Source organism: Pseudonocardia sp. GCM10023141 (genome assembly GCF_042653605.1).
On the sequence record NZ_JBHSIR010000009.1, the window covers coordinates 283,282 to 395,425 of the forward strand.

108 protein-coding genes and 3 pseudogenes (1 of these 111 cut by a window edge) are annotated in these 112,144 nt (G+C 72.3%); 62 read left to right on the plus strand and 49 right to left on the minus strand.

The genetic code is table 11. From position 1 onward, the window contains the following. The 3 genes in view from ACFPFQ_RS06145 to ACFPFQ_RS06155 are tightly spaced (at most 43 nt apart) and all read right to left on the minus strand, a layout consistent with a single transcriptional unit that may run on beyond the window. Window positions 1–4,769, minus strand: partial view of a beta-ketoacyl synthase N-terminal-like domain-containing protein gene (locus ACFPFQ_RS06145; protein ID WP_379615635.1) — the 5' portion only. It extends 1,528 nt beyond the left edge of the window; 4,769 of the gene's 6,297 nt are visible here — the first part of the coding sequence; the start codon lies at window positions 4,767–4,769; the stop codon falls past the left edge of the window. Between the two features lie 43 nt (window positions 4,770–4,812). Continuing rightward, a complete protein-coding gene (locus ACFPFQ_RS06150) occupies window positions 4,813–5,412 on the minus strand; it encodes an SGNH/GDSL hydrolase family protein (RefSeq protein WP_379615637.1) in 600 nt (199 codons plus the stop codon). Then, window positions 5,409–6,608, minus strand: a complete 1,200-nt coding sequence (locus ACFPFQ_RS06155) for an NAD(P)/FAD-dependent oxidoreductase (RefSeq protein ID WP_379615639.1) — start codon at window positions 6,606–6,608, stop codon at window positions 5,409–5,411. The genes ACFPFQ_RS06150 and ACFPFQ_RS06155 overlap by 4 nt, the downstream gene beginning before the upstream one ends. Window positions 6,609–6,878: 270 nt before the next feature. Between ACFPFQ_RS06155 and ACFPFQ_RS06160 the strand changes: the two genes are divergently transcribed. Then, window positions 6,879–7,394, plus strand: a complete 516-nt coding sequence (locus tag ACFPFQ_RS06160) for a PaaI family thioesterase (RefSeq protein WP_379615641.1) — start codon at window positions 6,879–6,881, stop codon at window positions 7,392–7,394. Window positions 7,395–7,746: 352 nt separating this feature from the next. On the opposite strand, the gene ACFPFQ_RS06165 is transcribed toward ACFPFQ_RS06160, so the two are convergent. Beyond that, window positions 7,747–8,613 carry an MBL fold metallo-hydrolase gene (locus ACFPFQ_RS06165; RefSeq protein WP_379615642.1) on the minus strand — a complete coding sequence of 289 codons (867 nt, stop codon included), beginning with the start codon at window positions 8,611–8,613 and terminating at the stop codon, window positions 7,747–7,749. A 126-nt stretch (window positions 8,614–8,739) separates the two neighbouring features. Next, window positions 8,740–9,672: a LysR family transcriptional regulator gene (locus tag ACFPFQ_RS06170; RefSeq protein WP_379615644.1), complete on the minus strand. Its 933-nt coding sequence runs from the start codon at window positions 9,670–9,672 to the stop codon at window positions 8,740–8,742. Between the two features lie 229 nt (window positions 9,673–9,901). On the opposite strand from ACFPFQ_RS06170, the gene ACFPFQ_RS06175 reads away from it, so the two are divergent. From ACFPFQ_RS06175 to ACFPFQ_RS06195, 5 genes are all read left to right on the plus strand, one after another. Beyond that, window positions 9,902–10,849, plus strand: coding sequence for a PDR/VanB family oxidoreductase (locus ACFPFQ_RS06175; protein WP_379615646.1), 948 nt, complete (start codon window positions 9,902–9,904; stop codon window positions 10,847–10,849). 70 nt (window positions 10,850–10,919) lie between these two features. Next, the gene (locus tag ACFPFQ_RS06180) at window positions 10,920–12,014 is read left to right on the plus strand and encodes an ABC transporter ATP-binding protein (protein ID WP_379615648.1); all 1,095 of its coding nucleotides are present in this window, start codon (window positions 10,920–10,922) and stop codon (window positions 12,012–12,014) included. A gap of 14 nt (window positions 12,015–12,028) precedes the next feature. Continuing rightward, entirely contained in the window at window positions 12,029–13,402 is a 1,374-nt protein-coding gene (locus ACFPFQ_RS06185) for an ABC transporter substrate-binding protein (protein WP_379615649.1), read from the plus strand. Further along, complete coding sequence (locus tag ACFPFQ_RS06190; protein ID WP_379615651.1) at window positions 13,403–14,329, plus strand: carbohydrate ABC transporter permease; 927 nt, start codon at window positions 13,403–13,405, stop codon at window positions 14,327–14,329. Next, window positions 14,319–15,236 (plus strand): carbohydrate ABC transporter permease, encoded by a 918-nt coding sequence (locus tag ACFPFQ_RS06195; protein ID WP_379615653.1) that lies wholly within the window; start codon window positions 14,319–14,321, stop codon window positions 15,234–15,236. Before ACFPFQ_RS06190 ends, ACFPFQ_RS06195 begins: the two co-directional genes overlap by 11 nt. 72 nt (window positions 15,237–15,308) lie before the next feature. Here the strand turns inward: ACFPFQ_RS06195 and ACFPFQ_RS06200 are convergent, their stop codons facing one another. Then, complete coding sequence (locus ACFPFQ_RS06200) at window positions 15,309–16,526, minus strand: cytochrome P450 (protein WP_379615655.1); 1,218 nt, start codon at window positions 16,524–16,526, stop codon at window positions 15,309–15,311. A 197-nt stretch (window positions 16,527–16,723) separates the two neighbouring features. On the opposite strand from ACFPFQ_RS06200, the gene ACFPFQ_RS06205 reads away from it, so the two are divergent. The 10 genes from ACFPFQ_RS06205 to ACFPFQ_RS06250 are packed head-to-tail and all read left to right on the plus strand — an operon-like array spanning window position 16,724 to window position 26,022. Beyond that, window positions 16,724–18,379, plus strand: coding sequence for an AMP-binding protein (locus ACFPFQ_RS06205; protein ID WP_379615657.1), 1,656 nt, complete (start codon window positions 16,724–16,726; stop codon window positions 18,377–18,379). 20 nt (window positions 18,380–18,399) lie between these two features. Next, window positions 18,400–19,188: a ferritin-like domain-containing protein gene (locus tag ACFPFQ_RS06210; protein ID WP_379615658.1), complete on the plus strand. Its 789-nt coding sequence runs from the start codon at window positions 18,400–18,402 to the stop codon at window positions 19,186–19,188. Next, the gene (locus tag ACFPFQ_RS06215; RefSeq protein ID WP_379615660.1) at window positions 19,185–19,643 is read left to right on the plus strand and encodes a PaaI family thioesterase; all 459 of its coding nucleotides are present in this window, start codon (window positions 19,185–19,187) and stop codon (window positions 19,641–19,643) included. Before ACFPFQ_RS06210 ends, ACFPFQ_RS06215 begins: the two co-directional genes overlap by 4 nt. 11 nt (window positions 19,644–19,654) lie before the next feature. Next, on the plus strand, window positions 19,655–19,921 hold the full coding sequence (locus ACFPFQ_RS06220; protein ID WP_379615662.1) for an acyl carrier protein: 267 nt from the start codon (window positions 19,655–19,657) through the stop codon (window positions 19,919–19,921). Next, window positions 19,918–20,775 carry an SAM-dependent methyltransferase gene (locus ACFPFQ_RS06225; RefSeq protein WP_379615664.1) on the plus strand — a complete coding sequence of 286 codons (858 nt, stop codon included), beginning with the start codon at window positions 19,918–19,920 and terminating at the stop codon, window positions 20,773–20,775. Before ACFPFQ_RS06220 ends, ACFPFQ_RS06225 begins: the two co-directional genes overlap by 4 nt. Next, the gene (locus ACFPFQ_RS06230) at window positions 20,772–21,650 is read left to right on the plus strand and encodes an acyl-ACP desaturase (protein WP_379615666.1); all 879 of its coding nucleotides are present in this window, start codon (window positions 20,772–20,774) and stop codon (window positions 21,648–21,650) included. The genes ACFPFQ_RS06225 and ACFPFQ_RS06230 overlap by 4 nt, the downstream gene beginning before the upstream one ends. Continuing rightward, the gene (locus ACFPFQ_RS06235) at window positions 21,647–22,114 is read left to right on the plus strand and encodes an acyl-CoA thioesterase (RefSeq protein ID WP_379615668.1); all 468 of its coding nucleotides are present in this window, start codon (window positions 21,647–21,649) and stop codon (window positions 22,112–22,114) included. The genes ACFPFQ_RS06230 and ACFPFQ_RS06235 overlap by 4 nt, the downstream gene beginning before the upstream one ends. A gap of 7 nt (window positions 22,115–22,121) precedes the next feature. Then, the gene (locus tag ACFPFQ_RS06240; protein WP_379615670.1) at window positions 22,122–23,756 is read left to right on the plus strand and encodes an AMP-dependent synthetase/ligase; all 1,635 of its coding nucleotides are present in this window, start codon (window positions 22,122–22,124) and stop codon (window positions 23,754–23,756) included. Further along, on the plus strand, window positions 23,753–25,042 hold the full coding sequence (locus ACFPFQ_RS06245) for an NAD(P)/FAD-dependent oxidoreductase (protein ID WP_379615672.1): 1,290 nt from the start codon (window positions 23,753–23,755) through the stop codon (window positions 25,040–25,042). The genes ACFPFQ_RS06240 and ACFPFQ_RS06245 overlap by 4 nt, the downstream gene beginning before the upstream one ends. Next, complete coding sequence (locus tag ACFPFQ_RS06250) at window positions 25,039–26,022, plus strand: beta-ketoacyl-ACP synthase III (RefSeq protein ID WP_379615674.1); 984 nt, start codon at window positions 25,039–25,041, stop codon at window positions 26,020–26,022. The genes ACFPFQ_RS06245 and ACFPFQ_RS06250 overlap by 4 nt, the downstream gene beginning before the upstream one ends. 7 nt (window positions 26,023–26,029) lie before the next feature. Here the strand turns inward: ACFPFQ_RS06250 and ACFPFQ_RS06255 are convergent, their stop codons facing one another. Continuing rightward, window positions 26,030–26,953, minus strand: coding sequence for a LysR family transcriptional regulator (locus ACFPFQ_RS06255; protein ID WP_379615676.1), 924 nt, complete (start codon window positions 26,951–26,953; stop codon window positions 26,030–26,032). Between the two features lie 225 nt (window positions 26,954–27,178). On the opposite strand from ACFPFQ_RS06255, the gene ACFPFQ_RS06260 reads away from it, so the two are divergent. Then, the gene (locus ACFPFQ_RS06260; RefSeq protein ID WP_379615678.1) at window positions 27,179–28,402 is read left to right on the plus strand and encodes a cytochrome P450; all 1,224 of its coding nucleotides are present in this window, start codon (window positions 27,179–27,181) and stop codon (window positions 28,400–28,402) included. Here ACFPFQ_RS06260 and ACFPFQ_RS06265 read toward each other — a convergent pair. Further along, on the minus strand, window positions 28,332–29,567 hold the full coding sequence (locus ACFPFQ_RS06265) for an MFS transporter (protein ID WP_379615680.1): 1,236 nt from the start codon (window positions 29,565–29,567) through the stop codon (window positions 28,332–28,334). The genes ACFPFQ_RS06260 and ACFPFQ_RS06265 overlap by 71 nt on opposite strands. 144 nt (window positions 29,568–29,711) lie before the next feature. Between ACFPFQ_RS06265 and ACFPFQ_RS06270 the strand changes: the two genes are divergently transcribed. Continuing rightward, window positions 29,712–30,908, plus strand: a complete 1,197-nt coding sequence (locus tag ACFPFQ_RS06270) for a cytochrome P450 family protein (RefSeq protein WP_379615682.1) — start codon at window positions 29,712–29,714, stop codon at window positions 30,906–30,908. Here the strand turns inward: ACFPFQ_RS06270 and ACFPFQ_RS06275 are convergent. Continuing rightward, the gene (locus ACFPFQ_RS06275; RefSeq protein WP_379615683.1) at window positions 30,871–31,647 is read right to left on the minus strand and encodes a hypothetical protein; all 777 of its coding nucleotides are present in this window, start codon (window positions 31,645–31,647) and stop codon (window positions 30,871–30,873) included. The genes ACFPFQ_RS06270 and ACFPFQ_RS06275 overlap by 38 nt on opposite strands. Before the next feature lie 514 nt (window positions 31,648–32,161). On the opposite strand from ACFPFQ_RS06275, the gene ACFPFQ_RS06280 reads away from it, so the two are divergent. The 4 genes from ACFPFQ_RS06280 to ACFPFQ_RS06295 all read left to right on the plus strand — a co-directional run bounded on the left by ACFPFQ_RS06280 (window position 32,162) and on the right by ACFPFQ_RS06295 (window position 35,495). After that, window positions 32,162–32,803, plus strand: coding sequence for a uracil-DNA glycosylase family protein (locus ACFPFQ_RS06280; protein ID WP_379615685.1), 642 nt, complete (start codon window positions 32,162–32,164; stop codon window positions 32,801–32,803). 65 nt (window positions 32,804–32,868) lie between these two features. Next, the gene (locus ACFPFQ_RS06285; protein ID WP_379615687.1) at window positions 32,869–33,807 is read left to right on the plus strand and encodes an NADP-dependent oxidoreductase; all 939 of its coding nucleotides are present in this window, start codon (window positions 32,869–32,871) and stop codon (window positions 33,805–33,807) included. Next, window positions 33,804–34,748 carry an NADP-dependent oxidoreductase gene (locus ACFPFQ_RS06290; RefSeq protein ID WP_379615689.1) on the plus strand — a complete coding sequence of 315 codons (945 nt, stop codon included), beginning with the start codon at window positions 33,804–33,806 and terminating at the stop codon, window positions 34,746–34,748. The genes ACFPFQ_RS06285 and ACFPFQ_RS06290 overlap by 4 nt, the downstream gene beginning before the upstream one ends. Before the next feature lie 75 nt (window positions 34,749–34,823). After that, a complete protein-coding gene (locus ACFPFQ_RS06295; protein ID WP_379615691.1) occupies window positions 34,824–35,495 on the plus strand; it encodes a TetR/AcrR family transcriptional regulator in 672 nt (223 codons plus the stop codon). Window positions 35,496–35,616: 121 nt separating this feature from the next. On the opposite strand, the gene ACFPFQ_RS06300 is transcribed toward ACFPFQ_RS06295, so the two are convergent. Both ACFPFQ_RS06300 and ACFPFQ_RS06305 read right to left on the minus strand, forming a co-directional pair. Beyond that, a complete protein-coding gene (locus ACFPFQ_RS06300) occupies window positions 35,617–37,128 on the minus strand; it encodes an FAD-dependent monooxygenase (RefSeq protein WP_379615693.1) in 1,512 nt (503 codons plus the stop codon). Window positions 37,129–37,520: 392 nt separating this feature from the next. Continuing rightward, window positions 37,521–38,279: a DUF4118 domain-containing protein gene (locus ACFPFQ_RS06305; protein ID WP_379615695.1), complete on the minus strand. Its 759-nt coding sequence runs from the start codon at window positions 38,277–38,279 to the stop codon at window positions 37,521–37,523. A 256-nt stretch (window positions 38,280–38,535) separates the two neighbouring features. On the opposite strand from ACFPFQ_RS06305, the gene ACFPFQ_RS06310 reads away from it, so the two are divergent. Further along, a complete protein-coding gene (locus tag ACFPFQ_RS06310) occupies window positions 38,536–40,413 on the plus strand; it encodes an APC family permease (protein WP_379615697.1) in 1,878 nt (625 codons plus the stop codon). Between the two features lie 61 nt (window positions 40,414–40,474). Here ACFPFQ_RS06310 and ACFPFQ_RS06315 read toward each other — a convergent pair whose 3' ends face one another. Both ACFPFQ_RS06315 and ACFPFQ_RS06320 read right to left on the minus strand, forming a co-directional pair. Continuing rightward, window positions 40,475–40,810, minus strand: coding sequence for a YnfA family protein (locus ACFPFQ_RS06315; RefSeq protein ID WP_379615699.1), 336 nt, complete (start codon window positions 40,808–40,810; stop codon window positions 40,475–40,477). Window positions 40,811–41,005: 195 nt separating this feature from the next. Beyond that, window positions 41,006–41,188, minus strand: a complete 183-nt coding sequence (locus tag ACFPFQ_RS06320) for a hypothetical protein (protein WP_379615701.1) — start codon at window positions 41,186–41,188, stop codon at window positions 41,006–41,008. Between the two features lie 190 nt (window positions 41,189–41,378). Between ACFPFQ_RS06320 and ACFPFQ_RS06325 the strand changes: the two genes are divergently transcribed. From ACFPFQ_RS06325 to hpaD, 10 genes are all read left to right on the plus strand, one after another. After that, on the plus strand, window positions 41,379–41,720 hold the full coding sequence (locus ACFPFQ_RS06325; protein WP_379615703.1) for a PadR family transcriptional regulator: 342 nt from the start codon (window positions 41,379–41,381) through the stop codon (window positions 41,718–41,720). Beyond that, on the plus strand, window positions 41,720–42,088 hold the full coding sequence (locus ACFPFQ_RS06330) for a DUF1048 domain-containing protein (protein ID WP_379615705.1): 369 nt from the start codon (window positions 41,720–41,722) through the stop codon (window positions 42,086–42,088). The genes ACFPFQ_RS06325 and ACFPFQ_RS06330 overlap by 1 nt, the downstream gene beginning before the upstream one ends. Continuing rightward, complete coding sequence (locus tag ACFPFQ_RS06335) at window positions 42,085–42,873, plus strand: ABC transporter ATP-binding protein (protein WP_379615707.1); 789 nt, start codon at window positions 42,085–42,087, stop codon at window positions 42,871–42,873. The genes ACFPFQ_RS06330 and ACFPFQ_RS06335 overlap by 4 nt, the downstream gene beginning before the upstream one ends. Then, the gene (locus tag ACFPFQ_RS06340) at window positions 42,870–43,634 is read left to right on the plus strand and encodes an ABC transporter permease (protein WP_379615709.1); all 765 of its coding nucleotides are present in this window, start codon (window positions 42,870–42,872) and stop codon (window positions 43,632–43,634) included. The genes ACFPFQ_RS06335 and ACFPFQ_RS06340 overlap by 4 nt, the downstream gene beginning before the upstream one ends. Window positions 43,635–43,914: 280 nt before the next feature. Further along, window positions 43,915–44,250 carry a hypothetical protein gene (locus tag ACFPFQ_RS06345; protein ID WP_379615711.1) on the plus strand — a complete coding sequence of 112 codons (336 nt, stop codon included), beginning with the start codon at window positions 43,915–43,917 and terminating at the stop codon, window positions 44,248–44,250. Between the two features lie 93 nt (window positions 44,251–44,343). Next, window positions 44,344–45,780 (plus strand): fumarylacetoacetate hydrolase family protein, encoded by a 1,437-nt coding sequence (locus ACFPFQ_RS06350; protein ID WP_379615713.1) that lies wholly within the window; start codon window positions 44,344–44,346, stop codon window positions 45,778–45,780. Beyond that, a complete protein-coding gene (locus ACFPFQ_RS06355; RefSeq protein WP_379615715.1) occupies window positions 45,765–46,439 on the plus strand; it encodes a GntR family transcriptional regulator in 675 nt (224 codons plus the stop codon). Before ACFPFQ_RS06350 ends, ACFPFQ_RS06355 begins: the two co-directional genes overlap by 16 nt. A gap of 16 nt (window positions 46,440–46,455) precedes the next feature. Beyond that, window positions 46,456–47,403, plus strand: a complete 948-nt coding sequence (dapA, locus tag ACFPFQ_RS06360) for a 4-hydroxy-tetrahydrodipicolinate synthase (protein WP_379615717.1) — start codon at window positions 46,456–46,458, stop codon at window positions 47,401–47,403. Next, window positions 47,400–48,905, plus strand: a complete 1,506-nt coding sequence (gene hpaE, locus ACFPFQ_RS06365) for a 5-carboxymethyl-2-hydroxymuconate semialdehyde dehydrogenase (protein ID WP_379615719.1) — start codon at window positions 47,400–47,402, stop codon at window positions 48,903–48,905. The genes dapA and hpaE overlap by 4 nt, the downstream gene beginning before the upstream one ends. Then, window positions 48,902–49,945 carry a 3,4-dihydroxyphenylacetate 2,3-dioxygenase gene (hpaD, locus tag ACFPFQ_RS06370; RefSeq protein WP_379615721.1) on the plus strand — a complete coding sequence of 348 codons (1,044 nt, stop codon included), beginning with the start codon at window positions 48,902–48,904 and terminating at the stop codon, window positions 49,943–49,945. Before hpaE ends, hpaD begins: the two co-directional genes overlap by 4 nt. Window positions 49,946–50,018: 73 nt before the next feature. Here the strand turns inward: hpaD and ACFPFQ_RS06375 are convergent, their stop codons facing one another. From ACFPFQ_RS06375 to ACFPFQ_RS06390, 4 genes and pseudogenes are all read right to left on the minus strand, one after another. Next, window positions 50,019–51,602: an acyl--CoA ligase family protein gene (locus ACFPFQ_RS06375; RefSeq protein ID WP_379615723.1), complete on the minus strand. Its 1,584-nt coding sequence runs from the start codon at window positions 51,600–51,602 to the stop codon at window positions 50,019–50,021. Next, window positions 51,602–52,285 (minus strand): nitroreductase family protein, encoded by a 684-nt coding sequence (locus ACFPFQ_RS06380; RefSeq protein WP_379615725.1) that lies wholly within the window; start codon window positions 52,283–52,285, stop codon window positions 51,602–51,604. The genes ACFPFQ_RS06375 and ACFPFQ_RS06380 overlap by 1 nt, the downstream gene beginning before the upstream one ends. A 16-nt stretch (window positions 52,286–52,301) precedes the next feature. Further along, a complete protein-coding gene (locus ACFPFQ_RS06385; RefSeq protein WP_379615972.1) occupies window positions 52,302–52,766 on the minus strand; it encodes a hypothetical protein in 465 nt (154 codons plus the stop codon). 24 nt (window positions 52,767–52,790) lie between these two features. Continuing rightward, window positions 52,791–53,323 (minus strand): annotated as a pseudogene (locus ACFPFQ_RS06390) (3,4-dihydroxy-2-butanone-4-phosphate synthase); the annotation flags it as partial. Window positions 53,324–53,328: 5 nt separating this feature from the next. On the opposite strand from ACFPFQ_RS06390, the gene ACFPFQ_RS06395 reads away from it, so the two are divergent. Further along, the gene (locus ACFPFQ_RS06395) at window positions 53,329–53,478 is read left to right on the plus strand and encodes a hypothetical protein (RefSeq protein WP_379615726.1); all 150 of its coding nucleotides are present in this window, start codon (window positions 53,329–53,331) and stop codon (window positions 53,476–53,478) included. Between the two features lie 113 nt (window positions 53,479–53,591). Here ACFPFQ_RS06395 and ACFPFQ_RS06400 read toward each other — a convergent pair whose 3' ends face one another. From ACFPFQ_RS06400 to ACFPFQ_RS06440, 9 genes are all read right to left on the minus strand, one after another. Next, window positions 53,592–53,930: an NADPH-dependent FMN reductase gene (locus tag ACFPFQ_RS06400; RefSeq protein ID WP_379615728.1), complete on the minus strand. Its 339-nt coding sequence runs from the start codon at window positions 53,928–53,930 to the stop codon at window positions 53,592–53,594. Continuing rightward, window positions 53,927–54,082, minus strand: a complete 156-nt coding sequence (locus tag ACFPFQ_RS06405; protein ID WP_379615730.1) for an alpha/beta fold hydrolase — start codon at window positions 54,080–54,082, stop codon at window positions 53,927–53,929. The genes ACFPFQ_RS06400 and ACFPFQ_RS06405 overlap by 4 nt, the downstream gene beginning before the upstream one ends. Next, window positions 54,076–54,510, minus strand: a complete 435-nt coding sequence (locus tag ACFPFQ_RS06410) for an MFS transporter (RefSeq protein WP_379615732.1) — start codon at window positions 54,508–54,510, stop codon at window positions 54,076–54,078. Before ACFPFQ_RS06410 ends, ACFPFQ_RS06405 begins: the two co-directional genes overlap by 7 nt. 254 nt (window positions 54,511–54,764) lie before the next feature. Continuing rightward, complete coding sequence (locus ACFPFQ_RS06415; RefSeq protein ID WP_379615734.1) at window positions 54,765–55,337, minus strand: NADPH-dependent FMN reductase; 573 nt, start codon at window positions 55,335–55,337, stop codon at window positions 54,765–54,767. Window positions 55,338–55,361: 24 nt separating this feature from the next. Next, window positions 55,362–56,189 (minus strand): tryptophan 2,3-dioxygenase, encoded by an 828-nt coding sequence (locus ACFPFQ_RS06420; RefSeq protein WP_379615736.1) that lies wholly within the window; start codon window positions 56,187–56,189, stop codon window positions 55,362–55,364. Beyond that, on the minus strand, window positions 56,186–57,193 hold the full coding sequence (locus ACFPFQ_RS06425; protein WP_379615738.1) for an amidohydrolase family protein: 1,008 nt from the start codon (window positions 57,191–57,193) through the stop codon (window positions 56,186–56,188). Before ACFPFQ_RS06425 ends, ACFPFQ_RS06420 begins: the two co-directional genes overlap by 4 nt. Then, window positions 57,190–57,720 carry a 3-hydroxyanthranilate 3,4-dioxygenase gene (locus ACFPFQ_RS06430; protein ID WP_379615740.1) on the minus strand — a complete coding sequence of 177 codons (531 nt, stop codon included), beginning with the start codon at window positions 57,718–57,720 and terminating at the stop codon, window positions 57,190–57,192. Before ACFPFQ_RS06430 ends, ACFPFQ_RS06425 begins: the two co-directional genes overlap by 4 nt. After that, a complete protein-coding gene (locus tag ACFPFQ_RS06435) occupies window positions 57,717–58,184 on the minus strand; it encodes a RidA family protein (protein ID WP_379615742.1) in 468 nt (155 codons plus the stop codon). The genes ACFPFQ_RS06430 and ACFPFQ_RS06435 overlap by 4 nt, the downstream gene beginning before the upstream one ends. After that, window positions 58,181–59,650: a 2-hydroxymuconic semialdehyde dehydrogenase gene (locus ACFPFQ_RS06440; RefSeq protein ID WP_379615744.1), complete on the minus strand. Its 1,470-nt coding sequence runs from the start codon at window positions 59,648–59,650 to the stop codon at window positions 58,181–58,183. Before ACFPFQ_RS06440 ends, ACFPFQ_RS06435 begins: the two co-directional genes overlap by 4 nt. A 149-nt stretch (window positions 59,651–59,799) precedes the next feature. Between ACFPFQ_RS06440 and ACFPFQ_RS06445 the strand changes: the two genes are divergently transcribed. Then, on the plus strand, window positions 59,800–60,762 hold the full coding sequence (locus tag ACFPFQ_RS06445; protein WP_379615746.1) for a LysR substrate-binding domain-containing protein: 963 nt from the start codon (window positions 59,800–59,802) through the stop codon (window positions 60,760–60,762). Between the two features lie 12 nt (window positions 60,763–60,774). Here ACFPFQ_RS06445 and ACFPFQ_RS06450 read toward each other — a convergent pair whose 3' ends face one another. From ACFPFQ_RS06450 to ACFPFQ_RS06470, 5 genes and pseudogenes are all read right to left on the minus strand, one after another. After that, window positions 60,775–62,103, minus strand: a complete 1,329-nt coding sequence (locus ACFPFQ_RS06450) for an MFS transporter (protein ID WP_379615748.1) — start codon at window positions 62,101–62,103, stop codon at window positions 60,775–60,777. 194 nt (window positions 62,104–62,297) lie between these two features. Continuing rightward, window positions 62,298–62,852: a flavin reductase family protein gene (locus tag ACFPFQ_RS06455; RefSeq protein WP_379615750.1), complete on the minus strand. Its 555-nt coding sequence runs from the start codon at window positions 62,850–62,852 to the stop codon at window positions 62,298–62,300. Between the two features lie 406 nt (window positions 62,853–63,258). After that, a complete protein-coding gene (locus ACFPFQ_RS06460; RefSeq protein ID WP_379615752.1) occupies window positions 63,259–63,573 on the minus strand; it encodes an amidohydrolase family protein in 315 nt (104 codons plus the stop codon). A 386-nt stretch (window positions 63,574–63,959) separates the two neighbouring features. After that, window positions 63,960–64,211 (minus strand): annotated as a pseudogene (locus tag ACFPFQ_RS06465) (nitrilase-related carbon-nitrogen hydrolase); the annotation flags it as partial. A gap of 250 nt (window positions 64,212–64,461) precedes the next feature. Beyond that, window positions 64,462–65,259: pseudogene (locus ACFPFQ_RS06470) on the minus strand (AfsR/SARP family transcriptional regulator); the annotation flags it as partial. A gap of 96 nt (window positions 65,260–65,355) precedes the next feature. Between ACFPFQ_RS06470 and ACFPFQ_RS06475 the strand changes: the two are divergent. The 6 genes from ACFPFQ_RS06475 to ACFPFQ_RS06500 all read left to right on the plus strand — a co-directional run bounded on the left by ACFPFQ_RS06475 (window position 65,356) and on the right by ACFPFQ_RS06500 (window position 71,123). Then, window positions 65,356–66,297 carry an LLM class flavin-dependent oxidoreductase gene (locus tag ACFPFQ_RS06475; RefSeq protein ID WP_379615754.1) on the plus strand — a complete coding sequence of 314 codons (942 nt, stop codon included), beginning with the start codon at window positions 65,356–65,358 and terminating at the stop codon, window positions 66,295–66,297. Window positions 66,298–66,503: 206 nt separating this feature from the next. Beyond that, window positions 66,504–66,698, plus strand: coding sequence for a hypothetical protein (locus tag ACFPFQ_RS06480; RefSeq protein WP_379615756.1), 195 nt, complete (start codon window positions 66,504–66,506; stop codon window positions 66,696–66,698). Between the two features lie 38 nt (window positions 66,699–66,736). Beyond that, window positions 66,737–68,071 (plus strand): MFS transporter, encoded by a 1,335-nt coding sequence (locus ACFPFQ_RS06485; RefSeq protein WP_379615758.1) that lies wholly within the window; start codon window positions 66,737–66,739, stop codon window positions 68,069–68,071. Between the two features lie 73 nt (window positions 68,072–68,144). Beyond that, a complete protein-coding gene (locus ACFPFQ_RS06490) occupies window positions 68,145–69,095 on the plus strand; it encodes a PDR/VanB family oxidoreductase (RefSeq protein ID WP_379615759.1) in 951 nt (316 codons plus the stop codon). Window positions 69,096–69,097: 2 nt separating this feature from the next. Next, window positions 69,098–70,318 (plus strand): cytochrome P450, encoded by a 1,221-nt coding sequence (locus ACFPFQ_RS06495; RefSeq protein ID WP_379615761.1) that lies wholly within the window; start codon window positions 69,098–69,100, stop codon window positions 70,316–70,318. A gap of 55 nt (window positions 70,319–70,373) precedes the next feature. Continuing rightward, the gene (locus ACFPFQ_RS06500; protein WP_379615763.1) at window positions 70,374–71,123 is read left to right on the plus strand and encodes an IclR family transcriptional regulator; all 750 of its coding nucleotides are present in this window, start codon (window positions 70,374–70,376) and stop codon (window positions 71,121–71,123) included. Between the two features lie 55 nt (window positions 71,124–71,178). On the opposite strand, the gene ACFPFQ_RS06505 is transcribed toward ACFPFQ_RS06500, so the two are convergent. The 8 genes from ACFPFQ_RS06505 to ACFPFQ_RS06540 form a co-directional block, all read right to left on the minus strand. Further along, the gene (locus ACFPFQ_RS06505; RefSeq protein WP_379615765.1) at window positions 71,179–72,030 is read right to left on the minus strand and encodes an alpha/beta fold hydrolase; all 852 of its coding nucleotides are present in this window, start codon (window positions 72,028–72,030) and stop codon (window positions 71,179–71,181) included. 88 nt (window positions 72,031–72,118) lie between these two features. Beyond that, on the minus strand, window positions 72,119–72,850 hold the full coding sequence (locus ACFPFQ_RS06510) for a flavodoxin family protein (RefSeq protein ID WP_379615767.1): 732 nt from the start codon (window positions 72,848–72,850) through the stop codon (window positions 72,119–72,121). Between the two features lie 131 nt (window positions 72,851–72,981). Further along, window positions 72,982–74,649 carry a PucR family transcriptional regulator gene (locus tag ACFPFQ_RS06515; protein ID WP_379615769.1) on the minus strand — a complete coding sequence of 556 codons (1,668 nt, stop codon included), beginning with the start codon at window positions 74,647–74,649 and terminating at the stop codon, window positions 72,982–72,984. Window positions 74,650–74,672: 23 nt separating this feature from the next. Next, window positions 74,673–75,932, minus strand: a complete 1,260-nt coding sequence (locus ACFPFQ_RS06520; RefSeq protein WP_379615771.1) for a M20 family metallopeptidase — start codon at window positions 75,930–75,932, stop codon at window positions 74,673–74,675. Further along, window positions 75,929–76,843, minus strand: a complete 915-nt coding sequence (locus ACFPFQ_RS06525; protein WP_379615773.1) for a DUF1028 domain-containing protein — start codon at window positions 76,841–76,843, stop codon at window positions 75,929–75,931. The genes ACFPFQ_RS06520 and ACFPFQ_RS06525 overlap by 4 nt, the downstream gene beginning before the upstream one ends. After that, window positions 76,840–77,670 (minus strand): alpha/beta fold hydrolase, encoded by an 831-nt coding sequence (locus ACFPFQ_RS06530; RefSeq protein WP_379615775.1) that lies wholly within the window; start codon window positions 77,668–77,670, stop codon window positions 76,840–76,842. Before ACFPFQ_RS06530 ends, ACFPFQ_RS06525 begins: the two co-directional genes overlap by 4 nt. Before the next feature lie 45 nt (window positions 77,671–77,715). Next, complete coding sequence (locus tag ACFPFQ_RS06535; RefSeq protein ID WP_379615777.1) at window positions 77,716–78,189, minus strand: YybH family protein; 474 nt, start codon at window positions 78,187–78,189, stop codon at window positions 77,716–77,718. Between the two features lie 90 nt (window positions 78,190–78,279). Beyond that, complete coding sequence (locus tag ACFPFQ_RS06540; protein WP_379615779.1) at window positions 78,280–79,269, minus strand: LLM class flavin-dependent oxidoreductase; 990 nt, start codon at window positions 79,267–79,269, stop codon at window positions 78,280–78,282. Between the two features lie 266 nt (window positions 79,270–79,535). On the opposite strand from ACFPFQ_RS06540, the gene ACFPFQ_RS06545 reads away from it, so the two are divergent. From ACFPFQ_RS06545 to ACFPFQ_RS06555, 3 genes are read left to right on the plus strand one after another with little or no spacing between them, the layout of a single operon-like run. Beyond that, a complete protein-coding gene (locus tag ACFPFQ_RS06545; protein WP_379615781.1) occupies window positions 79,536–81,887 on the plus strand; it encodes a xanthine dehydrogenase family protein molybdopterin-binding subunit in 2,352 nt (783 codons plus the stop codon). Next, window positions 81,884–82,765 (plus strand): FAD binding domain-containing protein, encoded by an 882-nt coding sequence (locus ACFPFQ_RS06550; RefSeq protein WP_379615783.1) that lies wholly within the window; start codon window positions 81,884–81,886, stop codon window positions 82,763–82,765. Before ACFPFQ_RS06545 ends, ACFPFQ_RS06550 begins: the two co-directional genes overlap by 4 nt. Further along, window positions 82,762–83,280: a (2Fe-2S)-binding protein gene (locus tag ACFPFQ_RS06555; protein WP_379615785.1), complete on the plus strand. Its 519-nt coding sequence runs from the start codon at window positions 82,762–82,764 to the stop codon at window positions 83,278–83,280. The genes ACFPFQ_RS06550 and ACFPFQ_RS06555 overlap by 4 nt, the downstream gene beginning before the upstream one ends. On the opposite strand, the gene ACFPFQ_RS06560 is transcribed toward ACFPFQ_RS06555, so the two are convergent. Together ACFPFQ_RS06560 and ACFPFQ_RS06565 are read right to left on the minus strand one after the other, a co-directional pair. After that, entirely contained in the window at window positions 83,204–83,743 is a 540-nt protein-coding gene (locus tag ACFPFQ_RS06560; protein ID WP_379615787.1) for a transposase, read from the minus strand. The two genes, ACFPFQ_RS06555 and ACFPFQ_RS06560, sit on opposite strands and share 77 nt — an antisense overlap. 43 nt (window positions 83,744–83,786) lie before the next feature. After that, window positions 83,787–84,854 carry a helix-turn-helix transcriptional regulator gene (locus tag ACFPFQ_RS06565; RefSeq protein ID WP_379615789.1) on the minus strand — a complete coding sequence of 356 codons (1,068 nt, stop codon included), beginning with the start codon at window positions 84,852–84,854 and terminating at the stop codon, window positions 83,787–83,789. A gap of 89 nt (window positions 84,855–84,943) precedes the next feature. Between ACFPFQ_RS06565 and ACFPFQ_RS06570 the strand changes: the two genes are divergently transcribed. Continuing rightward, the gene (locus ACFPFQ_RS06570) at window positions 84,944–85,228 is read left to right on the plus strand and encodes a hypothetical protein (protein WP_379615791.1); all 285 of its coding nucleotides are present in this window, start codon (window positions 84,944–84,946) and stop codon (window positions 85,226–85,228) included. 66 nt (window positions 85,229–85,294) lie between these two features. On the opposite strand, the gene ACFPFQ_RS06575 is transcribed toward ACFPFQ_RS06570, so the two are convergent. Next, complete coding sequence (locus tag ACFPFQ_RS06575) at window positions 85,295–85,792, minus strand: VOC family protein (RefSeq protein WP_379615793.1); 498 nt, start codon at window positions 85,790–85,792, stop codon at window positions 85,295–85,297. A 57-nt stretch (window positions 85,793–85,849) separates the two neighbouring features. On the opposite strand from ACFPFQ_RS06575, the gene ACFPFQ_RS06580 reads away from it, so the two are divergent. Continuing rightward, the gene (locus tag ACFPFQ_RS06580; RefSeq protein ID WP_379615795.1) at window positions 85,850–86,512 is read left to right on the plus strand and encodes a TetR/AcrR family transcriptional regulator; all 663 of its coding nucleotides are present in this window, start codon (window positions 85,850–85,852) and stop codon (window positions 86,510–86,512) included. 24 nt (window positions 86,513–86,536) lie between these two features. Here ACFPFQ_RS06580 and ACFPFQ_RS06585 read toward each other — a convergent pair whose 3' ends face one another. After that, entirely contained in the window at window positions 86,537–86,845 is a 309-nt protein-coding gene (locus tag ACFPFQ_RS06585) for a nitroreductase family protein (protein ID WP_379615974.1), read from the minus strand. Further along, window positions 86,761–87,168 carry a nitroreductase family protein gene (locus ACFPFQ_RS06590; RefSeq protein WP_379615797.1) on the minus strand — a complete coding sequence of 136 codons (408 nt, stop codon included), beginning with the start codon at window positions 87,166–87,168 and terminating at the stop codon, window positions 86,761–86,763. The genes ACFPFQ_RS06585 and ACFPFQ_RS06590 overlap by 85 nt, the downstream gene beginning before the upstream one ends. A 60-nt stretch (window positions 87,169–87,228) precedes the next feature. Between ACFPFQ_RS06590 and ACFPFQ_RS06595 the strand changes: the two genes are divergently transcribed. Both ACFPFQ_RS06595 and ACFPFQ_RS06600 read left to right on the plus strand, forming a co-directional pair. Further along, window positions 87,229–87,861, plus strand: a complete 633-nt coding sequence (locus tag ACFPFQ_RS06595; protein ID WP_379615799.1) for a hypothetical protein — start codon at window positions 87,229–87,231, stop codon at window positions 87,859–87,861. A gap of 207 nt (window positions 87,862–88,068) precedes the next feature. Continuing rightward, window positions 88,069–88,650: a peptidoglycan-binding domain-containing protein gene (locus ACFPFQ_RS06600; protein ID WP_379615801.1), complete on the plus strand. Its 582-nt coding sequence runs from the start codon at window positions 88,069–88,071 to the stop codon at window positions 88,648–88,650. A 373-nt stretch (window positions 88,651–89,023) separates the two neighbouring features. On the opposite strand, the gene ACFPFQ_RS06605 is transcribed toward ACFPFQ_RS06600, so the two are convergent. After that, window positions 89,024–90,280: an amidohydrolase family protein gene (locus tag ACFPFQ_RS06605; RefSeq protein ID WP_379615802.1), complete on the minus strand. Its 1,257-nt coding sequence runs from the start codon at window positions 90,278–90,280 to the stop codon at window positions 89,024–89,026. Window positions 90,281–90,365: 85 nt separating this feature from the next. Between ACFPFQ_RS06605 and ACFPFQ_RS06610 the strand changes: the two genes are divergently transcribed. From ACFPFQ_RS06610 to ACFPFQ_RS06635, 6 genes are all read left to right on the plus strand, one after another. Then, entirely contained in the window at window positions 90,366–93,194 is a 2,829-nt protein-coding gene (locus ACFPFQ_RS06610) for a helix-turn-helix transcriptional regulator (RefSeq protein WP_379615803.1), read from the plus strand. A gap of 64 nt (window positions 93,195–93,258) precedes the next feature. Next, window positions 93,259–95,022, plus strand: a complete 1,764-nt coding sequence (locus ACFPFQ_RS06615) for a serine/threonine-protein kinase (protein ID WP_379615804.1) — start codon at window positions 93,259–93,261, stop codon at window positions 95,020–95,022. A 245-nt stretch (window positions 95,023–95,267) separates the two neighbouring features. Beyond that, window positions 95,268–95,636 (plus strand): hypothetical protein, encoded by a 369-nt coding sequence (locus tag ACFPFQ_RS06620; protein WP_379615807.1) that lies wholly within the window; start codon window positions 95,268–95,270, stop codon window positions 95,634–95,636. 17 nt (window positions 95,637–95,653) lie between these two features. Next, complete coding sequence (locus tag ACFPFQ_RS06625; protein WP_379615809.1) at window positions 95,654–97,804, plus strand: hypothetical protein; 2,151 nt, start codon at window positions 95,654–95,656, stop codon at window positions 97,802–97,804. Window positions 97,805–97,806: 2 nt separating this feature from the next. Next, window positions 97,807–99,564, plus strand: coding sequence for a PqqD family peptide modification chaperone (locus ACFPFQ_RS06630; protein WP_379615811.1), 1,758 nt, complete (start codon window positions 97,807–97,809; stop codon window positions 99,562–99,564). A 295-nt stretch (window positions 99,565–99,859) separates the two neighbouring features. Next, window positions 99,860–100,408: a methyltransferase family protein gene (locus tag ACFPFQ_RS06635; protein WP_379615813.1), complete on the plus strand. Its 549-nt coding sequence runs from the start codon at window positions 99,860–99,862 to the stop codon at window positions 100,406–100,408. Between the two features lie 87 nt (window positions 100,409–100,495). Here the strand turns inward: ACFPFQ_RS06635 and ACFPFQ_RS06640 are convergent, their stop codons facing one another. Beyond that, window positions 100,496–101,017 carry a hypothetical protein gene (locus tag ACFPFQ_RS06640; protein WP_379615815.1) on the minus strand — a complete coding sequence of 174 codons (522 nt, stop codon included), beginning with the start codon at window positions 101,015–101,017 and terminating at the stop codon, window positions 100,496–100,498. Between the two features lie 78 nt (window positions 101,018–101,095). Next, the gene (locus ACFPFQ_RS06645) at window positions 101,096–101,287 is read right to left on the minus strand and encodes an alcohol dehydrogenase catalytic domain-containing protein (RefSeq protein WP_379615976.1); all 192 of its coding nucleotides are present in this window, start codon (window positions 101,285–101,287) and stop codon (window positions 101,096–101,098) included. Window positions 101,288–101,465: 178 nt separating this feature from the next. Between ACFPFQ_RS06645 and ACFPFQ_RS06650 the strand changes: the two genes are divergently transcribed. Both ACFPFQ_RS06650 and ACFPFQ_RS06655 read left to right on the plus strand, forming a co-directional pair. After that, on the plus strand, window positions 101,466–102,491 hold the full coding sequence (locus ACFPFQ_RS06650) for a 5'-3' exonuclease (RefSeq protein WP_379615817.1): 1,026 nt from the start codon (window positions 101,466–101,468) through the stop codon (window positions 102,489–102,491). Between the two features lie 60 nt (window positions 102,492–102,551). After that, window positions 102,552–103,337: a DUF899 family protein gene (locus ACFPFQ_RS06655; protein WP_379615819.1), complete on the plus strand. Its 786-nt coding sequence runs from the start codon at window positions 102,552–102,554 to the stop codon at window positions 103,335–103,337. Between the two features lie 21 nt (window positions 103,338–103,358). Here the strand turns inward: ACFPFQ_RS06655 and ACFPFQ_RS06660 are convergent, their stop codons facing one another. Then, a complete protein-coding gene (locus ACFPFQ_RS06660; RefSeq protein WP_379615821.1) occupies window positions 103,359–103,724 on the minus strand; it encodes an AsnC family protein in 366 nt (121 codons plus the stop codon). 71 nt (window positions 103,725–103,795) lie between these two features. On the opposite strand from ACFPFQ_RS06660, the gene ACFPFQ_RS06665 reads away from it, so the two are divergent. Both ACFPFQ_RS06665 and ACFPFQ_RS06670 read left to right on the plus strand, forming a co-directional pair. Then, on the plus strand, window positions 103,796–104,017 hold the full coding sequence (locus ACFPFQ_RS06665; RefSeq protein ID WP_379615823.1) for a hypothetical protein: 222 nt from the start codon (window positions 103,796–103,798) through the stop codon (window positions 104,015–104,017). Between the two features lie 122 nt (window positions 104,018–104,139). Then, window positions 104,140–104,871: a metallophosphoesterase family protein gene (locus tag ACFPFQ_RS06670; RefSeq protein ID WP_379615825.1), complete on the plus strand. Its 732-nt coding sequence runs from the start codon at window positions 104,140–104,142 to the stop codon at window positions 104,869–104,871. An 84-nt stretch (window positions 104,872–104,955) separates the two neighbouring features. Here the strand turns inward: ACFPFQ_RS06670 and ACFPFQ_RS06675 are convergent, their stop codons facing one another. Then, complete coding sequence (locus ACFPFQ_RS06675) at window positions 104,956–107,793, minus strand: ATP-binding protein (RefSeq protein ID WP_379615827.1); 2,838 nt, start codon at window positions 107,791–107,793, stop codon at window positions 104,956–104,958. Between the two features lie 100 nt (window positions 107,794–107,893). Between ACFPFQ_RS06675 and ACFPFQ_RS06680 the strand changes: the two genes are divergently transcribed. From ACFPFQ_RS06680 to ACFPFQ_RS06695, 4 genes are read left to right on the plus strand one after another with little or no spacing between them, the layout of a single operon-like run. Continuing rightward, window positions 107,894–108,895, plus strand: coding sequence for a glutamate-cysteine ligase family protein (locus tag ACFPFQ_RS06680; RefSeq protein WP_379615829.1), 1,002 nt, complete (start codon window positions 107,894–107,896; stop codon window positions 108,893–108,895). Then, the gene (gene gshB / locus ACFPFQ_RS06685) at window positions 108,892–109,893 is read left to right on the plus strand and encodes a glutathione synthase (protein ID WP_379615831.1); all 1,002 of its coding nucleotides are present in this window, start codon (window positions 108,892–108,894) and stop codon (window positions 109,891–109,893) included. Before ACFPFQ_RS06680 ends, gshB begins: the two co-directional genes overlap by 4 nt. Then, entirely contained in the window at window positions 109,890–110,321 is a 432-nt protein-coding gene (locus ACFPFQ_RS06690) for an MAPEG family protein (RefSeq protein ID WP_379615833.1), read from the plus strand. Before gshB ends, ACFPFQ_RS06690 begins: the two co-directional genes overlap by 4 nt. Window positions 110,322–110,323: 2 nt before the next feature. After that, a complete protein-coding gene (locus ACFPFQ_RS06695; protein ID WP_379615835.1) occupies window positions 110,324–111,505 on the plus strand; it encodes an MFS transporter in 1,182 nt (393 codons plus the stop codon). Window positions 111,506–112,144: the final 639 nt, after the last annotated feature.

Consider the following 112,144-nt stretch of genomic DNA (forward strand, 5'->3'; position numbering starts at 1 on the left):
TCGGTGTCGGCCACGTCGAGCGCCCAGGCCGGTTCGTCGGTCAGCGGTGTGCGGCCCAGCAGCAGGAACTCGGCGCCGGTCGCGCGGGCCAGCGCGACCGCGCACAGTGCGGTGACCCCGCGCCCGCCGCCGGTGACGAGCACGACGTCGTCGGTGTCGACGGTGGGTGGGGTGGCGTCCGCGCCTGCGACACCGCGATCGACGAGCAGCGGCGTCCAGCGGCCGCGGACGGCGTCCACGCCGACCTCGGTGTGCAGTGCGGGGTCGTGCAGTTCGGTGAGCACGACATCGGCCACGGCGGCGTCGTCGAGCGCCGGATCGACGTCGAGCGCACGGGCGAACACCGCGGGCGTCTCGCGGGCGAGGGTCTTGACCAGCCCGGTGACGCCGCCGAGCACCGCGATCCCGGGTTCGGCGCGGCCGTGGTGGCCGAGCCCGCCGTCGAGGCGGGTGAGCGTCACGAGCGCGGCCCGGGTGCCCCGGCCGGCCGTGTCGGCCAGCGCCCGCGTCACCCCGGCGGCGACGATCACGGAGTCGGCGAGCGCGCACTCGGCGGCACCTGCATCGGCGCCACCGAGCACGACGAGGCAGGCGTCGAGCCGGTCCGTCCCGGCCACCGCTGCCGCGGTTGCGGCGCCGTCCCAGCCGGCCAGGCCGGTCTCCACGCCCGGGAGGGCGACGTGGTGCAGCGTCCAGCCGGCGTTGCGCAGCGCGGCCGTCAGGTGTGCCGGGGCCGCAGCGCCGATCTCCACGACCAGCGCTGTCGGCTTCGCCGCGAACGGGCCGGCGAGCCGATCGGGCACGGGTAGCGGGCTCAGGACGATCTCGGAGCGACGGGGAGCCGTCGGGGCTGCGTCCACGGGCTCGACCACCACCGCGGCGGCGGCCCCGGCGAGTACCCCGACGATGTCGTCGACCGACCGCAGCTCCGCGAGCTGCTCCGGACCCACCGACGCCACACCGGGCACCCGCTCGGCGACAGCTCCGAGGATCTGCACCCGCTTGATCGAGTCGATTCCGAGGTCGGACTCGAGGTCCATCGCCGGGTCGATCATCTCCACCGGATAGCCGGTCTTCTCCGCCACCACGGCGAGCAGCGCCGCCCGCACCGCGGAGGCGTCCACACCGGACGGTGCCGGAGCTGCCACCGCCCCGGCCAGCACGCCGACGATGTCGTCCACCGACCGCAGCTCCGCGAGCTGCTCGGGGCCGACGGCGGCCACGCCCGGCACCCGCTCGGCCACGGCACCCAGGATCTGCACCCGCTTGATCGAGTCGATCCCCAGGTCCGATTCCAGATCCATCGCCGGATCGATCATCTCCACCGGATAGCCGGTCTTCTCCGCCACCACCGCGAGCAACGCGGAACGCACCGCAGCAGCGTCCACACCGGACGGTTCCGCGGCCAGGGCGGGCGCGGCCGGGCTGAACGCCTCCAGGTCGAACCCTTCCGGGTTGACCACTTCGGGGGGCGCGAGGTGGCCGTTGGTCGTTGGCGCGTGCCCGTTGCTCGTGCCGGCGAGCAGTTCGGCAGCCGCCGGGGCGGCGACGATCGCGGCCGGAGCCTCCGGGCCGGGGGTGGCGGGGGGCCGACTCGACACGTGGGTACCGCCGGCGAGCCCCGCGAGCGAAGCGAGCACTTCGTTGGCATGGGCGTGGCCACGGCTGATGGCGACGGTCGCGTCGCGCACCGACGCGACGGCCGACCGGACACCCGCGTCGAGCGGGGTCCCGGGTGCCTGGCCGCGCAGGACGTCGACGAGGCCCTCGGTGATCCGCAGCTGGCTCTCGAGGTAGCGCGTGTGCAGCTCCATGTGGGCGTCGGCGGGATCGGCCGAGTGCACCGCAAGGGGCACGGGGGCAGGCGGGGGGGCAGGCGGGGCGATCGGAGCGGGCGCGACGACCTGGACCGGGGCGGGGACCTCCACCACCCGGCGCTGCACCTGGTACCCGTCGCGCAGGGCCGCCCGGTAGGCCTCGGTGCGCGCCGCGGGCCGGTGCGTCATGCCCGTGAGCGTGACGACCATGCCCTCGAGCGGCGCCGCGTCGAACGGCGCGGCCGCATACCGGTTGAGGTGCGACAACGGTGCGCCGAGCACGGCCAGCTGCACGGCCGCGCCCAGGAGCGCGACGCTGCCGTCACCGGAAGGTCCGGCGTCGGTCGCGATGGCGAGCGCGTCGGGCAGGTTGCGCCGGACCAGGCCGGTGAGCACCTGCTTGGGTCCGAACTCGACGAAGACGGTCGTGCCGGCCTCGGCGAGCGCGCGCACGCCCGCCGCGAACTCCACGGGGTGGCGCAGCTGCTCGGCGAGCACAGCGCGGTTGGCCTCCGCGTCGGTGCCGTAGCCCGCGCCCGCGGTGTTCGCGACCAGCCGGCCGGCGGGCGCACCGATCTCGGTGCCCCGCAGGGCATCGCGGAACGTGTCGACGGCGTGCCCGACGGCGTCGGTGTGGAAGGCCGCAGCGACGGGCAGCGTCGTGGCGCGGCCGCCCAGGGTCTCGACCAGCCGCGCGACGGCCGCCGTCGGCCCACCGACGACGACCTGGTCAGGTGCGTTGTCGTTGCACACGCTCACGCCGGGGTGCTCCACGAGCAGCGTGTCGACCTCGGCGCGGCCCAGCGCCACGGCGGCCATGGCGCCTGCGTCGTAGCCCGCGTCGTCCGCGGGAGGTGCCATGGCGGCGCCACGGGCGCGGGCGAGTCGGAAGAAGTCGGCGTCGGAGAGCGATCCGGCGGCCCACAGCGCGGTCAGCTCACCGAAGCTGTGGCCGAGGAAGCCCTCGACCTGCAGGCCCAGCTCCCGCAGCAGCGCGAACTGCCCGGCGGCGAGTGCGCCGATCGCGGGCTGCGCGTACTCGGTGCGGCGCAGGTCGGCGTCGCGCTGCCGCGCCAGTGCGTCCGGGTCGGCGACGAACGCCGGCGGCGGGAAGACGGTCGCAGCGAGGGTGGGGGTGTCGGTGAACCGGGCGTTGGCGGCGTCGAACGCGTCGCCGACGGGCGGCAGGTCGCGGGCCGCGCTCAGCCCCATCTCGACGTACTGGCTGCCCTGCCCGGCGAACAGCGCCGCGACCGAGAGGTCGGCCAGCGCCTCGCTGCGGTAGTGGATGCCGCGCGGGTGCGACCACTGCGCGGCGTCCGATGCCGCCAGCGTCTCGACGGCCAGCGCCTGCAGCGCTGCCGCCTCGGCGTCGTCGCGCGAGACGAACCCGATGCGAGCGTGGCCCGCCGGCACGGGACCGTCCGATGCCTCGCCCCGCAGCGCGTCGAGCAGCGCCGACCGGTCGGGCGCATGCCAGAGGTGCGCGCGGGCGATGCGGTGCAGCGCGGGCACGCGTTCGCCCGTCGCCTCCTCGAGCACGACGTGGAAGTTGATGCCGCCGAAGCCCATCGCCGAGGCAGCAGCGCGGCGCTGGGGGCGGCGCGGATCGCGGATCCAGGGCCGGGTCGCGGTGTTGAGGTAGAGCGCGGGCACGTCGGCCAGCGCCGCGTTCGGCGTCTCGATGTTGATCGTGGGCGGCAGCAGCTTGTGGTGCAGCCCGAGCGCGAGCTTGATCAGGCTGGCGGTGCCGGCGGCACCCTTGGTGTGGCCGATCTGGGACTTGACGCTGCCGATGGCGGCGGCGCCGGTGTCGGCCGACGCTTCGGCCAGCACCGCGCCCAGCGCGGTCAACTCGGTCCGGTCACCGACCGCGGTACCGGTCGCGTGGCCCTCGAACAGCTCCACCGACGCCGGCGAGCAGTCGGCGTCGACGTAGGCGCGGCGCAGTGCCAGCTCCTGGCCAGAGGCGCGCGGGGCGTAGATGCTGCCGTAGCGGCCGTCGCTGGACGAGCCGATGCCCCGCACCACGGCGTAGACGCGGTCCCCGTCGCGGCGGGCGTCGGCGAGGCGCTTGAGCGCCATCATGCCGATGCCCTCGCCGACGAGCGTGCCGTCGGCGGCGTCGTCGAAGGGCTTGATCTTCCCGGCCTTCGACAGCGCCTGGGTCCGGGAGAAGCACATGAAGCCGAAGATCGTGTTCTCGGTGTCGCAGCCGCCGACGATCATCATGTCGGCGCGGCCGTCGGTCAGCTCGCTCGCCGCCATCCGCAGCGCCGACAGCGAGCTGGCGCACGCGGCGTCCACGGCCACGTTCATGCCGCCGAGGTCGAGCCGGTTGGCGATGCGCCCGGCCGTGACGTTGCCCAGCAGGCCCGGGAACGTGTTCTCCTCCCACGGCGGGAACGCCAGCAGGTACTTCTCGGCGATGGCCTCGGCGTCGGCGTCCGACAGGCCGCAGCTGCGCACCACCTCCTTGAGCACCGGCGTCTCCAGCCGCGCCGCCATCGGGTGGGTCAGCGGCATCGGCCCGGTCACCCCGAGCACCACCCCGGTGCGCGACGGGTCGTACCAGTCCGAACCGGGCGCGCCGGCGTCGCGCAGCACGTCACGCGCGACGTTGAGGCTCAGCAACTGGACGGTGGTGGTCACCTCGAGCAGGTTCGGCGGCAGCCCGAACTCGCCGGGGGCGAAGCCCGTCGCCGGGATGAAACCACCGCGCGTGCAGTAGGTGGTATCGGGCCGGGACGGGTCGGTGGACGGCGCCGGGTCGAAGTAGTCCTGCGCGCGCCAATGCGTATCGGGAACCTCACTCGTGCAGTCCACCGCGGCCACGATGTGTTGCCAGTACTGGCGGTAGTTCGCGGCATTCGGAAACAGCCCGGCCACGCCCACGATCGCTATGGGTTCGGCGGCCAGCGTGCGTTCGGTGCGTGCCCTCGCGTCGGTCACCAGAAGCCTCTCTACAACACCACGGAAACAATTCGGAAACGTGCTATTGGATTGCGGGAGCACCGGCCAGCATCGCCGCCATTTCCACGGCGATCGTGCGGTGACCGATGGTGGAGGGGTGGATGCCGTCCGGGTACCACATCGCGGCGTCGCGGGTCAGCGGCGCGGCGGCCAGCCCGTAGCGCAGCACGCCGAGCTCGACGCACAGCTCGTCGAGGTAGGCGTTGGCATCGGCGAACCGGTCCCGCAGCAGGGCCACCGTGTCGGCGGGCAGCCCGGGGATGCGCCCGGGGATGTCGGGGTAGTCGTGGGTGAACACCGTGCGGCCCGGGGCGGCCACGGCCTCGAAGATCGCCCGCAGGTTGGTGCGGATCCGGTCGCGGTCATAGGCCCGCACCAGGTCGTTGCCGCCGACGGCCACGCCCAGCAGCGGCGTCCGCACGTCCGCGACGGCGGGCACCTGCTTGTCGACGACGTCCTGGGTGAGAGCGCCGTACGCGCCGAGGTTGAGGATGCCTGCCTCGTCGATGCCCAGCAGGCGCGCGGTGCGCGGCACCCAGCCGACGAACGTGCCGTCCGGGCCGGGGTCGCCGCGCCCCTCGGCGAAGCTGTCGCCGAGCACGACCATCCGGTAGCCGCTCATGCCGCCACCCCCGACATGATCGCCGCGACGTTGGCCGGGTCGAAGAACTCCTCACCGGTGATGCCACCGCCGACCATCGTGAAGAACTGCTGCGTCGCGCGCTCGTCCCGGCTCACCGCCGCCACCAGCGCCGCGAGCTGCGGAGTCAGCTCCAGCTCGGAGATCATGCAGGTGAAGTCGTAGGCCGAGCGGCTCTCCGCGTCGCGTTCGCGCTGGTAGTCGGCCAGTGCCTCGGCCATCGGGCGCGCCCCGCCCAGCGTCTCGTGGAGCCGCTCCGCGAGGATCTCGGCGTGCACGAAGGCATCCGAGATGCCCTTACCGGTGAACGGATCCTTGTGGTAGCCGGCGTCACCGACCAGCGCCCAGCCCGGACCGTGGCTCTCGCGGTAGTAGTTGTCGGGGTAGCGCATCGCCCGCATCGGCTCGGCCCTGGCGCCGGCCTCGACCTGATCGGCGATCGCCGGATCGATCGTGCGGATGATCTGGCGGAACTGGCCGTCGACGTCGCGGCGGAACGCGCCGAACGCCTCGCGCCTGCGCATGACCGCGACGAGCGTCAGCCCGTCGTGGGTCGGCCAGGCGCCGAACTGCTCACGCACGCCGATCCGGCTGTGGAACTGCACGTCCATGCCGTCCCAGTAGCTGTAGTAGATGAAGCAAGCGGCCGGTACGACGTTGTAGGTCGTGGCGCCGACCGCATCGGCGACGAGCGAGCCGGCGCCGTCGGCACCGACCACGACCCGGGCCCGCTCCTCGACCGTCGCTCCACCGGCGTCCCGACCCCGGATCCCGACGACCGCACCGTCGGAGAACACGAGCTCGGAGACGGTGAACCCGAGTCGGACCTCGACACCCGCGCGCTCGGCCGCGCCCAGCAGCACGGCGTCGAGCACCGTGCGGCGCGGGGCGATCGTGCTGGTCAGGCCATCGATCGGGGCGGCGAAACCGTCGATGGCGGCGGCGCCGAACGACACCGTCATGTTCGTGATCTCGGGAACCCCGGTGGCCAGTACCTCGTCGAGCAGGCCCCAGTCCTGCAGCCGGGACATGCCGTACTGCTGCAGGTAGTGCGTGGACACGGTGTCGGCAGGCAGGGCGGTGCGATCGAGCACGAGCACTCGGTGGCCGCGGCGGGCCAGCAACATGGCGAGCGGCGACCCGGCGCAACGGGCTCCGACGATGATGGCGTCGTACATGGCGACGTCTGCTCCTCGGTGGCTGGTTCGATCACCGGACGGATCCCGGCGGCGATGCGCGGAAAACGGTTCTGACGCCCGGCGTACGGCACAGGTCTACGGCGCTCAGCAATTGCTGTCAACGCATGGAACACCACGATGAGACGGCACTATCGCCCCATTACCCGGACGCATCAAGAACGGCTCCGGCACAACCCGTATGCCGTTCTTTCGGAACGAAGGACATTGCCGTTCATCCGCTGTCCACATATCACGGGGCTAATTGCCGCCATGTCCGTCAACACGAACCCGCTCGCCGCCGCAACCTCCCGCCTGCGGTCCGCAGGTGCCGACACCGACCTCGAACAGCTGCGCCAGGTCGTCGACGCGATGGTGCCGTTCAACAACTTCGTCGGCGTCCGGATCACGGAGCTGACCCGCGAGTACGCCGTGGCCGAGGTGCCCGTCCGCGACGAGATGCTCAACCACTTCGGCACCGTCCACGCCGGGGCGCTCTTCCTCGCCGCCGAGGTGGCGGGCGCCGGGGCGTTCTCCGGGGCGATGGCCCCGCGGATCCTGCAGGTGCAGCGGTTCGTGCTGCGCGAGAGCAAGGTCGGGTTCCTCAAGCCCGCCTCGGGACGCATCCGCGCCCGCGCCACCGTCGACCAGCAGGTGGTGGCCGGGGTGCTGGAGCGCGGCGTCGAGGAGCGCTTCGAGCTCACCGGCACATCGCTGCTGCACGACGACGCCGGCGTGCTGGTGGCGCGGGTGGAGCTGGACTACGTCGCCTGGGTCGCGGCCGCCTGACCGCGCCAACCACTTCGCCACCGCGCCAACGTCTCGACATCGGCGCGGTGGCCACTACGTCGGCGCCGTCCCCCCGCGGCGGCGGCCCCGGCCGACCGCGCCAACCACTTCGCCACCGCGCCAACGTCTCGACATCGGCGCGGTGGCCACTACGTCGGCGCCGTCCCCCCGCGGCGGCGGCCCCGGCCGACCGCGCCAACCACTTCGCCACCGCGCCAACGTCTCGACGTCGGCGCGGTGGCCACTACGTCGGCGCCGTGCGGGTGAGGCGTCACCGCGCCAACCACTTCGCCACCGCGCCAACGTCTCGACGTCGGCGCGGTGGCTACTGCGTTGGCGCGGTCGAGGCGCGTCAGCTGCCCGCGACCGGGGCGGCCTCGACGATCGAGGCCACCGCGTACCGCCGCAGGGGCGCGGCGAGGTGCACCGGGCCGTCGAACACCGTGGCGGCCGCCGCCCGGTGCGCGTCGAGCACCGCGGGTTCGGCGGTGATGAAGTGGGTCAGCACCAGCTGCCCCACCATCCCCGCCGCCGCGGCCGCACCGGCCTCGGCCGCGCACAGGTGCCCGTGCGACCCGATCTCGGGGGCGGTCAGCGTCGACTCGGCGAGCAGCAGGTCGACGTCGCGGGCCAGCGCCCCGAGCTCGGCGCACACGCCGGTGTCCCCGGTGTAGGCGAGGCTGCCCCCCGCGCTGTCCACGCGCACACCGCAGTTGGGCGCGGTGTGGCGGAGCAGGTGCAGCGACACGGTGGCGCCGCCGAGCGCGATGACGTCGCCGGGCAGGTACTCGCGGACGTCGAAGGCGATGTCGAAGGCGCGGTCGAGCAGCGGGTAGGTGGTGACGGGGAACAGCGCCGCGAGCCGGTCGAGCACCGCCCGGCCACCCGCCGGCACGTACAACGGCACGCCGGGCGCGCTGCTGTCGAGGCCGAGCAGGGCCGCGTGGGTGTCGCCACCGGACGCCGCGAGCTCGCGCCGGGCCCGCACGTGCAGCAGCGCCTTGCCCAGCGGCAGCAGGTCGTAGCAGTGGTCGGCGTGCAGGTGGCTGATCACCACGGCGTCGAGCCGTTCGGGCGCGAGCACCGACGACAGCACCGTGGCGACCCCCGGACCGCAGTCGAGCAACACGGTCGCCGACCCGGTCTCCACGAGGTAGCCGGAGCTGGCCTGGCCGTCGGCAGGCATGCCCGATCGGCACCCGAGAACGGTGAGCTGCATGAGCGCGGATCCCTCCGTCGGCTCGCCGCCGACGGTCGTCGGCGTCGACGCCGACGATCCGGAGTGGCGCCGAGCCGGGCAATGAGCAACTTGCTCACGTCCGATCAGCGCGGCCTATGGCCCCCGTCACGAAGCGGTCGGAACGCGGTCCTGCAGGTTCGGGGCGGGCCACATGAACGGGCCCGCCGAGGCGAGGCTGCCGAGGAACGCCTCCACGACCGGCGACGGATCGGCCGCACGCCACGCGGCGAACAGGCTCAGCCGCGGCGACGGGCCCGTCAGGGGCAATGCGACGAGGCCCTGGCTACCCGCTCGGACCGCGCGGGCCGCCGAGCAGAACCCCACCAGCGGCCGCGCCGAGACGACGACGGCCGTGGCCAGCGGGTCGTCCACCTCCTCGGCGATGACGAGCTCGGCGCCGGCCCGCGCCGCCGCATGCATGATCGCGTCGTACATCGCGGGGCTCTGCGTGCGGCGGAACAGCACGCACGGCCGCTCCCCCAGCTCCAGCACGGAGATCGACTCGCGTCGCGCCCACGGGTGTTGGGCGCCGACCACCGCCACCACCGGCAGCGACAGCAGCTCGCGCGACTCCAGCTGCGCCGGTCGGGGTTGCCCGTAGACGAACCCGATGTCCAGATCGTCGTTGAGCAGGGCGTCGACCTGCGGGCCGCTGCGGCGTTCCCACAGCTGTGCCAGCACCTTCGGATGCTCCGCGGCCAGCCGCGCGAGCGTCTGCGGCAGCACCGAGAGCCCGGCCGGGAAGTTGAACCCGACGTTGACGGTGCCCGAGTGGCCCAGTGCCGCCGCCTTCGCCACCTCGACGGCCCGCGCCGCTCGACCGACGATCCGCTCCGCCTCGACCCGGAACGCCTCCCCGGCAGGTGTGAGCCGCACCTCGTGCGACGTCCGGCTGACCAGCTCGACGCCGACGTCGCGCTCCAGCCGCTGCAACTGCTGGCTCAGCGAGGGCTGCGCCAGGTGCAGCCGCGCCGCCGCCCTGCCGAAGTGGAGCTCCTCCGCTATTGCCAGGAATGACTCGAGATACCGGAATTCCATCGCCCGCCCCTCCGCGCCGCCTCCGCCACCGTAAGCGGCACGTGCGACGGGGGCGGCGTCTCGAGGGGGTCCCTTTGCGAACAGTGAGTGACGGGGACGGACGGCCGCGCGGCCACAGACCGTCCGGTGCCGCGGACCACGATCGCACGATCGGAGGGCGCTCTCGCCGCCCACCAGCAGGTCTTCGGCCGCCTAGGTTCGCCCTCGCCGCCGACCCGCAGGAGCGACGATGATCGAGACTGCCCACCCAGAGCCCGCACTGTCCCTGCGCGTCCTCGCCACCCGCGCCGTCGCCGTCGGGGTGCGGGAGTTCGTGCTCGACCGCCCGGGCGGTGGGCCGCTGCCGCGCTGGGAGCCGGGTGCGCACATCGACCTGCTGCTCGGCGGCGGACTCGTCCGGCAGTACTCGCTGTGCGGCGATCCCGGCGACGCCACGACGTGGCGCATCGCGGTGCTGCGCGAGCCCGGAAGCCGCGGCGGTTCGGTGCACCTGCACGACGCCGTCCGCCCCGGTGACGTGCTGGGTGCCCGCGGGCCGCGCAACCACTTCCGGCTGCGCCCGGCTCCCGCCTACCTGTTCGTCGCCGGGGGGATCGGCATCACGCCGCTGCTGCCGATGATCGGCGCCGTCGCCGCCGAACGGGCCGAGTGGCGGCTGCTCTACGGCGGCAGGCAGCGGATGTCACTGGCGTATGCCGACGAGTTGGCCGCGCACGGACCGCGGGTCCAGGTCCGTCCCCAGGACGAGACCGGCCTGCTCGACATCGATGCCGCGCTCGCCTCCGCCCCACCCGACGCGCTCGTCTACTGCTGCGGCCCGGAGCCGCTGCTGCGGGCCGTCGAGCAGCGGTGCGCGCCGGAGCGGCTGCAGGTGGAGCGGTTCGCGCCACGCGATACCCGCGGCGGCACCGGCCCCTTCGACGTCGTGCTGCGCCGCTCCGGGCGGCGGATCCACGTCGACGCCGAGACGTCGCTGCTCAGCGCGCTGGAACGGGCCGGGGTCGCGGTGCTGCCGTCGTGCCGGGAGGGCACCTGCGGCAGCTGCGAGACCGCGGTGCTGGCCGGACGTCCCGATCACCGCGACTCCGTGCTCGACGAGACCGACCGAACAGAGGGCACCACGATGATGATCTGCGTATCCCGCTCGCTGACTCCAGAGCTGGAACTCGACCTGTGAGCGAGCTTGCGAGCGAACCAATGTCACAGCGTCCTCGCGAAGCGCCGACCGAGTGCAGCGAGGGAGAACGATGAGTCGCATCGAGATCGAGGGACTGATGCGACGGTTCGGGCGCGTGACGGCCGTCGACGCCGTGGACCTCGACGTCCCCGACGGCGACTTCCTCGTGCTGCTGGGCCCCAGCGGGTGCGGCAAGTCGACGCTGCTGCGGATGATCGCCGGGCTGACCCCGCCGTCGGCGGGCCGGATCCTGCTCGACGGCGCCGACATCACCGCCACCCCGCCGCGCGAGCGCAACCTCGCGATGGTGTTCCAGAGCTATGCGCTCTACCCGCACCTGACCGTGGCCCGCAACATCGGCTTCCCGCTGCGGGCGCGTCGCCGTCCCCGCACGGAGATCGACTCCCGCGTCGAGACCGTGACGCGCGTGCTCGGGCTCGCCGACCTGCTGGACCGCAGGCCCAAGGAGCTCTCCGGCGGGCAGCGTCAGCGGGTGGCACTGGCCAGGGCGCTGGTGCGCGATCCGGGCGTCTGCCTGCTCGACGAGCCGCTGTCGAACCTGGACGCGACGCTGCGCACCGCCACCCGCGCCGAGCTGACCGAGCTGCACACCCGCCTCGGTGCGACGTTCGTGCACGTCACCCACGACCAGGTCGAGGCCATGACCATGGCCACCCGCATCGCCGTGCTCAACGGTGGTCGACTCGAGCAGGTCGGCACGCCCGCCCAGGTCTACGACGAGCCGGCGTCGACGTTCGTCGCCGGGTTCCTCGGCTCCCCCGCGATGGGTCTGCTGCCGGCGCGCGTCGAGTCCGTCGACGGGGTGCTGCATGCCCGCGCCGACGGCGTCGACGTCCCGCTCGGCCTACCCGCAGCGGACCTCACGCGCGAGGTCGTGCTGGGTGTCCGCGCCGAACACCTGAGCCTGGGTGGCACCGGTGCCGCCCGCCTGCAGGGCGTGGTGCGCCTCGTGGAGAACCTCGGCAGCGAGGAGGTCGCGCACTGCCTCGTCGGCGAGGCGCGGATCCCCGTGCGCGCGCCGCGTCCCATCGGTATCGCCGTCGGGGACGCCGTGACCCTGACCGCCGATCCCGCCCGAGCCCACCTGTTCGACCCCACCAGTGGCCGTCGCCTGGTGTGGCAGCCCACCCCCGTATCCGTCTGACCTCAGGAGACATCGTGCGGAAGTCACTCGCCCTACCCGCGCTCGCCGCGGCGCTGGCACTGGCGCTGGCGGCCTGCGGGCTCGGCAGCACCGCGCCTGCAGCGGCCCCCGCGGCTGCCCGCGCCCCCGAGCTCGCCCCCGGCCAGCAGGTCTCGATCGTGCTGGAGAGCTACAACTTCGGCCAGGCAGGCGCGTGGAACGACACGTTCACCGCGCTGCTGGCGGCGTTCCACCAGAAGTACCCGAACATCACCGTGACCGGCCAGAAGCCGCAGGGTGGCAGCGCGAACCCGGCCACCGACTCGGTGTCGAGCGTGCAGGCGCAGCTGGCCACGGGCAACCCGCCCGACGTGGCCCAGCTCGGGTTCAGCGACCTCGACTTCGCCGTCAGCCAGCTCGGCGCCAAGTCCCTCGACGACCTCGTCGGCGCCGATGCCGTGAAGGCGAACTTCGGCGGCACCCTCCCGTTCGCGCCGAAGGCGGCCACGCTCGGCGACGTCGACGGGAAGACATACGGCGTCCCGTTCGTCTTCTCGACGCCGGTGCTGTTCTACAACGCCTCCCTCTTCAAGGCCGCCGGCCTCGACCCGGCGAAGCCCCCGACCACCTGGGACGAGGTCAAGGCCGACGGCCTCGCGATCGCGAAGGTCACCGGCAAGGACGGCGCCTACGTCGACTGCGTCACCAAGGCGGCGAAGGACTGGTGCCTGCAGAGCGTGGTCCGCTCCAACGGTGGCCGGGTGATCTCCCCGGACCAGAAGACGCTCGAGTTCGCCGACGCCCCGGCCGTGCAGGCCGTCGCGATGCTGCAGGACCTCGTGACGTCCGGCGCGTCGCCGAAGCTGTCGCAGGCCCAGGCCGTCGACGCCTTCGGCCGCGGCACGCTCGGCATGATCCTGGAGTCCAGCGCGCTGCAGGGCACCTTCACCAAGGGTGCCCAGGGCGCCGGCTGGGACCTGCGCGGCACCGGGACGCCCGCGTTCGCCGGTAAGCCGGTGGTGCCGACCAACTCCGGCGCGGCGCTGTTCGTGCTGTCCAAGGACCCCGCCAAGCAGCGGGCGGCGTGGGACCTCATCACGTTCCTGACCAGCCCGGAGGCCTACGTCCAGATCTCCAGCAAGATCGGCTACCTGCCGCTGCGCACCGGCCTCGTCGACGACCCGGCCGGGCTGCAGGCGTGGGCGGCGAAGAACCCGCTGGTGCGCACCAACCTCGACCAGATGGCCGTCATGGAGCCGTGGGCGTCGTTCCCCGGCACCGACTACGTCCAGATCCGGGACGGGATGATGGCGGCCGTCGAGCAGGTGGTGCTGCAGGGTTCCGACCCGGCGACGACGCTGAAGGCCGCGGCCGACCGGCAGGCGCCGCTGCTGAAGTCGGGGCAGTAGTTGTTCGTCGAGATCACCGCTCCGGCCAGGTCGGCGCCGTCCGCTCCCCTGCGGCGGCGCCGACCGGGCTCGGTCGCGCCCTACCTCTACCTGGCGCCCGGGCTCGTGCTGCTCGGCATCTGGGTCTACCGGCCGCTGGCCCAGACCGCGCAGCTGTCCTTCTACTCGTGGAACCTGCTGCCGACCTCGCCGATGGTCTCGGCCGGGCTCGGCAACTACACCCGCCTGTTCACACTGCCTGAGTTCGGTGAGTCGATCGGCCGCACGATCGTGCTGGTGCTCGGGCTGCTGCCGTTCACCGTCGTGGTGCCGGTTGTGGTCGGGCTGCTGGCCCGGCGCGTCCGCGGCCGGACCGCAGTCCTCTACCAGACGCTGGTGTTCGCACCACTGCTCATCGCACCCGTCGCTGGGGCCGCGGTGTGGCAGTGGCTGCTCGACCCGCGCGCCGGCGCGATCAACCAGGTGCTCGGCACGACGACGAACTGGCTGCAGGAACCCGGACCCGCGCAGCTGGCGATCGTCGTGATCACCGGATGGCACGTGCTCGGCTTCGCGGTGCTCGTCGTGGCGGCCGGGCTGGCCGGCATCAACGACGACTACTCCCACGCCGCGGCGATCGACGGTGCGACCCGCGGGCAGATCACGCGGTGGATCACGCTGCCGATGCTGTCCCCGACGCTGGTGTTCCTCGTCCTCATGACGGTGCTGCTGTCGGCCCAGTGGAGCTTCCCGCTGATCGACACGCTCACCAAGGGCGGCCCGGCCGGATCGACCACGAACGTCTACTACCTGCTGTGGGACTACGGCTTCCACTCGTTCGACGCCGGGTTGGGCGCGGCGGCCGGGGTGATCTTCTTCGCCGGCTTCGGGGTGCTCGCGGCCGGGCTGGTGTGGCTCTCGGAGAGGGTGGCGTTCCATGACAACTGAGGCTCCTGCCGGTGGTACCCCCTTGCAGGAAAGCCACTTTCCCGCAACGTCGTTGCAGGAAAGTGGCTTTCCTGCAACCCCGGACGAGCCCGTCGGCTCGCATTCGCGCATCCGCGTCGTTGCGGGCCACCTCGCACTCGGCGTGGTCGGCCTGCTCTGCGCCTTCCCGATCTACTGGCTCTACGCGACGTCGCTGCGCGCCCCCGGCGATGTGCTGTCGCTCTCGCCGTTCCCGTGGCCGCTGTCGCTGGCCAACTACGCCACCGCGTTCCGCGTGCTGGACATAGGCGGCCTGCTGTTCAACACCACGGTGATGGCCGTGTTCGTCGCGCTGGGGCAGCTGTTGACGGGGCTGCTCGCGGGTTACGCGTTCGCGGCGTGGGAGTTCCCGGGCAAGAAGCTGCTCTACCTGGCGTTCGTGGCGACGTGGCTGGTGCCGTTCCAGGTGACGATGCTGCCCAACTACGTGCTGCTCTCGCAGCTGGGCGTACTCAACACGATCGCCGGGGTGGTGCTGCCCTCGCTCTGCACCGCGCTGGCGGTGATCCTGCTGCGCCAGCACGTCCAGGCCTTCCCCACCGAGCTGCTCGAGGCCGCCCGGCTGGACGGTCGCGGCTCGTGGTCGACACTGTGGACGGTGGTGGTGCCCAACCTGCGCCCGGCGCTGGCGGCGCTGGGGATCCTGCTGTTCGTCAACGCGTGGAACGAGTACTTCTGGCCCGCGCTGGTGCTGCAGCGCTCCAACGCCGTGCTGCAGTTGGGCCTGCGCAGCTTCATGGGCACCGAGGGCAACGACTGGGGCCCGATGATGGCGACGGCCGGCATGGCCTGCCTGCCGGTGCTGCTGCTCTACCTCGTCCTGCAGCGCCAGATCGTGAACGGGTTCGTGCGGTCCGGGCTCAAGTAGCCCGACCCGATCGCAGGAAGGCCACCTTGCCGCAAGGTTTCTTGCGGCAAGGTGGCCTTCCTGCAACGAGGGTCAGCGGGGGACGGCCGTCAGCGGCAGCTCGCGCAGCCCCCGGATCAGCAGGTTGGGGCGGTACACCGGCTCCCCCGCAGGCTCCAGCGCCCGCACCCGCCGCGCCAGCTCCCCGAACAGGATCTCCCCCTCCAGCCGGGCCAGCGCCGCGCCCATGCAGTAGTGGATCCCCAGCGCGAAGCCCAGGTGCCGCGGCGCGGCGGCGCCGGTCGCGTACCGGGTCACGTCGAAGGAGTCCGGCCGGACGAACGCGCGCGGGTCGCGGTTGGCGGAGCCGACGAGCACGCAGACGCTGTCACCCTCCTGGAACGTCCGCTCCCCCACCACGAGCTCGCAGCGTGCGGTGCGGGTGGTCATGTGCACCGGCGAGTCGTAGCGCAGGATCTCGTCGACGGCCGGGCCGGCCAGCTCGGGTCGCTCGTGGAGCAGGTCGAGCTGGGCCGGGTTGCGCAGCAGCGCCAGCAGCCCGTTGCCCACCATGTTGACGGTGGTCTCGTGCCCCGCGATCAGCAACGTGATGCAGGTGGTCAGCATCTCGTGCTCGGTCAGGGTGTCGCCGCGCTCGTGCACCGCGCCCAGCGCGCTGACCAGGTCGTTGCGGGGGTCCGCGAGCCGGCGCGCGATCAGGTCGCGGAAGTAGGTGACCAGCTCGACGGTGTTCTCGTCGCGGGTGCGTCGCTCCTGCGGCGAGAGCACCGGGTCCGGGTCGAAGCCGCGGGCGAGCCCCGGGCCCACCCGGTGCACCATCGCCTGGTCGGCTGCGGGCACCCCGAGCAGCTCGCAGACCACGATCAGCGGCAACGGGTACGCGATGGTCTCGATCGCCTCCACCGACGTCGCGGCCAGCGCCGCGTCGAGCATCCCGGTGACCAGCTCCCTGATCCGCGGACGCAGCGCGGTGACCGTCCGCGGCGTGAACGCCTTGCTGACCAGGCCGCGCAGCCGCGTGTGGTCGGGCGGGTCCATCCAGAGGAACGACGTGGGCAGCAGGCTGCGGTCGGCCTCGGGATGGAACAGCTCGGCCTCGTCGCGATGGCTCCACAGCGTCTCGCTCAGCACCGCAGAGCACTCGGCGTGGCGGGTCACGAAGTCGACCCCGAAACCACTCGGGAGGAAGGGGGTCGCCTCGCGGACCCGCGCATAGTGCGGATACGGATCGGCCCGGTGCTCGGGCCGGAAAGCGTCGAAGGCGACCGGCGTCGCGGGCAGGCTTGTCATCGCTCCAGGTTCTCCCGACAACAGCGCACCCGCGGGCTACGACACTGTGAATCCGACGTGAATTGTTGGACGCATTGCGGGACTTTGGTATTCGGCGATCACCAGCCGCGATGGCTCGATGCATTGCGCGCAGAACCCGTTGACCGGCCCGCACCGAACGGGTGTGCTCGACATCGAAGAATGGACGAGCACAAGGGATGAAAATGCTGACCCCCTGCGATCCGGCACGCACGGTCGCGATGACTCTGCACGCCGCGCTCGACCTCGTCGCGACGCAGCACCCCGACCAGAAGATCCATTTCCCGGACGAGGGCGAGGTGCTGCGCTACGCCGATCTCGCCGCCTCGTCGCGCACGATCGCCGCCGCACTGCACCGCCACGGCGTCCGGCCCGGGGACCGGGTCGCCATCCTGTCCCCCAACGCCCCCGAGTTCCTGCAGACGCTGTTCGGCGCCGTCCGCGCCGGGGCCGCAGCGGCCCCGCTGGCACTGCCGCTGGGCACCGACCTCGCCGACTACGCCGCCCGGACCCAGCGCATCGTCGCGGGCGCGAACCTGTCGCACCTCATCGTGTCGCACCGCATCGCGTCCCGGATCATGCCCGCCTTCGCCGCGGCCGGACCGGTGCTCCTCGACAGCAGCGCGCTCGTCGGCCCCGCCGACGCACCGGCGGCACCCGTCGACCCCGGAGCCGCCGCGATCGTCCAGTTCACCTCCGGCAGCACCGCAGCCCCGAAGGGCGTGGTGCTCAGCCATGCCAACGTGTGGCACTGCGCCCGGTCGATCACCGAGGCGATCCGGCTCGGACCGGCCGACGTGCACGGCTCCTGGCTGCCGCTGTTCCACGACATGGGCCTGTTCGGCGCGCTGACCGGGCTGTTCCGCGGCATCCCCCTGCACCTGTGGTCACCGGCCGGTTTCGTCCGCCGACCGGCCCGCTGGCTCGCCCAGTACGCGCAGGTCAGAGCCACGATCGCGACGATGCCGAACTTCGGCTACGACGCGCTGCTGGCGGCGGTCTCGCCCGCGCAGGCCGCCGAGCTCGACCTCTCGGCGTGGCGGGTGGCGTTCAACGGCGCCGAGGCGGTGTCGCCGACCTCGGTGGCCGCGTTCCTGGAACGGTTCGCCCCGGCCGGCTTCCGGCCCACCGCGATGGTGCCCGCCTACGGCATGGCCGAGGTGACGCTCGTGGCCACGCTCCCACCGCAGGGCCGCGCGCCGATCGTCGAATGGGTCGACCGCGACGCGCTGGCCGACACCGGCGCAGCGGTGCCCGTCGATGCCGACCACCCGGCCCCGCGCGGGCTCGTCGGGCTCGGCCACGCCGTCCCCGGCATGCAGCTGCGCATCGGCACCGGGTTGCCCGACGGCCAGGTCGGCGAGATCCAGCTGCGCGGCGCGATGGCGACGGCGGGCTACCTCGGCGGCGAGCCGGGACTGTTCACCGACGACGGCTGGCTGCACACCGGCGACCTGGGCTACCTGCGCCGCGGCGAGCTGTTCTTCACCGGCCGGCTCAAGGAGATGATCACCGTGGCCGGGCGCAACGTGTACCCCCTCGACGTCGAGGACGCCGCCCGCGACCTCCCCGGCGTCCACAAGGGCCGGTGCGTCGCGTTCGCCGAGACGCATTCCGACGGCGAGCGGATCGTGCTCGTGGCCGAGACGACGCTGTCCGACACCACCGCTCGCGCGGCACTCGTGCAGCTCCTGCGAGAACGGGTCGCGGCCGTCGCCGATGTGCCCGGTGTGACCGTTCTGCTCACCGCGCCCCGATCCATTCCCCGCACCACCAGTGGCAAGCTGCGCCGGCTCGACATGCGGAACCGACTCCGGGAGAAAGCACCGTCATGAGCGTACCCACGATGGCCGAAATGCACAGCTTGGACATCTTCCGGCACTACGACCGCGGCCACTGGCGATTGGCCGAATTCTCCCTCGACGGGATCGACCGCTCGCTGGTCAAGCCCGAATACATCACGCTGGTGAAGAGCGCGGTGATGGGCGAGTCGAACGTCATCGCCGCCGTCCACGGTTTTATGAACGAGTTCATCGACGACTACGACTTCTCCGCGTTCGCCGTGATCTGGGGCTACCAGGAGGTGCAGCACCACTACGCGTTCACCTCCTACCTGGAGGCCGTCGGCGAGAGCGTCGACTCCCGCGCGGTGGCCGCGATGCGCGCGCCCTACGAGCCGGGCAGCACCCGGTCGGCCACCCTCGCCACCAACATCATCTCCGAGCTGACCGTGAACCACGTCTACCGCTCGGTGGCCGCATGGGTGCAGGAGCCGGTGCTCGCCGACCTGCTGCTGCGCGCCGGCCGCGACGAGGCCGCCCACGCCCGCGAGTTCCGCCACTACGCGGCACAGCGGCTGCGCAGCCACCCCGACGAGCTCGCCTCCGTACTGGAGACGCTGTACTTCTACACCGCCGACGAGAAGATCAAGCACCCGGTGAGCGTCTTCAAGTCCGGCCTCGACGCGCTGAGCGGGCACGAGACGATCGACACCGGGTTCCAGCTGTTCCTCGACCGGATGGCCGCCCACGGCGAGCTCGACGCGCTGCAGTCCAAGATCCGCCGGACGTTCGGCGGCCTCACCGACCTGGACCTGAGCAGCAACGGGAAGGTCCGGCGGGCGCTCGCGGGGGCACTGGGATGACCGCCGCGACCGAGCTCGTCCTGCCGTGGGCCGAGCGCGCGGACTCCCACTGCTTCGGCTGCGCCCCTGGCAACCCGGCCGGGCTGGGGCTGCACTTCCGCCCCGACGGTGACGGCCTGGTCGCCGACGTCTGCCTGGACCGCCGCTACGAGTCCTACCCCGGCGTGCTGCACGGCGGGATCGTGGCGCTGGTCTGCGACGAGGTGATGGGCAACCTGATCGTGCTGCGCCACGGCCGCGTCGCCGTCACCACCAGCATGCGGATGCGCTACGTCGGCGTGATCGCCATCGACAGGCACTACCGCTGCCACGCCACGATCGCCCCCGGGCCGGGTGCGGCGATCCAGGGCCGTGCCGAGATCCGTGACGCGGCAGGCGAGGTCATGGCCACGGCCACGGCCACCTTCCAACCCGTCCCCGTCGACGACGCCGGGCTCCCCGCACTCGCTTCCTGAGAGGACCCACCGTGACCGCGTCCGCCAGCTCCACCACCGAGATCACCGCCGACGTCATCGGGATCGTCGCGAGCGTGCTCGGCGTCGAACCGTCCGACCTGCACGCCGACACCGACCTGCGCACCGTCGAGGGCGCCGACTCGATCAAGGTGCTGCGGATCATCGCCAAGATCGAGCAGCGCTACGACGTGGAGCTCGAGGACGAGGACGTCTTCGAGGTCAGCACGATCGCGCAGGTCGCAGGCGTGGTCGCCGCGGCCGTGGCACTGGCGCCATGACGACCACCGCGCCCGCTCACGAGACCAACCAGCACCCCACCAACCAGCATTACGACCTCGACCCCGCCGTCTTCGAGCAGTTCCTCGACCCGATGCGCAAGTACAGCGCGGGCCGCTACCTGTCGGAGTCCGACGACCTCGCCACCGCGCAGCGCCACAAGCTGCGCTTCGTCGCCGAGCGGATGGGCATCACCGACGGCGAGCGCGTGCTCGACATCGGCTGTGGCTGGGGCGCGCTGACGCTGTTCATGGCGCAGCGCTACGACTGCACCGTCACCGGGGTGACGCCGGCACCGCGGCAGCGCGACCACATCGTCGCCACGGCGGCGCAGCGCGGGCTCGCCGACCGCGTCACCGTCCACAACGGAGGGTTCGAGGAGTTCACGGCCGCTCCTGGGTCGTTCGACGCCGCCGCCGCGCTCGGCTCTGTGATCCACATGCCGGACCTGCCCGCGGTGCTCGCGCGGGCGCGCCGGCTGCTGCGCCGCGGCGCGCTGTTCTACGTCTCGGAGAGCTGCTTTCGCACCGCGGCGATCCAGGAGGAGTTCGACGCCCGCCCGGGCACCGGTTTCGTCCGCAACGCGATCTTCGGCAACGGGCGGCTGCGCCCGCTGTCGGAGCTGGTGGCGGCCGCGGAGTCGGCCGGGTTCGCCGTGGCCGCCGTCGACGACCTCACCGACGACTACCGCCGCACCATCGAGGCCTGGATCGCGAACGTCACCGACGCCACCGACCGGCTCGACGCGATCGAGGACGGGCTCGCCGAGCAGCTCACGCACTACCTGGAGATCGCCAACGCCGGCTGGGGCTACACGACCAAGCACTACGGCCTGACGCTGCGGAACGCGCGATGAACGCGGCCGAGACCTGGCGCGACAACCTGATCAGCACCGAGCAGCTCGCCGAGGCCGTCGACACCTTCCTCGCCGCCCTGCCGCCCGAACGGCGCTGGGACGCCGAGCGCAGCCTCGACTGGGACGCCGCCGACGCCGACCGGCTCAGCGACGGCCAGCGCAGCGCCGTCGAGTTCGTGACGGTGATCGAGGACCACCTGCCCGGCTACTTCGACGTCTACCACCGCCACTTCCCGGTGGATGGCAGCGTCGACCCGCGGGTGTTCACCCACCACCGCGAGCTCTACCACTTCACGGTGCGCTGGGCCGCCGAGGAGGACACCCACGCCCGCGCGCTGGCCCGCTACCAGCGCGCGGCCGGCATGGGTACCCGTGACGAGCTGCGCGCCGACCTCACCGCCTACGGCCAGCAGGAGTTCACGCTGCCCTACGAGCACCCCGTGCAGTTCTTCACCTACGCGCTCGTGCAGGAGAAGGCCACGCAGATCTACTACCAGCAGCTGCGCGCCGGTGTCGGGGACCCGGTGCTGGCCGACCTGCTGACGAAGCTCTCCCGCGACGAGGCCCGGCACTTCACGTTCTTCGCCGACGTCGTCTCGCGCTACCTGCGCGTGCACGGCGACCGGGTCGTCACACCGATCCGCGACGTCATCGCCGACTTCCGGATGCCGCTCGCCGGCACCGTCCGCGGCTACTGGCGGTGGGCGCTACGCATCGCCGACACCGCCCGCTACGACCACACCGACGCCTACGAGCACCTCATCGCCGTGATCGACCGCGCCGTCGATGTGCGCACCGACCCGCTCGACGAGCTCATCCGGTTCGTCGACTCCTGCCGGACCGTGACCGCCACCCCCACCGGAGGATCCCGATGACCGCCAGCCCTGCACTCGATGACGGGATCGCAAGCTCACCCGATGAGGTCGACCACCGCACCCGCGTCACCGTGCGGGGCTACGAGATCGACGCGCTCGGCCACGTCGCGCACACCGTCTACATGCAGTACGCCGAGCACGCCCGGTGGGAGCGCATGAGCGCGGCCGGCCTCAACGTGGGCGTGCTGCTGCGTGCCGGCGTCATGCCCGTGATGCTCGAGACCACGCTGCGCTACCACAAGGAGCTGCGGTTCAACGACGAGGTGATCGTGGGCTGCGACTTCCAGTGGGGCACCGGCAAGACCGGGCGCATCCACCAGCCGTTGCAGCGCGGCGACGGCGTGCTGGCCGCCGAGGTCACGAGCGTGGCCGGGCTGCTGGACCTCGCGCGCCGCAAGCTCGTCGAACAGCCGCTGGACAAGCTGCGGGAGCTGGCCGACGCGCCCGAGCTGATGGGGCTCTGACGACCCGATGACCGCGATCAGCACCCCCGAGATCAGCACCCCGGAGGCGGGCTGGTGCCACCCGCCCGGCGGGCCGGACCTGCCCGCCGACTCGGGGCTCGCGCACCTGATCGACCTGGGCCTGGCCCGCGATCCGGACGGGCCCGCCCTCTCGCGGCCCACCGGGACCGGCGTGGGCAGTGACGGATGGGAGGACATCAGCTGGCGCCAGCTCGCCGCCGACGTCACCGCCGCCGCGGCGATGCTGCTGGGCCGCGGCGTCGCTGCGGGTGACCGGATCGCGGTACTGGGCCGCACGAGCTACGCATGGGCCGTCGCCGATCTCGCCGCCGCGACGGCGGGGGCGATCACCGTGCCGATCTTCCCGACGTCGTCGCCGGCACAGATGCGCCACATCCTCACCGACAGCGGGGCGGTGGCCTGCCTCGCCGAGATCGGTCGCGAGGCCGACGTCCCGATCGGCCCGGTGTTCTCGCTCGACGGCCTGACCGACCCGGCGCTCGACCCCGACGGGTGGGGCGCGGCCACACCGGTCGACCCGCTGGCCGCGCGCACCGCCGTCGACGCCGACGACATCGCCAGCATCGTCTACACGAGCGGCACGACCGGCCCGCCGAAGGGCTGCGTGCTGACCCACCGCAACATGTTCGTGGCCGCGGCCGCCGTGGTGGCGCAGTGCACCGAGATGTTCGCCGACTCACCGGTGCGGCCGGCGACGATCGTCGGGCTGCCGCTGGCCCACGTCTTCGGGCGCACCGTGCTGCAGGCCGGGCTCTACAGCGGCTCGCGCACCGCGCTCGCGCCCGGCATCCCGGAGATGCTGGGGGCGCTCGCGACGTTCGAGCCGACCTGGTTGGCCGTGGTCCCCTACGCGCTGGAGAAGCTGCGCAAGGCGCTCGTCGCCGCCGACGCGGGGCCGGGCCGGCACCCGATGCTGGGCACCGCGCTGCGCCACGTCATCTGCGGTGGGGCCCGGCTCGACCCGCCGGTCGCGGAGTTCTACGCGCGCCACGGCGTCACGATCCTGCAGGCCTACGGGCTGACCGAGTCGGCGACCGCCGTCACCGTCAACGTGCCGTCGACGAACCGGCCGGGCAGCGTCGGACGGCCCGTCCCCGGCACGACCGTCGCGATCGCCGCCGATGGGGAGCTGCTGGTGCGCGGGCGGCAGGTCACACCGGGCTACTGGCCCGACCCGCAACCGTCGCCGGACGGCTGGCTGCACACCGGCGACCTCGCCACGCTCGACGATGACGGGTTCGTGTGGATCACCGGCCGGCGCAAGGAGATCCTCGTGACCTCCGGCGGGAAGAACGTGGCCCCGGTGCCGCTGGAGGACCGGTTGCGGCTGCACCCGCTGGTGGCGAGCGCGATGGTCGTGGCGGAGGGCCGCCCCTACGTCACGGCGCTGCTGACCCTCGACGGCCGCGCCGACCCGGCGGATCCGGAGGTGCTCACCGCGCTGGGCACCGCCGTCGACGCGGCGAACGCGACGGTCTCGCGGGCCGAGTCGATCCGCCGCTTCGCCGTGCTGGCCGCCGACTTCACCGTCGCGGCCGGGCACCTCACCCCGACGCTGAAGATGCGTCGCGAGGCCATCGAGGACGCGTTCCGCGAGCAGGTCGAGGAGCTGTACCGGTGAGCCGCGGGCACGCCATGGTGCTGGGCGCGGGGATCGCCGGGCTGCTGGCAGCGCGCGTGCTCGCGGACCGTTTCGCCACGGTCACGGTGCTGGAGCGCGACGGCGACAGCGGCGCCGCCCCCCGCCGCGGAGCCCCGCAGGGCGCGCACCTGCACGGCCTACTCGACGGCGGCCGCCGCCTCATGGAGGAGCTGCATCCCGGGCTGACCGCGCAGGTGGTGGCCGCCGGGGCGCCGCAGGTGGAGCCGCTGCGCGACACCCGCTGGTACCTCCACGGCAGGCGGTTGCACCCGACCGGGACGGGGCTCGTGTCGCTGCTGGCCAGCCGGCCGCTGCTGGAGTCGGTGCTGCGAGCCCGCACGGTTGCGCTGCCCGGGGTCCGGTTCACGATCGGCACCGCGACCGGACTCGTCGCCGGGCCGGGTGGCGGCGTCACGGGAGTGCTCGTGCGCGAGGGGCCGACGATCACCGCCGACCTCGTCGTCGACGCGACGGGCCGCGGCTCCCGGTCCCCGGACTGGCTCGCCGCGCTGGGCCACGACCGGCCGGTCGAGCAGCGCGTCGACGTCGACCTCGGCTACGCCACGCGCTACTACCGCCGCCGACCCGGCGACATGGACGGCAGGCTCGGCGTCACCGTCTCGACGGTCCCCCGCTCGCGCGGCGGCGGCGCCATCGCCGTGGAGGGTGAGCGGTGGCTCGTGACGCTCGCGGGCATCCTCGGCGACACCCCGCCCGTCGACCCGGCCGGGTTCACCACGTTCGCCGCGACCCTGCCGGTGCCCGACATCCACGACCTCATCGCCGCGGCCGAGCCGCTCGGCGATCCCCTCCCCTACCGGTTCCGCGGATCGCGCTGGCGACGCTACGACGGCGCCACCACGGTTCCCGCAGGCTTCGTCGCGATCGGGGATGCCGTCTGCAGCGTCAACCCGCTCTACGCGCAGGGCATGTCGCTGGCCGCCCAGCAGGTCCGGGTCCTGCAGCAACAGCTCATCGGGCCCGGTCCGCTGGATCCGCGCGCGTTCCACGGCGCCGCCGCACGGCCGTGCAGGCAGGCGTGGGAGATCGCCACCCGGGCCGACCTGGCGCTGCCCGAGGTCGCGGGCACCCGGCGGGTGCCGGCCCGGATCCTCGACGCCTACGTGCGGCGCGTGCAGCTGGTCGCCCACCGCGATCCCGCGGTCGCGCGCGCGTTCCTGCGGGTGGCGAACCTGGTCGACGCCCCGTCCCGACTGCTGACCCCGCGGCTGCTGGCCAGCGTGCTGCGGCCGGGTGCCACGTGAGGGACGCCGCGATCGCCGGGGTCGGTGGCAGCGTGCCGCCGACGGTGGTCACCAACGCCGAGCTCGCGGCCCGGATCGACTCCTCCGACGAGTGGATCACCAGCCGCACCGGGATCCGGCAGCGCCACGTCGTGGAGCCCGGCACCGCGACGTCCGATCTCGCCGTCGAGGCCGGGTCGCGCGCACTGAAGAGCGCCGGGTGCGACACCGTCGATGTCGTCGTGCTCGCCACCACCACCCCCGACCACAGCTGCCCGGCGACGGCACCCGCGGTGAGCAGCAGGCTGGGCCTCTCCGGAGTGGCCGCCTTCGACGTCAACGCGGTCTGCTCCGGCTTCCTCTACGGCCTCGCCGTCGCCAGCAGCATGATCCGGTCCGGTACCGCCTCCAGCGCGCTGCTGATCGCCGCCGACACGTTCTCCACCATCGTCGACCCCGACGACCGCGCCACCGCGTTCCTGTTCGGCGACGGCGCCGGGGCCGTCGTGCTGCGCGCCGCCGACCACGGCGAGCCCGGCGTGCTCCTCGACGTCGAGCTGGGCAGCGACGGCACCATGGCGGACCTGATCATCGTCCGCGCCGGCGGATCCCGGCTCCCGGAGAGCGCCGAGCCGGCCGACCGGTTCTTCGCGATGCAGGGCCAGAGCGTCTACCGCCATGCCGTCGCCCGCATGACGGCAGCGACCCGCTCGGTACTCGACCGCGTCGCCTGGACACCCGCCGACGTCGACCGGTTCGTCGGCCACCAGGCCAACAGCAGGATCCTGCAGGCCACGGCCGATCGCCTCGGCATCCCCGAGGAACGGGTGATCATGAACCTGGACCGCGTCGGCAACACCGCCGCGGCCTCGATCCCGCTCGCGCTGGCCGACGCCGCCGCGGAGGGCACGCTGCGAGCGGGCGACCGCATCGCCCTCGCGGCCTTCGGCGGCGGCACGACCTGGGGCGCGGCGGCGCTCACCTGGCCGGAGCTGCGCTGATCCCCACTCAGGACGCCGGGTCCAGCCGTTCCGCGTCCCGCCAGGTGAACGGTGCGGCCGCCGCGAGGCTGTCGAGGAACGCCGCCACCACGTCGGAGGTGGCGGCCGCCCGCCAGACGGCGTGCACCGCCAGCTGCGGCACCGGCCCGGTGAGCGGGACCGACACGAGGCCCTGCGCGCTCGCGCGCGACGCCCGCGCGGCCGAGGCGAAGCACAGCAGCGGCCGGGCGGAGATCACGATGCCGGCCGCGATCGGATCGTCCACCTCCGCGACGACCTTGAGCTGCGTGCCCGCGCGGGCCACGGCCTCGACGATGGCGTCGTACATCGCCGGGCTCTGCTCGCGGCGGAACAGCACGCACGGCCGCTCGCCCAGCTCGAGCATCGAGATGGACTCCCGCCGCGCCCACGGATGCTGCGCGCCGACCAGCGCCACCACCGGCACCGAGAGCAGCTCGCGCGACGCCAGCTGGGCAGGCCGCGGCGCCCCGTACCCGAACCCGACGTCGAGCTCGTCGGCGAGCAGCCCGTCGAGCTGGGGCCCGCTGCGCATCTCCGACAGCTGGACGGCGACCTTCGGATGTTCGGCGCGCAGGAGGGCGATCGTGCGCGGCAGGACCGCCAGTCCCGCCGGGTAGTTGAATCCGATGTGGAGCTCGCCCGCCAGCCCCCTGGCTGCCGCCTGCGCCACCTCCACGGCCCGGGCAGCTCCTCCCATGAGGCGCTGCGCCTCCACCCGGAACGCCGCACCGGCGGGTGTCAGCCGCACCTGCTGCGGGCTGCGGCTGACCAGCTCCACTCCGACCTCGCGCTCCAGCCGGCGCAGCTGCTGGCTCAGCGACGGCTGTGCCATGTGCAACTTGGCCGCCGCCCGTCCGAAGTGCAGCTCCTCCGCGATCGCCAGGAACGACTCGAGATATCGGAACTCCACAGCTCACCCCTCCGCGCCTGCCGTCACCCTAGGTCGCCCACGTGACGACCAAGGGCGTGCGGGACGGGCTGCCCGCGAACGGCGGGTGACGCGCGTGGGTGTCCTCCGCGGTGGGAACGCGCATCCCGATCGGTCGATCGCCGATGGCTCTCACCGGGTCCGGTGGACAGCCCGGCGAACCTACGGTCACGGGAGGCGGCCAGCCCACCCGAACCGGAGGACCCGATGACAACCGCGATCACTGATGGGGCCACGCTGCTCGAGGCCTATTTCGATCCGGCGCACCGCGCCGACCCGTTTCCGCTGCTCAGGCAGATCCGCGAGGCCTCGCCCCTGGTGCTGCGCGGTGATGACCTCGTCGTCGTCGCCCGCTACGACGACTGCCGGCAGGTGCTGCGCGATCCGTCGGTCCGCAACGAGCCCCGGCTCTCCCGGCTCGGCGCCGCCCAGCCCGAGCAGGCCCGGTCGCTGCTGTTCCTCGACCCGCCGGCGCACACGCGGATCCGGCGCCTGGTCTCCAAGGCCTTCACGCCCCGGGTCGTCACGGGGCTCGTGCCCCGGATCCGGGCCCTCACCGACGCGCTGATCGACGCGCTCGCCGACCGGCCGGACTTCGACGCGGTTGCCGACTTCGCGTCGCCGCTGCCGATGCAGATCATCTGCGAGCTGCTGGGCATCCCGGTCGAGGACTACCACAGCTTCGAGCCGGTGGCGCACCGCTTCGGCCGGGGGCTGGACTTCGACCTGATCATCCCCAACCCGGACCTCGACGACTCCCAGGAAGCCAGGGAGTTCCTGTTCGGCTACCTGCGCGACCTCATCGCGCGGCGCCGCCGTGAGCCGGGCACCGACCTGCTCTCGCGCATGATCGCCGTCGAGGAGCAGGGCGACGTGCTCACCGAGGCCGAGCTGCTCGCGACGTCCGCGCTGCTCATGGGCGCGGGCTACGACACAACGGTCAACCTCATCTCCGGTTCACTGCTCGCGCTGCTGCGCGACCCGGCCGCCCTCGCCCGCCTGCGCGCCGAGCCGCAGCTGGCCACCGGCATCGCCGACGAGGCGCTGCGCTTCTGCTCGCCCGCGCAGTTCGTGATGCGCACCGCGACCGAGCCGCTGCGGGTCGGCGACGTCGACATCACGCCGGGCACGCTGGTGCTGTGCCTGCTCGCCGCGGCCAACCGCGACCCGGCGCGCTACCCCGACCCGGACCGCTTCGACCTCGACCGCGCCCCCACCGACCACGTCGCGTTCTCGGCGGGGATCCACTTCTGCATCGCCGCGGCGCTCGCCCGCGCCGAGGCCGCCGTCGCGATGACCGCGTTCGCCGAGCGCGTCGTCGGACCTGAGATCGTGGCGGAGCCGACGTGGCGCGACAACATCAACCTTCGCGGGCTGCGCTCGCTGCCGGCGCGGCATGCGGGGATCGTGGCCCCCCGGATCGGGCACTGAGCCGGCCGGTCAAGGCCTGCAGCGCCACGGCGGCGACGCAGCAGCCCACCGCCCAGATCCACAACCGGTCCGCGCCGGCGGCGGCCACGATCAGGCCGCCGCCCAGCCCGCCCGCGGCGATCCCGATGTAGACGGCCGAGGAGTTGAGCGAGATCAGCAGCGGGGCGTGCTCGGGGTCGATGCCGACGAGCCGGTGCTGCTGGGCGGGCACGAAGGCCCAGCCCGTGACACCCCACAGGAACAGGAACGCCACCGCGCCGGGCAGGGTGGAACCGATCAGCGGTGACACCGCGAACACCACCGTCACGAGGGTGAGCGCCACCAGGACGGTGCGGTAGGGCCCCCACCGGTCGGCCAGCGTGCCGCCCGCCCAGGTCCCGATGAGGCCGCCGAGGCCGTGGACGGCGACGAGCAGCCCGAGCGCGCCGCGCCCGACACCGGGTTCCGGCGCGAAGATCGGGTCGAGGTAGGTGTAGATGCCGTAGCCGGCCGCCATCCCGAGCAGCGTCACCCCGAGCGCGGCGGGGACGGCCCGGTGGCGCAGCGGCAGCAGGCGTTGCGCCAGCGGGCGCCGCACCGCAGCGCCCACCGGTGGCCGCATCAGCAGCAGTCCGGTCGCCGCGAGCACGGACAGCGCCGCCACCAGCACGAACGTCCACCGCCATGAGCCCATGCCGGCCACCGCGATGCCGACCGGCGCCCCGACGACCGTCGCGACCGACATCCCGCCGAGCACCACGGCCAGCGCCCGGCCGCGGTAGGCCGGCGGCACCATCGCCGCCGCCGCGGCACCCGCCGCCGGCGTGTAGGCGGCCGCGGCGAGCGCGCACAGGACCCGCGCCGCGACCAGCAGGCCCAGCGCCGGAGCGAGCGCGGCCAGCACGTTGAACACCGCGAACAGGACCAGCGCGCCCACCAGCACGGGCAGTTGCCGCCTGCCACCGATCAGCGTGCTCAGCAGCGGCGAGCCCAGCGCGTAGGCGAGGGCGAACACCGTGACGATCTGACCGGCGGCGGCAGCGGGCACCGACAGGTCGCCTGCGATGCCGCCCAGCACACCGGCGACGACGAACCCGTCCGTGCCGATGGCGAACGTGCCGACCGCGAGCATGCCGACGGCGGCCCAGCGAGACCGCGCCGGTCGTGCGTCGTCGTGCGGAGTCATGGACATACCCACCCCGGATCAGCCAATGTTGATCTTCATCCTCCGCGAGGAGCAGCGGCTCGGGCAATGAGCGGTCTCGACCTGCCCGATAGCGAGGAGCAATCGTCGGGGACGAGGCCGCGCGGGCGACCTACGTTCGCCACCATGAGCGTTGAGCCGGTCACGTCCCCCTTCACGGCGGTCACCGGCACCTCCCGGCACGCGGCGCTCCGGGCGCTGGCAGCGATCGCGCCCGTGCAACGCGTGCGGCTGTTCACCGGCCTGTCGGCGTGGCTCGTCACCGGGTACGCCGAGGCGCGCGCGGTGCTCACCCACCCCGACGTGGCCAAGCACTTGACACCGAGCTACGACGCGCTGCCCGCCGACGTCGCCGCGGCGATGAGCAGGCACCTGCTCGGCACGAACCCGCCCGACCACACCCGGCTGCGCCGACTCGTCGCCGCCGCCTTCACCACCCGTCGCACCGATGCGCTCGCACCCCGGATCCAGGCGATCACCGACGGTCTCCTCGACGAGCTCGCCGCGCGCGGCCCGGGCCCGGTGGACCTGGTCGCCACCTTCGCCCACCCGCTCGCGATCACCGTGATCGCCGAGATCCTCGGCATCCCCGAGCACGGACGATCGGACTTCGGCCACCGCTGCGGCGTGCTGATGACCGCCGCAGCGCAGCCCCGCGACACCTTCGTCGACGCCGCCACCGCGATCGTCGCGCAGATCCGCGAGCTGATCGCGGCGAAGCGCGCTCACCCCGGCGACGACGTGCTCTCGACGATGATCGCGGCCCGCGACGGCACCGACCGGCTCACGGAGGACGAGCTCACGTCGATGGCGTTCCTGCTCCTGTCCGCCGGCCACGAGACCACGGTCGCCCTGCTGGCCGGTGGCGTGCACGCACTACTGAGCCATCCCGACCAGCTGGCGTTGCTGCGCGCGGAGCCGCGGCGGCTACCGGCGGCGGTCGACGAGCTCCTGCGCTACGACGGACCCGCACTCGCCGCGATGCCCTCGGTGGCAACAGCGCCGATCACCATCGGCGGCGAGACGATCGCGCCCGGCGACCTCATCGTGGTGAGCCTCGTGGCCGCCAACCGGGACCCCGGCCGATTCAGCGAGCCCGACCGGTTGGACATCACGCGTGAGCAGGCACCCCACCTCGGCTTCGGGCACGGCATCCACCACTGCATCGGCGCCCCGCTGGCCCGCCTCGAAGCCAGGATCGGCATCGGCTCGCTGCTGGCGCGCTACCCGCGACTGCGCCTCGCTGCCCCGCACACCGAGCCAGAGCGCAACCCCGCGCTGATCCTCAACACGCTCGTCGCACTGGACGTGCTCGTGCACTGAACGTGCTCCTGCACTGAGCGACACCGTCCGTACGAGTCCGGCGCCGATCAGGACGTCCGACCCTGCGGTGTCCGGCGACCGCCCGCCGGCTGCCCTTCGGCACGGCGACCGGCCCGCGCCGCAACCCGGTCGGTCCCAGCCCGGTCGGTCCCAGCCCGGTCGGTCGCAGCCCGGTCGGTCGCAGCCCGGTCCCCGGCGCACGCCCGGTGGCGAGGGACGACGCGTTGACGTGGTCGAGGTAGGCGGTGACCGCTCCGCTGAGCGCTACGGCGCACGCGACGAGCTCCGTCGCGTCCCGCCGGTGTCGGGCCACTGCCTCGCGCAGCCACGTGTTGGCCAGGTCGAGTTCACCGCGGAGCCGGAGCTCTCCCGCCGAGCCGGCCGCGACGGCAGCGAGGGCGAGCTCCAGATCGATGATCTCGCTCTGCAACTGGTCCACCGCCGCGACAGCGGTGGCGAGCTGCAGCGCCGCCGCTGCCGCCGCCGTGGCCCTGCTGGCGAGCTGCGCCCGGATCGACCACGGAACCTCGTGGGCGGCACCGAGGCCGTCCGCGAGCTCGCTGGGCAGCTCGCGGGGGGATGCCTTGTCGGGCGCGCCCAACGCGCTGCTGTCCGGCGCACGCATGTGATGAGCCAGTCGCTCGAACTCAGCGAGGGTGGGTAGCGTCTCGCCGTTCTTGATCCGGGTGAAGGTGGCCGGGCTGGCGTAGCGCTCCTCGAGCGGGATCGGATACGTCACGAGCGCCTGGGCGAACTTCTCCGAGATAGAGGGACCTCCGCTCGTCGATCGCGCTCTGCCGGGCGAGGTCGAGATCCTGCAGCCGGGTGTCGCCCAGTACCGCGCCGGCCTTGATCACGCTGTCGCGAACGGTGTCGGCCTGTTGCGGGTAGGAACCGGCACGAGCATCTCGAGCGTGTGGCGGGTGAATTTATGGACCAGTCGGTTCTACTTCCAGCGGCGCCGGTTCGACCGGAGAATCCTCAGTTCACAACATTCTCGCTCGTCCAGCGAGGCATCGCGACGCCGCCACCACGCCCGCTGCCGCCCGAAATTCGGACTTGACAGTCCAGTAATCTGCCGCAATAGTCGGCTCCGCCGCGCCGCTGCTGCAAGCCTGCGGAACGGTCCGTGACGAGGGAAGAGAAGGTGGGAAGTTGCCGACGAGGGAATCTGCCGGCCCGGGTGGTTGCCGCCGCGGGGTGGTGACCTCCACGTCGTCGCCGTCGCGCCGGCTGCGGTGACGATCGCCGCCATGGACGGATCGACGACGAGTACGAGTCCCACGCTGTTGCGGATCCGCGAGGAGATCATCGCCGACCCCTCCAACCGGGACGCGACCGCCGCGGGCCTGCAACCCCTCTACACCGCCCACCAGGCCGCCCGGATCGTGCTCATCGGGCAGGCCCCGGGCATCCGCGCGCAGCGCAGCGGGATCGCCTGGAACGACCCGAGCGGCGTGACGCTGCGGCGCTGGCTCGGCGTCACCGACGACCAGTTCTACGACCCGACGACGTTCGCGATCCTGCCGATGGACTTCTACTACCCGGGCAAGGCAGCCCACGGCGACCTGCCACCCCGCCCCGACGTGGCACCACGGTGGCATCCACGACTCCTCGCGGAGCTCCCCCACGTCCGGCTCACCGTCCTGATCGGCCGGTACGCCCAGAAGCGCTACCTGCCCGAGTCCGCCGCGGCGAACCTCACCGACACCGTCCGGGCGTTCCGCAGCCACCTCCCCGACCGGATGCCCCTCGTCCACCCCTCACCGCTGAACTTCCGCTGGCAGACCCGCAACCCGTGGTTCGCAGAGGAGGCCGTCCCGGCGTTGCGCGCTCGCGTGCGCGCGATCCTCGAACCACATGTCGACCCGGCCGGCCGGGACGCCGGAGCTTGAAAGGAACGACAACCCATGAATCGACGATGCCGAGCAGGCGAGAACTGCGATGCAGGAGGTGCCCGATGAAGGCGATCGTGGTGACGGATCAGGCCGCCGGAACGTCCGGGATGACGCTCGTGGACCAGGCCGAGCCGGCGGCGGCCGGCAACGACGTCCTCGTGCAGGTGCACGCGTCGGGATTCACGCCGGGCGAGCTCACGTGGCCCTCGAACTGGACCGACCGCCTGGGCCGGGACCGGACGCCGTCGATTCCCGGGCACGAGGTGGCGGGGGTGGTCAGCGCTCTCGGCTACGGCACGCGGGGGCTGTCGGTGGGACAGCGGGTGTTCGGCCTCACCGACTGGACGCGCGACGGCACCCTGGCGGAGTACGTGGCCGTCGAGGCGCGCAACCTCGCGCCCCTGCCCGGTGATGTCGACTTCGCGGTGGGTGCGAGCCTGCCGATCTCGGGACTGACGGCGTGGCAGGGATTGTTCGTCCACGGGCGCTTCGAGGTGGGGCAGAGCGTTCTCGTGCACGGTGCGGCCGGCGGCGTCGGTTCGATGGTGACGCAACTGGCCCGCCAGGCCGGCGCCCACGTCATCGGCACCGGACGCGCTGCCGATCGGCAGGCGGCGCTGGACTTCGGCGCACAGGAGTTCCTCGACCTCGACCACGACGCCCTGGAGGACATCGGCGGCGTCGACCTGGTCTTCGACGTGATCGGTGGCGACATCCAGAAGCGGTCCGCGGGCCTGGTCCGCCCCGGCGGGATGCTGGTGACCATCGCCGGCCCACCCGAGGCGCAGCCGGTGGATGGCCTGGCTGTCGACTTCGTCGTCGAGGCCGATCGCGCTCAGCTGAGCGAGGTCGTCCAGCGGGTCCGCGACGGGCGGCTGCGGACGAACATCGGCACCGTCGTGGCGCTCGACGATGCCGTCGCCGCCTTCAACCCTACCGGGCGGATCAAGGGCAAGACGATCATCCGCGTTCGCCCGGAGAGCACGGAGTCCCGCGGATGAAGGCGATCGTGGTGACGGACCCGTCCGCGGGCACCGCCGGCATGATGCTCCGGGAGCGGCCCGAGCCGGACGCGGCGCGGCTCGCCGGTCTCGAGGGCGCGAACTACGGCGATGTCATCGTCGAGGTTCATGCGTCGGGGTTCACGGGGAACGAGCTGGAGTGGCCCTCGACCTGGGTCGATCGCCGCGGTCTCGACCGCACCCCGGTGATCCCCGGCCACGAGGTGGCCGGGGTGGTCACCGCACTCGGCTACGGCACAACCGGTGTCTCAATGGGACAGCGGGTGTTCGGCATCACGGACTGGACACGCGACGGCACCCTCGCGGAACACGCCGTCGTCGAGGCACGCAATCTCGCGCCACTGCCCGGCGACGTCGACTTCACGGTGGGTGCGGGCGTCGCGATGACGGGACTGACGGCGTGGCAGGGACTGTTCGAGCACGGCCGCCTGCAGTCCGGGCAGAGCATCCTGGTGCACGGTGCGGCCGGCGCCGTCGGTTCGATGGCGTCACAGCTCGCGCGGGAGGCAGGCGCCCACGTCATCGGCACCGGACGCGCTGCCGATCGGCAGGCGGCGCTCGACTTCGGCGCCCACGAGTTCGTCGACCTCGACAACGACGCCCTGGCCGACATCGGCGGCGTCGACCTGGTGTTCGACATGATCGGCGGCGACATCGGGAAGCGGTCCGCCGGCCTGGTTCGACCCGGCGGAACGCTGGTCAGCGTCACCGGACCGCCGCAGGTCCGACCCGCCGACGGTCGGACGGTCGACTTCGTCGTCGTGTCCGACCGCGCCCAACTGGGCGAGATCGCCCGGCGCGTGCGGGACGGGCGCGTGCGGACGAACATCGGCACCGTCGCAGCGCTCGACGACGCTGTCGCCGCCTTCAACCCGACCGCGCGGGTCAGGGGAAAGACGATCATCCGCGTTCGTCCGTGAGGACTCGAGGTCAGTGCCGGGAGGCGGCACCGCTGACGGCGTTCTCGACCACGTCGTCGAGCTACGATCGCGTCCGTGACGAATGGCGGAGCGACGAATGCCGGAGCTGAGCCTCCCGCGCGGCGCCTGACCGCCCGCGGTGCCCTCACCCGCGACCGCATCGTCGCGGCCGCGGCCGACCTCATGCACGCCAACGGGGTGGCCGGCACGACCATCGACCAGGTCGTCGAGGCGTCCGGTACCAGCAAGTCACAGCTCTACCACTACTTCGACGACAAGGACGCCCTGGTCACCGCAGTGATCAAGATGCAGGCCACGCGTGTGCTGGAGCGGCAGGAGCCCCACCTCGAACAACTGAGCTCGCTGCAGGGTCTGCGGCGATGGCGCGATGCGATCGTCCGCTTCGTCGACGAGCGCCACGGAGCGCGCGGCTGCGAGATCGGCTCGCTGGCCAGTGAGCTGGCGGACCGGTCCGAACCGGCCCGGATCCTGCTCAACGCCACGTTCCAGAACTGGGAGTCCTACCTCGCCGCGGGGATCCGCCGGATGCAGGATCGCGGCGAGCTCGACCCCGACGCCGACCCTGCCGAGCTCGCCACCGGCATCATGGCCGCCTTCCAGGGCGGCTACCTCCTCTCCCAGGCCGCCCGCAGTGCGCAACCGATGGCGCTGGGGCTCGATCTCGCCCTCCGCAGCGTGGAGGCACTCGCGTTGCCGCAGGAACGGGCACCCGGCGCAGCGAGCTGACCGGTTCGCGTGGTCCAGCCCGACTGCGCATACCGTCGCCGGTCCTCGCACACGCTCCAACCCGTGCGAAGACGGGACGCGGTGTGCGAAGTCGGGAGGTCGGGTGCGCGACGGTCGCGAGCTATGACACTGCGGCCGCCGCGGATGCGGTTCCGAACCAGGCGGTCAGCGCCGCGGTGAGCTCTGCGGGGTCGGGCTCGACACCGGCGAACGCGACGTAGCCGTCGGGCCGGACCAGCAGCGTGACCCGGCCGTCGGGTGAGCCGGACAGCTCGTCGTGGACCCGCACCCGATCGGCGAAACCCGCTGCTGCGGAACGGATCTCGGCGCCGGCGCCGGGGGCGATCAACAGTGCCCTGCCGTCGCGGAGCGCGTCGGGTTCGAGCGCGGGTACGAACCGGCCGGTCAACGGGTGCGCCGAGTCCGGCGCGTAGTCGATGTCGGTGTGGTTGATCATCTCGGTGAAGTGGCGCTTCGCCTCCGGGATCTGCAGCGTCTCGCCGAGCACCTCGCGCAGCGCGCTCGTCTGCGGGCCCGGCCGCATCAGCGCCACCTGGGCGCGGGTGTTGCGCAGCACCCGTTCCGCGACCGGACGCCGTTCGGCGGTGTAGGTGTCGAGCAGCCGCTCGGGTGCGAGACCACGGATCACCAACGCGAGCTTCCAGCCGAGGTTGACCGCGTCCTGGAGGCCGAGGTTGAGGCCCTGACCGCCGATCGGGGAGTGGACGTGCGCGGCGTCGCCCGCGAGCAGGATCCGGCCCTGCCGGTAGACATCGGCGAGGCGCGTGTTGTCGCTGTAGCGGATCCCGCTCTCCAGCCGCGTGACGATGGCGTCGGTTCCGCTCGCCCGGCGGATGCTGGCCTGCATCTCCTCTGCGGTGACCGGGGTGTCGCGGTCACCGGGCCCGCCGTCGAACTCGATGGTGGCGATCTCCCCTGGCACGAGCGACAGGTTCACCAGGCCACCGGCACTGTGCAGCGACGAGGTGATGGCGTCGGGATCGGCGAGCTCGGCCACCGCCGACCGTCCGGTCATCGTCGCGGGTGTGCCGGGAAACGCGATGCCCGAGCGCTTGCGCACGACGCTGCGCCCACCGTCGCACCCGACCAGGAACTCGGCGTCCCACCGGCGGCCGTCGGCCAGCACGGCGACCACGGCGCCGTCCTCGTCGAGGACGTCGACAACCTCGCATCCCGGGCGGACGTCCACATCGAGCTCGCGCGCCCGCTCGGCCAGAACCGCCTCCACGAGATGCTGCTTGAGCAGGAACTGCTCGGCGCTCCCGTCGAGGACGCCCTCGTCCTCGACCAGCGGCAACCCGCCGAAATGTCCCCTCGCCCGGCCCTCCTGCAGCATGCGGACGAGGTGACCGACCAGATCGGCACTCGCCCGATCGTGCGCGGCGATCCCGTCGAACATCGCCTTCTGCGCCGCGGCCAGCGCCGCGGTCAACCCCCTCAGCCGCAGCGTCTGCGTGCTGCGCGCGTTGATCCCGCGCATGCCGAAGCTGCGCTCGCGGCGTTCAGAACCCCTGGCCGCCTCCAGGACCAGTGGCTCCACCCCTGCCAGCTTCAGCTCCGCGGCCAGCAGCAGACCGACCGGGCCGCCCCCCACGACGAGCACATCAACCATCTGGATCCCCCGCTCCGACCCTGCGCCGACAGCACCAAACAAGTCCACGACGTGATCGCTGTCAACCAGGATTCAGCTGTCGACGGTGCGCCGCCGCGGACGGGTCACTGTCGCGGAGCCGGGTCGGGATCGACGTGATTCCTGGCCGGACCTGCCGACACCTCTGGCCGGATCCGTGCGTTGCCTCGTTGTCCGGTCAGGCAGAATCGCGCCGCAGGCACACGGGGCCGTCGTACCCGCAGCTCGCGGACAGGGAAGGACCAAGGATGCCGCCGCGCTGCTGCCTGCCCACCCTCGAGCACGGCCCACCGACATGTGTCCAGCCTCCAGGTGTTGACGGCGCCGACGTGCGCTGCAGGACGGTGCGTGGGTTGGCGGCGCGATGTCCGTGATCAGGTCACTCGACCGTCGACGGGGGCGCCGTGCCGGGTGATCGCGGTGGCGGTGTTCGCGGCGATGGCGGCACCGACCTGCTCGGCAAGGGTGACGACGACCAGCAACTGCTCGAGTTCGGGGCGCCGGACCCGCGTGGCGGCGGTGAGGACGAAGTGGCCGAAGGTCTGGCCGCCGTGCTCGGCCAGGAGGTCGATCTCGTCCATGGTGGGCAACCCGTCGCGGCGGACGTCGACCTGATGGCCGTTCCAGCTGACGGTGCCGTCCCGGTCGAGGTGCGCGCCGGCGGGGGACAGCGCGGGCTCGAACCGGCAGGCGTCGAGGTCGAGGATGTCGGTGATCTGCTGGGTGACGCGCTCGATCAGCTCCGGCAGCGTGGTGTCGCCCGATGCCACGATCCGTGCCGCGGTGACGACGCCCGCCAGGTATCCCTCGCGCGCGCTCGACCGGGCCTGCTGCCGGCGCCCCCACAACGCGATCTCGATCACGGCCAGCCCGACGACGGTCAGCAACACGGCGGTCTCGATGTCATCGGGATCGGCGATGGCGAGCGTGCCGTAGGGCGGGGTGAGCAGGAGGTCGAACCACACCGCGCCGGCGAGGGCGGCGACGATGCCCGCGACCCGCTGCCCGGTGGCAGCAACACCGACCACGACCAGTACGAGCAGGAGCGCGGCGTTGGTGGTGGCGACGACGCCGCGCAGCGGAACCAGGAGACCGCACAGTGCCAGCGGTGCGACCACGGCGACGATCACCATCGCGGGTGTGCTTGGCGCAGAACTACGCATGCGTGAAGCAGGCGCCGCGACGGCCGGGGCGTCAAGAGGCCTTAACCCATCCTTGACGGCCGCTCATCCCTGGGAGGCGGAGCCCGCGGTGCGATGCCCCACGGGCCCCGGTGGGGTGGATCACGCTGTCAAGAACGCGTACGGATCGCGCCGCCTGCCGCCGCGACCCGGAAGGCTCACGCGCGGCGCGACGGTATCGCGCCGGATGCGTACCCAGAGGATCACGATGTCGCACGTCATTGCCGCACAGGACAAGCACCGGCTCACCGCCGGTACCGGGCTTGCCGCGTTGGGGTTGGATGCGTTGGCCTCCTGCGCCTACGGGCCGGAGTCGATCGTGTTGGCGCTGGCCGTTGCCGGCACGGCAGGGATCGGGTTCACCCTGCCCGTCACGCTGGTGATCGTGGCGCTGCTGGCGGTGCTCGTCATCTGCTACCGGCAGGTCATCGCGACCTACCCCGACGGTGGCGGCGCCTACACCGTTGCTCGCGACAACCTCGGGCGTGGCTACGGGCTGGTCGCCGCGGCGTCGCTGGTCGTGGACTACGTGCTCAACGTCGCCGTGTCGGTAGCCGCTGGTGTCGCCGCGTTGACCTCGGCGTTCCCGGCCCTGCTGCCCTGGACCGTCGAGCTGTGCCTGGCGGTGCTGGTGGCGGTGACGGCCGTGAACCTGCGCGGGGTCGTGGCCGGGGGGAAGCTGTTCGCCCTGCCTGCGCTGGCGTTCGTCGGGTCGCTGGTCGTGCTCATCGTCGTCGGGATCGCTCGCGGCGGGCCGCTCGCACCACTCCCGACGCCCGACGTCGTCATCACCCCGCAGACGGTGGGGGTGCTGCTGATCCTCGCCGCGTTCGCGAACGGCTGCTCGGCGTTGACCGGCGTCGAGGCGATCGCGAACGCGACGCCGTCGTTCCGGTCACCGCGCCGGGTGCGGGCGCGCCGGGCGGAGGCCGGGCTGGGGATCGTGCTCGGTGCGCTGCTGATCGGCCTCGCGGTGCTCATCGGGCTCTTCGGTGCCGGACCGGTCAACGGGCGCACCCTGCTCTCACTGCTGGCCGAGGGCGCCGTCGGGACGGGCCCGTTCTACCTGGTGGTGCAGCTCGCGACGGTCGTGCTGCTGGGCCTCGCCGCGAACACCTCCTACGGCGGCCTGCCCGTACTCGCCGCGCGGCTGGCCGCCGACGGTGCGTTGCCACACGTGTTCGGGCTGCGCGGGGACCGGCAGGTCTACCGCGCCTCGATCGTGGTGCTGTCGGTCCTGTCCGCGGTGCTCCTGCTCGTCGCCGCCGGCCAGGTCGCCGTACTCGTACCGCTGTTCGCGATCGGCGTCTTCGTCGGTTTCGCCCTCTGCCAGGCCGGGATGCTGCGCCACTGGTGGGTGGCGCGCGGCCCGCGGTGGCGGCCGCGAGCGGCACTGAACCTGCTGGGCGCGGCACTGACCAGTGCGGCAGCCGTCGTGCTGGTGGCCGAGAAGTTCACCGAGGGCGCCTGGGTGATCGCGGTGATCATCCCGGTGCTCGTGGCACTGTTCGTCGGGGTGCGCCGCGCCTACACCCGCATCGGTGCGGTCCTCGAGGTCGACACCAGCCCCCGCCGACCCCGGCCGGCAGCCTCGGTGGTGGTGGTCCCGGTCGTCGGGATCACCCGGTTGACCGAGGAGAGCCTGTCGGCGGCGCTGTCGATGGGTGACCGGGTGGTGGCGTTGCACGTCGTGCTCGGCGACGAGCCCGACGACCGTGGCGCCACAACCGCGTTGCAGCAGCGATGGCAGCAGTGGCGGCCCGATGTCGTGCTGGTCATGCTCGCCGCGATCGACGAGGACGGGGCCCCGAGCCGGATACTGGGCCCGGCAATCTCCCGCTACCTCCGGAGGCTGGCCGAACCGGGCACCGAACGGGTGGTGCTGCTCATCGGCGAGGTCGCCCCGGATCACTGGTGGCAGCGGGTGCTGTTCAACCGTCGCGGCGCGATCGTCGCCCGCTACGCGGGCCGCCACACCGACGCGGTGATCTGCCGCCTGCGGTTCCGGATGCGGCCCCGGCCCGGATCGGGTCCCGACCCGGCGCCACGCCGCAACCGGGGTCTGGTGCTGCCGCGCTCCGGCTGACCCCGATCGCCCACGACCGGGCGGCGGCGGGTCATCTCGCGCACCGCAGGAGCCCCTACTCTCATGCCGGGCGTGGCGCGTACATGATCACGGCGACGCCGAGCAGGCAGATGATCGCGCCGATGACGTCGTAGCGGTCGGGTCGGAAACCGTCCAGCAGCATGCCCCAGGCCAGCGACCCCGCGACGAAGATGCCGCCGTAGGCGGCGAGGATGCGCCCGAAGTTCGCCTCGGGTTGCAGGGTCGCGACGAAACCGTAGGCGCCCAGCGCGATGATGCCGGCACCGATCCACCACAGCCCACGGTGCTCACGGACCCCCTGCCAGATCAGCCACGCACCACCGATCTCCGCGACAGCCGCGAGGACGAACAGCAGGACCGACCGGATCACCGTCACACCGGGAATCCTGCCAACCCCGCGATCACGGCGAGCGCGAGGAGCACGATCAACGCGGGGACGACGACGGGTGGCAGACGCCGCGCCGGCTCGGACGTGGCCGCGGCGCTCAGGCGGGTGCTCCGAACAGCTCGGCGACGAGGGGACGCGCCGCGGGTGGGCCGTCAACGGTGCGGATCAGCTCGGTCGAGGTGATCACACGCCGAACTGCAGGAACGAGCAACACGACTGTTCCGCGGTGGCCAGCCGGGCCAGCTGCCCGGCGAGCTCCGGATCCAGCGGGAGCGCCACCCGCAACCCACCGGGGGTGTCCTGCCTGGTGGTGGCCCCCGCGCAGCAGCTGAGCCCACCCGGCGCCGCGTTGCGCCTGCTCGTCACCCGCGAGGGTGCAGGCGATCACCCCCGGCGCGACCGGTGCAGCTGCCTGCGGGACCGATCCGAACTCGATCACGGCCGGCCCGGTCTGAGCGTGGCCCCCGGATCCGTGACGGTATCTAGCGTTGCCAAGTACTGGTACCTAGTGTTACCGTCTAGTAGTAGTCAGCATCGCTGAGTAGAGAGGCAGGCGATGGGCAACCAGATGACGGAGATGCTCAAGGGGACGCTGGAGGGCATCGTCTTGGCGGTCCTGTCGGCACGTCCGGCATACGGCTATGAGATCACCGCACGGTTGCGGGATCAGGGTTTCTCCGACCTCGTCGAAGGGACCGTGTACGCGCTCCTGATCCGGGTCGAGCAACGGGGCTTCGTGGACGTCGAAAAGGTCCCCTCGGAGAAGGGTCCACCACGCAAGGTGTACTCGCTCAATTCACAGGGGCAGGAACAACTCGACGGGTTCTGGACGACCTGGAGATTCCTGACGGAGCGGATCGAACAGCTGCGCATCGCACAAGGAGAAGGAGAGAACTGATGGCTGCCAAGTGGATCGAGACCCTCACCGGGTCACTGGAGCAGAAGAAGCAGTACCGCCAGGACAAGGCCCGCATCGACGCCCTCCCTGGGCCGTACGAGACGGCGGCGAAGGCATTGCACCGGTACCTCATGTACTACGGGGGCATCACCGACGGCGACACCCTCACCACGATGTTCGGCGACCTCACCGACCTGTGGGAGCGCGCCGCCACCGACGGCACACCCGTGCACGAGATCGTCGGCGACGATCCGGTGGAATTCGCCGAGGCCTTCGCGCGGGCCTATGACGGCAAGCAATGGATCGACAAGGAACGCGCTCGGCTCACCCAGGCGATCCAGGACGCCGAACGGGAGCAGCAGCGATGAAGACCCCACCCGCGATCCGCGTCCGGGGCATCGAGAAGTCCTACAAGGACGTGCACGTGCTGCGGGGCGTCGACTTCGACGTCGCCGGCGGCAGCATCTTCGCGCTGCTGGGCTCCAACGGTGCCGGCAAGACCACGCTCGTGCGGATCCTGTCGACGCTGCTGAAGGCCGATGCCGGCACGGCGACGGTCCACGGCTTCGACGTCGCCGACAGTCCCGGCGACGTGCGCCGGTCGATCAGCCTGACCGGTCAGTTCGCCGCGGTCGACGAGATCCTCAGCGGTCGGGAGAACCTCGTGCTCGTCGCCAGACTTCGCCACCTCGACGACCCCGGCGCGATCGCCGACGCCCTACTCGCCCGCTTCTCCCTCACCGACGCAGGTGACCGCAGGGCATCGACGTACTCCGGCGGCATGCGCCGCCGACTCGACATCGCCATGAGCCTCATCGGCAACCCCCCGGTCATCTTCCTCGACGAGCCCACCACCGGCCTCGACCCGCAAGCGCGGATCGACGTCTGGCAGGCGGTCCGGGAACTCGCCACGGGCGGCACGACCGTGCTGCTCACCACCCAGTACCTCGATGAGGCCGAGCAGCTCGCCGACCGGATCGCGATCCTGCACGAGGGCACGATCATCCAGAACGGCACGCTCACCGAACTCAAGCAGCTCCTTCCGCCGGCCGAGGTCGAGTACATCGAGAAGCAGCCCTCCCTCCAGGACGTCTTCCTCGCACTCGTCGGCCCCACCGACACCGCCTCCCGAGCAGGCAAGGACTCCCGATGACCACCTACGTCCTCGCGGACACCGCCACCCTCACCGGCCGCTCACTGCGCCACATCCTCCGTAGCCCCGACACGATCATCACCACCGCGGTCACCCCGATCGCCCTGATGCTGCTGTTCGTGTACGTGCTCGGTGGCGCGATCAGCACCGGAACCGACGAGTCCTACGTCAACTACCTGCTGCCCGGCATCCTGCTCATCACGATCGCCTCAGGCATCGCCTACACCGCCTACCGACTGTTCCTCGACCTGCAAGGCGGGATCTTCGAACGGTTCCAATCGATGCCGATCGCACGCTCGAGCGTGCTGTGGGCGCATGTGTTCACCTCGCTGGTCGCGAACCTCATCTCCGTCGCGCTCGTCGTGGGTGTCGCCCTCATCATGGGGTTCCGCACCGGGGCATCGGTCGGCGCCTGGCTCGCGGTCGCCGGCATCGTGGTCCTGTTCACCCTCGCCCTGACCTGGCTCGCCGTGATCGCCGGGCTCTCGGCGAAATCCGTGGACGGGGCCAGCGCGTTCAGCTACCCGCTGATCTTCCTGCCCTTCATCAGCTCCGCCTTCGCACCCACCAGCTCGATGCCCGGCCCGGTCGCCTGGTTCGCCGAGAACCAGCCCGTGACCGCCATCGTGAACACGATCCGGGCGCTGTTCACCCAGCAACCCGTCGGCAGCGACATCTGGGTCGCGCTCGCCTGGCTCGCCGGCATCCTCGTCATCGCCTACACCGTCGCGATCGCCAGGTACCGACGCAAGATCAGCTGATCAGTACCGGCGGCGACGTGCCGGGTCTCGCCGGTGATGGTGCGGGCCCGGTCCGAGACGGGGAACGCCACGGCGTGGGCGACGTCGATCGATCGATCAGCCGTCCCAGCGGCGACAGCTGCGCGAACCGCGCGAAGTCCTCGACGAACGCGGCGTCACCACCACACCGCGGCCGTCTCCGGGTTGCCGTGCACGAACGCGATCACGACAGGTACGCCCGGAGCCCGTCGACGCGCTGCTCGACGACGTCCTGTCCGCCGTGCTGGACCCGGGTCCCGACGTGACCGACCCGATCGCGGGCGTCGCTGCGGTGATGTCGTCGTCGTACGAGGCACTGCTGCGCCACGCCGACCTGGTGCCGTCCTTCCTGGCCCGCCAGGGCGCTCGCGGCCCGAACGCGGTGCGCCTCGGCGTCACCGTGGACACGCTGCTGACCAGGGCGGGCGTCGCACCCGACACGGTGCCCGGCGCCCGCCGCACGCTGATCGTCCACGCGATCGGCTCGGCGGCCTTCGCGGCAGGCGGCGACGCAGCACCGCTACCGCGAGCCGTCTCGCGCGCGACGTTCGACACCGGCCTGGCCTGGCTACTGGCGGGCATCACCGCTCGTCCCTGACACCGCCGCCGCCCGCCGCCGGCCGTACCGCGCCAGGCGGAGATCGTATATGATTTGGAATATCTTTGTTCGGACCGGCAGGTAGGAACCAACATGGCCAGCGCCCTCCCGCTCGCGGAGCGTCCCGGAAAGATCATCGCGGTCCACCTCAACTACCGTTCGCGTGCCGAGCAGCGCGGCCGCGTTCCCGAACAGCCGTCGTACTTCCTCAAGCCGTCGACGTCCGTCGCGGCGAGTGGGGCCGTGCTCGAACGGCCTGCCGGCACCGAGCTGCTCGGCTTCGAGGGCGAGATCGCGCTGGTCATCGGCCGGGAGGCGCGCCGCGTCACCCCCGAGGACGGCTGGTCGTACGTCTCCGGGGTCACCGCCGCCAACGACCTCGGCGTGTACGACCTCCGCTACGCCGACAAGGGCAGCAACCTCCGCTCGAAGGGCGGCGACGGGTTCACCCCGCTCGGCCCGACGGTGCTGCCCGCCGCGGACCTCGACCCCGCCGCGCTGCGGCTGCGCACCTGGCACAACGGCGCGCTGGTGCAGGACGACACCACCACCGGGCTGCTGTTCGAATTCGGCAGGTTGGTGGCCGACCTCTCCCAGCTGATCACCCTGGAGCCCGGTGACGTCATCCTCACCGGCACTCCCGCGGGCGCGTCGGTGGCGGTACCCGGCGACGTCATCGAGATCGAGGTCGTCGAGGTCGGGCGCTCCGGGCGGAGCACCGGCCGGCTGGTCACGCGGATCGGCGAGGGCACCGTCGCGTTCGGGCCGTTCGGCGCGCTCCCCCGCGTCGACGACGAGCAGCGCGCCGACGCGTACGGGACCCGCGAGCCCGGCTTCACGCTGACCGCGGAGCTGCGGACGCGGATCGAGTCCGTCGGCACCGCCACGCTGTCGGCGCAGCTGCGCAAGCGCGGGTACAACGCGGTATCGATCGACGGGCTCACCTCGACCCGCCCCGGCGCGCGGCTCACCGGCCGCGCGCGGACGCTGCGCTACCTGCCCTACCGCGAGGACCTCTTCGCGAGGGTCGGCGGCGGCTACAACGCGCAGAAGCGGGCGATCGACGGGCTCGGCCCCGGTGACGTGCTGGTCATGGAGGCCCGCGGCGAGCCGGGCACCGGCACCATCGGCGACATCCTCGCGCTGCGCGCACAGACCGCCGGTGCGGCCGGCATCGTCACCGACGGCGGTGTCCGCGACCTCGCCGCCGTGACCGCGCTGGACATCCCGACCTACCACCGCGGGCCGCACCCCGCCGTGCTCGGCCGCCGCCACGTGCCGTGGGACGTCGACATCGCGATCGCCTGCGGCGGCGCGGCGGTGTGCCCCGGCGACGTCATCGTCGGCGACGGCGACGGCGTGCTGGTCATCCCGCCGAGCCTGGTCGAGGAGATCGTCGACGCGGCGATCGAGCAGGAGCGTCAGGAGCGGTTCATCGCGGAGCAGGTCGCCGCGGGCGAACGCGTCGAGGGGCTCTACCCGATGAACGAGTACTGGCTCGGGAGGTACGCCGCATGGCAGGCGAGGTGACCGCGACGGGACTGAGCAAGTCCCAGATCGCCCACCGGTGGATCAAGGCCCGCATCGCGGAGGGCCGCTTCTCCCCCGGTTACCGACTCGTGCTCGGGCAGCTCGCGCAGGAGCTCGGCGTCAGCGTCGTCCCGGTCCGGGAGGCGATCCGGATGCTGGAGGCCGAGGGACTGGTGACGTTCGAGCGCAATGTCGGTGCGCAGGTCGCGATGGTCGACGAGAGCGAGTACCAGCACACGATGCAGACCCTCGCGCTCGTCGAGGGATATGCGGCGGCACTGGCCGCGCCGCTGGTCCGGCCCGAGGCCCTGGCCGAGGCACGGTCGCTGAACGCCGACCTCGCCGCCTGCCTCGGCGACTTCGAGCCCACCCGGTTCACCGCGCTCAACCGGACCTTCCACACCGTGCTCTTCGCGGCGTGCCCCAACCCGCAGGTCCTCGACCTGGTCGAGCGCGGCTGGAACCGGCTGAGCGCGCTGCGCACCTCGACGTTCAGCTTCGTCCCCGGCCGCGCCCGCGAGTCCGTTGCCGAGCACGAGACCATCCTCGGCCTGATCGAGAGCGGCGCCCCCGCGGCCGGGATCGAGCAGGCCGTGCGCGCCCATCGGCTGGCGACCCTGGAGGCGTTCCTCGCCCACCAGGCCGCCCGGCACCCCTGACGCAGAAAGGCTACCCATGCGATTCCGCTCCGACCCCCAGGACATCCGCGGGTCGATCGCGCCGCTGATGACGCCCTTCACCGCCGACGGCGCGGTGGACCACGACGGCCTCACCAACCTGGTGCGCTGGCAGCTCGCGTCCGGCTCGCACGGCATCTCGATCGGCGGCTCCACCGGCGAGCCCGGCGCCCAGTCGATCGCCGAGCGCGCCGCGGCGATCCGCACGGTCGTCACGGCCGTCGCCGACCGCGTCCCGGTGGTCCCCGGCACCGGCTCGGCGCGGCTCGACGAGACCCTCGAGCTGACCTCCGCCGCCCGCGACGCCGGGGTCGACGCCGCCCTGATCATCACCCCGTACTACGCGCGCCCCACCCAGGAGGCGCTCCACGTCTGGTACCGCACGGTCGCCGACGAGTTCCCCGACCTGCCGATCATCGCCTACAACGTGCCGAGCCGCACCGCCGTCGACATCGCGCCCGAGACCGTCGCCCGGCTGTTTCGCGACTGCGAGAACTTCGTCGGGGTCAAGGAGACGACCAAGGACTTCGAGCACTTCTCCCGCATCCTGCACCTGTGCGGGCGCGAACTGCTGGTGTGGTCGGGGATCGAGCTGCTCTGTCTGCCGCTGCTGGCGCTGGGCGGCGCCGGGTTCGTCAGCGCGACCGCGAACATCGCCCCCGCCGCCTGCGCCGAGATGTTCACCGCGTGGGAGTCCGGTGACCACGAGCGCGCCCGCGAGATCCACTACGGCCTGCACCCGCTCGTCGACCTGCTCTTCGTCGAGACCAACCCGGCACCGGGCAAGTGGGTCCTCGAGCAGCGCGGGCTCATCGCGTCGGGATTCGTGCGGCCACCGCTCATCACCCCCACGGACGCGGGCATCGCCCGGATCGAGGAGCTGATGGCCCACGGCGCCGAGTACCTCAGTCCCGTCGTGGGCTTCGCCGCTGCGGAGAAGTCATGAGCCACGTCCCGGACGGCCTGCCCCAGCGGATCCAGCATCACATCGGCGGGCAGCTCGTCGACGGCATCTCCGGCAGGACGTTCGACGTCCTCGACCCGGTCTCCAACCGGCCCTACGCCACCTCGGCCGCCGGCCAGGCGGAGGACGTCGACCGCGCGGTCGCCGCCGCACGCACTGCGTTCACCGACGGCCCGTGGCCCACCATGGCCCCCCGCGCGCGGGCCCGCGTGCTGAACCGGATCGCCGACGCCGTCGAGGCCCAGGACGCGCGGCTCGCCGAGCTGGAGACCTTCGACACCGGCCTGCCCATCACCCAGGCGCTGGGCCAGGCGCAGCGGGCCGCCGAGAACTTCCGGTTCTTCGCCGACCTCGTCGTGGCCCAGTCCGACGACGCGTACCAGGTGCCCGGCCGGCAGCTGAACTACGTGCACCGCAGGCCGGTGGGTGTGGCCGGGCTGATCACGCCGTGGAACACCCCGTTCATGCTGGAGAGCTGGAAGCTCGCGCCCGCGCTCGCCGCGGGCTGCACCGTGGTGCTCAAGCCCGCCGAGTTCACGCCGCTCTCGGCGAGCCTGTGGGCGCAGATCTTCAGCGACGCCGGGCTGCCCGAGGGCGTGTTCAACCTCGTCAACGGCATCGGTGAGGAGGCGGGCGACGCGCTCGTCAAGCACCCGGACGTCCCGCTGATCTCGTTCACCGGCGAGAGCACCACCGGGCAGACGATCTTCGGCAACTGCGCGGCAGGCCTCAAGGGGATGTCGATGGAACTCGGAGGCAAGTCCCCCGCCATCGTGTTCGCCGACGCCGACCTCGACGCCGCGCTCGACTCGACGCTGTTCGGGGTCTTCTCGCTCAACGGCGAACGCTGCACCGCGGGCAGCCGCATCATCGTCGAACGCCCGATCTACGACGAGTTCTGCTCGCGCTTCGCCGAGCGGGCCCGCGCCATCGTCGTCGGCGACCCGCACGACCCGGCCACCGAGGTCGGGCCGCTCGTGCACCCCGACCACTTCGCGAAGGTCATGAGCTACGTCGAGCTCGGCAGGAGCGAGGGCCGGCTGCTCGCGGGCGGCGGGCGTCCGGACGGGCTCGAGACCGGCAACTACGTCGCCCCGACGGTGTTCGCCGACGTCGCACCCGACGCCCGGATCTTCCAGGAGGAGATCTTCGGGCCGGTCGTCGCGCTGACCCCCTTCGACACCGACGCCGAGGCGCTGGCGCTGGCCAACGGCGTCAAGTACGGCCTCGCCGCCTACGTGTGGACGACGAACCTGCAGCGTGCGCACACCTTCGCCCAGTCCGTCGACGCCGGCATGGTCTGGCTGAACTCCCACAACGTGCGGGACCTGCGCACGCCGTTCGGTGGTGTCAAGGCCTCCGGACTCGGCCAGGAGGGCGGGTACCGCTCCCTCGACTTCTACACCCACCAGCAGGCCATCCACGTCTCGCTCGGACCGGTGCACACCGCCCGGTTCGGGGCCGTCGCGAAGGACCGGACATGACCAGCACCCCGCCCGACGTCGTGCGCTGCGCGTACGCCGAGCTCGTCGTCACCGACCTGGCCGCCTCGCGCGAGTTCTACGTGGGCGTGCTCGGTCTCGTCGTCACCCACGAGGACGACGAGGCGATCCACCTGCGGGCCTTAGAGGAGTACCTGCACCACTCGCTGGTGCTGCGCCGGGGCGATGTGCCCGCACTCGCCGTGCTCGGCTACCGGGTCCGGTCGCCGCGGGAGGTCGACGTCGCCGAGTCCCACTTCCGCGGCCTGGGAGCTCGGGTGGAGCGCCGCGCGGCCGGCGCCACCCGCGGCATCGGCCCGGCCGTGCGCGTCGAGGACCCGCTGGGCTTCCCGGTCGAGTTCTTCTACGAGGCCGAGCACGTCGAGCGCCTCACCCAGCGCTACGACCTGCACGGGGCCGGCGCGCTGGCGCGGCTGGACCACTTCAACGTGACCACTCCGGACGTCCCGGCCGCCCGCGCCTACTACGAGGGGCTGGGTTTCCGCGTCTCGGAAGACATCCGCGACGACGAAGGCACGGTGTACGCGGCCTGGATGTTCCGCAAGTCCACAGTGCACGACATCGCTCTCACCGGCGGTGACGGGCCACGCCTGCACCACATCGCGTTCGCGAGCGCCGAGCGTGCGCAGATCCTGCACATCTGCGACCACCTGGGCGCACTGCGCAGGCCCGACATGATCGAGCGCGGCCCGGGCCGCCACGGCGTGTCGAACGCCTTCTACCTCTACCTGCGCGATCCCGACGGGCACCGCATCGAGCTGTACACCCACGACTACTACACCGGCGACCCGGACAACCCGGTGATCTCGTGGAACGTCCACGACAACCAGCGCCGCGACTGGTGGGGCAACGCCGTGGTGCCCAGCTGGTACGCCGAGGCGTCAGCCGTGCTCGACCTCGACGGGAGGCCCCGGCCGGTCGTCGAGCGCACGGAGGACCGCGAGGCCGACGTGACCATCGGCGCCGACGGGTTCTCCCGCACGCGCACGGACACCGAGTTCAAGCTGGGCGAGCAGGTCTGAGAGCGGGTACGAGAGCACCACCGGGGAGGACCGCCCGGTTGCAGGGTCACCGGTCCGATCCCATCCCTGCTGCTCACTGGATCCGTCGTTCGGTGCCGGCCCACGCAGCATCCCGCAGCACGAACTTCTGGACCTTCCCCGTCGACGTCTTCGGCAACTCCCCGAACACCACCGACTTCGGCGCCTTGAACCGCGCCAACCGCCCCCGCACGTGCTCGATGATCTCCGCCTCGCTCACCTCGGCCCCGGCGTGCAGCGTCACGTAGGCCGCCGGGACCTCGCCCCACCGCTCATCCGGCACCGCGACCACCGCCACCTCCAACACCCCGGGATGCTCCGCGATCGCCTGCTCCACCTCCACCGACGCGATGTTCTCCCCGCCGGAGATGATCACGTCCTTGCTCCGGTCGCGCAGCTCCACGTACCCGTCCGGATGCCGCACACCCAGATCACCCGTGCGGAACCACCCATCCGGCGCCGCCGCCCGCGTCGCCTCCGGATCCTTCAGGTACCCGAGCATCACATTGTTGCCCCGCAACGCGATCTGCCCCACCGTCGTGCCATCGGCCGGCACGTCCGAGCCGTCCGCCGCGATCACGCGCGGCGTGAACGCGATCATGTTCCCCACCCCTTGGCGGGCCTTCAACCGCGCCTGCTCCGCGCCGTCCAGCTCGTTCCACTCCGGACGCCAGTCACAGATCATCGCCGGCCCGAACGTCTCGGTCAGCCCGTACAGGTGCGTGACGTCGAAGCCCAGCTCCCCCATCCGCCGCAGGATCGCAGGCGACGGCGGGGCCCCACCGGTGGCGATCTTCACCGGCACGTCACCCGGCACCCCGTCGGCGGCCTCCGGCGCGTACGCCAGCATCGACAGCACCGTCGGTGCCCCGTTCAGGTGCGTCACGCCCTCCTCCCGGATCAGCCGCCACACCTGCGCCGGATCCACCTTCGGCAGGCACACGTGCGTCGCGGCCGCCGCCGTCACCGCCCACGGGAAGCACCAGCCGTTGCAGTGGAACATCGGCAACGTCCACAGGTGCACCGACGACGGCGTCAACCCCGTGTGCCCCACCATGGCCAGTGCCTGCAGGTAGGCACCCCGATGGTGGTACATCACGCCCTTGGGCCGTCCCGTCGTCCCGGACGTGTAGTTGATCGACAGCAGCGCCCGCTCGTCCGACGGCGTGATCGCCAGCGGTTCCGCACCCGCCAACAGCTCCTCGTACGCCTCCCCCACCCGGATCACCACCGGCGGATCGGCGAGCAGCCCCACCACCTCGGCCACGAGCTCGTCGAACACCGGATCGTGCACCAGCACCGAAGCCTCGGAATGCTCCAGGATGTAGACCACCTCCCGAGCCGAGAGCCGCGTGTTCACCGCCACCAACGCCACCCCGGCCCACGGAACACCGAAGTTGGCCTCCAGCAGCACATGCGTGTTCGGCGCCAGCACCGCCACCGGGCGCCCCTGCGCCAACGGCGCCAACCCACCCGCCAGCCGACGGCACCGATCGTGCAGCTCGGTGTAGGTCCAGCGTTGCTCCCCGTCGATCACCGCGACCCGCTCACCATGCGCCGCCGCGGCCCGATCCAGATAGGAGACCGGGGTCAGGGCCTCGAACGACAGGGCATCGAACTCGGGGTCGTCATCGGGCATCAGGGCTGTTCCTCCAGTTTCGGGCGCTCGCGGATCGCGTCCCACCGCCCCCAGTGCACCACTTCCTCCACGGGGCGGCGCTTCGGCTCGGCCCATCGGCCCTTGACCGGGTAACCCATCGGGATCAGCGCCATCGTCAGCGCGTCGGCGGGCAGCCCCAGCAGCTCGCGCAGGTCGTCCTCGTGTCCCGCGTACAGGGTCGTCAGCGACGTGCCGATGCCGTAGGCGCGGGCGGCGAGGCACAGGTGCTGCACCGCACCGTAGATCGACGACCCGGCCCGCGGGCTCGCGACACCCGCCGCGCCGCGCAGCACCGGGAACACCCACACCGGCGCCTCCTCGAGGTGCAGGGCGAGGTGCTCCGCCCCGAGGAAGCCCTGTCTGGTCAGCCCGCCCGACGACGCCGGGTCGGCGAGGATCTCCGCGCGCCGTCGCCCGTAGGCGGCCTCCCAGCCCTCGCGGTACCAGCCTGCGATGACCTTCTTCACCTCCGGGTCGGTGACGACGACCCATCCCCAGCCCTGCGAGTTGCCGCCGGAGGGGCCGCGCACGGCGGCGTCGAGCAGCACCCACAGCACGTCGTCGGGGATCGGGTCGGTGCTGAGGAACCGGCGTGACGGCGTGGAGTGCAGGGCGTCGAGCACCGTGATCGGCTCGGCACCGGGCGCGGGGACAGCAGGCACAGGTCTCGCTCCTTCGTCAAACGGACTGGCGGTCATCACACGTGCGGGGCGGACGTCGGACACCCAGATCATCGAGGATGTGCGCGGCCAGCATCTCCTCCCGGTCGGTCCACGTGGCGCAGCCGTGCAGCGCGTGGACGAGACCCGACCCGGGCCGTTGCCGGCAGCGCAGGTAGACGAGCACTCCCCGACCCGCGCGATCGATCGCGGCGAGCGCCGCGTCCCGCTGCGCCGCGCAGGAGCAGCGCGTGGAGCCCAGCACATCCCCGGCGAGGCACTCGACGTGCAGGTGCACCGGGACGTCCGCGGCGCCGGTCACCACGCCGCGCACGAGCGCGATGTGCTCGACCCCGTCGCCCGCGTAGCCGATCGCGTGGAAGGGCCCGTGCGCCGTCGGCAGCTCGGCCCGCCCGCCTGCGAACACCGGCGGCTCGGTGCGCCGGCGCCACGCCACCAGCTCCGAGACACCCAGCAGCGGCACGTCGTGGCGCTGCGCGAGCGCGCTCAGCTCGGGCGGTGCGGCGATGGTGCCGTCGACGTTGGCGACCGCGGCCAGCACCCCGGCAGGCGCCGGTCCCGCGAGCCGGCACAGGTCGGGAGCACGTGACCGGGCCGGACGAGGTCCGCGGGGCCCGTCGCCGGATCGGCCAGCGCCCGCGCGGTCGACGCCCGATCCCGCGCCGAGATGCCGGTGGTGATCCCGACGCGCAGGTCGACCGACACGGTGAACGCCGCGGCCCGGGCCCCGGCGCCGTGCGCGACCAGCGGCGGCAGCCGCAGCTCGTCGAGCCGATCACCGGTCATCGCGACGCAGACGACACCGCTGGACTCCCGCACGAGCAACGCCATCGTCGCCACCTCGACCCCCGCGGCGGCGACGAGCAGCACCCCCTCCTGCCCGGGGGTGAGATCGTCGACCAGCACGACCGGTCGGCCGCACCGCAGCGCAGCCGTCGCGGCAGGTACCGCCTCCCTGCCGCGTGTCCTGTCCACCAGCGCCGGGGCCGCCAGCGCTCGATCCATCAGCGCCCGATCCATCAGCGGTGCGCGGGCTGCAGGCCCGCCAGCAGGTGCCGGCGCCGCGCCGCGACGAGATCGGCGAAACGCAGCACCTCATCGGCCACCATGCGCAGCTGCTCGACGACCTGCGGCTCGCGAACGCCGTCTGCAGCGAGTTGACCGCCGCCCCGTAGGGCGTCACCCAGCCCCGCAGCGCGTGCACGATCGTGCGCAGCGCGCTCAGCGTCGTCACCGACGCCTGCCAGCCGTAGGCGGTGACGACGAGCCCCACCGAACGGTCTGCCAGTTAGGGCAGGGGATCTGCGCGCATGTCCTCGGTGTAGTCGAGAGCGTTCTTGACGAGCCCCGAGATCGAACCGTGGTACCCGGGCGAGGCGATGACGACCCCGTCGGCGCGGCGCAGGTGCGCGACGAGGTCGTGCGCCACCGACCCGCCGTCGCCCCGCTCCGGGCTGTACGTCGGCAGCGTCGCCGGCTCGGCCCCACCGAACACGCGGGTGGTGGCACCCTGTTGCGCCGCCCGGTCCACCGCGATCCGCAGGGCCTGCTCGCTCGACGAACCCGCCCGCACCGTGCCACCGAGCCCGACGACGTGCAGCGGCCTGCCGGCAGGTGCTCCGGTCACGAGGCACCGCCGCCGAGGAAGGCGGTGATCGCGCCGAGGGTGTCGTCCGGGTACTCCAGCAGCATCCCGTGGCCGCCGCGCGGCAGCACCTGCAGGTGTGCGTTCGGCAGGAGCCCGGCGATCTCCACCGACTGCGCGACCGGCGTCAGCACGTCCTCCGCGCCGACGAGCACGAGCGTGGGCGTCGTCGCCGACGGCAGGTCCGGGCGCGAGTCGTAGATCCGCAGCCCCGCGGAGGAAATTGCGCCACCACATCTCCTCGTAGGTGGACGAATGCCATCGTCGCCGACAGCACCGTCACTCCGAGGATGCAGATGATGAGCATCTGCTTCGCACCGATGCGGTCGGCGAGCACGCCCGCCAGCAGCAGCAACGGGAAGTAGCCGAGCAGGTAGCTGGCCGTCACGCTGGAGATCTGAGCCGGTGCCAGGTGCAGTTCTGCGGACCAGAAGGGGTTCAGCAAGCTGAACTTGGCACTGTCGAGCCACACCACGAAGCTGAGGAACAGGATGCTGACGAACATCAGCCCCCGCTTGCCGGCGAGCAGCCGTAGCGGCGGCGTAGGTGCGGTTATCGCCATGACGATCCTTCGGTCGGAGCCAGGAACGGATGACGGACGTGCGTCCGAGCGCAGGATCGTAAGAACGGCAATTACCTGAGCGCGACGGAAGACCTTCCAGCGAACAATGCCGGGATGTGTCCGTTTACCTATTGTTCACGCCCCACCGATCCGAGCGGTCCCGACCGTTCGCTGCGGCGTCCCGACAGCACGGTGGCGCCGTGGGACGCGGACCTGACCGCGCCGACCTGGTAGCCACCGCCGATGGCGCGACCTCAGCCCACCGCCGCCGGCTCCGCGAGGCGCACGAGACCGGTCAGCCCGGCGAGCACCTGTCCGAGCAGGGCGGCGCTCGCCGTCTCCGGTGGCAGCCGGGGCTCGCGCAATGCCAGGTGCGCGCTCGCGAGCAGGAACTCCGGCTGGCCCAGCACGATGGCATCGAGCTTGTGCAGGACCTGCCGCAGCGCCATCTGCGCCCGCACGGTGCCGAGCGGGCCTGCCGAGGCGCCGACGATCGCCACGGGCTTGCGGCGCAGGACGGGCGGCTCGTCGTGCACCGGTCGCGAGAGCCAGTCCAGTGCGTTCTTGAGCCCGCCAGGGATGCCCGCGTTGTACTCCGGGGTCGCGACCAGTACCGCGTCCGCTGCGGCGATCCGGGCGCGCAGGTCCGCGACGGCGGCGGGCGTGGGGTGCTCCTGGTCCTCGTTGAACAGGGGGATGCGCGCCAGCTCCGTGAAGTGGTCGAATCGCAGCTCGGGGGCGAGCCGCTCGGCTTCGTGCAGGAGTCGGGTGTTGTGCGAATCCCGGCGCAGCGAGCCGGAGAGCGCGAGGATCGTGACGTCGGGCACGGGAGTTTCTCCTTCGGGGGGTGCTCACTCGTCGGGGGTGTGCAGCGTCCACATCTCGGGGAACGGGAGCTCGTCGATCGCACCGAGCAGCCAGTCGACGCCCGATGCGTAGTAGGCGGGCCTGCGGCCGAGCGTGCGACGGGTGGCCACCAGGTGGCGGTGCTTGTAGCCGGCGAAGCCCTCCGCCACGGCGAACAGGGCGTCCGCGAGCGCGCGCAGGTCAGCGTGCTCCGCGGCACCGGCGTACACGGCGCCCCAGGCCCGTTCGACGTCGGCCCGCGGCTCGCGGTGACCCCCGGGGGGCTGCGCGGCCCCGGGCTCCGCGTACGCGGCGGGCACCGTGAAACCGCGGCGGTGCAGCACCCCGAGCGCGGCGTCGTAGACACTCGGCGCACGCAGCGCGGCCTGCAGCACGTCGTGCTGCTCGGCGACGTCGGCGACCGGCTCGGCGAGCGCGGGGTCCTTCAGCCCGAGCAGGAACGTCAGCTCCCGGTACTTCCAGGACTGCAGTGACGACGAGCGCCCGTGGGTGGCCGTCATCCCCTGCTTGATGGGGTGGAAGTCGCGCGGGGTCATCCAGCTCAGGGAGTCCCACGAGGCGTTGAGGCCACCGAAGTGGCTGGCTGCGCGGCGCAGGGTCGCCGCGGCCGACTGGGGCCGGTCCGCGTCCAGGTGAGCGCGCGCTGTCCGCAGGTCGGTACCGATCAGCCCGAACCACAGCTCCTGAACCTGGCACACGACGAGGAACGACTGCTCGCCCTCGGTCGCGCTGACCGGCGACTGCAGCTCGTGCAGCTCCCGTGCTCGCAGGTAGGAGTCGTAGGCGGTGCGCCGGTCCGGCCCCCCGCTCACAGGGCACCCTGCAAGGCGGGCAGCCGCAGGAACCGCTCGGCGTTGCCCCCGAGAACGGCCGCCTGCTCGGCCGCGCCGAGGAAGCCGGACTCCCGCACGACCCGCCCCGCGGGACGCTCGCCGAGCGGGTACGGGTAGTCGCTGCCCAGCATCACGTTCTCGTGGCCGAGCACGTCGACGAGCAGACGCAGTGCCGCGGGGTCGAAGACGACGCTGTCGACGCTGAACCGGCCGACGTACTCCGACGGCGGTCGCTCGGAGACGCCGACGAGGTCGCGCCTGCGCTGCCAGGCGTTCTCGAAGCGGCCGGACCAGAACGCGTAGGACCCACCACCGTGCGCGAAGCAGATCCGCAGGCTCGCCGGTACCCGGTCGAAGACGCCGCCGAGCACCATCGCGATCAGCGACAGGTGCGTCTCGGCCGGCATTCCCGCGAGCCAGCGCGCCATCCAGCGGTCCAGCCGGGGCGAGCCCGGCATGTCCCAGGGGTGGACGAACACCGGTGCGCCGATCTCCGCGCAGTGGATCAGGAATCGCTCCACCCCGGCATCGTCGAGATCCCGGTCTCCGACATGGTTGCCGATCTCCACGCCCCGGTGACCGGCCGCCATGCACCGGTCCAGCTCGGCCATGGCCAGTTCCGGGTCCTGCAACGGGACCTGGCAGAACGGCAGCAGCCGCTCCCCCGCGGGCGCGCAGATCTCCAGCGCCAGCTCGTTGAAGATGCGGGAGACGCGCAGCGCCTCGCGCGCGTCGCGGTCGTAGGAGAAGAACAGCGGGGTGGGCGACACGACCTGGCTGTCGACGTCGTCCTCGCCCATGTCCTGCAGCCGGCGCACGGCGTCCCAGCACTCCGAGCCGATCCGCCGGAACTCCGTGGAGCCCACCATGATCGTGGCGTGGGCCTCGCTGTCGACGCGCAGCCGGGGCCAGTCCGGACCCGCACCCAGCGTGGGCCAGCCGCGCGGAACGAAGTGGGTGTGGATGTCGACGACCGACGTCACGACGCCTTCCGTCCGGGGTGGACGGCGGCGCACTTCGGGCAGGTTCGCGCCTGTTCGCTCGCGTAGAACTGCTCGAACACCGGGGGCAGGTCGACGACGAGGTCGCGGACCTGCAGTTCGGTCTCGTGGACGAGCGCCTCGCAGTCGAGGCAGAACCACTGGAACTTCTCGAGGGTGCCCTCCTCGCGGATGCGTTCGAGCACGATGCCGATCGAGCCCGGCTCGGGCCGCTGCGGCGAGTGCGGGAGACCCCGGGGCAGCAGCCACATCCCACCCTCGCGGATGTCGACGCGGCGCACGCCCTCGTCGGTCATCACGTTGACGTGCATGTTGCCCTTGATCTGGTAGAACCACTCCTCGTACGGGTCGACGTGGAAGTCGGTGCGTTCGTTGGGTCCTCCGACGACCTGCACGAGGAAGTCCCCGGTGCGCTCCCACATCACCTTGTTGTTCACCGGTGGTCGCAGCAGGTGGCCGTGTTCCTCGACCCACCGGGCGAAGTCGAAGACGGGGCTGATCTCAGTCATCGGGGGGTGTCCTCTCTGGTGTGCTGGCCGGGCGCGGTCGGGTCGGTGACCGACAGCGACGCGATGGCCTGGATCTCGATCAACAGGTGCGGGTGCGGGAGCTGGTGCACCGCCACGGTCGTGCGGGCCGGGCCCTGCTCGTCGAAGAACCTGCCGTAGACCTCGTTGTAGCCCGCGAAGTCGTTCATGCTGACCAGGTAGGTGGTGATCTGGACGACGTCGGCGAGTTCCGCGCCGACCGAGCGCAGGATGTCACGAATGTTCTCGATCACCGCGGTGGTCTGCTCGCGGATGTCGAGGTCGGTCGCACCGAACTCGTCGACCCGCACGCCCGCGAACGTGTTGTCCGGGCGCCTGCTGCTGGTCCCCGACACGAACACCAGCTCGCCGACGACCTTGACGTGCGGGAACCGGCCGCGCGGCACGGCCTTGCCCACCACCGTCCTGGCCTCGTTGCGGCTCATGCGGCATCTCCCATCCGGACGCAGACCGTGGTGGGCTCGGTGTAGAAGTGCAGCGAGTGCACGCCGCCCTCGCGGCCGATCCCGGAGAGTCCGGCCCCACCGAACGGCGAGCGGAGATCGCGCAAGTACCAGGTGTTGACCCAGGCGATCCCGACCTGCATCGCCTGCGCGACCCGGTGGCCGCGCTCGAGGTCCCGGGTCCAGACCGAGGCGGCGAGCCCGTAGTCGCTGTCGTTCGCCAGCCGCACGGCCTCGTCCTCGGTGTCGAACGGCAGCAGTGCCGCGACCGGGCCGAAGACCTCCTCCCGCAGCACCCGTGAGGAGTGGTCGAGGCCGGTCCACACCGCGGGCTCCACCCAGGCGCCACCGGCGAGGTCCGGACCGAGGTCGGGCACCCCGCCGCCGGCGAGCAGCTTCGCCCCGTCCTGTTCGGCGAGGGCGTAGTACGACAGCACCTTCTCCCGGTGCGCGCGGGAGATCAGCGGGCCGGTCGTCGTCGCGGGATCGGTGGGGCGGCCGAACCGCAGCGCGGCAGCCCGTTCCGCGAGCCCGGCGGCGACCTCGTCGAAGATCCCCCGCTGCACGTAGACGCGCTCGGTGCACAGGCAGATCTGGCCGGTGTTGGTGAACACGGACCGGGCGAGCCCCGCGACGGCGGCATCGACGTCGGCGTCGTCGAACACGACGGCGGCGTTCTTGCCGCCCAACTCGAACGACACCGGCAGCACCCGGGGCGACACCGTCCGCATGATCGTCGACCCGGTGCCGGACTCGCCGGTGAAGGTGACGCCGTCGATACCGGGGTGGGTCGTGAGGAGCTCCCCCGCCGACCCCGGGCCGAACCCGTGCACCACGTTGTAGACGCCGTCGGGCACCCCCGCCTCGGAGAGGATCTCGGCGAGCAGTGTGGCGCTGGACGGGGTCTCCTCGGACGGCTTGACCACCACCGCGTTGCCCGCGGCGAGCGCAGGCGCGACCTTCCAGGTCAGCAGCAACAGGGGCAGGTTCCACGGCACGATCACCGCGACGACGCCGAGCGGTCGACGCACGGAGTACGTCAGTGCCCGGGCCTCGGGGGTCTCCGTGAGGTAGGAGTCCAGGCCGGTCGCGGCGAGGATGTCGGCCGCGGCCCGGAAGTTGGCGGCGGCGCGGGCGACGTCGAGGGTGGCGGCGAGTGCCACCGGCTTGCCCGTATCGGCGACCTCGGCGGCGAGCAGGTCGTCGAAGCGTTCGTCGATCCGGTCGGCGACGCGCCGCAGCAGGGCGACCCGCTGCGGTGCGCTCGTGCGGCCCCACGCCCCGTCGACCGCGGCCCGGGCGGCGCGGACGGCCCTGTCGACGATCGTGGCGTCGGCCTCGGCAACGGTGGCGATCGTGGCGCCGTCGACCGGGTCGATCTTCGGGAACTCCCGCTCGCTCCCCAGGAACCGGCCGTCGACGAAGTTGTGGATTGTCCTGGTGGTCACGAGTGTTACGTCCCTCCGGCAGTCCCCCGGTCCCGATGTCCCGGGGAGCGACTCGACCATCCTGACCGCCCGCGGTATGCCGGACAAATGCCAATGATCCCGCGATCTATACCGTTCCGGTAATACCGTCGCCGTGCTATACCCGGCCGGTGGACACCTCACGGCTCTTCGACGGCCGGCTGAAGCTGCGTCATCTCGCGCTGGCCGACGCGCTGACCGAGCACGGCAGTGTCGTCGCAGCCGCCCGGTACCTGCGGCTGGCACAGCCGGCGGCAACGCGCTCGCTGCGCGAGCTGGAGGACATCCTCGGCGTCGAGCTCTACACGCGCGGGCCGCGCGGGCTCTCGCCCACCGTGTACGGATCGGCCTTCACCACGCACGCCCGGGCGGTGATCTCACAGCTGACCGAGGCCGGCAGGCACCTCGTCGAGCTGGGCGACGCCCAGCAGGGCACGGTGACCGTCGGCAGCCACCTCGCCGGGTCGAACCTGCTGGTGCCGCAGGCCATCGAGCGGCTCAAGGCCGGCCATCCGCGGGTCACCGTGGTGGTGCGCGAGGCGACGCCGGAGGTGCTGCGCACCGAGCTGGAGAGCGGCCGGGTGGATCTGATCGTCGGGCGGTTGAGCTCTGCGGGCACCCTCGCCAACGCGACCCACGAACCGCTCTACGAGGAGCACATCGCACTGGTCTGCCGGGCGGGCCATCCCGTGGCGGCGCTGTCGGATCCCGTGCTGTCCGATCTCGTCGACTACCCGTGGATCCTTCCCGGTGCCGAGACCGCGCTGCGCGGCGAGCTGGAGAACGTGTTCGTGCGCAGCGGGATCGGCCTGCCCGTCAACCGCGTCGAGACCACCTCGATCCTCACGGTGCGCTACCTGCTGACCAGGACCGACGCGATCGCGGCGCTGCCCGCCCTGATCGCGGCCGACGATCCCGGCACCGTCACGCTGCCGTTCCCCCTGGAACCCATGAACCGCACGGTCGGCGTGACACTGCCCAGCCATGGCTCGCGCACCCCGTCGACCGAGGCGCTGCTCGCGGAGCTGCGCGCGGTCGCGCAGGAGATCCGCACCGCAGCAGGAGCCCCGCAGCCGAAGCTGCCGGGCTCCTGAGGGTGCAGCCGGTCAGCGCCCGGCGGCCGGCACCTGCGCGACACCGCCGCCGCTCTGCTCGGCCAGCGGGGCCGTGCCACTGCGTTGCCGGACGAGCGCGACCGACAGGAACGACACCAGGCAGACCACGATCATGTAGATCGAGATCGGTGTGGACGAGCCGAACGCTCCGTAGAGGGCGGTGGCGATGATCGGGGCGAACGCGCCGCCGAGCGTCGCCCCGATCTGGTATCCCACCGAGACCCCGGAGTACCGGACGTTCGCGTCGAACATCTCGGTGAACAACGCCGGTGCAGGCCCGTAGGTCATGCTGAAGATCGCCTGCGCGACCACCAGCGCGAGGGTGATCAGGACCAGCGAACCGGTCTGCACCAACAGGAACAACGGGAACGCCCATACGGCCAGTCCCGCGGCACCGAGCAGGAACGTCCGCTTGCGACCGATCCGGTCCGACAGCGCGGCCGCGGCCGGGATCGTCACCGCGGAGACGACCGCCGAGATCAGCACGCCCGTGAGGATCGTGGAGCGAGCGACTCCCACCGATTGGGTGGCGAAGGAGAGCATGTAGGTGGCGACGAGGTAGTACACCGCGCCGTTGACGATCGTGGCGCCCGCGGCGAGCAGGATCTGCCGGGGGTGGGTCAGCAGGCACTCGACGAACGGCGACCGGCGCCTGCCCCCGCTCGCGGCCGCGGCGCCCGCCGGCGTCTCGTCGATCTGCGACTGCGCGTAGAGGCTGACCGCGATGAGCACGATGCTGAACAGGAAGGGCAGCCGCCAGCCCCAGGTCTCGAAGGCCGCGGACGGCATGACCGCGTTGACGACGAGCAGCACCACGTTCGAGAGGATGAGCGCCATGGGGACGCCGAGCTGCGCGAAGCTGCCGTAGAAACCGCGCCTGCCGGGCGGGGCGTTCTCGGTGACCAGCAGCACCGAGCCACCCCACTGCCCTCCGAGCGCGAGTCCCTGCAGCAGTCGCAGCAACACCAGCAGTACCGGCGCCAGCACACCCACCGTGGAGTAGGTCGGGAGCAGCCCGATCGCGGTCGTGGCAGCACCCATCAGCAACATCGCGGTGATGAGTGCGGGTTTGCGCCCGACCCGGTCACCCCAGTTGCCGAACAGGGCGGCACCGACCGGGCGGATCAGGAACCCGACGGCGAAGGTGCTGAACGCCAGCAACGTCCCTGCTGCCGAGTCGACCACCGGGAAGAACAGCTTGTTGAACACCAGCGCGGCGGCCGAGCCGTAGACGAAGAAGTCGTACCACTCGATGGTGGAGCCGGCCAGGCTGACCAGGACCGGTTTGCGCATCGAGGGCCATGCGGACGGGACGGACATACCCGCGCCTCCAGACTGGGTGGGTGCCCTGCCGCCGGGGCGGGCAGGGCGGACTGCCGGGCGCGCGGTCGAGCGACCCGGGGCGTGGTGGGAGCCGCGGTACCCGGGGCACCGGGATCACGGGGAGTACGTCCGGCCGCGGAGGCCGGGTGCGGGACGCCGTCAGCGGTAGCGGACGTCAGCGGTAGCAGTCGTCAGTGCGGGTCGACGACGGCCTTGCCGTCGCCGCGGGCGAGCTGGGTGCCCAGGTCGTGGTACTGCGACTTGTGCCAGAGCAGGGGTGCGGCGTCGTCGCTGTCGTCGTCGCCGTGATCGAGTGCACGGCCGACGAAGATCGTGTGGTCGCCACCGTCGTACTCCGACCACTTCACGCAGCGGAACCATGCGAGCGAGCCTGCGATCGTCGGGCAGCCGTCCGACCAGTCCAGCTTCACGTCGATCGGGACGCTCCACGGCCTGCGGGCGAAGTAGTCGGCGATGTGGCCCTGGTCGTTGCGCAGGATGCTGAGGCCGTAGTGCCCGTCGGCGGCGAGCAGCAGCTCGTGCATGCGCCCCGGCTTGTTGACGGCCACGGAACACAGCGGCGGATCGAGCGAGACGGAGGTGAACGAGCTCGCGGTCATGCCGTGCACCTCGGCGCCGTCGAAGATCGTGATGACGGATACCCCGGTGGCGAAGTGACGCAGTGCCCGACGGAACTGCTGAGCCTCTGACGTCGCCGCGACGAAGGCGCTGCGTGGCTGGTCCATGGTGCTCCCGGTCCGGTTCACGTCATGCGATCATTGTTGTGCAGGCCCCGGGGAAAGGCGCCGGCAACCTGTCGTCCGGGAAATACTAGCGACGGAGCGCGATATCGCCATGCCTTGGCGATGCCGAAGCACCTCTGAGATATACCATTCTCGATATAGTGGGTCCGCGTGTCCGGGCACCTCCGGAACGGGTTGCAGGAAGGCCACCTTCCCGCACGATTCTTGCGGGAAGGTGGCCTTCCTGACGTCCGGAGTCCTCGGTGGGCGGTGCTGGCCGCGCGACTGCCGTCCCTCCGGATCGTGCCCGGTCCGCCGCTGACGTTCCAGGGACCGGACCTGGCCCGCGCGGAGCGGGTACTGGCGGAGCCGCCCGGCGCCCACGGCTGACCCGGGGTGCCCGTCACCCTCAGCCGCTGTCCCCGCACCGGGCGACAACGTGACCCGCCTTGACGACCAGCCGCCGGTGCGGCCGGACGACGACGGCCGCTGCGGGGACCTCGCTGTCCACGAGCAGGAAGTCCGCCGCACATCCTGGCCGGATCCCGTAGTCCTCGAGCCCGAGCGCGCGGGCGCCCCCGAACGTCGCGGCGTCGAGCGCGAGCTCGATCTCGTCGTCGCGACGGAAGCCGCTGCGGTAGGCCAGGCGCATGGCCCGCTCGAGCATGTCCCCGTTGCCGTACGGCGCCCACAGATCGCGAATGCCGTCGTTGCCGCAGGCCACGTTCGGCCCGGGCGGCCCGCATGCGGACCAGCGGGGGGGACGGGCCGGTCGTAGACCGCCGCCGTCGCGATGCTGACGCCGTTGGCGGCCAGCCGCTCGATGAGGCGATCCTGCTCGGCTCCCGCCGTAGCGCAGAAGCCGAAGGCGCGGCTCACCGTCGCCTTGCCCGCCATGGTCAGCGCTCGGGTCCGTTCGATCACGAGCCCGACCTGCCAGGCACCGAGCGGGCCGGGGTCGTGCAGATGCAGGTCCACGCCGCACCCATGGCGCGCGGCGATGTCGAAGATCGCGTCGAGGTGGCGCACCGGGTCGCCGTCGTACCCGGCGGGGTCGATGCCCCCGACGTCGGGCTGGAAGGCGAACATGGCCGGCCAGGACGCGACGTGCACCTGCTCACCCAGGCTGGACATCATGTACTTGCTCAGCGGCTGGAAGTGCTCCCAGCAGTTCAGGCCGCCGGCCCGCCCGAACGAGAAGTCGTGGGTCAGGAAGTCGGTGCCGTTGCCTTCCCCGTAGATGGTGCGCTCGACGTGGGTGGGCTTGAGCTTGCGCCGGTTCGCGACGATCTCGCCCTGCTCGTCGATGAAGACCTGGCTGAGGTAGCGGGTGCCGCCCTCGCGTTCGGAGTAGCGGAGCAGGTAGTTGAAGCCCCACTTCTGGTCCCCGACCCCCTGGCCCTAACCAGGGGCACGGAACCCAATGCAACCATTCGGCCACCCCAACTCGCGGGTCAATCCATCGCAACTCGCGGTGCGTTCGAGCGCAACTCGCGTCGAGATCGAGCTGCTCGGCCGCCCGTCCCGGACCTCGCAGCTCCGGGGCATGGGTCAGGATCGCCGCCTCGAGCCGCTGTGCCCCGGGACCGGGATCGACCCCGAGCTCGCCGGCGAGCACCCCGCGCAGGCGCCGGTACGTCTCCAGCGCCTCGGCTTGCCGACCGTCGCGATGGAGCGCAAGCAGGAGCTGGGACCAGCGCCGCTCCCGCAGCGGCTCGTCGCTGACCAGCCTCTCGCATTCCGGGACGGTTTCCCGCCTGCCGAGGGCCAGCATCACGTCGACGCGCTCCTCGGCCGTCGCCGCGCGGAGCTCGTCGAGCCCGGCCACCTCGGCGCGGGCGAAGTCCCGGTCAGCGAACTCGGAGAAGGCCCTGCCCCGCCACAGCGCGAGCGCATCGTCGAACGTGTCGATCGCGACCGCGGGAGCGCCTTGCTCCACCTCGCGACGCGCCTGGGCCGCGAGTTCTCGGAACGTCGCGGCATCCGTCGACAGGCCGTTCGGGGCATAGCCCGGCGCCCGGGTGGTGATCGCCGCGGTGCCCAGCCGGCGCCGCAGGCGAAGCACGTAGTTCTGCAGCGTCTTCACCGCAGTACGCGGCGGGTTCTCGCCCCACCGGGCCTCGATCAGCCGATCCTCGGCAACGGCCGCTCCAGGGTGCACCGCCGGCGCAGCGAGCAGGCAAGGACCACGGCATCCTCCTCGCTCGCCGACGTGATCGAGCAGCCGAACCAACCCGCCAAGGCCTCCACGGCCAACGAGAGCCCTCTCCGAACCGCCCACGAGGAGCTCGAACGCACCGCGCTCAAGAAACGCCGATGACGGCGACAAGGAACCCGGCGTGATCCAAGGAATGATCCTCATCGTCGTGGCGGTCGTCGTGCTCATCGTCGCGACAATCATCGATGCCATTCTCGGCTGACAGGGGAGGCCGCACCGGTCGAGCCGCGCCGAGGTCGCTTCCGGACCGTGCTCGGCCTCGATCCGCGAGCGTCTACAGTCCGAAAGATGCCGGTGCTGAGACTCGGACTGAACACCTCCGACATGGACACGGTCGTCGCCGATGCCCAGGCGGCGGAGGCGGCCGGGTTCGACTACCTGGGCTGTGGCGAGCACCTGTTCTTCCACGGAACGATGCCGAACGCGTTCATCACGCTCGCCGCGGCCGCCGGGGCGACCTCCTCGATACGGCTGGTCAGCACGATCACCCTGCTCCCGCTCTACTCCGCGGCGATGGCCGCCAAGCTGGCCGCTTCCGTGGATCGCGTCTCCGGCGGGCGGTTCGAGCTGGGCGTCGGCGCGGGCGGAGAGTACCCACCCGAGTTCGCCGCCGCCGGGGTCGACCCGGCCACCCGCTTCCGTCGCATGGACGAGGGGCTGTCGGTGATACGGCAGCTGTTCCGCGGTGAGCCGACCAGCTTCGCGGGCGAGTTCACCACGCTCGACGGCGTCACGCTCGACCCCCCACCCGTCCACCCGGGTGGTCCGGCGATCTGGCTGGGTGGCCGCAAGGACGGGGCGCTGCGGCGGGCCGGGCGGTTCGCCGACGTGTGGATGCCGTACATGGTCGATCCCGTGCGGCTGGACGCCGGCCTGGTCCAGGTCCGCGACGCCGCGGAGGCGAGCGGCCGCAGGCGGGAGGACGTGGCGGGTGCGGTGTTCCTGTGGACCTGCGTCGATCCCGACGAAGCCTGGGCCCGTGGGACGGGCGTGGCAGCGGTCAGCGCCACCTACGCCCAGGACTTCGCTCCACTCGCCGACCGTTACCTCGCACTGGGCACTCCGGACCGCGTCGCCGCGCGCATCGCGGAGTTCGCCGAGGCGGGCGCCACCCGGGTGATACTCCAGGTCGCGGCCGGCCCGGCGGACCGCCGCCGGGCGGTGGGGACGATCTCCGACGAGCTCCTCCCCCGGGTGCGCGCGCTCACTGCTCCCGGAGCAGCCGCCTGAGTCCCTCGTACCCGCCTTTTCCGAGCGCGCGCGCCGCCGCGTCCCGCCTCACCGCGACCGCCCGAGCCCTGATGGCCCACCGCACCCGAGCTGAGTCGGTGCGGTCGGCCGGGTGAGCGGAGTCCGCCGCGGCGTCGAGCTGCGTCGGATCGATGGCGCGCGCAGGGTGCGCGGTTCCCGGATGTGCAGGTCCGGCTTCGAGCGGCGTGGTCGCCGAGTGGGCCGAATGCAGGCAATTGGCCCGCAATCCTTTCCGGCATGCGGAAATGTCGTTCATCACCGCGGGAAAGAACCGCACCATGCTCCTACCCGAAAGCGATGAAACGCGGCACGCCGGAATGGCCGCGGCCCGGCCAACTCGCATCGCGATGGAAATCGCCATCTCAGCAGACACGGAGTGATTTGCCATGCGCTCTGCCCTCTTCCCCGAGTCGGTCCGATGAGCACCGACCTGCGGGCCGCGCTCGACGACGGCCCGATGAGCCGCACCCAGTGGGTCGCGATCGCCGTATGCCTGCTGCTCAACATGCTCGACGGCTTCGACGTACTCGTGATGGCCTTCACCGGCAAGTCCGTTGCGGCCGAGTGGGGGCTCTCCGCCACCCAGCTCGGCCTGCTGCTCTCGGCCGCGCCGGTCGGCATGGCCCTCGGGTCGATGCTGGTGGCGCCGTGGGCCGACCGGATCGGCAGGCGCCCGATCATCCTGGGCTGCCTCACCCTCAGCAGCGTCGCGATGCTGCTGTCCTCGCTGACCCAGTCCGCCGGCCAGCTCGGTCTGCTGAGGGTGCTCGCCGGCATCGGGATCGGGAGCATCATCGCCAGCAGCAGCGTGGCCTCCGCCGAGTGGTCCAACCGGCGCTGGCGGGGTCTCGCCGTCAGCCTCAACGCCACCGGCTACGCCCTCGGGGCGACCCTCGGCGGCCTCATCGCGGTCGTGCTGATCGGCGGCTACGGCTGGCGCGCGGTGTTCCTGTTCGGCGGCGTCGCGACAACGGTCGCGATCCCGCTGGTGATCTGGGGTCTGCCCGAGTCGATGGACTTCCTGCTCAACCGCAGGCCCGCCGGGGCGCTCACCCGGATCAACAAGCTGGCCGCCCGGTGTCGCCTGCCCCAGCTGACGGCACTCCCCGAGCAACTCACGGCGCCGCGCTCGGTCAGCGGCAACTACCGCGAGCTGCTCACGCCACGGCTGCGCCGCACCACGCTGCTGATGTGGTTCGTGTTCTTCGCCGTCATGGCCGGCTTCTACTTCGTCACGAGCTGGACACCGACGCTGCTCGTCCAGGCCGGTCTGACCCCGGCCCAGGGCCTGACCGCAGGCACCCTGCTCAACCTCGGCGGCGTGTTCGGCTCGGCACTGCTCGGTGTACTCGCCGCCCGGTTCGCCCTGCGCAGCGTGCTGCGCGGGTACCTCGTCTGCACCGCGGTGCTGCTCGCGGTGTTCATCGCCTCGACCTCGCAGCTGGGTCTGGCCTTCGCCGTCGGCATCGGCGTCGGCCTGCTCGTCAACGGCTGTGTCGCCGGCCTGTTCGCGTTCACCGCGACCGTCTACGACTCGCAGGTGCGGGCCACCGGCTTCGGCACCGCGCTCGCGATCAGCCGCACCGGGGCGATCCTGGCCCCGTTCGCCGCCGGCGCTCTGCTCGACGCCGGCATGAGCCCCCAGCAGCTCTACCTGGGCGCCGGCGCGCTGTTCGTCGTGACGGCCGTCGTGCTCTCGTTCGTGCGCGTCGCGACGTCCCCGCGGGTCGCCGCTCCCGTCGCCGCCCACTGACCGAACCGGAAGGACGCTCTCCGCAATGTTGATCGGCCACGGGACCCCGCCCGCAACCCTCTCCAGCCGGCACGTGACCGAACCCGGATTCGAGGCCGTCGTCCGCGACCGGCAACCGATCGCGGACGGCGTCGTGGCGGTGGTGCTGGGCTCCCCGGCCGGCGGCGACCTCCCGGCGTGGTCGCCCGGCGCCCACGTCGATCTGATCCTCGCCGACGATCTCGTACGGCAGTACTCGCTGTGCGGTGACCCGGCCGACCGCACCTCCTACCGGATCGCGGTCCTGCGCGAGCCGGACGGGCGCGGCGGCTCGGCGTTCGTGCACGACGAGCTGGTGCCCGGCGCAACGGTGCGGGTGGTCGGCCCGCGCAACCACTTCGCCCTCGAACCGGCGCGGCGCTACGTCTTCCTCGCCGGTGGCATCGGGATCACCCCGATCCTGCCGATGCTGGGGGCGGCCGCGGCGGCGGGAGCGGACTGGCAGCTCACCTACGGCGGGCGCACCGCGGCGTCGATGGCCTTCGCCGACGAGCTGCGCGCCGTCCACGGCGAGCGGGTCGCGCTGCGGCCGCAGGACGATCACGGCCTGCTCGACCTCGACGGTCTGCTCGGCGAGCCGGCCGCGGACATGCTCGTCTACTGCTGCGGGCCCGACGCGCTGCTCGTCGCCGTCGAGGGGCGCTGCGCGGCCTGGCCGGCCGGCGCCCTGCACGTCGAACGGTTCAGCCCGAAGGACCAGGGCGAGCCGGTGCTGGCGGGGTCGTTCGAGATCGAGCTCGCCCGCACCGGGACGACGTTGACCGTCCCACCCGACCGTTCGGTGCTCGACGTCCTCGCCGCCGCAGGGGTACGGGTGCTGTCCTCCTGCCAGGAGGGCACCTGCGGGACGTGCGAGACCGCCGTCCTCGACGGCGAGGTCGACCACCGCGACTCGCTGCTCACCGACGAGGAACGGGCCGCCCACACCACCATGTTCGTCTGCGTCTCGCGCGCGGCGGGCCCGAAGCTGATCCTGGAGCTCTGACGATGACAACGACGTCCCCGACCGCGACCCCGGCCGTGCCCGAGCTCGATGCCGACCCCTTCGCCCCCGACGTCCTCGTCGATCCCTACGCGTTCCACGCCCGGCTGCGCGACGCCGGTCCGGTCGTGCGGCTCGCGCGCGACGGCTACTACGTCGTCGGTCGCCACGCCGAGGTCCGGGCCGCGCTGGTCGACTGGGCCACGTTCGTCTCCGGGCGTGGCGCGGGCCTCACCGACTTCGCCCGGGAGGAGCCCTGGCGGCCGCCGAGCCTGCTGCTGGAGGCCGACCCGCCCGACCACACCGCGTTCCGCGATGTCATGAACGCGGTGATCACCCCGCGCGCGGTCCGCGCGCTGCGGGCCACGTTCGCGGTGGCGGCCGAGCGGATCGCCGACGAGCTCGTCGCGCGGGGCCGGTTCGACGCGGTCACCGACCTGGCCGAGGCCTACCCGCTCGAGGTGTTCCCCGATGCGGTCGGCTTGCCCCGAGCGGGCCGGCGCAACCTGATGGTCTACGGGTCGCTCGCGCTCAACGCGTTCGGCCCGCGCAACGAGATCCTCGCGGCAGCACTGGCCGCAGCCGGGCCGGTCCAGGAATGGGTCGACCGGCACTGCCGTCGGGAGAACCTCGCTCCCGACGGGCTCGGCGCCGCCATCTGGGCGGCGGCCGATCGGGGCGAGGTCTCCCCCGAGAACGCGCCGCTGCTGGTGCGCTCGCTGCTCACCGCAGGCGTCGACACCACCGTCACAGGGCTGGGCAACGCGATCTACTCCCTCGCGAGCAACCCCGACCAGTGGAGCGCGCTGCACGCCGAACCGCAGCTGGCGAAGTTCGCGTTCGACGAGACGCTGCGCTGGGAGTCACCGATCCAGACGTTCTGCCGCACGACCAGCGTCGACACCGAGCTCGGCGGCGTCCCTATCCCGGCCGACTCCAAGGTGCTGCTGTCCCTCGGCGCGGCCAACCGCGACCCCCGGCACTGGGGCGAGGACGCCGACACCCTCGACATCACCCGCTCGGCGGCGGGACACGTCGCGTTCGGGATGGGCGTGCACCAGTGCGTCGGCCAGCCGATCGCGCGGCTCGAGGCCGAGATGGTGCTCGGCGCACTCGCCCGGCGCGCCGTTCGACTCGAGCTCGACGGCGATCCGGTGCCGAAACTGCACAACACCCTGAAGTGCTGGTCGAGTTTGCCGGTTCGGATCCGGACGAGCAGCGCCTGACGGACCGCACAATCAAGGTCCGACGGGCGCGCCTCCCGTCGTCGGAGGTGAAGGAATGAGCGTCGGCACCGGTCCGGTCCTGTCGCGCGCCCTCCAGATCCTCGATGCGTTCTCCTCCGAACGTCCCGCGATGAGCCTGAGCGAGCTGTCCCGCCACACACGGCTGCCCGTGTCGACGGTGCACCGGATGGTCGGCGAGCTCGTCACCTGGGGTGCGCTGGAGCGCGACGAGCACGGCCACTACCGCATCGGGCTGCGGCTGTGGGAGATCGGGTCGCTCGCCACCCGCGGCCTGCCGCTGCGCGAGCGGGCGCTGCCGTTCCTGGCGGACCTGTCGCAGGTCACCCGGGAGATCGTGCAGCTCGCCGTGCGCGAGGGCACCGAGCTGGTGTTCGTCGAGCGGATCGCCGGCACCGACTCCGTGTCCCCGGTGATCCGCGTCGGCGGCCGGTGCCCGCTCGCCGCGAGCGGGGTCGGTCTCGTGCTGCTCGCGCACGCGCCCACCGAGGTCCAGGAGGAGGTGCTGCACGCGCCGATCGAGTCCTTCACCCCCTTCACCGTCACCGATCCCCGGGTGCTGCGCCGGATGCTCGCCGACGTCCGCACCAGCGGGTTCTCGATCAGTGACCGCCAGCTCACCACCGACAGCCTCTCGGTCGGCGCGCCGGTCCACGACGAGCGCGGCACGGTCGTCGCCGCCGTGTCGCTCGTCGTCCGCCACGGCTCCGCGTCACCGCACGCACTGGCACCACTCGTGCGCACCAGCGCCCGCGCGATCTCCCGGGCGCTCGCCACCCCCGAGTGACGTCCGCTCGCCATGGGATCGGCCGAGACGGCCGGGAATGTGGGGGCGAATCGAGCTACGGCGCCGTGTGCGTGAGCATCGCCTCGGCCACCTGCGCGTGTGCCCTGCGAGGGAGCTCCGCGCCGACCCCGTCGAGGACCCTCAGGGTGGCGCCGGGGATCTCCCTGGCCAGCGCCTGCGCGTTGCCCACCGGGAAGAACGGGTCGGCCGCCCCGTGCACCACCAGCGTCGGTGCGCTGATCTCCGAGAGCCTCATCCGCCAGCGTGGTGTGCAGTCGAGCCGGGCGAACACGGTGCTCATCAGGCCGTTGCGCGCCGACGCCGGATGCGGACCGGCCCGGTCGAGGACACCGGCCGCGTGGGCGCGGGCCTCGACGGCGTCGAAGTGGGGCGAGCCGGAGAGCACGCGGGCCGTGGCCACCGCACCGTCCAGGATCGACGTGCGGTCGCTCCAGTCGACCGCAGCGGCGCCACCGAAATGGGCCATGATCGTCGGGGAGTGGTCGGGCAGGTCGTCGTCGACCGGGCCCGGCGCGACCGGGCGAGTGCCGATCAGCACGAGCGAGGCCACCCGCGACGGATGGTCCAGTGCCACGAGTTGGGCGATGAAGCCGCCGGTCGCGAGGCCCGCGACGTGCGCGCGAGCGATGCCGAGCGCGTCGAGCACGCCGACGGCGTCGGTGACGAGGTCGCGCAGCGAGTAGCCGGGCGAGTCAGGGTCGACGGTGGTGGACCGGCCGGCGTCACGCAGGTCGTACCGGATGACGTACCGCCCGGTGAGCCGTTCGACGAGCTCGTCGTCCCAGCTGGCGACGGTGGTGCCGATCAGCAACAGGGCCGGGTCGGTCGGCGAGCCGGCGGTGTCGACGCACAGCTCGACCCCGCCGACCCGAAGAAGAGTCTCCATACCGACCAGACCCTCCGAGATCGCACAACTCATCGGTCCTCGACGGTGGCCGGTCCGGCACGATCGCGACCCTCGCCTCCCGAGACGATCAGGACCGGTACTCGGGATTGGGATAGTCGAAGCGGGCACCGGCGTCCCACTCCCGGCGCTGGTTGCCGTAGGCGGGAAAGCCTCCGGACGCTCGAAGGAGCCCCGCCAGGTGCAGCAGGTTCCAGGTCATGAACGTGGTGTTGCGCTGGGTGAACTCGTTGTCGACCCCGGCCAGTGAGCCGTCCTCGAGCTGGTCGCCGTAGCTCGGTCCCGGACCGGCCTCCCCGATCCACCCGGCGTCGGACTGCGGCGCCACGCTGTAGCCGATGTGCTGCAAGCTGTAGAGCACATTGGACGCGCAGTGCTTGATCCCGTCCTCGTTCCCGGTGATCAGGCAGCCGCCGACCTTGCCGTAGTAGAGCCACTGCCCCCGGTCGTTGAGCTCACCGGAGTGCGCATAGAGCCGCTCGATGACCTTCTTCGTCTCGCTGCTGTTGTCACCGAGCCAGATCGGGCCGCCGATGACGAGGATGTCGGCGGCCAGCACCCGTGGGAACAGCTCCGGCCAGGCGTCGACCTCCCACCCGTGCTCGCGCATATCGGGGTAGACACCGCTCGCGATGGGGTGATCCACCGAGCGGAACTGGTCGACCCGCACGCCCTGCGCAGCCATGATCGACACGCTCGCGTCGATCAGCAGCTGGGTATGGCTGCGCGCCGGCGATCGCGTCAGCGTCGTGTTGATGAACAGAGCCGAAAGGCCGCTGAAGTCCCGGTTCGTGTCGGTCACGAGCGGACCATAGCGGCGTCCGCGAGACGCTGACGTGGTCCACCACCAACTCGTCAGCAACAGACGACGCTCGACCCGGACCCCGGTCGCGCACCGCCATGCCTTCCGCCGGGTCCCGATGTGGCCTCTTGTCAGTGACCTGGGTGAGCGTCTGGCGCGGACGACGGCTCCAGCGCCGCCTGCAGGTCGGGTTGCGCGATGAAGACGGCCACCTGCAGCTCAGCGACGAGCCGCTGGACCGGGTCCTCGACGTCGACCCCGAAGGCATCACGGATCCGGGTCAGCCGGTACTTGAGGGTGTTGCGGTGCACGTAGAGCGTCCGAGCGGCCGCCGTGAGATCGCCGCCGGCCCCGAAGAACGCCTGCAGGCTCGGCAGGTACTCCGTGCCTCGGTCACGGTCGCTGACGACCATGCCCGCGACGCCACCCTGCAGCAGCCGAGGACGCTCGACGATCAGTTCGGTCAGCTCGGACATGATCGCTCTGGCGATCGACTCGTCGAACAGCACAACGCGTCGCTGCTCGTCGAGCAACGGCATGTTGAGCAGGCGATCGACGTCCTGACGGGCCTCGGTCACCTGGGCGACGCCGGCGACCTCACCGCTGACGGCGGCGCGGAGCTCGACGTGCAGCTGGCGGCGCACCTGCCCCACGATCTCGGTGGCCAGCGCCTGCACGTCCGCTGCCGGGGGCCGGTCGTCGACGACCGGGATCATCGCGTAGATCCGGCCGTTGCAGGACGTGACGGCACCTCGGCGGTAGGAGGCCTCGACCCGCAACGCCACCACGTCCTCCACGGGGCGCAGCGCAAGGTCGCTGTCGTTGCGCCCGGGAGGTGGGGCGTGCTCGGGGGCGAACGCGACAAGCCGGAAGGGGCGCCCCGCCACGCCGATACGGGCCTCGACCGTCTGCACGTTGCCGCGCCCGGACAGGGCGTTGCGCAGCAGGTCACTGCGCAGTCGACGGTCGAGGTCCTCGGTGATGCGGGACCGGAGCAACTGCATCGCGGCCACCCTGGCGACCTCGGCCAGTAGATCCTCCGACTGCTGGTCCAGTTCACGCTTGGACTCGGCGACCCAGATGTACCCGAGGATGTCGCTGCCACCGCGGATGGCCGTGACGAGCCGGGTCGCGCCGTCCGGCGGCACGACCCGCACCGGCCGCAGGCTCTGTCGCACGCGCGGGAGGATCCCGGTCGACTCGCACCACGCGATGAACTCCTTGGGCGGTCGCCGCTGCAGGATCGACTGCTGGCGGATCTCGTCGATCTCGTCGCCCAGGCTGGAGAACGCGATGACCTCCATGCGGTCGTCGTCGATGATGACCGGACCCTCGAGCGTCGCCGCCGCCGAGTTGGCCAGTGCGAACAGGTCACCGAAGGCGACGCCGCGCTCGTCGGAGACCGTCGCCGAGGCCGACGAGATGGACTGGCGGGCAAGGACGTGCAGCTGGTCCCACGACATCTCGGGCGCCACGGCGAGCACGGTCGCGCCCGATGCCACGGCCAGTTCCTGGAGTCGCTCGCGATCGCGCTCCGCAGCGATCTTGAAGACGAGGACGACGTGGGCGCCGAACTGCTGCGTCAGCGCCTCGACGTCGCGACCGTCGATGCGCATGCCGATGCCCAGGACGAGGTCACCGGCGTTCACCTGGCCGACCGTGGAGGTGTCATGGATCAGCACGGCGACGATCGGGATCTCGAGCCCGGCCGGTGCGTGGATCACGTCGACGTAGTCGCCGCCGACCATGCCGAGGAAGGTGCCGAGGGTGAGGGCCGTGGTGTGTGGGGAGGATGCCATCGTGGTCCTCCTCCGGGTAGATCTCAGTGCAGGACCTGCGCCCCTTCGACCTCAGTGTCGCCGGAGGACCGCCCCGGATCGTGCCGCAGGCGTTGCGTCCCTGTAAAGGTCGCCATGAGATGCGCATACACCGCAACGGCCGTGACCAGCGCATCGATGTCGACGTACTCGTCCACGGCGTGCGCGACCTCGAGATCACCGGGTCCGAACACCACCGCGGGGATGGCGAGCTGGTTGCGCATGAATCGGGCGTCGGTGGTGAACGGCAGGCCCGTCACGTCCGGCCGTCGGCCCGTCATCGCCTCGTAGGACTGCGCAACACTCGCCACGAACGGATGCCTGCTGTCGATCTCCGACGGTTCGCAGAACGTGTCGACCTCGAGCTCGTAATCGGTCCCGGGAACGAGTCCCAGCGAGGCGATCCGATCGACGATCCCGCGAAGGGCGCTCTCCTCGGTGTCACCGGGGAGCACGCGCCGATCGATCCGCAGCTCGCACTCCTCGGGCACCACGTTGGGTCCGCTGCCACCGCGGATCATCCCGACGTTGCAGGTCGTGGTCCCCAGCAGCGGGTGCGGGGTCTGCGGGAAGACGTTGTCGTGGAGCACCTGCGCGATCGCGGCGGCACTCATGATCGCGCTGCGACCCTTCGCGGGCTCGCTGCCGTGTGCGGGGATACCGCGGGTGACGACGCGGGCGAACATCAGTCCGCGTTCGGCCAGACACAGCCGGAGGCCGGTCGGTTCGGGGGCGAGGCAGGCGTCGGCCCGCACCAGGCCACGGCGCACGAGCTCCGCGGTGCCGAGCTCGCCACCCAGTTCCTCGTCGGCGACGAGGTGGAAGACCACCTCGCAGGGCAGCTCGAGGTCCAGGCCGCGACACACCTGCAGCGCGATGATCGCCGCGGCGACGCCACCCTTCATGTCGGCCGCTCCCCGACCGTAGAGGCGACCGTCGCGCACCTCGCCCCCGAACGGATCGTGTCGCCAGCCCGCCGCCCGGGCGGGCACGGTGTCGAGGTGCCCGTTGACCAGGAGAACGGGCTTCTGGCTGCCTGCCGGCGCCGTGGAGACCAGCAGGCTCTGCCGACCGGGCGCGGGCTCCACGATGTCGGTGTCACCGATCCCCATGTCGGCGAACGCCGAGCGGAGATGATCGACGACAGGTGACTCGCGGCCAGGCGGGTTCTCCGACCGGATCCGCACGAGATCACCGGTCAGGGAAACCACCGCTTCGACGTCGACCGCCGAGCGGATCCTCCTGGCGAGGGATGCCGCCGTCATCTGAGTTTCTCCACGTCATCGTGGTCGAGGAAACCCGCGTCGGCGAGGCGGCCGAGGAACACCGCGAGCCTCCCGTTGAGCAGCAGCGGCCCGGCGAGCTGCGCGCGCGCAGCATCCAGGTCACCGGATCGGGCCAGCAGCACGCCGCTCCAGAGCTCGGCCTCCGGATTGCCCGTCATGACCTGCGCCGCGGCGGCCAGTCGATCGAGGGCCCGATCCCGATCTCCGGCGGACGGCTCGGCATACGGCCCGACCATGAGCCCCGGCGCGAACATCGTCGCGGAGACCGCGTCGAAGGCGCGCCGGTAACCGAGCAACCGGCGCAGCTCGGCGATGGGATCGGCGTGGTCCTCCACGCGCAGGTCGACGGGCGTGTGGTTCCAGGGGTCATCAACCTGTTCGCCGTCGACGACGAGCAGCGCGGCGCCCTGGCTGCCGCGGATGTCCCCGCCTGCCGCCTCGGCCGCCTCCATGGCGACCATCAACCGTTCGGCGAGGTCTCCCGCCGCCGCGTGATAGGCCCTGAGCATGGCGGGCAGGACGTCGGCGTTGTCCAGCATGTTGCCCTGCACGGCGACGGGTCCGTCGACAATGCCGCCCGCGGCGGCGATGCAGGCCTGTCCGGTCCACGACGCGGCGTCCCCGTCGGCGGCGACGAGCCCGACCTGCCGCACCTCCGGGTGGGTGTCCTCCCCGGTGAGCCGATCCAGAACGGCGCCGGCCGTGACTCCGGTGGCGAGCAGGTCCATGCCGACGCCGCCGTAGCGGCCGTCGACGAATGCCTGGGTGGCGATGGCCCCGACGCCGGGACGTGCCCAGGTCACCGCGGCGCCCGGCGCGAAGAAGTGGGATTCGCAGGCGACGCCGAGCTGTCCGGTGCGCCCGTCCCTGGCAACGATGGAGTACGTCACGGCGACACCGTGTCGAGCGCCGTGTGGAACGCGCGGACGGCGGCCGCGGTTCCCAGCGGGTCCTCGAGCATCGGGAGGTGCCCGATGTCGGGGATGACCTCGACATCGCCGTGCAGTGCCGCGGCCAGCTCGTGCGCCATCGCGGGCGGGCAGGTGGGGTCGTGGGAACCGACGAACACGCGGGTCGGCGGTGGATCCGCGATCGCGGCGGCCGCGGGCCGCGAGTCGGCGAGCCCGAAGGTGGTGCGCAGCACGTCGACGACGGTGTCCAGGTCTCGATCACCGCGGCGCCCCGCCACGGCCACGGCGACCAGTTCGGCCTCGGCCTCGGCGCGCGCCGCCGGACCGAGGATCTCGGCGCCGTGCCGGACGAACCACTGACGCACCCCGAGCGCGCGCAGGTCGCGTTCGACCTCGTCGAGCGTCTCTGCCGGCCAGCCCAGTGCCAGCGTCGCTCCGAACGCGGCGATGCTCGCCACCCGACCGGGTGCCGCGGCAGTGAGCTCGACCGCCACCGCACCGCCGATGGACCCACAGACCAGATGCGCCCGTTCGATGCCCGAGGCGTCGAGTACGGCCAGAGCGTCGGCCGCGTAGTCGGCCGGGTAGTAGGGACCGCCCGCTGCGGACCGCCCATGTGCGCGGTAGTCCACGGCGACGGCCCGCCTGTCGGCGCCCAGTTCCGTCGCGACCGCCTCCCACACCGCGGCGGCGGTGTTGACCGGATGCAGGTAGAGGATCGGCGTCATCGCCGAGGGCGAGGGCCAGGCCAGGTAGGACAGCTCCCCGGTCGCGCCCGGCGTCGAGCGACGTTCGGCGTTCGGCATCGGATGCGTACTCCAGACTGAGGGGTGGTCGGGCGCCGCGAGTGCTCAGGCGTCCTGCGGGAACCGCGGCGCGTCCGGCGACGCGATCGGCGACGCGTGGAAGTGCCAGATCTTCCAGACCGGGTTGCCCTTGCCGTCGTCGCGTCGGTAGACCTCGGTGACGCGGAAGACGAGCGGCTCGGGATCGGGCTCGAGCACACCGGTGCCCTTGTCGCCGGAGACCTGAGCGCTCCAGTAGGTGGTGAGGTAGCCGAGGTTGCCCTCGGCGTGCACCTTCGGCTCCTCGACGATCTTCATGTCCGAGAGGTTGAAGCCGATCTGGTGCAGGCCCTCCCAGAGCCGCACCTTCTCGTCGACGCTGTCGTACTGGTGCCCGTTGAGGTTGAACTGCAGGTACCCCGGGTTGGCGAAGTTGGGGTACATCTTCTCCGCGATCAGGTCGTTGTTCGACTCCAGCCAGGACTGGTGGACCGCGAGGATCTCCTTGATGTCGCTGTCGTTGTTGACGTTGTCGGCCATGTCTTCTCCCTGCTCGGTGGGTCGGGTCAGGCGGGTACGGGCGAGACGCGCAGCAGCGGCGGCACGTCCTCGGCGAACTGTGCGCGGGCCTCAGGACAGCTGCGGGAGCACCGCCGAGGCGGCCAGTTCCAGCTCGTCGAGCGCGCTGTCCGCGTTGACCGGCGAGAGGACGACGCTCGTCGCGCCGGCAGCGCGCAGTGCGGTGATGCGCGCGGCCACCTCGTCGGGATCGCCGGCAACGGCGAGGGTGTCGATCCACTCGTCGGGCAGCTTGTCCGCCATCGTGTCGGCGCCCTCGTCCAGCAGCGTCGCGATGTGGTCGTTGTAGCCGAGCGCGCCGGTCAGCGGGTTGTGCGCGCCCACCGCGGCGATGTAGGCGGCAAGGGTCGGCCGGACGGCGGCACGGGCCTGCTTGCTGTCCTTGGCCACGCTGAACAGCGCGAACGTCGGCACCTGGTGCTGCGTGCGCCCCGACTCGGCCATCCCCTCGTGGATGTGGCCGAGCGCCGATTCCAGGTAGGCGGTGCCGGCCAGCACGCTCATCACGGTGCCGTCCGCGATCTTCCCCGACAGGCGCAGCGACTTCGGGCCGAGCACGCCGGTCAGCAGCGGGACGTCGTCGTCCACCGGGTGCGTGGCGGTGACCGAACGAAAGGTGAACTGCCGTCCTTCGATGTCGACGGTCTCGCCGGCCAGCAGTGCACGCACGCCGTCGATGCACTCCGTCAACGCGGTGAGGGGCGACTTCGCCGTCAGGCCCATCTGGTTGGTCCAGAACGGCACGCCGTGCCCGATGCCGGGCAGGAACCGCTGCGGGTACGCGCGGGCCAGCGTCGCGATCTCCATCGCGGTGACGGCCGGGTGCCGCGCCACGGAGGCGGCGACGCCGAGCCCGACCTTGACGTGCTCGGTCGCCCCCAACGCGAGCGCAGCACCGGTGAACCCGCCGTAGCAGAAGTAGTCCTCCGCCACCCACACCTCGCTGTAGCCGAGGCGCTCGGCGGTGGCGGCCAGGTTCGGGATCCGCTCCGGCGGAGTCGACGTCGCGACGAAGACACCGACAGGGGTGTTCGCACTCATGGGTTCCTCCGCAGGTGGCGGACGGGCGGATGCACGTGGGCACCGCCGTGGGTCGACGACGAGTCTCGGCGTGCTCCCCGGCACAGGGCAATTGACGGTCCGGCGAACCGGGGCGGCGAGCTTCGGCTGATCCGTCAATGGACACCCACCCGCAGAGGATCGACGCTGGCTCGCATCCCGAAAGAGCTGCTGCGCGCCCGGCACCCACCGTCGAAGGGCTGATCGTGACCTCGCAACACGTACCACCCGGATTGATCGGTGCACGCGTGCGCCGAAAGGAAGACCCGGCCCTGTTGACCGGGCGGGCGCAGTTCGTCGACGACGTCGTGGTGCCCGGCATGCTGGAGGCTGCGGTCCTGCGCAGCCCGCATCCGCACGCCCGGATCCTGAGCGTCGACGCGAGCGCGGCGCTGGAGCTACCCGGCGTCTTCGCTGTCCTGACCGGCGCGGAGGTCCAGGAGTCCTGTGCGACCCCGCAGCCCGTCGTGTGGCGGATGATCCCCGACCAGCTGATGACCGAGCAGTACGCGATGGCCGTGGACAAGGTGCGCTTCGTCGGCCAGCCCGTAGCGGCCGTCGCCGCCGTCGACCGCTACGTGGCCGAGGACGCATTGGGGCTCATCGAGGTCGAGTACGAGCTGCTCCAGCCGGTCGTGACCCTCGACGACGCACTGGCCGCGGACGCGCCGCTGCTCTACGAGGACTGGCCCGACAACGTGAGCTGCCGCCAGACGATCCCGAAGGGGGACGCCGCGACCGCCTTCGCCGAGGCCGACGTGATCGTCACCGAGACGCTGAGCTACGGCAGGCAGATGGGCGCACCGCTCGAGACGCGCGGCGCGGTCATGTCGTGGGACCCGTTCACGAACCGCCTCGAGGGCTGGATGTCCACCCAGTCCCCCAACCTCACCCGTGACCTGCTCGGAGAGGTCCTCGGGCTACCCGTCGACCACATCAGGGTGCGGACCCCGCACGTCGGGGGCGGGTTCGGCAACAAGTTCGACTTCTACGCCGAGGAGGTGCTCGCCGCGCTCCTGTCCAAGCGGACCGGTCGCCCGGTGAAGATCATCGAGGACCGGCTCGAGAGCTTCGTCGCCAACGCCCACTCGCGCGAGCAACGCATCGAGGTGTCCCTCGCCGCCAGATCCGACGGCACCATCATCGGCATGCGGGGCACGGTGTGGGCCGTGCTCGGCGGCCAGCTCGCCACCGTCGGGATCGGACCGTGCTGGCTGACGATGGCGCTCATGGCCGGCCCGTACGACATCCCGAACGTCGAGACGACCGTCGTCGGTGTCGTCACCAACCGCTCGCCGTACGGGTCCTACCGCGGGTGGGGACAGCCGAAGGCGAACTTCGCCCACGAGCGGATCATCGAGAAGCTCGCGCGCGAGCTCGGGATGTCGGCCAACGACGTCCGCCGTCGCAACCTGATCGCACCGGACGCGTTCCCGTACGTCAGCCAGGTCTTCTACTACGACAGCGGCAACTACGTCGAGTGCCTGGAGATGGCGGAGAAGGCCGTCGCGGAGCGCGGCTGGCTCGCCCGTCGTGACGCAGCGGCGAGCGAGGGCCGGTCGCTCGGGGTCGGCTACGGCTTCCACATCGAGATCAGCGCACTGGGCCCCAGCAAGATCATGAACCAGGCCGGGCTCCAGCACTCGTCGTTCGACGAGGAGATCGTGCGGATCGACTCCGCGGGCGGGGTCACTGTCCGCACCGGGCTCTCCGCGATGGGCCAGGGCATCGAGACCGCGCTCGCCCAGGTCGCGGCCCACACCCTCGGCGTTCCCCTCGACTCGGTCACGGTGCTGTCCGGTGACACCCAGACCAATCCGTTCACCGGCTACGGCACGGGCGCCAGCCGCGGCGCCGCGCTCGGCGGCGGGGCGCTGCTGCGGGCGAGCACCCGGCTGCGCGCCAAGGTGCTGCGCATCGCGGCGCACATCCTCGAGGCCTCGGCCGACGACCTGGAGATCCAGGACGGCCTCATCTCCGTCCGCGGCACCTCCGGCGGGCCGTCGGTCACCATGCGCGAGATCGGCGACGCCGCCTACCGCCGTCTCGACGGCAAGCTGCCCGATGGTGAGGACCCCGCGCTCGAGGAGCGCGACGTCCTCGACCCCGAGAACGTGGCCTTCTCGTTCGGCACGACCGCCGTGCTGGCCGAGGTCGACCGGGAGACCGGCCGGGTCACCTTGCTCGACTACCTCGTCGTGCACGACTGCGGAACGGTCATCAACCCGACGATCGTCGACGGGCAGATCCACGGCGGTGCCGCCCAGGGCATCGGTGGTGCGCTGTTCGAGGAGATCGTCTACAGCGACGAGGGCCAGCCCCTGACGACGACGTTCATGGACTACCTCATCCCGACCGCGTCCGAGCTCCCGCCCTTCGAGACGCTGCACATGAGCACCACGGCCGATCACATCCCCGGCGGGTTCAAGGGCATGGGCGAAGCCGGCACCATCGGCGCCGCCTCGGCGATCACCGCGGCCATCGAGAACGCCCTCCCCGACATCACCCTCGAGCTCACCCGGCTACCGGTGACCCCACCTCGACTGCTGTACGCGATCGCCCAGGCGTCGGCAAACCACAACGCGGAGGCGACCTCGTGAAGCCCGCACCGTTCGACCACGTCCGCGCCATGAGCCTCGACCACGCCATCGACACGCTCGTGGCCGGGGATGGCGACGCCAAGGTCCTCGCCGGCGGGCAGAGCCTGATCCCGCTCCTCGCGATGCGCCTGGCCCAACCCACCGTCCTCGTCGACCTCGGCAGTCTTCCCGAGCTCGCCTACATCCGGGCTGACGGCGAGATCGTGGAGATCGGCGCGATGACCCGGACCCGCGACGTCGAGACCTCATCGGCGATCAGGTCGACCGTCCCGCTGCTACCCGCAGCCCTGCGCTACTCCGGCCACGTCACCATCCGCAACCGGGGCACGCTGGGCGGCAGTGCCGCGCACTCCGATCCAGCGGCCGAGACCCCGGCCGTCCTCCGCGCGCTCGACGCCGACCTCGTCGTCGTCGGCCCGAACGGCAGGCGAACGATCCCCGCAGCGGACTTCTTCCGCAGCTTCCTCGTGAGCGCGCTCGAACCCGACGAGATCCTGACGGCCATCCGCATCCCGAAACAGCCCGCCGGGACCGTCGTGGCCGTAGAGGAGTTCGCTCGTCGCCACGGCGACTTCGCGGTCGTGGCCGTCATGGGCTCCGCCCGCGTCGACGAGTCCGGCGCGGTGGCGGACGTGCGGATCAGTCTGGCGGGCGCAGGCCCCACACCCGTCCGGGCCGACGCGGCCGAGGGGTTGCTCCGCGACCAGACCCCGTCGACCGATCTCGTGCTCGCGGCCGCCGCGGCGGCCGCGGGAGCGATCGATCCCGTCTCCGACATCCACGGACCCGCCGACTATCGCCGCACCCTGACGGAGGTCCTCACCCGACGATGCCTCCAGCGGCTCCTGACCAGCACCGAGCAGAGGAGAGCGGCATGAGCACCCCCACCCGCGTCGGCCGCACGGTATCGATGACCGTCAACGGCGAGCACGTGGACCGCCACGTCGAGCCCCGCCGCACCCTCGCGGACTTCCTCCGCCGCGACTGCGGGAAGACCGGTGTCCACCTCGGATGCGAGCACGGCGTCTGCGGTGCATGCACCGTGCTCCTCGACGGCCGCACCGCACGATCCTGCTGCACCCTCGCCGTGCAGGCCGACGGCGCCGAGATCACGACCGTCGAAGACCTCGCGAACGGGTCCGAACTGCACCCGCTGCAGGAGGCCTTCTGGAAGCACCACGGATTGCAGTGCGGATTCTGCACCCCGGGCATCCTGCTCACCGTCCAGGAGATGCTCGCCGACAACCCCGATCCCACCGACGCCGAGATCCGCGAGGGCCTGTCCGGCAACATCTGCCGCTGTACCGGCTACCAGTTCATCGTCGACGCCGTCCGCGACGCAGCGGCGATCCTGAGGGGTGACACCCCGGCGGCAACGGCTTCGGACCGGTGATACGAAGAACGCGTCGGACCGGGCTCAGATATAGGGCAGTTACCCGATTTTCCACCGGGCGGCAGTGCCTAGCCCAGGCCGTGTCCTGTGAGCCGGTGCGCAGCCACAACACGATCGCGGCGATGACGTGTTCGCTGCGGAAGCAGGCGGCGCGTGTGGCGTAGCGGATGGCGAGTCCGCGGAACTGCTTGAGTCGGTTGAAGCAGCGCTCGACGACGTTGCGGTCGGCGTAGACGAGCGGGTCGAAGGCGGGTGGACGTCCGCCGCGGGACCCTTTGGCGGCGCGACGGGCGATCTGGTCGGACTTCTCCGGGCTGGTGAACGCGATCCCGCGTCGCCGCAGCGCGGTGCGGATCGAGGGGTCGGAGCAGGCCTTGTCGGCCAGTACCCGCTCGGGTCGTTTACGCGGTCGGCCGGGCCCATCGCGACCGACCGAGATCTGGTCTAGCAGTGGCAACCTCATCGAGAATCCGCACCCAGTGCCGTTCGCGGTCCAGACGCGAGAGTCATCCCGTGAGGCGGGCGATGAGCTCGCGCCTGCTGTTGGTCCCGGACTTGGCGAAGATCGACTTCAGGTGGTCGTTGACGGTGACCTCGACGATCCCGAGTGCCCGTGCCGTCGAGCGGGTGTCGGCTCCGTCGACGAGGCGGCCGAGCACATCGGTCTCCCGCGCTGTCAGGCCGATGGCCCGGCGGTAGACCTCGAGGCGGTCGGCGGTGGTGGCGTCCTCCAGCGTCACAACGATGTCACGGGCCGGCCCGCCGGCTGGGCCGAGCCGGGCGGCCCGCACGATCAACCACCGCCCGCCCGCGTACCCCCGCGTCATCGCGGGACGGTCGTCGACACCGCCTTCGACCGCCAGCAGTTGGGCGGCGACGTTGAGGGCGATCGCCGGCACCGGCGAGTGTTCCGGCGGGGTGGGAAGGAGCGCTCGCAGCCGGACGTCGGCCTGCGGCGTGAACGACTGCGGTGCGAGCGACTCTGCCAGCAGGAGCACCGCAGGACCCGCGGTTGCCGGCGCGCCCCGGTGGAACGTCGCGCCGACCGATCGGCGGACGGCACGCGTGAGGATGGGCAGCAGGCCGGCGAGGAAGCCCTGCTCGGCAGGCGTGAAGGCGGGCCCCGTTGCGCTGCGCCACAGGTCGATGAAGCCCCAGCAGCCGAACCGGTCGCGCAGAACGACCGAGGCCACATCGTGTACCCCGTACCCGTTGAGCAGGTCCCGCCACGGCAGATCCGCGGCCGGTCGGTCCCCGGGTTCGGGCCCGCGCCACCCGGCCAGGGTGAGGACACGATCGGCCGGCAGGCCCGTCCAGCGCAGCGCTGCGGTGGCGTACTTGAGACGGATGACCAACGGCAGGTCGGCAGGCGACGGGACCTCGGCGAGCGGTGTGGCACCGACACGGGTCACCGGGTCGGTGCCGACCCAGACGTAGAAGTCGAACGGGACCACCGCACGGATCTCGCGCAGCACCTCAGCACGCAGGACCCGCTCGCTTTCGGGCTGCTCGCACAGTCTCCGGATCCGGACGACCGCTGCGGTCATGGCTGCGTTCACGGCTGCGGCGGTCATCGCGACAGCCTGCTCGGAAACGACGAGACGTCCACCCCCCCAACGACTTGGGATGGTGGCGACGGCGAGGCCGTCCCTACCGTCGCACCATGGCAACCCTCCTCATCGAGCACCCCGTCCTCGACTTCGCGACCTGGCAGACAGCATTCGACCGCTTCGCGCAGCGCCGCCGCGCAGGCGGCGTCACCGCGGAGCGCATCTACCAGCCCGTGGACGACCCCGCCTACGTCGTGATCACCCTCGATTTCGACGCCGCCGCGCAGGCGAGCACCTTTCTCCGATTCCTCCAGGAGCAGGTCTGGTCCGACCCTTCGGCGTCGCCCGCGCTGACCGGAACGCCACGCACCGCCATCCTGGACCGTCGGCTGCCGTGATCGGTCCACCGCAGCGCGCCGCGCGTGTGGTGAGGAATCCACAGCACGAGATGCCCGCGAGACTCCTCAGCCCCGAACCGGGAGCTCGCGCTCACGTCGCTCGGCGGTCTCTCGCGCATCGTCGATCCGCACAACGACCTCGGAACCGGGATCGACGTCGGTGTGGTGATCGACGGTGTAGAAGCGCAGGTCGTGCCCGTCCGGGTCACGCAGCGACGGCAAGATCCAGCCGATGCTGGCCAGGTGCACCCCGGCATGGGACTCCCCCAACGCGGTGAGCCGCTCCGCGAGCGTCTCCAGGGCCTCCTTGTCCGGCACTCCGATGGAGAAGTAGTCGAACCCCGCAGCGGCCACGGCCCGATCCCGGTCCTGCCGGAGCGCGAGCTGCGGACCGCCGCGCGGGTGCCCCAGCACCAGCCCCCGCACCTGGCCCCGCTCGGCGAACTCGATCAACAACCGGTAGCCGAGACGCGACTCGTACCAGGCTCGCGAGCGGGCCAGGTCCGACACCGGCAGCTTGACGTGGTGCACACCGGCGAGCGCAGGCACCGAGCTCTCGATCATGACTCCTCCTGACTTGCAGTCCCACTGCAAGTTCAATGTGCAGTTAGACTGCAAGTCATGAGCGCCGATGTCAAGGGGAACCCCGCCAGCGGTCCCGGTGGACGCGCGGCCCGCACCGCGGCACAGGTCATCGCCGCGGCAACGACCCTGTTCCTGGAGCGCGGCTACCTCGCCACCACCCTGACCGACGTCGCCGAGCACGCCGGCGTCGCGCCACGCACGGTCTACGTACGGTTCGGCACCAAGGCCGACCTGCTCAAACAGGTCATCGACACCGCGATCGTCGGCGACCCGCTGCCGATCGACGTGGCCCACCGCGACGGGACACGCATCGCGCTGACCGCACCCACCCTCCAGGAACGGATCGCCGTCCACGCCGCGGGAACCCGCGCCATCATGGAACGCTCCGGACCGCTCATGGCCGTCGCAGCAGAAGCCGCACCCCTCGAACCCACCATCGCCGACGCCGCCACCGCGGGGCGCGCCGACGCCCTGCACCAGCTCCGGCAGTTCTGGGAGACCGCCCACGCCGACGGGCTGCTCCATCCCGACGCGGACCTCGACTGGATCCTCACCACGAGCAGTCTCATCGGCACCGTCGACACCTACCTGGTCCTCACCCGGACCAACGGCTGGACCGCCGACACCTACCAGGAGTGGCGCTACCGCACCTGGATGCACCTCGCCACGACACCCGGACCTCCTCCCTCCGCGACGTGATCGCCACATCGCGGAGGGCATCGGTCATGAGCGCCGCACGTCAGGGGATACGGCCCCGACGTGCGGCTCACCAGTGACCGCGGTGGACGACCTCGTCGAACGGAAGGCGGCCTCGTGGGTGTCGGGGACGCCGAGGGCGGCGCGGGCCCGGTCCTGGTCGCCCACCGCGGAGTGCCCGGTCCCGATACCCAGGTCGGTGGCGGCCAGCATGATGGCGAAGGTGGCCTGACCGAGATCGAAGGCGTCGATCACGCGGTTCCGCACGTCCTCAGGTGTCGGGACCACGAGCGCGATCGCGGCGGCGGCACCGGCGATGTGGCCGGCCCGACCCAGACGGTCGACAGCTCCGTCAACTGTTGCCGGTCGGTGACCAGCACGAAGTCCCGGTGCTGCCGGTTGCCCGCGGAGGGTGCGCGGCGGCCCGCGTCGAGGATGCGGGTCAGCGCGTCGTCCGGCAGGGGTTCCGCGCCGTAGCTGCGGACGTTGCGTCGGGCTCGGATCGCGTCCCGGGTCTGCGTGTGTCCTCCGGCGATCGGGCGCGGATCCGGGGTCGGTGTCCGTCGTCGAGGCAGCCTATGACGGGTGGCGGGGGAACCTTCGGGGCTGCAGTCAGGTACGACACCGGCGTCACGATTGCGCCTCCGACCCACCAGCACGGCACTACACCGAATTCCGATTCGCTAGAGTCGAGCCGTGGGTCCATCCGGAGTCTTTCGTTGATCATCACCTGTCCGCGGTGCTTCACCTACGACGACGTCCTGCCATCCCGACGGCTGCCGGACGGCCGGATCCAGTTCACGTGCACCGGCGGTCACGACGGCGCCGGCGAGCACGTGTGGTCGATCGCTCCCGCGGTCGTGGACGCGCCGGCCGGGCGCACGGCCACCGCGCGCCGGGCCGCCGCACGCACTCCCGGTGCGCCGCGCGCCGGTACGAGCACCGAGGACGCCGCGATCGACGAGCTCCTCGAACCGCTGCTGAGCTGCGTCAACGCCGGTGAACCCTTCGTCGAGTACGGCGTCGTCGAGTACCGGTTCCGGCTCGCCCGACCGGAGATGTTCGTCGCCCACGTTCGAGCGCGCGGGCACCTGATGCTCGGCGGGCGCCGGCTGGCGTCGGCGTCGACGGCCCGGTTCGCCAAGGCACTCGGCCGGCTGCAGAAGTCGGGGGACCTCGTGATGGTCAAGGGGCCCGGCACCGGAGCGTGGCGCCACGACACCTCGATCGGCTACTGGGCGCGCCCGCCCCGTCCGACGGGTCCCCTGCTCACCTGGTCCATGTTCTGCGCCACGCAGGGTCGCAGTGCGGAGTGGACCGCTGCCGACCGCGCTCTGTTCGACACCCCCTGAGCCGCTCCACACCCTTGCTCGGATCCGTCGTACGGTGCCGCCACGAAGTGCTCCGAACGTGATCGACCGCGCGGGTGTCCACCGATCGGCCGACGCCTGGCTCATCCCCGCGATGGCCCCACCGGTCGACGGTGCCGAACCCCGCCGCGGCGCACTGTTGGGACATCGGGGAAACACCCCGGAGCCGCCGCACAAGGAGCCACCACCATGGACGCCGAGACCCTCTCCACCACCGGCACCACCACCGCCGCGAACACCTCCCACCGGGGCCGCACCATCGCACTCGCCATCGGCGCCACCCTCGCCGGAGCCGGCATCGCCACCGGCATCGTCCTCGGGCTCACCGCGGGCACCGCGAGCGCGACCACCCCGGCCCCGACCACCCCGACCACCGTCGTCATCCACGGCGGCGGCCACGGCACCCCGGCCCACCACATCGTCCCCGTGACGCCCGTGAGCCCCGTCAAGCCGGTCGTGCCGGTCACGCCCGTCAACCCGGTCACACCCATCACCCCGGTCACGCCCGTCACCCCGGTCACGCCCATCAATCCGGTCACGCCCATCACCCCGGTCGGGCCCAGCGCGGCGATCACGACGCTGCAGACCGAGCTCGGCCAGCTCAACTACTACGAAGGCCCCGTCACCGGGATCATGAACGCCCAGACCACCCAGGCCATCACCTACCTGCAGCGCGACGCCCACCTGCCCCAGACCGGCACGATGAACGCCGCCACCCAGGCCGCACTCGCCAACTTCCTCGCAGCTGGCAACAACCAGATGGGCAGCTGAGCACGCCCGGACCTGGGACTGCAGGGGGCGCACCTGTCGGACTCGCTGAACCGCCCATCACGCTTCCGTCGGGCGAATGATCGGACTCCCCCGCGTGTCCCCGCCCACGCACCTGCGCCGCGATGATCAGATCCCCGGGACCCGATCGCCCAGGGATTCGAGCGAGCCCCCTCGCCCGATGGTGCGCCGAGTCACGGTCTGCGTGGGCCGGGGAAGGGTCCACGCAGACCGTCCCCAAGCCGCCCTCTCCAGGGCTCGCACGATCTCGCTCGAAGTGTCGGCCGCACCGCGTACGTCGAGTACGAATCCATCAACCCCTGCTCCCGATGCGCCGGGATCGCCGACCGGCCCTGCGCATCCTCCGACGCCAGCATCATCCCCGCTGGCCCTCCGTTCCGACGGCGGGGACGCGCTCGCCGCGGGCGATGACCGCGACCGGGCGCTGCAGGGCGGTGATGTCGATGAGCGGGTCGCCGTCGACGGCGAGCAGGTCGGCGTCGAAGCCCGGAGCCAACCGCCCCTTGCCGTCCCCGAGCCCGCAGACCTGCGCCGCGACATGGGTGCCCGCCGACAGCGCCTCCGCGTTGGTCATGCCCAGGTCGACGAGCGAGGCAAGACCATGGGGCAGCACACCGTGCGGCTTGATCGGGCCGATCCCGGCATCGGTGCCGGCCACCAGCACCGCACCCTCCCGCTGCAACCGGGAATGGGCCGCGATCAGCTTCGGCAGCAGCGTGAGCAGCTCCGGCGGCGCGACCATCCCCTCCACCGGCACCACCCCGACCGTCGTGCCGACCGCGATCCGCCGCGCGACGATCCGCGCCACGACCTCATCGGGCACCACAACGTCGGTCCCGGACCGGAACGTGCAGTGCTCCAGACCGTCGACCCCCGCGGCAATGCCGTCGACGATCGCGTCCAGCGCGTGGGCATGCGCTGTGACCGGCAACCCGTGCCGGTGGGCCTCCTCGACGAGCGCCCGCAGCTCGGCAGGAGAGAACTGCGGGAGCGTCGGATCGGACCCGGCGGTCATCATGCCCCCGCTCGCCATCACCTTGATCACGTCGACGCCCCGCTCGACGTGGTCACGCACCGCGGCGCGGACCCCGGCGATCCCCGCCGTCGCGCCGCCGAGGAAGTGGCAGTGCCCGCCCGCCGAGGTGATCGGGGGGCCGGCCGCGACGATCGTCGGGAGCAGCGCGGGCGCGGCCTCGCGCAGGGTCAGCGCCAAGTAGTCGCGATCGCCGAGATCGCGCACCGTCGTGACACCGGCCCGCAGCTGCGCCGCCGCGGCCCCAGCCATCGCCGCCAGCGCCGCGGAGTCGTCCCGGGCGGCGAGCGCCGCCACCGGGTCCATGCTGCCGTCGAACCCGAGGTGCACGTGGGTGTCGACGAGGCCGGGGAGCAGGGTGGCGCCGGGCAGCTCGATCAGCTCGGCATCCGGGGGCGCGGCGACGCGGCGCCCGGAGTGCACCGCGGCGATACGGCCGTCCTCGATCACCACGAGCGGGTCGGTGATCGTCGCACCGGTGCCATCGAAGAGCAGGGCGGCCCGGATCGCAGTTCGGCGCCGGGTCCGGACGACGGCAGTGTTCGCTGTGGGTGTCCCGGAACTCGCTGTGGCTGTCATAGCTGAGATGTCTAGGAGTTCGGAACCGTCCCGACATCGTGGAGACCACGGAATCCGGGTACGTAGCCTGCGCTACCGTTCGTCCGTGGAGCCCAGGTTCGTCGGCCGAGAGGCCGAGCTGGACGAGCTCGTGGCCCGCTTCGAGGGCGCGCTCGCGGGCACACCGGGGGTCGTGCTCATCGCCGGTGAGCCCGGCATCGGCAAGACCCGGCTCGTCACCGAGCTGTGCCGGATCGCCGGAGCGCGGGCCGTTCCCGCGCTGTGGGGCACCTGCACCGACGAGGACGGCGCGCCGGCCTACTGGCCGTGGCGGCAGATCCTGCGGTCGTGGCCCGCCACCGCCGGTCCGGCCGCCGTCTTCGCCCGGTCCGGCATCGCCACCGAGCTGGCCCGCATCGCGCCGGAGCTGCGGCCTGCGGGAACGGCGGCGCCCGGCCCGGTGGCACCCGAGCAGCGCTTCGCCGTGTTCGACGCGGCTGCGCGCCTCTTCAGCGACGTCGCCGCCGGCAGCGGGCTCGTGCTCGTGCTCGACGACGCGCAGTGGGCCGACCCCGCATCGATGGCGCTGCTGCAGCACGTGGCCCGGCACGCCCGCGACGCGCGGCTGCTGCTCGCCGTCACCTACCGGCCCCGGGAGATCGGCACCGAGCTCGCGCGCCTGCCCGGTGCGGTGCTGCTGGAGCTGCGTGGCCTCGACGAGCGCGCGATCACCACCGCCTTGACCGACCGGCTCGGCACCCGACCATCGGCGCAGGTCGTCGAGGAGGTCGCGAGCCGCACGCGGGGCAACCCGTTCTTCGTCGGGGAGCTGGGCCGGGCACTGGCGGATCCGGGTGCCGTGGGTGGGGTTCCCGGTGCCGTCCGCGACGCCGTCCACCGCAGGGTGCACCGGCTACCCCCGGGCGTCCGCTCGCTGCTGGACGTGGCCGCGGTACTGGGCCGCGAGTTCGCGCCCGCCCGGCTCGCCGCGGTGGCCGCGACATCGGTCGAGACGCTGCTGGAGGAGCTGGGCCCGGCGATCGACGACGGCGTGCTGGAACGCCCGCAGGGCCGCACCGGGCTGCGGTTCGGCCACGACCTCGTCCGCGAGACGCTGCTGATGGAGCTCGCCCCGGCGCAGCGGGCCCGGATCCACCATCGGGTCGCCCTCCTGCTCGAACCGGCGGCAGCCGACCCCGACGTCGTCCCCGAGCTCGCCCACCACGCGCTGGCCGCGCTGCCGCTCGGCGATCCGGCGGTCGCCGTCGCCCGGGTCCGGGCCGCCGCCGAGCAGGCCATGGCGCAGCTCGCCCACGAGGACGCGGCCCGCCTCTACGCGCTCGCCGTCGACGCCGGGCGGCAGGTGCTCCCGGCGGGCGAGCGGGCCGAGCTGCTCCTCGCGACGGCACACGCCTTCGCGGCTGCGAACGCCGTGCAGACCGTGACCGAGCTGTGCACGGAGGCCGCCGGGCTGGCCCGCCACCTCGGCGACCCGGGGCTGCTCGGCCGGGCCGCGCTGGTGATGCCCGCGGTGTCGGACCTGACGTGGCTCGCGTCATCCCGCCAGTGGTGCGCGGCGGCCCTGCACGACCTGGACGAGGGCGACAGCCCGCTGCGCGCCCGGCTGCTGGCCCAGCTCTGCCACACGATGGTCCCCGACGCCGACCACGACGGCATGGCCATGGCCAGCGCCGCGGCACTGACCATGGCGGAGCGCCTCGGCGACCCGGAGTCGCTGATCAGCGCGCTGCGCGCACGCCAGCTGGCCCGCTCGGGCACCGACGGCAACGCCGAACGGCGCACGCTGGGCGACCGGATGCTCCAGCTCGGCGAGAGCACCGCCGACGCCGACGCCGTGCTCTGGGGCCGCATCTGGCGGTTCGACGCGCTGCTACAGGCGGGACGGGTCGCCGAGGCCGAGATCGAGCTCGACCGCCTCGACCCGGTGGTGGCGCAGCTGCGGATGCCACTCGCCGGGTTCCACCTGCTCCGCAGCCGGATCGCGCTGGCCTACGGGCGCGGACGGTTCGCCGACGCGGCCGTCCTCAACGACGAGGCGTTCGGGATCGCCGAGGGCGGCCAGCACGAGGGTGCCCTGCAGACGGTGCTCGCCGTGCGCGTCGAGCTGGGGATCCTCACCGGGGACACCGCGGCCGGGATCGCCATGCTCGAGCCGGTCGCCGGGCCCGACGGCCCGTTCGAGGGCCTGATCCGCACGTCGCTCACCCAGCTCTACGTCGCGGCGGGCCGGCTCGACGAGGCGAGGCGCTGGTTCGCGACGCTCCCCCCGCCGGGGTCCCCGCGACTCCAGCCGTTCATGGCGTTGCCCATCGAGGGCCGCCGCGCGCTGCTGGCGTGCGACCTCGGCGACGCCGCCACGGCCGATGCCAGCTACCGGCTGCTGCTGCCACACGCCGACCTGCACCTCGTCAGCGGCGCCGGTGCCGTCACCGTCGGCGGCTCGGTGCAGCTCTACCTGGGAGCGGCCGCGCTCGCCGCTGGGCGGCCCGATGCGGCCGTCCGGCACCTGCGCGCCGCCGTCACCGCCAACGACACCACCGGGCTGGCCCCCTTCGCCGCCATGGCACGCCACCGGCTCGCGGCGGCGCTGCGCGCGCGGGGGCGAGCCGCCGACAACGACGAGGCCACGGCCCTGCTCGCCGCCGCCGGGTCCGCGGCCGAGCGCATGGGGATGGCCCCGCTGGGCGCACAGATCGCACAGCTGTCCGGGGCGCTGCGTGACGGCGGCGTGCTGAGCCGCCGCGAGAGTGAGATCGCCGAGCTGGTGGCGAGCGGCCTCACCAACCGGCAGGTCGCCGCCACCACCCACATCTCCGAGCGCACCGTCGAGAGCCACGTGCAGCACATCCTGGCCAAGCTCGGGTTCACCAGCCGCAGCCAGATCGCGGCGTGGTCCGCGCGCCGCGCCCGCTGATTCCGTACCGCTTCTCCGTGGTTTCCGCGATGGCGGCGGCCGCGCGACGATCAAGACTTCGGCCATGTCCACATCACGGTCCCGGCGCCGCACCCAGCACAGGCCCGACCCCACGCTCGACGACGGCTGGCTCGTCCCCGGGTACCGGCACGTCCGGGAGCTGGGGCGCGGTGCGAGCGGCACGGTCGTGCTCGCCGTGCCGGAGCCGACCGGAGAACCCGTCGCGATCAAGTACCTGACCGCGGAGCTGCTCGCCGACCCGGAGTTCCGCACGGAGTTCCGCGACGAGGCCGCGCTGCTGGCCAGGGTGGACGACGCGCACGTGGTGCGAATGCTCGGACTGCACGAGTCCGACAGCGGCGCCGCGATCGTCATGGAACTGGTCGACGGGGCCTCCCTGCGGGAGCTGTTGCGCACCCACGGCCCGACCGAGCCGGAGGCGGCGCTGGTCGCGCTGCGCGGATCGTTGCTCGGGCTCGGTGCGGCACACGCGACCGGGGTCGTGCACCGGGACTACAAGCCGGAGAACGTGCTGGTCACCGGCGACGGGCGCAGCGTACTGACCGACTTCGGGATCGCCGCCCACGCCGGAACGGCCGGGATGACGTCGGGGACGCCGGAGTACATGGCGCCCGAGCAGTGGCAGGGTCGGCCCGCGAGCGTCGCCGGTGACGTCTACGCCGCCGCCGCCACGTTCGCGGAGTGCCTGACCGGCCGGCCGCCGTTCGTCGCGGACGACCTGGACGCGCTGCGACGCCAGCACGAACGGGCGCCGATCCCCGTCGACACCCTGCCGGCGGCCGTGCGACCGCTGCTCGAGTGCGGCATGGCGAAGGACCCCGCGCACCGGCCGTCGGGAACGGCCGAGTTCCTGGCCGAACTGGACCGCGTCGCGGCCGCGGGCTACGGCCCCGAGTGGGAGCAGCGGGGCCGTGACCAGCTGGCGCGCCGGGCGGCGCTGCTGGCGCTGCTGTTCCCGCTCGCGGGCGGTGCCGTCGGCGGGACCGCGATCGCCACGACCGTCCTCGGTGGTGGCGCCCGCGTCTTGGGACCCCGAGTGTTGGGACGGGGCCGGGCGCTGGCCGCGGCCGCCGCGGTGCTCGTGCTCGCCGGTGGCGCGGTCGTCGTGTTCTCCGGGCGGCCGGTGCCCGCCGTGGTCGTCGCGGCCCCGGCGGCGGCCGCGGAGTTCGACCGTCCCGGACCGGTCGTCCCGGCACCGGCGCCAGCAGTACCGGCACCGGCGGCCCCGATTCCGGGGGTGGCGATCCCGGGGGTTCCGGGGACCGCGACGCAGCCGGCAGCGGGTGGAACCGTGCCGGCACCGGTGGTCCCGCCGCCGGTTGTGGCGCGGCCGGCAGCGGGCGGCGACGCGGTTCCCCCGCCGGCCGTCGTACCGGCCGCGAACGACCAGGATGGCGACATCGGCGACGGGCCCACCGGTGATGGGGGCACCCGCGATGGGGGCACTGCCGCGCCGCCGGCACGGCCCGGATCGGAGAGTGCGGGTGACCGGCACGGGAACGGCGACCGACCGGGCCGCGGCACCCGTCCCCGCCCCGGCAACGGTGGTGGGCAGGGCGGCAGACAGGGCGGCGGCACGCCGACCGGTGCCGGGAACGGCGGCACCGGCACCGGCACCGGCCAGGGCACCGGCACCGGCATAGGGCAGGGCAACGGCTCGACCGACGGCCCCCAGGGCAGCGGCGGCAGCACCCCGGCCAATCCCGGCACCGGTACCGGCACCGGGCAGGGAACCGGCACCGACAGCAACGAGGGCAACGGCAGCGCCCCCGTCGTCGACGCCGGCACGCTGACCGGAGGGCTGTGATGGCCGCCGCGGACCGCCCGACCGTGGCGGGGAAGCGCCGAGCGGCTGCCGCCGACCCCGGAGACGTCTTGGCCACCCGGAACGGCCGCCGGTCCGGCCCTGCGCTCGCCGAACCGTCCGACCGGGCCACGTGCGCCGGTCGGCATCGCGACCGCCCGGCCCCGAACGTTCCGGCGGCGGCCACGCCGAGCTGGCCGGTCGCGCCCGGTGCCCGCCGGCCGCGGCGCGCGTCGAGGACGGGTGCCGTGATCACGGCCCTGATCGCGATCGGGGTGCTCGCCTTCCTGCTGACCAGGCCGGCTCCGCTGCAGGTGAGCGTTGCGACCGTCGCCCCTGCCGCCGATCCGGGCACGTCGTGCGGCGCGACCGTGGACGTCGTCGGCACGATCACCACCAACGGCAGGCCCGGCGCGATCACCTACCAATGGGTGCGCAGCGACGGTCAGGTCTCGGGCGAGCTGACCCAGTCGGTGGCCGACGGCGCCACCTCCACCCAGGTCCATCTCCTGTGGACGTTCAGTGGGTCCGGCCGCTACCCGGCGAGCGCGACGCTGCGGGTGCTGCGACCCGATCCGGTCGACGCCGTCGGCCACTTCACCTACTCCTGCACCTGACACCTCCGGAGACCCCGATGACCAGCACCGCCCTGCAGGACCTCCTCATCAGGATGGCCACCGACCCCGTCTTCGCCGACGCCGTCCGGGACCGGCCCGAGGCGCTCACCGAGCAGTTCGGGCTCAGCCCCGCGGAGGCCGCAACGATCGCGACGACCCGGATCGGGACGACCCGGACGAAGCCGAAACGGCTCGAGGAGCGCCTCTCGCGCTCGGGAGGTGTCTTCGGCAGCGCCCTCGCGCACGCCGTCGACGTGCTGCATGCGCCGGCCGGCCACCACACTGCCGACACCGGCAGCGATCACCACGACAGCGACCGGGGCGGCTCCGACCACGGCCCCGCGCGCCCTGACGATCACACGAAGGCCGATCACGCGAAGGCCGACCACGCCGAGAGCAGGACGCACAGCGCACCGGTCCCGAAGGACAGCTCGGATGCAACCCACCAGCCGGAGCACCCCGGCGCAGCAACCGCATCCGAGCACCGGACCGCTCCGGCCCCGCACGCCGCAACCGCCCCGGCTCCCGCCGCCGAACAGCCCCACAGCACCGACGCCGTCGAAGGCCCGGCCAAGCACCTGACCACCACCGGCGTCGATCACCCTGCGGTCAACCAGGCCCGCGCGCACCCGACTGGGGACGCCGTGGCCCAGCAGAACACCCCTGCCGGACCGGTGCACCCGACCAACGGCGGCGTCCTCGCGACGGGCCTGGGTCCGATCCTCGCCCAACACAACGCCACAGCCGAGCCACTCAACGCCACCAACGGCGGCGTCCTCACGACGGGCCTCGGCCCCCTCCTCGCCCAACACAACGCCACAGCCGAGCCACTCAACGCCACCAACGGCGGCGTCCTCGCCACCGGCCTCGGCCCCCTCCTCGCCCAACACAACGCCACAGCCGAGCCACTCAACGCCACCAACGGCGGCGTCCTCGCGACGGGCCTGGGCCCGATCCTCGCGCAGCACGACAGCTCCATGCCCACCCAGCCGCCGAACGTCTTCACCGCGGGCATCGGCGGGCTGCTGGCCCACCAGAACACTCCGGCCGACCCCGCGCACCCCACGACGAGCGGCGTCCCGGACGCCGCCGCGCCGGCCTTCGGTGGCGATTCAGCCCTCCCCCACCCGAGCGAGCTGCCACCGCCCGCCGTTGCGACGGGTCCCGCCGGCATCTCGACGGATCTGCACCCCGGCCTCGCCCCGCTGCTCGACGGCCCACGCGCCGTCAGCATCACCGGGGCCGACGGGCAGCCGCATCCGGTCACGCTCACCCCGCAGCAGGGCGGCGGCTACGTCCAGACCAGCACCAACGCCGACGGCAGCGTCGACACCTTCACCGTGTCCGTCTACGGCGTCGTCTCCCACACGGCGACACCCGCCCCGGCACCCGCAGACCTCACGCCGGGCCATCCGTCCGGCGAGCCTCCGGCGGCGCCCCACGGCCCGGCCACCCCGGCGCCGCAGCCGGCCGCCACCCCCGCTCCGACGTGGACGGTCACCGGCGGCGACGGCGTCTCGAACGCCCACTACATGATCATGGGAGACGGCCGCGGATCCGAGGTGACGGTGCCGCTGGGCTCGCAGTACGACCTCACCGTCACCCACCCCGACGGCACGGCCACGGTGCGGTTCGAGCACTCCGACGGCGACCCCCAGAGCGTCATCCTCCGACCCGACGGGCGGATCCTCGCCGACCTGCACCCCTCCGGACCCTCCGCCCCGGGCTACGTGCTCTACAACACCGACGGGATGGTGATCGACAGCGGCGAGCCGGGATCCCAGCTGACCGGGCACACCCTCAACGCCGACGGGTCGGCCACCCTCACCCTGACCCGGCCCGACGGCCAGATCGAGACCCGGTTCGTGGACGCCTCCGGACACCCGTCGATCGTCGCCGTCGCACCGCCCGGCGGACCTGCGCCGGTGGACGGCATCGTGGCCAACCCCGACGGCAGCCACGACGTCACCGTCACCAGGGGCACCCCCGAGACCTACCGCGTCCAGGCGGGACCGAACGGCACCGAGGTGTTCCGCATCGGACCGAACGGCACGCTGGACCCGGTGCAGCTCGGCAACAGCAACCTCGCCGGTTACCTACAGAGCGTGGTGCCCGCGCAGCCGCATGCCCCGGTCGCCGACGCGGCACCGGCCGGACCGGTCTCGTAGCCGTGCTGTGCGCCGCCTGCCACGTCCATGTCCACCGCGAATTCCCCTACTGCCTCTCGTGTGGTGTCCCGCACCGCCGCGCCAAGGTCACCGCGTCCACCGCGCCCCTGCTGCGCTGGGCCGGCGGTGAAGTCGCGCTGACCGGCCGCGTCAGCACCGTCGGACGGTCCGCCGACCGCGACGTCACGATCGACGACGACAGCGTCTCGCGCGACCACGGCCGGATCGTCCGCACGACCGACGGGTTCCTCGTCGAGGACACGGGCTCGTTCAACGGCACCACTGTGGACGGTCGGGACGCGCCGGCGATCCTGCGCGACGGTTCCCGGATCGCGTTCGGTGACGTCGAGGTGACGTTCACCCAACCCCGCAGCGCAGCCGTCGGGTCGAAGACCCAGCTGCGCGGCACCGAGCACACGATGCTGCGGATCGGCCACGCCGCACCCGAGGTGCCCGCCGCGGCGGAGCCACTGGCCGCGGTGCCGCGGGCCCGCAGCGGGTGGGCGCTCAAGCGCCTCGCCGGCACCGGGGACCCGACCTGGGTGCTGAAGAACACCCGCACCGGCACCTACCTGTCCCTCGACGAGCAGGAGGTCTTCATCTGGGAGCGCCTCGACGGCCGCAACAGCATCCGCGACCTGCTCTTCGCCTATCTGGAGCGCTTCGGCGAGCTGGCCCTGCCCCGCATCGAGGACGCCGTCCGGACCTTCGCCGACGCCGGACTCGTCGACGGCCTGCCTGGCCGGCAGGCCGCGCTGTCGGGATGGCGGCGGGTCGGGGCGTTCGTGGTGCAGAACCTGATCAGGGTCCAGCTCTCGATCAAGGGGCTCGACCCGCTCGTCGGGCGCGCCTACCAGGCCTTCGCGTGGCGCTTCTTCACCCCGACCGCGGTGCTGGCGCTGTGGGCGCTGATCGTCGGCGGGATCTACGCGTTCGCCGAGTCGAGCCACCACCAGCAGCTGTTCGACCTCGCCGGCGCCGGCCCGGTCGGTGGTGCCACCGTGCTCGCCGGCTACCTCGTCGCGACCGCGCTGCACGAGTCGGCGCACGCGTTCGCCGTGAAGTCCTACGGGCGTCGGGTCGACCGCGGCGGCTTCATGCTGATGATGGGCATGCCGTTCGCGTTCGTCGACACCAGCGACATGTGGTTCGGCACCCCCTACTCGCGGATCGTCGTGGCCCTGTCGGGCCCGCTCACCACCGCCGGCATCGCGGGCGCCGCATCGATCGCCGCCACCACCGTCCCCGACCCCCGGATCGCCGGGGTCTGCTACACCCTCGCCTTCGGGCTGTTCACCAACACCGTCTACAACCTCGTGCCCCTGCTGCCCCTCGACGGCTACCAGGCACTCGCGGACGCCCTGCGCACCCCCCGGCTGCGCGAGGAGGCCAGGGCCTACTTCGGCCAGGGCCTCTGGCGCGACATCACGACCCGCACCCGCCCCGGCCCGAAGCAGATCGGTCTCGCCGTCTTCGCCGCCGCCTCCGCGATCTGCCTCTACGCCGGCCTCGGACTGGCGATCGTGGCCTGGAACAGCCGCCTCGGCCAGTTCTTCGCGGCGCTCGTGCCGCAGCCGTGGCTCACGGTCGCGGTGACCGCCGGCCTGGCCCTGCTGCTGTTTCCGGTCTGGTACCCGCGCGTCCGAGCCCTCGCCGCCCGCCGCCGCGACCGGCGGGCCGCCACTCCGCCGGACGAGGGGCCGATCGAGCCGACCCTCGACCCGTCGCTACCGCCGGGCGGTCGCCGACACGAGGCTTGAGGCGACGTACCCCTGCGGGTCACCACAACCTGACCGCGCCAACCGGTTGGCCACGGCGCCGATGTCGTGACGTCGGCGCGGTGGCTACGGGGTTGGCGCGGTGGGCTCGCAATCCCCACGACGGCTGAACATCCCCGAATTCGATCAGTTGCCTCGATGGCGGTGTGGCAGGGTGGGAGAACATCGCTCCGAGGTGGAGGATGGCGCTGGTGGTCGAGACGTTCGAGTGGTTGTCGGATACGGTCTCGAGCTCCCTCGTCATGAGGCGGCCGAGTCCGTTCCAGGGCGGCGCCCGATGAGCGGTGTCGAGCTCGTCTCCGCGGTCGCCTGGGCGGCGTTCTGGCTGTACTGGCTCGTAGCTGCCTTCTCGACGAAGAAGGGCCGCGTGTCCTGGCCTCGCGAGCTGGGGATCAGGGCCTTGATCATTGTCATCGTGATCGTGTTGGTCCGCTTGGGCGCCTTTCGCAACCACGACCTCAACACCGACCCCTGGCGAGCGGGCCTCGGCCTCGCGCTACTCGCAATCGGGCTGGGTTTCGCCATCTGGGCTCGCGTGCACATCGGACGCAACTGGGGCACTCCGATGGCGCAGAAGGACGAGCCGGAACTCGTGACGAGCGGCCCGTACCGCCTGGTTCGCCACCCGATCTACTCGGGGATACTCGTAGCCGGCATCGGCACCGCTGTGGCACTGAGCTGGGTGGTGCTGATCGCCGTGTCACTGGCCGCGATCTACTTCACCTACAGCGCGACTGTCGAGGAGCGCTACCTGACCGAGCAATTCCCAGATGCCTATCCCGCGTACCAGCGGTCGACCAAGATGCTCATCCCGTTCGTCTTCTGACCTCCTCCACGATGACGCCTTGCCCGCGGCCCGCCACGGCGGGGCGTCAAGGACGCGGCCGGGACCAGGGTCCTGGCCATGCCCGAATCAGCCGTTCGCGTTCACCCCCCACGTCTGCCGATACCGGTCCAGGATGTCGGACGGCACGACCGGAGCACTGGTACCGGCCGGGACGTTGTCCTTGGTGAGCAGCGCGAGCGGGTAGCCGCCCGGGTCGCTCTGCGTCGTGCCGGTGACGCTGATCCGCGCCGCCATGTCGATCATGTCCATGCCGTTGATCCGCGACGACTGGTTGACCCACCACGCGCTGGTGCCGGCGCGCAGGTCCGCGATGCTGGACTCGTTCGGCACCTGCCCGAAGATCGTGACGTCGTCGATGCCGGCCGGCTTCAGCGCCTGCGCGAGCCCGGTGCCGAGGTCGCCGATGACCGTGTAGGCGTACTTCGTCGACGGGTCGGCCTGCAGCTTCGACACCATCTGCGCGGTGGCCGCGGGGGTGCCGATGTCCTTGGGCTGGATGTTGATCACGTCGACGCGGCAGCTCGGGCACCCCTCCCGGATGACCTTGGTGTACTCGTCGGAGCTCACCTTCAGGATCGGGTAGTCCATGCCGAGGATCGACGTGTTGGCGGTGCACCGCAGGGCCGCCGTAGGGCGGGAGATCGGGAGGTCGGGTTCGGGTCGGGTTCAGACCATCGCGAGCGCGAGCTTGATGTCGCGGTGCGCCCTCGGCGAGCGACTGACCGATCGAGTCCCGGTCGACCCCGTTGTCGCGACGACCTCGCCGACCATCTCGTGCCCGAGGATCACCGGCAGCTGCGCGGCCGCCTGCTGCGAGGTGACGTCGCCCGCCGCCAGGTGGATGTCCGTCGCGCAGATCGTGCGACCATCTCGACAAGGCTCTCACCGATGCGCTGAAGGGCCGGCTGGCCAGCGTCGCCGGACCGGGGCAGACCGCATGACCCGCACCGCCTGTTTGTCGCCGAACCCGAGGTACCGCCGGCGGATCGGCTGAGGAACCACACCGCAGCGGCCCGCCGGTCCGTACGATCACGGGGTGGCCGTCCCGCGCGTCGTACTCGCCGTCGATGGCAACTCGATCGTGCACCGCAGCTTCCACGCGCAGGCCCGCACGGGTTCCCGGTCCGCCGACGGGCGCCCGCGCTGGGCGGTACGGGGCCTGTTGACCCAACTGGTCGCAGCCGTCGACCGGCTCGCTCCCGACGCCGTCATCGTCGGGTTCGACGACCCGGACAGCAGCGTCCGCCGCCGACGGTGGCCGCACTACAAGGCGCAACGAGCACCGAAGCCCGCCTCGCTGACGGAGCAGCTGGCCGCCGCCGCGCAGCTGCTGCGGGAACTGGGGATGGGCGTCGAGGTCCCCCCGGGATGGGAGGCCGACGACGTGCTGGCCTCGGTCGCCCACCGGGCCCGGGCCGACGGCGACACCACGGTGATCATGACCTCCGACCGTGACGCGTTCGGCCTGATCGACACCCACACCCGGGTCCTGCGGATCATCAACGGCGGGGTCGAGGCGTCCCCCGTCCTCACCCCGCAACGGTTGATGATGCTGCTCGGCGTGCACCCGGAGCAGTACCCCGACTTCGCCGCACTGCGCGGCGACCCCGCCGACAACCTGCCCGGTGTGCGGGGCATCGGTCCACGCACCGCCGCACGCCTGCTCACCGCACTGGGCAGCGCACGGGAGGCCTTCGCAGACCTCGACGCCGGGGGCCACCGGGTGCGGGCCGCCATCGGCCCAGCCGCAGCGGCGCGCCTCGCCCTGCCGACCGCCCAGCCGGCATGGGCCCTCAACCGGCAGGTCATGACCATGTGCGACGAGCTCGACGTCGACCTCGCCGCAGGCCGGCTCCCGCTGGACGCCGACGGCGTCCGCGACGTCTTCGCCCGACAGGACCTGCGCTGGACCTCCGCATCGGCGCTGCGAGTGCTCGCCCACGACGGCTCCGAGCCGCCACCCCTGCCACCGCTCCCACTCGAGACCGGATGGGCACCACGACGCCGGTCGTACCCCCCGCTCCCTCGCCGACCGGTGGACACCCAACTCACGCTGTTCTAGACGTGGGTTCGCCAGGCGGGACACCGATGAGTTCCGGTCGGCTCGGGAGTCAGTGCTGTCATGACCACCACCACGTCGAACACCCCGACCACAGCACAGCCCGGCCGCCCACCCGTCGCCGACATGGCGACGTGGCAGGCCGCGCGCAACGAACTGCTCGTCCGCGAGAAGGCCCACACCCGTGCGGGCGACGCCATCGCCGCAGCCCGGCGCCGGTTGCCGATGGTGGAGTTCGACGGGACGGTGCACGTCGTCGGGCCTGACGGCCCTGTCCCGTTCCTCGACCTGTTCCAGGGCCGCAACGAACTCGTGCTCTACAAGCACATGTGGCACGACGGCGCCCCGCACCAGGGGCAATGCGAAGGCTGCACCAACGCCGCGTGGCACCTCAAGGACGCGGTGCCCTACCTCAACGCCCGCGACGTCTCGTTCGCGATCGTGACGACGGGCCGGTGGGAGGAGGTGGCACCCTACGTCGCGTTCATGGGCTACACCCAGCCCTGGTACTCCGTCCGCGACGTGGCGACACCGATCGGCAACGACATGGGATCCCTGACCTGCTTCCTCCGCGACGGCGACCGCACCTTCCTCACCTACGCCACGACCGGCCGCGGCAACGAAGCGTTCGCCGGCTCGTTCAGCCTGCTCGACATGACCCCCTACGGCCGCGGCGAGGCATGGCAGGACAACCCCGAGGGCTGGCCGGAAGGTCGACACGCATGCTGGTACTGGCGCACCGACGCCGACGGCAAGGCCACCTGGGGTCCCACTGGCCGTCCGGCACCGCAGTGGACCCGCCCCGGCGCCGTCCCCATGGAGACGCTCGGCCGGCAGGGCGAGCACTGATCGCGGTCGCCCCGTCGCACATCAGCCCGGGGCGGTGCGCTCCAACAGCGTGCCGGCCCGCTTCGCCGTGCGGATCACCGGCGCGGTCTCGACGGCCTGCACTCCGAGTAGCCGAGGTACTCGGGAGCGATCTCGACGTCGAAGAACAGCACGCCGGACGCGATGCGACGGTCGAGCCGGCGCCGCCGGTGAACATCCCAGAGCCGTGGCGAGTTCGATCACGGCGATCCGGCCGTCGCGACGCACAGCGGCCAGCAGCTTCTCGTCCTGGTCGTCCAGCACCACCGGTGCCGACCGGCGGGCGCCGGGAGCGGGACGCACCGGGCCCGTCGCTGCGATCCGTTCGGCCTGGACAGGGGCCCGGACTTCGGTGAGAACCGCCGCCACCTGGACCCAGGCCGGAGTGGGCGTGGGCCAGCGCCCAGGTTCCTGCAGCCGGGAGACGAGCTCCTCACCTGGTGCGCCGGGTCGATCCCAATGGTGCCGATGCGATCTGCGTCCAGGGAGCGGGCTACATCACCGTGCACATCACGTGCGTCGACGTGACCACCGCACTCTATTACGACCGTTCCGGGCCGCGCTCCTGGTCCAATGCCCTGGATCCCATGATCGGCGGGTCGCGCGTCTATTGCGACTTCCCTGGCGATCCGTTGCTGTCGCACACGTTCAGCGTCGGATAGCCGCTCCCGACCGAGCATCGGCCGGGACCATCCCTCCGATCTCGGCGCCGCCGGCCTGAGGATCACGTCGGAGCCACCGCCCTACGCCCCGCATTTGCGGTACAGGCCACTACATTGCCGTCATGTTGGTAGCCGTGTTCGCAGACGCACATGCGCACGGAGACGCGCTCGACGCCGTGCTCGCCTCAGCCATCGCCTGCGGGACAGAGCAGATCTGGTCGCTGGGAGACACGCTGGGCGGTGGCCCGGACCCGGAGCGAACGGTCACCGCGACACGGGAGCGATGCACGATCGCGCTCGCCGGCAACCACGACTACGGCGTCACCGGCTCGGTCGAGCCGTCCCGGCTGGGCCCCGTCGCCGATCGGTCGAACACACTCGCGCGCAAGCGACTGAGCAGCGACGACATGGCCTGGCTGCGCTCGCGCAAACCGGCCGCCCGCCGCGACGGCGTCCAGGCCTGGCACGCCAGCCCACGCAATCCGGTGTGGGAGTTCGTCGGAACACGCAACGCCGGCGCCTGCCTCGGTGCCCAGAAGGCGCCCCTCGGGCTCGTCGGACACACCCACGTCCCCGACGCCTGGCAGGCGACAGCCGGCGGCGGAGCCCGACGGATCACCATCGTTCCCGGCGTCGCCCTCGACATCTCCGAGGGCAAATGGCTCCTCAACCCCGGGGCCGTCGGTGCGCCCCGCCCATCACAGCTGCGCTGGTGGAACGGTCTCGATGCACAGGCAGCTGAGGGCGCACCCTGGCTGTTGCTCGATCTCGACGAGTCCACCGCGACGTGGCACCGCGCCCCGTTCGACCCAGCCCCGGCGCGCCGCCGCGCCCGAGAGCTCGGCCTGGTCTGAACGACCCACTCCACGGCTCGGCAACGTCGATCCTGCCGGCTCCACCCTCGGTGTTCAGGCCGCATACCGCACGCGATGTCGACGTCACAGAGCGCGGCCGCCGGTCAGCATCCAGCGGATGAACTCCTTGCGGCTGGCGGTGCCGGTCTTCGCCAGGATGTTGCGGACGTGGCTCTCCACGGTGCGCTCGGAGAGCACGAGCTCCGCGGCGATGTCGCGGTTCGTCCGCGCCCGGCCGACCAGTTCGGCGATCTCGCGCTCGCGCCGCGTGAACGGGTCGGCTGCGGCGGCATCGGCGACGATGCGGTCGAGCAGCGACGACGCCTCGCGCGACAGGCCGGGCAGGTCGAGCGTGCGGGCAGCCGCGGCTGCCGCCTTCGCGTGGTGGACGGCCGCGGCGAAGTCCCCGGTCGCGAGCGCGAGCCGGGCCAGCCCACCTCGGGTGTGGGCGAGGTACGGGCGCGCGCCCAGCGCCGTATTGACACGCTCGGCCTCGGCGAACTCCGCGGCGGCTGTCTCCGTGTCGCCGCAGACGAGTGCGAGCTCCGCGCGGGCGCGGGCGAGCGCGCCGAGATAGAAGATCGTTCCGGTGCCGAAGGCGACGACATCGGCGAAGTCGTCGGCGAGCACCGTGCGCAGCACACGGGAGCCCGCCACGTCCGAAAGGCCGACCGCCACCTCGCAGAGGTACCCGACGCAGGCGAGGGTGCGCGCGTCGCGGACCCGGCCGAGCTCCTCGATGAGCGGCGCGTACAGCGCGCGGGCGTAGTCGGGGTCGCCGTCGAGCAGCAGCGCGGCCGCCATGCCAGCCCTGGCCACGGGCGGGTTCCGCCCGCTGTCGTCGAGATGGTCCCGCCAGTCGGGGTCCATATCGGACGGGTCGCCGCGCAGCAGTGCGAGGAACACGGTGTAGCCGACGCGAGCGCCGTCGGCGGAAACGTCGCTCCAGCCCACGGCCACGGAACTCGCCTCCGCCGAGAGCCGGCGGGAGAGCTCGAAACGGCCGGCCATCGCGGCGAGGGAAGCCCGCCGCCGCAGGTGGTGCCAGCGCGCAACCGGCAGCCCGGTCTGCTCCGCGACCCCGCCGATCGCCGCGATGTGCCTCTCCGCAGCGGCCAGGTCCCCCGACTGGACCGCGGCGTCGGAGATCCAGAGGTGTCCCCACAGCGCGGCCAGCGGCCGGCCGGCTTGAGCCGCCAGCTCCACCGACCTGCGCCCCAGCGCGACCCGGTCGATGCCGCGCCACGGATTCTGCGCCACCATCGCGCCGGCCAGTATCGCGTCGAGCTCGGCGTGCCGGTCGCCGGCCGCCACCGCAGCCGCCATCGCCCGCTGGGCGTGCTCGCGTGCCTCGTCGAGGTCGCCCACTTCGGTCAGTGCACAGGCCAGTGCCGCGGACACCCGAGCAGACAGCCCGCCATCGAGCTTCCCGGCCAGCGCACGTCGGCACAGCTGCTCGACGGCGCGGTTGACACCGGGATGCCCGAAGCCCTGCACCGTGACGGCGGCCCTGGCCACGACGTCCGGCCGGCCCGCGTGCTCACCCACCGCCGCGGCGCGCTGGCAGGTGCGGACGCTCTCGTCCACCCGACCCGCGATGGCCTGCGCGCGGGCGAGATCGAGCAGCAGCTCGGCCTCGTCGGCCCCCGCATCCGGGGAGAGCGCGTCGAGTGCCAGCTGCAGGTAGTCCTCGGCCTCGGCGTAGCCGCCCGCGGACCGGGCGTCGTCGGCCGCACGGACCGCCCACGGCACCGCCCGCGCCGGTTCACCCGCCCGCACCCAGTGCCGAGCGACCGTGCCCGCCCGGTCGTCGCGCCCCACGGCGCGCGGCTCGAGCAGCTCGGCGACGGTGCGGTGCAGTGCGAGCCGGCGCTGCGAGGAGAGGGTGGCGTTCACGGCGTCCCGGATGAGCGAGTGGCTGAACGCGACGGCCCCGTCGGCCTCGTCGACCAGCCCCAGCGCGGCCGCCGGGGCGACCAGCTCGACGGCGGCAGCCGCCGTCCGCGCACCGAGCAACCCGGCGAGGACGTCGAGATCGGCGGACCGGCCGAGCACGCTGAGCGCCGCGACGGCGTCGGCGGTCGCCGGGCCGGCCGCCCGCAGCGCTGCCGAGACGAGGCCGCGCAGCTCCGCCGCCTCGCCGAGCGGGGCGTCCCAGGTGGCGCGCCCGCGCAGCTGCTCGGCCGCGATGCGGGTCAGCGCCCTCAGCACCAGCGGGCTGCCACCGGCGCGGTCGATAGCCTCGCGGACCGCGGCGGGATCGGCATGCTCGACGGCGTGGTCGAGCAGCGCGGCGGCGGCGTCAGGACGTAGCGGCCCGAGGGTGACGGGCACGGTCGCGCTGCCGGCGAGCAGCCGCGGCAGTGCCTGCGCGAACGGGCCCTGCGCGAGCGGGCCGCTGTCGACGGGCCGGTGGGTCGCGACGGCGAGCACCGGGGCCCGGCGGACGGTGGCGACCAGCCGTTCCAGCAGCCGCACCGTTGCCGCGTCGGCCCAGTGCAGGTCCTCGAGGACGAGCAGCAGCGGCGGCGCCGCGTGTGCGCGCGCCACCAGCGCGTCGAGCACGGCGGTGTCGGCGGCGAACGTCGCCGCCGCGGCGTCCGCGGGCCCGGCCGTCTCGGGGGTGATGTCGGCGGCGAGGGCCGCGCGCACGTCCGGCATCGCCGCGACGGCCCGCGTCCACGGCCACAGCACCGGCATGCCGTCGTCGTCGAGCGCGGCACCCCAGCAGACCGTGCACCCGTCCGCCTCGCCCGCCCCGAGATCTCTTGCCAGCTCCTCGACGAGGCGAGTCTTGCCGATCCCCGGTGGGCCGGCGACGAGCAGGAGCCCGCCCGTGCCGCCGCGCGCGTGCTCCAGTCCGGACCGGAGCACGGCAAGTTCTCGTGCCCGCCCGAAGAGGCGCTCGGCTGTGGCGGCCATGGCGGGAGTATTGCGCCCGTCGGCAGTGCGTGCGAAGTCCCGTACGTTCCTCAGTGCCGGTACTGATGTTCGGACGGGCGGTCCGCGCGAGCGTACGGGCATGGATCTGGAGACCGCCGTACGCCGCGCGTTCGCCCCTGCAGCCCGGCCGACCCGTGTCGGCGTCGAGGTCGAGCTCATCCCCGTGGCCGGTGGCGAGCGGCCGGAGCCGGCCCGCCTCGCTGCCGTCTTCGACGGGCGGTTCGCCGGCGCCGCCCGCCCCGGCTTCGAACCGGGCGGCCAGCTGGAGCTCAGCCCGCCCCCGATGCCGGTGCACGCCATGGTCGACACGGTCCTCGACCTGCTGGCCACGGCGCGCGAGTTCGCCGCGCGCGCCGGCGTCGAGCTGGTCGCTGCCGGGACCGACCCGCTCCACGCCTGCGAGCACGTGCCCCTGCAGGTGCCGAACGCGCGCTACCGCGCCCTGCAGCGCATGCTCGACGAGCACGGATCCGACGGTCGCCGGATGATGCGGCTGACCGCGTCGTTGCAGGTCTGCGTCGACCTGCTGCCGGGCCGGGCCGGGCGCGAACAGTGGCTGGTCGCCAACCTCGCCGGGCCGCACCTCGCGGCGGCATTCGCCAACTCGCCGAGCCTGGACGGTCGTCCGGCGGGCGTCGAGGGTGCCCGCACCGGGATCTGGACCCGCGTCGATCCCCGCCGCTGCGCCTACGACGGCCGCCACCTCGACCCGGTCGACCCCGTCGGGGCCTACCTCGCCTTCGCCGCCGCGGCGCCCCGGCTGCCGCTGCCCGGCCTCGACGCCGCGCAGCACCTCTCCACGCTGTTCCCGCCGGTGCGCCCGCGCGGCGGTTACCTGGAGGTGCGCTACCTCGACGCGCAGCCCGACGCGCGGATCCCGGCGGCGGTGCACGCCGTGCACACCCTGCTCACGCATCCACGGGCCCGCCGCGACGCCCTCGACCTGCTGCTACCCGGACTCGGCGACCTGCCGGCCGCGTGGCGGGCGGCGACCACGGGCTGGACGCCGCACGCGGCGGACCTGCTCGCGATCGCCGCCGGTGCCGGTGTGCAGCCCGCGCTCGCGGAGGTGGCGCGATGAACCAGGACGTCGTCTTCGTCGTCGACCCGTTGGACGGCCTCGATCCCGCACTGGACACCAGCATCGGCCTCATGCATGCCGCGCAGGCACGCGGTGCACGCGTGTGGGCCACCGAAATGCTGCTACTGGAGGCCGTCGACGGTCGGGCCCGGTGCCTGGCCACGCCGGTACGGCTGGCACCGAGCACTCCCACGCGCGGATGCCGGTGGACCGTCCCTGATCCCTGGTACACCGCGGGCGAGCCCATGCGGATCTGGCTGGACGAGGTCGCGGCGGTCTTCGTGCGCACCGAGCCGCCCCTCGACGAGGCCTTCGTGACGGCCACTCTGGTGCTCGACCTCGTCGAACCCACACGGACCGCGCTGGTCAACGCCCCGGCCGGACTGCGGGCGTGCAGCGAGCACCTGCTGCCACTGCACTTTCCCGACCTCGGGCCTGCCACCGTGGTCACCGCCGACCCGGCCACGGTCCGCGCGTTCGTCGCCGAGCACCGGGTGGTCGTCGCGAAGCCCGTCGACGGGTTCGCCGGTCGCGGCGTGCTGCGTCTCGACCGCCACGACCCGAACCTGGCCTCGCTCGTCGAGATCGTGACCGGTGCCGGCAGCCGGGCCGCGGTGCTGCAGCCGTACCTGCGCGAGGTGACCGCGGGCAACAAGCGGCTGTTCGTGCTGGACGGCGAGCCGGTCGGCGCCGTGCACCGCTTCCCGGTCGACGGCGACTTCCGCATCGGCAACCCGGCAACGGAAGCCCCCGTCACCGACCGGGACCGCGAGATCTGCGCGCGCCTCGCGCCGACGCTGCGGCGTCACGGCATCCACCTCGCCGGCCTCGACGTGATCGGCCGCCACCTCATCGAGGTCAACGTGACCAGCGTCGGTGGCCTGCGCAAGGTCGATGCCCTCCTGGGCTGGACGCTCTGCGCCGACGTCGTCGACCGCGCGCTCGACGGCTCCTTCCTGGCTCCGTCTCGACCTGTTCTCGAAAGGACACCGGCATGACCTCCCTGACCGTCACCTCGTCCGCCGCCCTGTTCGCCGCCGTCCTCGGCGTCGCCGTGCTCGGAGCGATGCTGTTCCTGCTCGGCTTCAACGTCTCGCGGATGCGCGGGGTGACAGCCAAGGTCGGCGGATCGCAGATGCCGACCGATCCGGCTTCTCCGCTGCTCATCGCGCAACGCGCGCACGGCAACGCCAGCGAGTACGTGCCGTACTTCGCCGTGCTGTTCCTGGTGGTGGGGTTCGGCAGCCCGGCGGGCGTCGCGATCCCGCTGATCGCCGGGGCGACGCTCGCCAGGCTGGCGCACGCCTACGGGATGCTGACCGCGACAACGCTGGCCGCGGAGAGCAGGGTCCGCATGGCCGGCGCGATGGCCACGTACCTGTTCGGCGTCGCGCTGGCCGTCGCCGCAGTGTTCACGCTGGTGTGACGGTGGCCTCCGCGATCGACTCCCCCGTCCGCACCGCGTTCGCGCCACTGCGCAGCCGCGCGTTCCGGCGCTACGCGGTAGGTCAGCTGCCCTCGATCACGTGCTCATGGGCGCAGGTCGTGGCGTTGTCGGCCGTCGTGGTGGCGCTGGACCCGGTGGCGCTGGCCTGGGTGGTGGCGCTGCAGTTCGTCCCGACACTGGTGCTCGGGCCGTGGTGCGGCGCGCTGGCCGACCGGTTCGATCGCCGAACGTTGCTGATGGCGGCCGAGGCCGGGTTGGGGCTGGTCGCCGCGGGGTACGCCGTCGCCGCAGCCACCGACCGGCTGACGCTGCCGGTGATCGGCGTGCTGGCCGCGGCCTGGGGAATCGTCAACGCGGTCGACACCCCCGCTCGGCGTGCGCTCACCCCGCAGCTCGTCCCGCCCGTCGCCGCACCCGCGGCGGCGGCGCTCAGCGGGACGCTGATGCTGCTCGGGATGACACTGGGTGCCGCGCTCGGCGGGCTGCTCGTGCCGGCGTTCGGGGCGGCCATCGCGTTCGGCGTCAACGCGCTGTCGTTCCTCCTCGATGTCGTCGTGCTGGCGACACTGCGGATCGGGAAGAGCCCGCGCACGCCTCGCGCTCCACGGCAGGTCCGCGACGGACTGGCCCACGTGTGGCGCACCCCGGCCCTGCGCGTGCCCGTCATCGTGCTCGCCGCGGTCGCGACGACCACGTTCTCCTACCAGGTCAGCGTGCCGACCATCGTGCAGGAGCAGCTCGGCGGCGGACCCGGCGCGATCGGGGCCGCGCTGACCGCGTTCACCGCGGGATCCCTCGCCGGAACCATCCTCGCCGCGGCGCGGGGTCGCCCGAGCAGGCGCACGACGGTGGTGGCAACGGCGGTCGTCGCCGCCGGGCAGCTGCTCGTCGGTGTCAGGCCCGACCTCGCCTTCGCGGGACTGGCCGTCGCCGGCCTCGGGTGGTCCGTGCTGCTCATCACCGTTGTCGCCCAACTGCAGCAGGCCCGACCCGACATGCTCGGCCGGGTCATGTCCGTGTTCGCCGTGGTGCTGCTCGGCGCGACGGTCGTGAGCGGGCCCCTCGCAGGCTGGCTCGCCGCCGTGGCGGGCGCAACCGCACCCTTCCTGCTCGGTGCGGCCGCGGCAGCGCTGACGGCGGGATCCCTGGCAGGTCGACGCTGAGCCGGCGAGAGGGAACCTTGGCTTTCGAACTGATACGGCAGCCGGAGTTCGTGATCTTTGTCTGGTGTGTCGGTCCGGGGCGCGTAGCACGTCATGACCCTGAACGCCGTCACCGTCACGACGGAGCACCATGGCCGTGGACACGGTGATCAGGGCACGTCGTCGAGGAGCCAGCGCATCTGTTGGTCCGGTCGAGCAGAGTGATCAGCTCGGTGCCGTGGCGGAACAACCGGTCCAGGGTGGTCTCTGCAGCGGTCCTCGCGAGTTCGGCTTCGACCACCGCAAGATCCTCGGGGCTGACTCGCCACGCGGCCGAGCCGCAGCGCGGCGAGTCGCTCGTCATCGCTGCCGTTCTCGACCACGGATCGCAGTGTTCAGAGGGTATTTCTGCAGTTCAGAGCTGTTGTGCGGGTCGTATCGGCCGTGCACGCGCAGCGCGCACACCGGATGCAAAGTGCCCTCCCGTCGACCTGGCCGAAGCCCGATCACGCGGCCGCCCCGCGGGTAGCCACGACCCACAGTCGGACTGTTCTCGGGCCTGCCTGTGGGGTGGTCGCGTGATAGCCCTCTGGGAGGTCGACGGGAGGGCACGACCCCTCTCGGAGACCTGCCCCGCCGGCGAGGCGGCGGTAAAGCCAG

What these genes read in the sequence shown, in the direction of transcription:
- ACFPFQ_RS06150 (WP_379615637.1), bottom strand. Translation starts at nt 5,412, where the DNA reads ATGAGCGGCTACCGGATGGTCGTGCTCGGCGACAGCTTCGCCGAGGGG.
- ACFPFQ_RS06155 (WP_379615639.1), bottom strand. Translation starts at nt 6,608, where the DNA reads ATGTACGACGCCATCATCGTCGGAGCCCGTTGCGCCGGGTCGCCGCTC.
- ACFPFQ_RS06160 (WP_379615641.1), top strand. Translation starts at nt 6,879, where the DNA reads ATGTCCGTCAACACGAACCCGCTCGCCGCCGCAACCTCCCGCCTGCGG.
- ACFPFQ_RS06165 (WP_379615642.1), bottom strand. Translation starts at nt 8,613, where the DNA reads ATGCAGCTCACCGTTCTCGGGTGCCGATCGGGCATGCCTGCCGACGGC.
- ACFPFQ_RS06170 (WP_379615644.1), bottom strand. Translation starts at nt 9,672, where the DNA reads ATGGAATTCCGGTATCTCGAGTCATTCCTGGCAATAGCGGAGGAGCTC.
- ACFPFQ_RS06175 (WP_379615646.1), top strand. Translation starts at nt 9,902, where the DNA reads ATGATCGAGACTGCCCACCCAGAGCCCGCACTGTCCCTGCGCGTCCTC.
- ACFPFQ_RS06180 (WP_379615648.1), top strand. Translation starts at nt 10,920, where the DNA reads ATGAGTCGCATCGAGATCGAGGGACTGATGCGACGGTTCGGGCGCGTG.
- ACFPFQ_RS06195 (WP_379615653.1), top strand. Translation starts at nt 14,319, where the DNA reads ATGACAACTGAGGCTCCTGCCGGTGGTACCCCCTTGCAGGAAAGCCAC.
- ACFPFQ_RS06200 (WP_379615655.1), bottom strand. Translation starts at nt 16,526, where the DNA reads ATGACAAGCCTGCCCGCGACGCCGGTCGCCTTCGACGCTTTCCGGCCC.
- ACFPFQ_RS06205 (WP_379615657.1), top strand. Translation starts at nt 16,724, where the DNA reads ATGAAAATGCTGACCCCCTGCGATCCGGCACGCACGGTCGCGATGACT.
- ACFPFQ_RS06210 (WP_379615658.1), top strand. Translation starts at nt 18,400, where the DNA reads ATGCACAGCTTGGACATCTTCCGGCACTACGACCGCGGCCACTGGCGA.
- ACFPFQ_RS06215 (WP_379615660.1), top strand. Translation starts at nt 19,185, where the DNA reads ATGACCGCCGCGACCGAGCTCGTCCTGCCGTGGGCCGAGCGCGCGGAC.
- ACFPFQ_RS06225 (WP_379615664.1), top strand. Translation starts at nt 19,918, where the DNA reads ATGACGACCACCGCGCCCGCTCACGAGACCAACCAGCACCCCACCAAC.
- ACFPFQ_RS06230 (WP_379615666.1), top strand. Translation starts at nt 20,772, where the DNA reads ATGAACGCGGCCGAGACCTGGCGCGACAACCTGATCAGCACCGAGCAG.
- ACFPFQ_RS06235 (WP_379615668.1), top strand. Translation starts at nt 21,647, where the DNA reads ATGACCGCCAGCCCTGCACTCGATGACGGGATCGCAAGCTCACCCGAT.
- ACFPFQ_RS06240 (WP_379615670.1), top strand. Translation starts at nt 22,122, where the DNA reads ATGACCGCGATCAGCACCCCCGAGATCAGCACCCCGGAGGCGGGCTGG.
- ACFPFQ_RS06260 (WP_379615678.1), top strand. Translation starts at nt 27,179, where the DNA reads ATGACAACCGCGATCACTGATGGGGCCACGCTGCTCGAGGCCTATTTC.
- ACFPFQ_RS06265 (WP_379615680.1), bottom strand. Translation starts at nt 29,567, where the DNA reads ATGACTCCGCACGACGACGCACGACCGGCGCGGTCTCGCTGGGCCGCC.
- ACFPFQ_RS06270 (WP_379615682.1), top strand. Translation starts at nt 29,712, where the DNA reads ATGAGCGTTGAGCCGGTCACGTCCCCCTTCACGGCGGTCACCGGCACC.
- ACFPFQ_RS06280 (WP_379615685.1), top strand. Translation starts at nt 32,162, where the DNA reads ATGGACGGATCGACGACGAGTACGAGTCCCACGCTGTTGCGGATCCGC.
- ACFPFQ_RS06285 (WP_379615687.1), top strand. Translation starts at nt 32,869, where the DNA reads ATGAAGGCGATCGTGGTGACGGATCAGGCCGCCGGAACGTCCGGGATG.
- ACFPFQ_RS06290 (WP_379615689.1), top strand. Translation starts at nt 33,804, where the DNA reads ATGAAGGCGATCGTGGTGACGGACCCGTCCGCGGGCACCGCCGGCATG.
- ACFPFQ_RS06300 (WP_379615693.1), bottom strand. Translation starts at nt 37,128, where the DNA reads ATGGTTGATGTGCTCGTCGTGGGGGGCGGCCCGGTCGGTCTGCTGCTG.
- ACFPFQ_RS06305 (WP_379615695.1), bottom strand. Translation starts at nt 38,279, where the DNA reads ATGGTGATCGTCGCCGTGGTCGCACCGCTGGCACTGTGCGGTCTCCTG.
- ACFPFQ_RS06310 (WP_379615697.1), top strand. Translation starts at nt 38,536, where the DNA reads ATGTCGCACGTCATTGCCGCACAGGACAAGCACCGGCTCACCGCCGGT.
- ACFPFQ_RS06325 (WP_379615703.1), top strand. Translation starts at nt 41,379, where the DNA reads ATGGGCAACCAGATGACGGAGATGCTCAAGGGGACGCTGGAGGGCATC.
- ACFPFQ_RS06330 (WP_379615705.1), top strand. Translation starts at nt 41,720, where the DNA reads ATGGCTGCCAAGTGGATCGAGACCCTCACCGGGTCACTGGAGCAGAAG.
- ACFPFQ_RS06335 (WP_379615707.1), top strand. Translation starts at nt 42,085, where the DNA reads ATGAAGACCCCACCCGCGATCCGCGTCCGGGGCATCGAGAAGTCCTAC.
- ACFPFQ_RS06340 (WP_379615709.1), top strand. Translation starts at nt 42,870, where the DNA reads ATGACCACCTACGTCCTCGCGGACACCGCCACCCTCACCGGCCGCTCA.
- ACFPFQ_RS06350 (WP_379615713.1), top strand. Translation starts at nt 44,344, where the DNA reads ATGGCCAGCGCCCTCCCGCTCGCGGAGCGTCCCGGAAAGATCATCGCG.
- ACFPFQ_RS06355 (WP_379615715.1), top strand. Translation starts at nt 45,765, where the DNA reads ATGGCAGGCGAGGTGACCGCGACGGGACTGAGCAAGTCCCAGATCGCC.
- dapA (WP_379615717.1), top strand. Translation starts at nt 46,456, where the DNA reads ATGCGATTCCGCTCCGACCCCCAGGACATCCGCGGGTCGATCGCGCCG.
- hpaE (WP_379615719.1), top strand. Translation starts at nt 47,400, where the DNA reads ATGAGCCACGTCCCGGACGGCCTGCCCCAGCGGATCCAGCATCACATC.
- hpaD (WP_379615721.1), top strand. Translation starts at nt 48,902, where the DNA reads ATGACCAGCACCCCGCCCGACGTCGTGCGCTGCGCGTACGCCGAGCTC.
- ACFPFQ_RS06375 (WP_379615723.1), bottom strand. Translation starts at nt 51,602, where the DNA reads ATGCCCGATGACGACCCCGAGTTCGATGCCCTGTCGTTCGAGGCCCTG.
- ACFPFQ_RS06410 (WP_379615732.1), bottom strand. Translation starts at nt 54,510, where the DNA reads ATGGCGATAACCGCACCTACGCCGCCGCTACGGCTGCTCGCCGGCAAG.
- ACFPFQ_RS06430 (WP_379615740.1), bottom strand. Translation starts at nt 57,720, where the DNA reads ATGACTGAGATCAGCCCCGTCTTCGACTTCGCCCGGTGGGTCGAGGAA.
- ACFPFQ_RS06435 (WP_379615742.1), bottom strand. Translation starts at nt 58,184, where the DNA reads ATGAGCCGCAACGAGGCCAGGACGGTGGTGGGCAAGGCCGTGCCGCGC.
- ACFPFQ_RS06450 (WP_379615748.1), bottom strand. Translation starts at nt 62,103, where the DNA reads ATGTCCGTCCCGTCCGCATGGCCCTCGATGCGCAAACCGGTCCTGGTC.
- ACFPFQ_RS06455 (WP_379615750.1), bottom strand. Translation starts at nt 62,852, where the DNA reads ATGGACCAGCCACGCAGCGCCTTCGTCGCGGCGACGTCAGAGGCTCAG.
- ACFPFQ_RS06475 (WP_379615754.1), top strand. Translation starts at nt 65,356, where the DNA reads ATGCCGGTGCTGAGACTCGGACTGAACACCTCCGACATGGACACGGTC.
- ACFPFQ_RS06485 (WP_379615758.1), top strand. Translation starts at nt 66,737, where the DNA reads ATGAGCACCGACCTGCGGGCCGCGCTCGACGACGGCCCGATGAGCCGC.
- ACFPFQ_RS06495 (WP_379615761.1), top strand. Translation starts at nt 69,098, where the DNA reads ATGACAACGACGTCCCCGACCGCGACCCCGGCCGTGCCCGAGCTCGAT.
- ACFPFQ_RS06500 (WP_379615763.1), top strand. Translation starts at nt 70,374, where the DNA reads ATGAGCGTCGGCACCGGTCCGGTCCTGTCGCGCGCCCTCCAGATCCTC.
- ACFPFQ_RS06505 (WP_379615765.1), bottom strand. Translation starts at nt 72,030, where the DNA reads ATGGAGACTCTTCTTCGGGTCGGCGGGGTCGAGCTGTGCGTCGACACC.
- ACFPFQ_RS06515 (WP_379615769.1), bottom strand. Translation starts at nt 74,649, where the DNA reads ATGGCATCCTCCCCACACACCACGGCCCTCACCCTCGGCACCTTCCTC.
- ACFPFQ_RS06520 (WP_379615771.1), bottom strand. Translation starts at nt 75,932, where the DNA reads ATGACGGCGGCATCCCTCGCCAGGAGGATCCGCTCGGCGGTCGACGTC.
- ACFPFQ_RS06530 (WP_379615775.1), bottom strand. Translation starts at nt 77,670, where the DNA reads ATGCCGAACGCCGAACGTCGCTCGACGCCGGGCGCGACCGGGGAGCTG.
- ACFPFQ_RS06535 (WP_379615777.1), bottom strand. Translation starts at nt 78,189, where the DNA reads ATGGCCGACAACGTCAACAACGACAGCGACATCAAGGAGATCCTCGCG.
- ACFPFQ_RS06540 (WP_379615779.1), bottom strand. Translation starts at nt 79,269, where the DNA reads ATGAGTGCGAACACCCCTGTCGGTGTCTTCGTCGCGACGTCGACTCCG.
- ACFPFQ_RS06555 (WP_379615785.1), top strand. Translation starts at nt 82,762, where the DNA reads ATGAGCACCCCCACCCGCGTCGGCCGCACGGTATCGATGACCGTCAAC.
- ACFPFQ_RS06560 (WP_379615787.1), bottom strand. Translation starts at nt 83,743, where the DNA reads ATGAGGTTGCCACTGCTAGACCAGATCTCGGTCGGTCGCGATGGGCCC.
- ACFPFQ_RS06565 (WP_379615789.1), bottom strand. Translation starts at nt 84,854, where the DNA reads ATGACCGCCGCAGCCGTGAACGCAGCCATGACCGCAGCGGTCGTCCGG.
- ACFPFQ_RS06570 (WP_379615791.1), top strand. Translation starts at nt 84,944, where the DNA reads ATGGCAACCCTCCTCATCGAGCACCCCGTCCTCGACTTCGCGACCTGG.
- ACFPFQ_RS06575 (WP_379615793.1), bottom strand. Translation starts at nt 85,792, where the DNA reads ATGATCGAGAGCTCGGTGCCTGCGCTCGCCGGTGTGCACCACGTCAAG.
- ACFPFQ_RS06580 (WP_379615795.1), top strand. Translation starts at nt 85,850, where the DNA reads ATGAGCGCCGATGTCAAGGGGAACCCCGCCAGCGGTCCCGGTGGACGC.
- ACFPFQ_RS06600 (WP_379615801.1), top strand. Translation starts at nt 88,069, where the DNA reads ATGGACGCCGAGACCCTCTCCACCACCGGCACCACCACCGCCGCGAAC.
- ACFPFQ_RS06605 (WP_379615802.1), bottom strand. Translation starts at nt 90,280, where the DNA reads ATGACAGCCACAGCGAGTTCCGGGACACCCACAGCGAACACTGCCGTC.
- ACFPFQ_RS06615 (WP_379615804.1), top strand. Translation starts at nt 93,259, where the DNA reads ATGTCCACATCACGGTCCCGGCGCCGCACCCAGCACAGGCCCGACCCC.
- ACFPFQ_RS06625 (WP_379615809.1), top strand. Translation starts at nt 95,654, where the DNA reads ATGACCAGCACCGCCCTGCAGGACCTCCTCATCAGGATGGCCACCGAC.
- ACFPFQ_RS06635 (WP_379615813.1), top strand. Translation starts at nt 99,860, where the DNA reads ATGAGCGGTGTCGAGCTCGTCTCCGCGGTCGCCTGGGCGGCGTTCTGG.
- ACFPFQ_RS06640 (WP_379615815.1), bottom strand. Translation starts at nt 101,017, where the DNA reads ATGGACTACCCGATCCTGAAGGTGAGCTCCGACGAGTACACCAAGGTC.
- ACFPFQ_RS06655 (WP_379615819.1), top strand. Translation starts at nt 102,552, where the DNA reads ATGACCACCACCACGTCGAACACCCCGACCACAGCACAGCCCGGCCGC.
- ACFPFQ_RS06670 (WP_379615825.1), top strand. Translation starts at nt 104,140, where the DNA reads ATGTTGGTAGCCGTGTTCGCAGACGCACATGCGCACGGAGACGCGCTC.
- ACFPFQ_RS06675 (WP_379615827.1), bottom strand. Translation starts at nt 107,793, where the DNA reads ATGGCCGCCACAGCCGAGCGCCTCTTCGGGCGGGCACGAGAACTTGCC.
- ACFPFQ_RS06680 (WP_379615829.1), top strand. Translation starts at nt 107,894, where the DNA reads ATGGATCTGGAGACCGCCGTACGCCGCGCGTTCGCCCCTGCAGCCCGG.
- gshB (WP_379615831.1), top strand. Translation starts at nt 108,892, where the DNA reads ATGAACCAGGACGTCGTCTTCGTCGTCGACCCGTTGGACGGCCTCGAT.
- ACFPFQ_RS06690 (WP_379615833.1), top strand. Translation starts at nt 109,890, where the DNA reads ATGACCTCCCTGACCGTCACCTCGTCCGCCGCCCTGTTCGCCGCCGTC.